This is a genomic window from Providencia sp. PROV202, assembly GCF_028479565.1.
GTDB classification, from domain to species: Bacteria; Pseudomonadota; Gammaproteobacteria; order Enterobacterales; family Enterobacteriaceae; genus Providencia; species Providencia zhijiangensis.
In genome coordinates this window covers 113,734-229,076 of sequence record NZ_JAMPNV010000004.1, presented here as the reverse complement: position 1 = coordinate 229,076, position 115,343 = coordinate 113,734, and the positions used below count along the sequence as shown (strand labels likewise).

Annotated in this window: 114 protein-coding genes, 4 tRNA genes, 1 riboswitch and 1 other annotated feature (2 of these 120 only partly in view); of the genes, 69 read left to right on the top strand and 49 right to left on the bottom strand. The window is 42.3% G+C overall.

Going from position 1 to position 115,343, the window contains the following annotated elements; genetic code table 11:
* The 6 genes in view from PR799_RS02610 to fliF are tightly spaced (at most 11 nt apart) and all read right to left on the bottom strand, a layout consistent with a single transcriptional unit that may run on beyond the window.
* Positions 1–1,020, bottom strand: partial view of a flagellar hook-length control protein FliK gene (locus tag PR799_RS02610; RefSeq protein ID WP_272521188.1) — the 5' portion only. It extends 426 nt beyond the left edge of the window; the window shows 1,020 of its 1,446 coding nt (coding positions 1–1,020); its start codon is at positions 1,018–1,020; its stop codon lies off the left edge, out of view.
* Positions 1,021–1,464, bottom strand: a complete 444-nt coding sequence (gene fliJ, locus PR799_RS02605) for a flagellar export protein FliJ (RefSeq protein WP_154604154.1) — start codon at positions 1,462–1,464, stop codon at positions 1,021–1,023.
* Positions 1,465–1,475: 11 nt separating this feature from the next.
* Positions 1,476–2,840: a flagellar protein export ATPase FliI gene (gene fliI, locus PR799_RS02600; RefSeq protein WP_036951385.1), complete on the bottom strand. Its 1,365-nt coding sequence runs from the start codon at positions 2,838–2,840 to the stop codon at positions 1,476–1,478.
* Complete coding sequence (gene fliH / locus PR799_RS02595) at positions 2,837–3,568, bottom strand: flagellar assembly protein FliH (RefSeq protein WP_154628472.1); 732 nt, start codon at positions 3,566–3,568, stop codon at positions 2,837–2,839. The genes fliI and fliH overlap by 4 nt, the downstream gene beginning before the upstream one ends.
* Complete coding sequence (fliG, locus tag PR799_RS02590) at positions 3,561–4,553, bottom strand: flagellar motor switch protein FliG (protein ID WP_006657530.1); 993 nt, start codon at positions 4,551–4,553, stop codon at positions 3,561–3,563. Before fliG ends, fliH begins: the two co-directional genes overlap by 8 nt.
* Positions 4,550–6,241 (bottom strand): flagellar basal-body MS-ring/collar protein FliF, encoded by a 1,692-nt coding sequence (gene fliF, locus PR799_RS02585; protein ID WP_132494667.1) that lies wholly within the window; start codon positions 6,239–6,241, stop codon positions 4,550–4,552. The genes fliG and fliF overlap by 4 nt, the downstream gene beginning before the upstream one ends.
* A 260-nt stretch (positions 6,242–6,501) precedes the next feature.
* Between fliF and fliE the strand changes: the two genes are divergently transcribed.
* The 5 genes from fliE (at position 6,502) to PR799_RS02560 (ending at position 8,823) form a co-directional block, all read left to right on the top strand.
* Positions 6,502–6,813, top strand: a complete 312-nt coding sequence (fliE, locus tag PR799_RS02580; protein WP_036951378.1) for a flagellar hook-basal body complex protein FliE — start codon at positions 6,502–6,504, stop codon at positions 6,811–6,813.
* 316 nt (positions 6,814–7,129) lie between these two features.
* Complete coding sequence (locus tag PR799_RS02575; RefSeq protein ID WP_272521187.1) at positions 7,130–7,330, top strand: hypothetical protein; 201 nt, start codon at positions 7,130–7,132, stop codon at positions 7,328–7,330.
* Between the two features lie 271 nt (positions 7,331–7,601).
* On the top strand, positions 7,602–8,015 hold the full coding sequence (locus PR799_RS02570; RefSeq protein ID WP_272521186.1) for a hypothetical protein: 414 nt from the start codon (positions 7,602–7,604) through the stop codon (positions 8,013–8,015).
* Positions 8,016–8,039: 24 nt separating this feature from the next.
* Positions 8,040–8,447 carry a hypothetical protein gene (locus PR799_RS02565; RefSeq protein ID WP_154628474.1) on the top strand — a complete coding sequence of 136 codons (408 nt, stop codon included), beginning with the start codon at positions 8,040–8,042 and terminating at the stop codon, positions 8,445–8,447.
* A 16-nt stretch (positions 8,448–8,463) separates the two neighbouring features.
* Positions 8,464–8,823 carry a hypothetical protein gene (locus PR799_RS02560; protein ID WP_272521185.1) on the top strand — a complete coding sequence of 120 codons (360 nt, stop codon included), beginning with the start codon at positions 8,464–8,466 and terminating at the stop codon, positions 8,821–8,823.
* A gap of 50 nt (positions 8,824–8,873) precedes the next feature.
* Here PR799_RS02560 and PR799_RS02555 read toward each other — a convergent pair whose 3' ends face one another.
* Entirely contained in the window at positions 8,874–9,338 is a 465-nt protein-coding gene (locus tag PR799_RS02555) for a DUF1097 domain-containing protein (protein WP_272521184.1), read from the bottom strand.
* A gap of 287 nt (positions 9,339–9,625) precedes the next feature.
* Between PR799_RS02555 and hxsD the strand changes: the two genes are divergently transcribed.
* Genes hxsD through hxsA form a run of 4 tightly spaced genes read left to right on the top strand, consistent with a single transcriptional unit; the run spans position 9,626 to position 12,963 of the window.
* Positions 9,626–9,901: a His-Xaa-Ser system protein HxsD gene (gene hxsD / locus PR799_RS02550; protein WP_272521183.1), complete on the top strand. Its 276-nt coding sequence runs from the start codon at positions 9,626–9,628 to the stop codon at positions 9,899–9,901.
* Positions 9,898–11,301 carry a His-Xaa-Ser system radical SAM maturase HxsB gene (gene hxsB / locus PR799_RS02545; protein WP_272521182.1) on the top strand — a complete coding sequence of 468 codons (1,404 nt, stop codon included), beginning with the start codon at positions 9,898–9,900 and terminating at the stop codon, positions 11,299–11,301. Before hxsD ends, hxsB begins: the two co-directional genes overlap by 4 nt.
* Entirely contained in the window at positions 11,294–12,397 is a 1,104-nt protein-coding gene (hxsC, locus tag PR799_RS02540) for a His-Xaa-Ser system radical SAM maturase HxsC (RefSeq protein WP_272521181.1), read from the top strand. Before hxsB ends, hxsC begins: the two co-directional genes overlap by 8 nt.
* Positions 12,394–12,963, top strand: a complete 570-nt coding sequence (hxsA, locus tag PR799_RS02535; RefSeq protein WP_272521180.1) for a His-Xaa-Ser repeat protein HxsA — start codon at positions 12,394–12,396, stop codon at positions 12,961–12,963. The genes hxsC and hxsA overlap by 4 nt, the downstream gene beginning before the upstream one ends.
* A gap of 131 nt (positions 12,964–13,094) precedes the next feature.
* Here hxsA and PR799_RS02530 read toward each other — a convergent pair whose 3' ends face one another.
* Together PR799_RS02530 and PR799_RS02525 are read right to left on the bottom strand one after the other, a co-directional pair.
* Entirely contained in the window at positions 13,095–14,243 is a 1,149-nt protein-coding gene (locus PR799_RS02530) for a YadA-like family protein (protein WP_272521179.1), read from the bottom strand.
* A 287-nt stretch (positions 14,244–14,530) separates the two neighbouring features.
* On the bottom strand, positions 14,531–15,013 hold the full coding sequence (locus tag PR799_RS02525) for a DUF4822 domain-containing protein (RefSeq protein WP_154628476.1): 483 nt from the start codon (positions 15,011–15,013) through the stop codon (positions 14,531–14,533).
* Positions 15,014–15,556: 543 nt separating this feature from the next.
* Here PR799_RS02525 and def point away from each other — a divergent pair.
* Positions 15,557–16,063: a peptide deformylase gene (def, locus tag PR799_RS02520; RefSeq protein WP_154604147.1), complete on the top strand. Its 507-nt coding sequence runs from the start codon at positions 15,557–15,559 to the stop codon at positions 16,061–16,063.
* A gap of 146 nt (positions 16,064–16,209) precedes the next feature.
* Here def and fliT read toward each other — a convergent pair whose 3' ends face one another.
* From fliT to fliD, 3 genes are read right to left on the bottom strand one after another with little or no spacing between them, the layout of a single operon-like run.
* Positions 16,210–16,599, bottom strand: a complete 390-nt coding sequence (fliT, locus tag PR799_RS02515) for a flagellar protein FliT (RefSeq protein WP_036951364.1) — start codon at positions 16,597–16,599, stop codon at positions 16,210–16,212.
* Positions 16,589–16,987, bottom strand: coding sequence for a flagellar export chaperone FliS (gene fliS, locus PR799_RS02510; protein ID WP_006657543.1), 399 nt, complete (start codon positions 16,985–16,987; stop codon positions 16,589–16,591). The genes fliT and fliS overlap by 11 nt, the downstream gene beginning before the upstream one ends.
* 4 nt (positions 16,988–16,991) lie before the next feature.
* Positions 16,992–18,428 carry a flagellar filament capping protein FliD gene (gene fliD, locus PR799_RS02505; protein ID WP_272521178.1) on the bottom strand — a complete coding sequence of 479 codons (1,437 nt, stop codon included), beginning with the start codon at positions 18,426–18,428 and terminating at the stop codon, positions 16,992–16,994.
* A gap of 357 nt (positions 18,429–18,785) precedes the next feature.
* Between fliD and PR799_RS02500 the strand changes: the two genes are divergently transcribed.
* Positions 18,786–19,874, top strand: a complete 1,089-nt coding sequence (locus PR799_RS02500) for a FliC/FljB family flagellin (RefSeq protein ID WP_272521177.1) — start codon at positions 18,786–18,788, stop codon at positions 19,872–19,874.
* A 439-nt stretch (positions 19,875–20,313) separates the two neighbouring features.
* Entirely contained in the window at positions 20,314–21,030 is a 717-nt protein-coding gene (locus PR799_RS02495; protein ID WP_272521176.1) for an RNA polymerase sigma factor FliA, read from the top strand.
* Positions 21,031–21,219: 189 nt separating this feature from the next.
* Here the strand turns inward: PR799_RS02495 and PR799_RS02490 are convergent, their stop codons facing one another.
* On the bottom strand, positions 21,220–21,660 hold the full coding sequence (locus PR799_RS02490; RefSeq protein WP_154628480.1) for a GNAT family N-acetyltransferase: 441 nt from the start codon (positions 21,658–21,660) through the stop codon (positions 21,220–21,222).
* A gap of 304 nt (positions 21,661–21,964) precedes the next feature.
* On the opposite strand from PR799_RS02490, the gene PR799_RS02485 reads away from it, so the two are divergent.
* Positions 21,965–22,327, top strand: coding sequence for a hypothetical protein (locus PR799_RS02485; RefSeq protein WP_225575016.1), 363 nt, complete (start codon positions 21,965–21,967; stop codon positions 22,325–22,327).
* A 73-nt stretch (positions 22,328–22,400) separates the two neighbouring features.
* Here the strand turns inward: PR799_RS02485 and PR799_RS02480 are convergent, their stop codons facing one another.
* Positions 22,401–24,443 carry a choline transporter gene (locus PR799_RS02480; protein WP_154628486.1) on the bottom strand — a complete coding sequence of 681 codons (2,043 nt, stop codon included), beginning with the start codon at positions 24,441–24,443 and terminating at the stop codon, positions 22,401–22,403.
* A 209-nt stretch (positions 24,444–24,652) separates the two neighbouring features.
* Between PR799_RS02480 and betI the strand changes: the two genes are divergently transcribed.
* The 3 genes from betI to betA are packed head-to-tail and all read left to right on the top strand — an operon-like array spanning position 24,653 to position 28,456.
* Positions 24,653–25,255, top strand: a complete 603-nt coding sequence (gene betI, locus PR799_RS02475; RefSeq protein ID WP_272521215.1) for a transcriptional regulator BetI — start codon at positions 24,653–24,655, stop codon at positions 25,253–25,255.
* 21 nt (positions 25,256–25,276) lie between these two features.
* On the top strand, positions 25,277–26,755 hold the full coding sequence (betB, locus tag PR799_RS02470; RefSeq protein WP_272521175.1) for a betaine-aldehyde dehydrogenase: 1,479 nt from the start codon (positions 25,277–25,279) through the stop codon (positions 26,753–26,755).
* Positions 26,756–26,788: 33 nt separating this feature from the next.
* Positions 26,789–28,456: a choline dehydrogenase gene (betA, locus tag PR799_RS02465; protein ID WP_272521174.1), complete on the top strand. Its 1,668-nt coding sequence runs from the start codon at positions 26,789–26,791 to the stop codon at positions 28,454–28,456.
* 402 nt (positions 28,457–28,858) lie between these two features.
* On the opposite strand, the gene cutA is transcribed toward betA, so the two are convergent.
* The gene (gene cutA, locus PR799_RS02460) at positions 28,859–29,206 is read right to left on the bottom strand and encodes a divalent-cation tolerance protein CutA (protein WP_154604139.1); all 348 of its coding nucleotides are present in this window, start codon (positions 29,204–29,206) and stop codon (positions 28,859–28,861) included.
* A gap of 697 nt (positions 29,207–29,903) precedes the next feature.
* Between cutA and PR799_RS02455 the strand changes: the two genes are divergently transcribed.
* Both PR799_RS02455 and PR799_RS02450 read left to right on the top strand, forming a co-directional pair.
* Positions 29,904–31,376 carry an anion permease gene (locus tag PR799_RS02455; RefSeq protein ID WP_036951333.1) on the top strand — a complete coding sequence of 491 codons (1,473 nt, stop codon included), beginning with the start codon at positions 29,904–29,906 and terminating at the stop codon, positions 31,374–31,376.
* Positions 31,377–31,661: 285 nt separating this feature from the next.
* A complete protein-coding gene (locus PR799_RS02450) occupies positions 31,662–31,982 on the top strand; it encodes a lipoprotein (protein WP_036951331.1) in 321 nt (106 codons plus the stop codon).
* Positions 31,983–32,072: 90 nt separating this feature from the next.
* On the opposite strand, the gene PR799_RS02445 is transcribed toward PR799_RS02450, so the two are convergent.
* The gene (locus PR799_RS02445) at positions 32,073–33,164 is read right to left on the bottom strand and encodes an NADH:flavin oxidoreductase/NADH oxidase (RefSeq protein WP_272521173.1); all 1,092 of its coding nucleotides are present in this window, start codon (positions 33,162–33,164) and stop codon (positions 32,073–32,075) included.
* Positions 33,165–33,772: 608 nt separating this feature from the next.
* On the opposite strand from PR799_RS02445, the gene PR799_RS02440 reads away from it, so the two are divergent.
* The 4 genes from PR799_RS02440 to PR799_RS02425 all read left to right on the top strand — a co-directional run bounded on the left by PR799_RS02440 (position 33,773) and on the right by PR799_RS02425 (position 38,280).
* Positions 33,773–35,089, top strand: coding sequence for a CitMHS family transporter (locus PR799_RS02440; protein WP_272521172.1), 1,317 nt, complete (start codon positions 33,773–33,775; stop codon positions 35,087–35,089).
* Positions 35,090–35,397: 308 nt separating this feature from the next.
* Positions 35,398–36,219, top strand: coding sequence for a VanW family protein (locus PR799_RS02435; protein ID WP_272521171.1), 822 nt, complete (start codon positions 35,398–35,400; stop codon positions 36,217–36,219).
* A gap of 220 nt (positions 36,220–36,439) precedes the next feature.
* A complete protein-coding gene (locus tag PR799_RS02430) occupies positions 36,440–37,150 on the top strand; it encodes an RNA ligase family protein (RefSeq protein WP_154628493.1) in 711 nt (236 codons plus the stop codon).
* Entirely contained in the window at positions 37,147–38,280 is a 1,134-nt protein-coding gene (locus tag PR799_RS02425) for an AAA family ATPase (protein ID WP_272521170.1), read from the top strand. Before PR799_RS02430 ends, PR799_RS02425 begins: the two co-directional genes overlap by 4 nt.
* A gap of 48 nt (positions 38,281–38,328) precedes the next feature.
* On the opposite strand, the gene PR799_RS02420 is transcribed toward PR799_RS02425, so the two are convergent.
* From PR799_RS02420 to citC, 8 genes are all read right to left on the bottom strand, one after another.
* A complete protein-coding gene (locus PR799_RS02420) occupies positions 38,329–39,384 on the bottom strand; it encodes a 4-oxalomesaconate tautomerase (protein ID WP_272521169.1) in 1,056 nt (351 codons plus the stop codon).
* Between the two features lie 83 nt (positions 39,385–39,467).
* Positions 39,468–40,901 carry an anion permease gene (locus PR799_RS02415; RefSeq protein WP_272521168.1) on the bottom strand — a complete coding sequence of 478 codons (1,434 nt, stop codon included), beginning with the start codon at positions 40,899–40,901 and terminating at the stop codon, positions 39,468–39,470.
* A gap of 269 nt (positions 40,902–41,170) precedes the next feature.
* Positions 41,171–42,064, bottom strand: a complete 894-nt coding sequence (citG, locus tag PR799_RS02410) for a triphosphoribosyl-dephospho-CoA synthase CitG (RefSeq protein WP_272521167.1) — start codon at positions 42,062–42,064, stop codon at positions 41,171–41,173.
* The gene (gene citX / locus PR799_RS02405) at positions 42,045–42,590 is read right to left on the bottom strand and encodes a citrate lyase holo-[acyl-carrier protein] synthase (RefSeq protein WP_272521166.1); all 546 of its coding nucleotides are present in this window, start codon (positions 42,588–42,590) and stop codon (positions 42,045–42,047) included. Before citX ends, citG begins: the two co-directional genes overlap by 20 nt.
* 3 nt (positions 42,591–42,593) lie before the next feature.
* Complete coding sequence (citF, locus tag PR799_RS02400) at positions 42,594–44,120, bottom strand: citrate lyase subunit alpha (RefSeq protein WP_154604125.1); 1,527 nt, start codon at positions 44,118–44,120, stop codon at positions 42,594–42,596.
* An 11-nt stretch (positions 44,121–44,131) separates the two neighbouring features.
* Positions 44,132–45,028 (bottom strand): citrate (pro-3S)-lyase subunit beta, encoded by an 897-nt coding sequence (gene citE / locus PR799_RS02395; RefSeq protein WP_154628499.1) that lies wholly within the window; start codon positions 45,026–45,028, stop codon positions 44,132–44,134.
* On the bottom strand, positions 45,028–45,324 hold the full coding sequence (gene citD, locus PR799_RS02390) for a citrate lyase acyl carrier protein (RefSeq protein WP_036951301.1): 297 nt from the start codon (positions 45,322–45,324) through the stop codon (positions 45,028–45,030). Before citD ends, citE begins: the two co-directional genes overlap by 1 nt.
* 18 nt (positions 45,325–45,342) lie before the next feature.
* The gene (gene citC / locus PR799_RS02385) at positions 45,343–46,395 is read right to left on the bottom strand and encodes a [citrate (pro-3S)-lyase] ligase (RefSeq protein WP_181478437.1); all 1,053 of its coding nucleotides are present in this window, start codon (positions 46,393–46,395) and stop codon (positions 45,343–45,345) included.
* A gap of 371 nt (positions 46,396–46,766) precedes the next feature.
* Between citC and dpiB the strand changes: the two genes are divergently transcribed.
* The 6 genes from dpiB (at position 46,767) to PR799_RS02350 (ending at position 53,255) form a co-directional block, all read left to right on the top strand.
* The gene (dpiB, locus tag PR799_RS02380; protein WP_272521165.1) at positions 46,767–48,404 is read left to right on the top strand and encodes a sensor histidine kinase DpiB; all 1,638 of its coding nucleotides are present in this window, start codon (positions 46,767–46,769) and stop codon (positions 48,402–48,404) included.
* On the top strand, positions 48,397–49,077 hold the full coding sequence (gene dpiA / locus PR799_RS02375; RefSeq protein ID WP_272521164.1) for a two-component response regulator DpiA: 681 nt from the start codon (positions 48,397–48,399) through the stop codon (positions 49,075–49,077). Before dpiB ends, dpiA begins: the two co-directional genes overlap by 8 nt.
* Before the next feature lie 46 nt (positions 49,078–49,123).
* Positions 49,124–50,296 (top strand): ATP-grasp domain-containing protein, encoded by a 1,173-nt coding sequence (locus PR799_RS02370; RefSeq protein WP_272521163.1) that lies wholly within the window; start codon positions 49,124–49,126, stop codon positions 50,294–50,296.
* Positions 50,293–51,432: a hypothetical protein gene (locus tag PR799_RS02365; RefSeq protein ID WP_272521162.1), complete on the top strand. Its 1,140-nt coding sequence runs from the start codon at positions 50,293–50,295 to the stop codon at positions 51,430–51,432. The genes PR799_RS02370 and PR799_RS02365 overlap by 4 nt, the downstream gene beginning before the upstream one ends.
* Positions 51,429–52,433 (top strand): aromatic ring-hydroxylating oxygenase subunit alpha, encoded by a 1,005-nt coding sequence (locus PR799_RS02360; protein WP_272521161.1) that lies wholly within the window; start codon positions 51,429–51,431, stop codon positions 52,431–52,433. The genes PR799_RS02365 and PR799_RS02360 overlap by 4 nt, the downstream gene beginning before the upstream one ends.
* 339 nt (positions 52,434–52,772) lie before the next feature.
* On the top strand, positions 52,773–53,255 hold the full coding sequence (locus PR799_RS02350; protein ID WP_272521160.1) for a glutathione peroxidase: 483 nt from the start codon (positions 52,773–52,775) through the stop codon (positions 53,253–53,255).
* A gap of 42 nt (positions 53,256–53,297) precedes the next feature.
* On the opposite strand, the gene PR799_RS02345 is transcribed toward PR799_RS02350, so the two are convergent.
* Positions 53,298–54,359, bottom strand: coding sequence for a tetratricopeptide repeat protein (locus PR799_RS02345; RefSeq protein WP_272521159.1), 1,062 nt, complete (start codon positions 54,357–54,359; stop codon positions 53,298–53,300).
* A gap of 1,040 nt (positions 54,360–55,399) precedes the next feature.
* Between PR799_RS02345 and dtpA the strand changes: the two genes are divergently transcribed.
* Positions 55,400–56,869: a dipeptide/tripeptide permease DtpA gene (gene dtpA / locus PR799_RS02340; protein ID WP_036951277.1), complete on the top strand. Its 1,470-nt coding sequence runs from the start codon at positions 55,400–55,402 to the stop codon at positions 56,867–56,869.
* A gap of 79 nt (positions 56,870–56,948) precedes the next feature.
* Here dtpA and glpX read toward each other — a convergent pair whose 3' ends face one another.
* On the bottom strand, positions 56,949–57,926 hold the full coding sequence (gene glpX / locus PR799_RS02335) for a class II fructose-bisphosphatase (RefSeq protein WP_181478713.1): 978 nt from the start codon (positions 57,924–57,926) through the stop codon (positions 56,949–56,951).
* Positions 57,927–58,100: 174 nt separating this feature from the next.
* On the bottom strand, positions 58,101–59,024 hold the full coding sequence (locus PR799_RS02330) for an AEC family transporter (protein ID WP_036951272.1): 924 nt from the start codon (positions 59,022–59,024) through the stop codon (positions 58,101–58,103).
* A 509-nt stretch (positions 59,025–59,533) separates the two neighbouring features.
* Here PR799_RS02330 and PR799_RS02325 point away from each other — a divergent pair.
* From PR799_RS02325 to PR799_RS02250, 16 genes are all read left to right on the top strand, one after another.
* The gene (locus PR799_RS02325) at positions 59,534–62,296 is read left to right on the top strand and encodes a DUF2339 domain-containing protein (protein WP_272521157.1); all 2,763 of its coding nucleotides are present in this window, start codon (positions 59,534–59,536) and stop codon (positions 62,294–62,296) included.
* A gap of 2 nt (positions 62,297–62,298) precedes the next feature.
* Positions 62,299–63,828 carry a DUF3999 family protein gene (locus PR799_RS02320; protein ID WP_230088682.1) on the top strand — a complete coding sequence of 510 codons (1,530 nt, stop codon included), beginning with the start codon at positions 62,299–62,301 and terminating at the stop codon, positions 63,826–63,828.
* A 61-nt stretch (positions 63,829–63,889) separates the two neighbouring features.
* Positions 63,890–64,300 (top strand): GFA family protein, encoded by a 411-nt coding sequence (locus PR799_RS02315; protein WP_272521156.1) that lies wholly within the window; start codon positions 63,890–63,892, stop codon positions 64,298–64,300.
* Positions 64,301–64,523: 223 nt separating this feature from the next.
* Positions 64,524–64,931 (top strand): phosphate-starvation-inducible protein PsiE, encoded by a 408-nt coding sequence (gene psiE, locus PR799_RS02310; protein ID WP_442959385.1) that lies wholly within the window; start codon positions 64,524–64,526, stop codon positions 64,929–64,931.
* 295 nt (positions 64,932–65,226) lie between these two features.
* Positions 65,227–66,780: an AbgT family transporter gene (locus PR799_RS02305; RefSeq protein ID WP_036951266.1), complete on the top strand. Its 1,554-nt coding sequence runs from the start codon at positions 65,227–65,229 to the stop codon at positions 66,778–66,780.
* 16 nt (positions 66,781–66,796) lie between these two features.
* Positions 66,797–68,029: a peptidase T gene (gene pepT, locus PR799_RS02300; RefSeq protein WP_272521155.1), complete on the top strand. Its 1,233-nt coding sequence runs from the start codon at positions 66,797–66,799 to the stop codon at positions 68,027–68,029.
* A 229-nt stretch (positions 68,030–68,258) separates the two neighbouring features.
* Positions 68,259–68,945 (top strand): LuxR C-terminal-related transcriptional regulator, encoded by a 687-nt coding sequence (locus PR799_RS02295; RefSeq protein ID WP_272521154.1) that lies wholly within the window; start codon positions 68,259–68,261, stop codon positions 68,943–68,945.
* On the top strand, positions 68,912–70,744 hold the full coding sequence (gene uvrC / locus PR799_RS02290; protein ID WP_211885286.1) for an excinuclease ABC subunit UvrC: 1,833 nt from the start codon (positions 68,912–68,914) through the stop codon (positions 70,742–70,744). The genes PR799_RS02295 and uvrC overlap by 34 nt, the downstream gene beginning before the upstream one ends.
* A gap of 56 nt (positions 70,745–70,800) precedes the next feature.
* Positions 70,801–71,349: a CDP-diacylglycerol--glycerol-3-phosphate 3-phosphatidyltransferase gene (gene pgsA, locus PR799_RS02285; RefSeq protein ID WP_006657588.1), complete on the top strand. Its 549-nt coding sequence runs from the start codon at positions 70,801–70,803 to the stop codon at positions 71,347–71,349.
* A gap of 164 nt (positions 71,350–71,513) precedes the next feature.
* Positions 71,514–71,589: transfer RNA gene (locus PR799_RS02280), tRNA-Gly, on the top strand.
* 25 nt (positions 71,590–71,614) lie between these two features.
* Positions 71,615–71,688, top strand: a tRNA-Cys gene (locus PR799_RS02275).
* A 7-nt stretch (positions 71,689–71,695) separates the two neighbouring features.
* Positions 71,696–71,782, top strand: a tRNA-Leu gene (locus tag PR799_RS02270).
* 104 nt (positions 71,783–71,886) lie between these two features.
* Positions 71,887–71,973 (top strand) — tRNA-Leu (locus PR799_RS02265).
* A 240-nt stretch (positions 71,974–72,213) separates the two neighbouring features.
* On the top strand, positions 72,214–72,372 hold the full coding sequence (locus PR799_RS02260; RefSeq protein WP_154604110.1) for an MbeCy: 159 nt from the start codon (positions 72,214–72,216) through the stop codon (positions 72,370–72,372).
* Between the two features lie 98 nt (positions 72,373–72,470).
* Positions 72,471–73,670, top strand: a complete 1,200-nt coding sequence (gene fabV, locus PR799_RS02255; protein ID WP_154604109.1) for an enoyl-ACP reductase FabV — start codon at positions 72,471–72,473, stop codon at positions 73,668–73,670.
* Positions 73,671–73,801: 131 nt separating this feature from the next.
* Positions 73,802–75,004, top strand: a complete 1,203-nt coding sequence (locus PR799_RS02250; RefSeq protein ID WP_272521214.1) for a nicotinamide mononucleotide deamidase-related protein YfaY — start codon at positions 73,802–73,804, stop codon at positions 75,002–75,004.
* A 68-nt stretch (positions 75,005–75,072) separates the two neighbouring features.
* Here the strand turns inward: PR799_RS02250 and PR799_RS02245 are convergent, their stop codons facing one another.
* Complete coding sequence (locus PR799_RS02245) at positions 75,073–75,492, bottom strand: DUF5339 family protein (RefSeq protein WP_272521153.1); 420 nt, start codon at positions 75,490–75,492, stop codon at positions 75,073–75,075.
* A 301-nt stretch (positions 75,493–75,793) separates the two neighbouring features.
* On the opposite strand from PR799_RS02245, the gene map reads away from it, so the two are divergent.
* Positions 75,794–76,564: a type I methionyl aminopeptidase gene (gene map / locus PR799_RS02240; RefSeq protein ID WP_154604106.1), complete on the top strand. Its 771-nt coding sequence runs from the start codon at positions 75,794–75,796 to the stop codon at positions 76,562–76,564.
* A 285-nt stretch (positions 76,565–76,849) separates the two neighbouring features.
* Entirely contained in the window at positions 76,850–77,656 is an 807-nt protein-coding gene (locus PR799_RS02235) for a bestrophin-like domain (RefSeq protein WP_272521152.1), read from the top strand.
* Between the two features lie 58 nt (positions 77,657–77,714).
* On the opposite strand, the gene PR799_RS02230 is transcribed toward PR799_RS02235, so the two are convergent.
* From PR799_RS02230 to PR799_RS02220, 3 genes are read right to left on the bottom strand one after another with little or no spacing between them, the layout of a single operon-like run.
* A complete protein-coding gene (locus tag PR799_RS02230; RefSeq protein WP_006659411.1) occupies positions 77,715–78,971 on the bottom strand; it encodes a PTS ascorbate transporter subunit IIC in 1,257 nt (418 codons plus the stop codon).
* An 11-nt stretch (positions 78,972–78,982) separates the two neighbouring features.
* Positions 78,983–79,270, bottom strand: a complete 288-nt coding sequence (locus tag PR799_RS02225; RefSeq protein ID WP_006659412.1) for a PTS sugar transporter subunit IIB — start codon at positions 79,268–79,270, stop codon at positions 78,983–78,985.
* A 20-nt stretch (positions 79,271–79,290) separates the two neighbouring features.
* The gene (locus tag PR799_RS02220; RefSeq protein WP_036953691.1) at positions 79,291–79,737 is read right to left on the bottom strand and encodes a PTS sugar transporter subunit IIA; all 447 of its coding nucleotides are present in this window, start codon (positions 79,735–79,737) and stop codon (positions 79,291–79,293) included.
* Between the two features lie 236 nt (positions 79,738–79,973).
* Here PR799_RS02220 and PR799_RS02215 point away from each other — a divergent pair, with 236 nt between their 5' ends.
* Together PR799_RS02215 and PR799_RS02210 are read left to right on the top strand one after the other, a co-directional pair.
* Complete coding sequence (locus PR799_RS02215) at positions 79,974–81,008, top strand: LacI family DNA-binding transcriptional regulator (RefSeq protein ID WP_154628514.1); 1,035 nt, start codon at positions 79,974–79,976, stop codon at positions 81,006–81,008.
* Positions 81,009–81,231: 223 nt separating this feature from the next.
* Positions 81,232–82,125 (top strand): endonuclease/exonuclease/phosphatase family protein, encoded by an 894-nt coding sequence (locus tag PR799_RS02210; RefSeq protein WP_272521151.1) that lies wholly within the window; start codon positions 81,232–81,234, stop codon positions 82,123–82,125.
* Between the two features lie 54 nt (positions 82,126–82,179).
* On the opposite strand, the gene PR799_RS02205 is transcribed toward PR799_RS02210, so the two are convergent.
* From PR799_RS02205 to PR799_RS02195, 3 genes are all read right to left on the bottom strand, one after another.
* The gene (locus PR799_RS02205) at positions 82,180–82,467 is read right to left on the bottom strand and encodes a hypothetical protein (RefSeq protein WP_154628516.1); all 288 of its coding nucleotides are present in this window, start codon (positions 82,465–82,467) and stop codon (positions 82,180–82,182) included.
* Positions 82,468–82,992: 525 nt separating this feature from the next.
* Positions 82,993–84,615: an FGGY-family carbohydrate kinase gene (locus PR799_RS02200; RefSeq protein ID WP_272521150.1), complete on the bottom strand. Its 1,623-nt coding sequence runs from the start codon at positions 84,613–84,615 to the stop codon at positions 82,993–82,995.
* 36 nt (positions 84,616–84,651) lie between these two features.
* Entirely contained in the window at positions 84,652–85,380 is a 729-nt protein-coding gene (locus PR799_RS02195; protein ID WP_154627912.1) for an SDR family oxidoreductase, read from the bottom strand.
* 238 nt (positions 85,381–85,618) lie between these two features.
* Between PR799_RS02195 and PR799_RS02190 the strand changes: the two genes are divergently transcribed.
* Positions 85,619–86,677 carry a LacI family DNA-binding transcriptional regulator gene (locus tag PR799_RS02190; protein WP_272521149.1) on the top strand — a complete coding sequence of 353 codons (1,059 nt, stop codon included), beginning with the start codon at positions 85,619–85,621 and terminating at the stop codon, positions 86,675–86,677.
* A 55-nt stretch (positions 86,678–86,732) separates the two neighbouring features.
* Here PR799_RS02190 and fetB read toward each other — a convergent pair whose 3' ends face one another.
* Together fetB and fetA are read right to left on the bottom strand one after the other, a co-directional pair.
* A complete protein-coding gene (gene fetB / locus PR799_RS02185; RefSeq protein WP_272521148.1) occupies positions 86,733–87,518 on the bottom strand; it encodes an iron efflux ABC transporter permease subunit FetB in 786 nt (261 codons plus the stop codon).
* A 9-nt stretch (positions 87,519–87,527) separates the two neighbouring features.
* Entirely contained in the window at positions 87,528–88,181 is a 654-nt protein-coding gene (gene fetA / locus PR799_RS02180; RefSeq protein ID WP_154627914.1) for an iron efflux ABC transporter ATP-binding subunit FetA, read from the bottom strand.
* A 144-nt stretch (positions 88,182–88,325) separates the two neighbouring features.
* Positions 88,326–88,395: riboswitch (Fluoride riboswitch) on the top strand.
* 108 nt (positions 88,396–88,503) lie between these two features.
* On the opposite strand from fetA, the gene crcB reads away from it, so the two are divergent.
* From crcB to PR799_RS02165, 3 genes are all read left to right on the top strand, one after another.
* Positions 88,504–88,884 (top strand): fluoride efflux transporter CrcB, encoded by a 381-nt coding sequence (crcB, locus tag PR799_RS02175; protein ID WP_132494787.1) that lies wholly within the window; start codon positions 88,504–88,506, stop codon positions 88,882–88,884.
* Positions 88,885–89,480: 596 nt separating this feature from the next.
* Positions 89,481–90,704, top strand: a complete 1,224-nt coding sequence (locus PR799_RS02170; protein ID WP_154627915.1) for a hypothetical protein — start codon at positions 89,481–89,483, stop codon at positions 90,702–90,704.
* Between the two features lie 80 nt (positions 90,705–90,784).
* Positions 90,785–91,969 carry a M20 family metallopeptidase gene (locus PR799_RS02165; RefSeq protein ID WP_154627916.1) on the top strand — a complete coding sequence of 395 codons (1,185 nt, stop codon included), beginning with the start codon at positions 90,785–90,787 and terminating at the stop codon, positions 91,967–91,969.
* A 173-nt stretch (positions 91,970–92,142) separates the two neighbouring features.
* On the opposite strand, the gene PR799_RS02160 is transcribed toward PR799_RS02165, so the two are convergent.
* Together PR799_RS02160 and PR799_RS02155 are read right to left on the bottom strand one after the other, a co-directional pair.
* Positions 92,143–92,319 carry a DUF2526 family protein gene (locus tag PR799_RS02160; RefSeq protein ID WP_272521147.1) on the bottom strand — a complete coding sequence of 59 codons (177 nt, stop codon included), beginning with the start codon at positions 92,317–92,319 and terminating at the stop codon, positions 92,143–92,145.
* Between the two features lie 27 nt (positions 92,320–92,346).
* Entirely contained in the window at positions 92,347–92,916 is a 570-nt protein-coding gene (locus PR799_RS02155; protein ID WP_154627917.1) for a helix-turn-helix domain-containing protein, read from the bottom strand.
* 71 nt (positions 92,917–92,987) lie between these two features.
* On the opposite strand from PR799_RS02155, the gene PR799_RS02150 reads away from it, so the two are divergent.
* On the top strand, positions 92,988–93,659 hold the full coding sequence (locus tag PR799_RS02150) for an AzlC family ABC transporter permease (protein ID WP_272521146.1): 672 nt from the start codon (positions 92,988–92,990) through the stop codon (positions 93,657–93,659).
* Complete coding sequence (locus PR799_RS02145; protein WP_154604092.1) at positions 93,659–93,982, top strand: AzlD domain-containing protein; 324 nt, start codon at positions 93,659–93,661, stop codon at positions 93,980–93,982. Before PR799_RS02150 ends, PR799_RS02145 begins: the two co-directional genes overlap by 1 nt.
* A gap of 154 nt (positions 93,983–94,136) precedes the next feature.
* Here PR799_RS02145 and PR799_RS02140 read toward each other — a convergent pair whose 3' ends face one another.
* The 5 genes from PR799_RS02140 to hxpB all read right to left on the bottom strand — a co-directional run bounded on the left by PR799_RS02140 (position 94,137) and on the right by hxpB (position 98,337).
* Positions 94,137–94,445, bottom strand: coding sequence for a hypothetical protein (locus tag PR799_RS02140; protein WP_154604091.1), 309 nt, complete (start codon positions 94,443–94,445; stop codon positions 94,137–94,139).
* Between the two features lie 213 nt (positions 94,446–94,658).
* Entirely contained in the window at positions 94,659–95,048 is a 390-nt protein-coding gene (locus tag PR799_RS02135) for a YkgJ family cysteine cluster protein (protein ID WP_154627919.1), read from the bottom strand.
* 283 nt (positions 95,049–95,331) lie between these two features.
* The gene (locus PR799_RS02130) at positions 95,332–96,723 is read right to left on the bottom strand and encodes an L-cystine transporter (RefSeq protein WP_272521144.1); all 1,392 of its coding nucleotides are present in this window, start codon (positions 96,721–96,723) and stop codon (positions 95,332–95,334) included.
* A gap of 166 nt (positions 96,724–96,889) precedes the next feature.
* Positions 96,890–97,480: a metal-dependent hydrolase gene (locus PR799_RS02125; protein WP_154627920.1), complete on the bottom strand. Its 591-nt coding sequence runs from the start codon at positions 97,478–97,480 to the stop codon at positions 96,890–96,892.
* Positions 97,481–97,671: 191 nt separating this feature from the next.
* On the bottom strand, positions 97,672–98,337 hold the full coding sequence (hxpB, locus tag PR799_RS02120; protein WP_132494803.1) for a hexitol phosphatase HxpB: 666 nt from the start codon (positions 98,335–98,337) through the stop codon (positions 97,672–97,674).
* A 303-nt stretch (positions 98,338–98,640) separates the two neighbouring features.
* On the opposite strand from hxpB, the gene PR799_RS02115 reads away from it, so the two are divergent.
* Positions 98,641–99,180, top strand: a complete 540-nt coding sequence (locus PR799_RS02115) for a YniB family protein (RefSeq protein WP_036950502.1) — start codon at positions 98,641–98,643, stop codon at positions 99,178–99,180.
* 135 nt (positions 99,181–99,315) lie between these two features.
* Here the strand turns inward: PR799_RS02115 and PR799_RS02110 are convergent, their stop codons facing one another.
* From PR799_RS02110 to PR799_RS02090, 5 genes are all read right to left on the bottom strand, one after another.
* Positions 99,316–100,185: a fructosamine kinase family protein gene (locus PR799_RS02110; RefSeq protein WP_272521213.1), complete on the bottom strand. Its 870-nt coding sequence runs from the start codon at positions 100,183–100,185 to the stop codon at positions 99,316–99,318.
* 262 nt (positions 100,186–100,447) lie between these two features.
* The gene (locus PR799_RS02105) at positions 100,448–101,314 is read right to left on the bottom strand and encodes a metal ABC transporter permease (RefSeq protein WP_154627922.1); all 867 of its coding nucleotides are present in this window, start codon (positions 101,312–101,314) and stop codon (positions 100,448–100,450) included.
* Complete coding sequence (locus PR799_RS02100; RefSeq protein ID WP_272521143.1) at positions 101,307–102,197, bottom strand: metal ABC transporter permease; 891 nt, start codon at positions 102,195–102,197, stop codon at positions 101,307–101,309. The genes PR799_RS02105 and PR799_RS02100 overlap by 8 nt, the downstream gene beginning before the upstream one ends.
* Positions 102,194–103,084: a manganese/iron ABC transporter ATP-binding protein gene (locus PR799_RS02095; RefSeq protein ID WP_154604086.1), complete on the bottom strand. Its 891-nt coding sequence runs from the start codon at positions 103,082–103,084 to the stop codon at positions 102,194–102,196. Before PR799_RS02095 ends, PR799_RS02100 begins: the two co-directional genes overlap by 4 nt.
* A complete protein-coding gene (locus PR799_RS02090) occupies positions 103,085–103,996 on the bottom strand; it encodes a metal ABC transporter substrate-binding protein (RefSeq protein ID WP_272521142.1) in 912 nt (303 codons plus the stop codon). It abuts the gene before it with no gap.
* Positions 103,997–104,365: 369 nt separating this feature from the next.
* On the opposite strand from PR799_RS02090, the gene PR799_RS02085 reads away from it, so the two are divergent.
* Entirely contained in the window at positions 104,366–105,025 is a 660-nt protein-coding gene (locus tag PR799_RS02085) for a transglycosylase SLT domain-containing protein (RefSeq protein ID WP_132494816.1), read from the top strand.
* On the opposite strand, the gene PR799_RS02080 is transcribed toward PR799_RS02085, so the two are convergent.
* Entirely contained in the window at positions 105,019–105,723 is a 705-nt protein-coding gene (locus PR799_RS02080; protein WP_154627925.1) for a MarC family NAAT transporter, read from the bottom strand. The two genes, PR799_RS02085 and PR799_RS02080, sit on opposite strands and share 7 nt — an antisense overlap.
* 543 nt (positions 105,724–106,266) lie before the next feature.
* On the opposite strand from PR799_RS02080, the gene PR799_RS02075 reads away from it, so the two are divergent.
* The 12 genes from PR799_RS02075 to pheT all read left to right on the top strand — a co-directional run.
* Positions 106,267–106,665 carry a hypothetical protein gene (locus tag PR799_RS02075; RefSeq protein ID WP_154604083.1) on the top strand — a complete coding sequence of 133 codons (399 nt, stop codon included), beginning with the start codon at positions 106,267–106,269 and terminating at the stop codon, positions 106,663–106,665.
* 113 nt (positions 106,666–106,778) lie between these two features.
* Positions 106,779–107,228, top strand: a complete 450-nt coding sequence (locus PR799_RS02070; protein WP_154627926.1) for a methyltransferase family protein — start codon at positions 106,779–106,781, stop codon at positions 107,226–107,228.
* 181 nt (positions 107,229–107,409) lie between these two features.
* Positions 107,410–107,802: a hypothetical protein gene (locus PR799_RS02065; RefSeq protein WP_272521141.1), complete on the top strand. Its 393-nt coding sequence runs from the start codon at positions 107,410–107,412 to the stop codon at positions 107,800–107,802.
* Positions 107,803–107,923: 121 nt separating this feature from the next.
* Positions 107,924–108,301 (top strand): hypothetical protein, encoded by a 378-nt coding sequence (locus PR799_RS02060; protein ID WP_272521140.1) that lies wholly within the window; start codon positions 107,924–107,926, stop codon positions 108,299–108,301.
* A 257-nt stretch (positions 108,302–108,558) separates the two neighbouring features.
* A complete protein-coding gene (thrS, locus tag PR799_RS02055) occupies positions 108,559–110,487 on the top strand; it encodes a threonine--tRNA ligase (RefSeq protein ID WP_154627928.1) in 1,929 nt (642 codons plus the stop codon).
* A gap of 3 nt (positions 110,488–110,490) precedes the next feature.
* Positions 110,491–111,030 (top strand): translation initiation factor IF-3, encoded by a 540-nt coding sequence (gene infC / locus PR799_RS02050; RefSeq protein ID WP_071992134.1) that lies wholly within the window; start codon positions 110,491–110,493, stop codon positions 111,028–111,030.
* A gap of 287 nt (positions 111,031–111,317) precedes the next feature.
* Positions 111,318–111,857, top strand: coding sequence for a translation initiation factor IF-3 (infC, locus tag PR799_RS02045; protein WP_071992133.1), 540 nt, complete (start codon positions 111,318–111,320; stop codon positions 111,855–111,857).
* A 93-nt stretch (positions 111,858–111,950) separates the two neighbouring features.
* Positions 111,951–112,148 (top strand): 50S ribosomal protein L35, encoded by a 198-nt coding sequence (gene rpmI, locus PR799_RS02040; protein ID WP_004263702.1) that lies wholly within the window; start codon positions 111,951–111,953, stop codon positions 112,146–112,148.
* 44 nt (positions 112,149–112,192) lie between these two features.
* Positions 112,193–112,549, top strand: a complete 357-nt coding sequence (rplT, locus tag PR799_RS02035) for a 50S ribosomal protein L20 (protein WP_006659451.1) — start codon at positions 112,193–112,195, stop codon at positions 112,547–112,549.
* Positions 112,550–112,669: 120 nt separating this feature from the next.
* Positions 112,670–112,800: a sequence feature (Phe leader region), on the top strand.
* The gene (gene pheM / locus PR799_RS02030; RefSeq protein WP_126437459.1) at positions 112,676–112,720 is read left to right on the top strand and encodes a pheST operon leader peptide PheM; all 45 of its coding nucleotides are present in this window, start codon (positions 112,676–112,678) and stop codon (positions 112,718–112,720) included. (Overlaps the previous feature by 45 nt.)
* A 123-nt stretch (positions 112,801–112,923) precedes the next feature.
* Positions 112,924–113,907 carry a phenylalanine--tRNA ligase subunit alpha gene (pheS, locus tag PR799_RS02025; protein ID WP_036950469.1) on the top strand — a complete coding sequence of 328 codons (984 nt, stop codon included), beginning with the start codon at positions 112,924–112,926 and terminating at the stop codon, positions 113,905–113,907.
* A 14-nt stretch (positions 113,908–113,921) separates the two neighbouring features.
* Positions 113,922–115,343 carry the 5' portion of a phenylalanine--tRNA ligase subunit beta gene (gene pheT, locus PR799_RS02020; protein WP_154627929.1) on the top strand. The gene runs 966 nt beyond the window's last position, so the window shows 1,422 of its 2,388 coding nt (coding positions 1–1,422); it begins with the start codon at positions 113,922–113,924; the stop codon falls past the right edge of the window.

Here is a 115,343-nt window from a genome sequence, read left to right as displayed (position 1 = left end):
ACCAAACGGCACAGCAAAGTTCATGGTTGGCATTGGCATCGCAGGTGTTGCTGTTGGCATTGGTGTGGCAGATGGTGTTGCCATAATGCCTGCAACATGGGTTACCGTCGGTGTTGCGGTGTTGCTAAATGCACCGCTTTCAGCTTGAACACTAAAAGCCCCTTTAGCGCTATTTTGCAGATTCTGGGTATTTTCAGCTGTCGCATTGGCGATTTGTGACAGAGATTCTGCGCTTGGAGCTTTTTTACCCAGCGATAGCGCATCTTGATTCAGATCTTTCGTTGGGATTGCGCGTGGATTATCCAACGCAAATAGAGCCTGATCGCGACGTTCACCCACTTCTTTTTTGCCCATTAAAGCGAGCGTCGGTTCATCGGCTTCCCCGGTGAGCTGCAATTGCGATCCAGCCAAGGTTTTATCATCAAATGGCGTTACGTTACGTGCCACATCCGTCAGTTGTTGCAGCGTTTGTGTGAACGGAGTTGCAGAGGGTTTCTCCGCGCTGGTTTGCGGGTTAGCAGCCGCTTGAATACGCTCATCCATCGCTTGTTTTAATTGGCTGATTAAGGCTTGTTCATCGCCTTGTTTACCTGTTAATAGCTCCGCTTGCAGTGGTGATTGTGCATTAAGATCACGACGGAAATTCAGCTGTGCTAAGGTATTTTCAGCTTGTTGTTTTTGAGCTAACTGATTTTGAATGGATTCTTTTTCAGCTAACTGATTTTCTGTGGTTGCGATTTTGTCCGTTGCTAATGGCGCGTCAGTGGATTTTTCTGAGTTGGCTGTAGCTGCATCAGATTGTTTTTGCTCACTGATCTGTTGGTTCAAAGGCGTTTCGTTAGCACTGCCATTGAGCACGGGGGCGCTATCGCCGTTTTTTTCTGGCGATTGCTGGTTTTCAAGCATGGCCTGAAAAGGGACGGCAGGCGCTTGGTTTTCATCAATTTGCTTGTCTCGCGGCTGTTCCTTCGCGGTGTTAGCGGTAGGGGTGACCGGCAACAGGTTTGCATTGACGTCCATTTATTGGGTTCTCCGTAAAGTCGCGCGTTGAGCAAATTCATCCATCTGCTTTTGCTCTAAGCGATTTTGACGTTGGTTTTGCGTGTGTTCAGCACGCTGGATCAGGGTATCGAACGCATTGACGCGTTGCTGTTTTTCTTGCCAATGACGATTGGCGTCACTGACGCGCTGTTCCCAGAGCGTTAATTGCTGTTGTTGCTGCTCGATAGTCAGTTCTAAAGTCACAAGAAATTGCTGATAGTTCTGCCATTTGTCCGAGTCCATACCCGTGTGCAATGTTTGGTTTAATTTCTGCCGATATTCCGACTGATAGTTTTCCAACATGTGCAACTGCTCCGCCATTTGCGTGTGCGTTTGGCGAACTTGAGCAAGGACTTTAGCCGCTTCCTCTGAGGCATCTTCTGCTAAGCTCAGTAAGGTCGCTAATGCATGACTATTGGACATCGCATTCCTCGTTATTCATTGGGAACAACATGAGCCAGTTGTTCACAAGCGGTTTGATAATCACAACGTTCATCAATATCTTGCTGTAAAAACTTCGACATTCTTGGGTAATACTGAATTGCGGTATCGAGCATCGGATCGCTACCCATGGCGTAAGCGCCGACGTTAATCAGGTCACGGTTGCGTTGATAGCTGGAGGTGAGCTGTTTAAAGCGCTGGATCTTACGATAATGTTCTTTGGCGATAAGCTCCGTCATGGCACGGCTAATGGACGCTTCAATATCAATGGCAGGGTAGTGCCCAGATTCTGCCAATGAACGTGACAGAACAATATGTCCATCTAAAATAGCGCGCGCGGAGTCTGCAATTGGGTCTTGTTGGTCATCCCCTTCAGTCAACACGGTATAAAAGGCGGTAATCGAGCCGCCGTTTTTCCCATTACCCGCACGCTCAACAAGGGCAGGTAATTTCGCAAAAACAGACGGTGGATAGCCTTTGGTTGCTGGGGGTTCACCAACGGCAAGAGCAATTTCACGCTGTGCCATACTGTAGCGTGTGAGTGAATCCATGATCAGCAATACGCTTTTGCCTTGGTCACGGAAATATTCCGCGATGCGGGTAGCGTAAGATGCGCCTTGCATCCGTAGTAACGGCGAAACATCCGCAGGCGCGGCAACGACAACGGCACGGCGTAGCCCTTCAGCACCTAAGATATTTTCAATAAAGTCTTTAACTTCGCGCCCACGCTCACCGATTAGCCCGACAACGATAATGTCTGCTTGAGTGAAACGCGCCATCATGCCAAGTAGCACGCTTTTACCGACGCCGGAACCTGCAAACAGCCCCATACGTTGACCACGACCGACAGTTAACAACGAGTTAATTGCTCGTACGCCCACATCTAAAATATCGTGGATTGGCGTACGCTCCAGCGGGTTGATGGACGGCGTGATCAACGGAGCACGTTGTTTGGTTTCCAGTGGTCCTTTGCCATCCAGCGGAGTCCCTTGGGCATCTAATACGCGTCCAAGTAGTTCATTACCAAGAGGGAGCAGGCGACTTGTTTGTCCGTCTTCTCCAGACGTTTGCGCATACACGCGTGCACCCGGCGAAATACCTTCGAGGTCGGAGAGCGGCATCAACAACATGCGAGGTCCGTTAAAGCCAACCACTTCGCAGACAACTTCGTCAGTGCCACCATTAATTATGCGTTCGATATAGCAGGTGGCGCCTAAAGGCATTTTAATGCCTTCGGCTTCCATCACGAGACCGGTAATTTTGGTCAAACGTCCATAGCGGCGTACCATCGGAATGCCTTTCATGCGTGACTCTAAGTCATCAAGAGACGCTATCCAACGGCCGAGTCTCGCAGTCATGACAAGCTCTCCGGTGCATATAGACGGCATAATTCTTGCCAGCGAGTGGCGACCGTCATATCAATTTCACCATCTTCAGCGACCACGCGACAGCCACCCATATGCAGGCTTGGGTCAGCGACTAAGCGCCAGCCATTCAAGTCTAACAATGAGCCTAAGTGTTGTTCGATAAGCGCCACATGATTCGGGTTCACATGCAGTTCAGGCTGGCTCGCAAATATTGGTTTTTGTTGCATTAAATGGCTAATTTCTTCTAGCAGCGCGGTACCATCACACACGGTAGATTGCCCCAACACTTGTTTCGCAGCGGTTAGCGCGATTTGCAGCAATTTGGTAGTGACGACCGTGTCAAAGGTATCCAGCGAATAGTGAAATTCTGATAACAGTTTTTGCCATGTTTCAATCACCGGTTGCTGAAGGGCGAGGGCTTGCTCACTCCCTTGCTGCTCACCAGAACGTAAACCTTCCGTAAAACCAGCTTGATAACCCTCTTTTTGACCTTTTTCAAAGCCTTGTTGGAAGCCCGTTTTCTGGGCATCCTCTTTGATGTTATCCAGCAGGTTTATCTGCTCGAGCACTTCTTTTGGCTCTAAGCAGGGGACTTTCGGCGTGTTCGGTTCAGGAACTTCATTCAACGGCGGGATAGCCGATGAATTCAGATCCCATTGATTAAGTTCCCGTAACTGCCAAGGCTGCCACTGCTGATTATTTTTGGATGTATTAGACATACACGTCGTCTCCACCACCAATCGCGATTTCGCCTTTTTCCATTAAACGGCGAACAATCATCAGAATAGCCTTCTGTTCGGTTTCCACTTGTGACATACGGACTGGTGCTCGAGATTCCAGATCGTCGCGAACAATCTCGGCTGCACGCGCTGCCATATTGTTGAGGAAATGGTCGCGCAGTGCTTGGTTGCTGCCTTTGAGGGCAATAACCAGCGAGTCGGTAGACACGTCTTGCAGAATGCGTTGAATGCTGCGGTTGTCCACTTCGATAAGGTTTTCGAACAGGAACATTTCGTCGATAATGCGCTGAGCCAGCTCACCATCGTAATCACGCATGGCATCGATAACGCTTTCTTCTTGCTGATTTTTCATCAGGTTGATAATTTCTGCCGCGGTTCTTATGCCACCCATTTTGCTGCGCTTGAGGTTCTGACCGTCCAGCAGGTTGTTCAGCACTTCGGTCAGCTCGGCTAATGCGGCTGGCTGAACGCCACCAAATGTTGCAATACGCAGCATAATGTCGTTACGTTGGCGCTCTTCGAACAGTTCTAAAACATCGGCCGCTAAGTTGCGTTTTAAGTGAACCAAAATTGTAGCGATGATCTGTGGATGTTCGTCACGAATAATATCGGCAACCGTTTGTGGCTCCATATAATTGAGGCTTTCGATACCAGAGGTGGTCTCTTGTTTCTCGAAAATATCTTCCAACAGGCTGGCAGCACGCTCTTCCCCAAGGGCTTTGACCAATACCGAACGCAGGTAGTCGTTGGTATTGATATTTAAGGCGGCAAACTGAATTGCCGACTCTTCAAACTCGGTGAGCACTTCCGCCAGTTCGTTGTTGGAGATTTGGCGCATGTTGGACACCGCCATACTCAACTGCTGAACTTCTTTGGGATTCAGGTGCTTAAACACTTCCGCCGCCTGATCTTCGCCGAGTGTCATCAACATTACGGCGCTTTTTTCTGTTCCAGTTAAATTCATTGGGATTTTCCTAACCACTGACGGATAACCATTGCCACGACTTGTGGGTCTTTCTCTGCCATTTCACGAATACGCTGGCTTTGAATTTCAGCGCTAACACGTTGACGAGTAAGACGGCGACGGGTTTTCTCGTCCATATCTTCACTAATTTCTTCTTCCACCACGAACGGCGCTTTGACTTGGGATGCATTAGCAATAGACATTTCAGCATCGATTTGCGCTTGTTGGGTTTTGCGATATTTCACCCACTGAGGTTTGATACCGAAGCGCCACATAAACCAAGCAATCAACGCGATTAGCAAGATTTTGCCGTAATCTAACGCTTGGCCAATCACTTGCGGGTTATTCAACAACGAAGGCTCTTCAACCACTGGCGTATCGTCAGTAAATAGGGAGTTCGTAATGTTGATTGAGTCGCCACGCTGCGCGGAATAGCCCATTGCTTCACGGGTCAATGCATCAATTTGTTGCAACATTTCTGGTGGGAGCGGCTTCATTTCTGGGCCTTTCTCACCTTCTTGGGATTGGTAATTGACGATCACCGCAACAGACAGTCGGTCAACGACACCAATTTGGCGCTGTGTGTGACTGATTTTGCGATCCACTTCGTAGTTTGTGGTTTCATCACGCTGGGTATTGAGGGTGCCATTACGGGTATTCCCGGCAGTTTTCCCATCGGTGCTTTCTTTATTAGCATCAATCGGTGCGCTTGGTGCGCTTACCGGTTGGTTCGATAATGCGCCCGGTACGCCACTTGGGCCACCGTTACTGTTTTGCAGGCTTTCGCTGTTCTGGCGAGAACGAACCGCAGCCGCATCAGGGGTTTGGTTTGGTTTGTACTCTTCAGAAGTCTGTTCAACTTTTGAAAAATCCATTTGCGCGGTGACTTGCGCGTGAATATTGGCACGACCGACTAATGGAGACAGAATATCTTCAATGCGCTCTTTAAGATGGGCTTCCATCTCTTTGGTCATTTTGATTTGTGCGCTGTTGGCAGATTGCTGGCTGTTGTCGTTGTTGGTCAGCAGGCGACCCGTTTGATCGACAATGATCACGTTGGCGGCGGTTAAGCCGGTCACGCTGCTTGAAACCATGTGGACGATAGCGCTAATTTGCCCTTCATCTAACATTCTGCCCGGTAATAAACCGACAGTGACCGAGGCGGTCGGCAGTTTTTGTTCACGGACGAATAAGGTTGGTTTAGGGATAGCTAAATGGACTCGAGCGCTTTGAACTGGGCTGAGAGATTCGATGGTACGAGACAATTCCCCTTCAAGGGCGCGCTGGTAGTTGATTTGCTCGCTAAATTGGCTGATACCAAATTGTTCTTTATCAAGCAGTTCAAAACCGGTATTTCCGCCTTTCGGTAGACCTGATTGCGCCAGTTTCAAACGTAATTCATGGACTTTATCGGCAGGCACAAGAATAGCGCTGCCGTTATCCGCGATTTGATAAGGGACGTTCATCTGGGTCAATTGACCGACAATATCGCCACCATCTTTTGCGCTAAGGTTACTCAGCAGCACACGATAGTCAGGGCTACGGAACCAGAGGAGCAGGGCGACAATAATAGATATCGCAGCAGCACCGGCAATAATTAACGGTATTTTCGGGTCGGCTTTGATGCTTTCGATCAGTGAGGCAAAACCTTTTTTGGCCTCCCCCGTATCTTTAGATGCGGTACTCATAAATATTCCCTGCTATGCAAACTAAACGGATGAATATACGTTTGGTGAAACAATCTTATTTCCCTCTTCGTAACCTCATTTTTTTACGCTGCTATTATTTATTGTCTTGATGCAATCTAATGACGGAATCAGCCTATAATTTTGGTGTTATTTATCGGCTTCAAGTAAAAAACGGTGTGGTAGGGTAGGCAAACTAAAATTCGTGACGGCAATTTTTTGCTCAATTTACCGTTCAACCGAGATTAACTGAAGAGAACAGAATGACGATTCAAGCGATTGAAGGGGTGGTTTCCCAATTAAATGTGGTGGCAACTCAAGCGGCACATAACACCAAACCCGTTGTCGAGCCGGTGGGTTTTGCCGATCACTTAGTGGCATCCGTGAACCAAATCAATGAAACCCGCGTGCAATCTGCGCAAAAAGTGCAGGATTTCACCCTCGGTAAGCCTGATGTTTCATTAAATGATGTGATGGTCGATATGCAAAAAGCTAGCCTGAGCCTGCAAATGGGTATTCAGGTGCGTAATAAGCTGGTGGCAGCGTACCAAGAGATTATGTCAATGCCGGTGTAATGTATTTATCTATTTGAATATTATGAATTAACTGCCTTGTCATTGCCTTTGTGGGGCAGTTATGGGGCATTTTTACCCAAAATAGCAATTTAGTTTACGTTATTTTCTGTCATCCTCGCTCTATCTACACCATGTATCCATCTTTGATGATGTGTATCCCATTTTCTTGACAATAAATGCAGGGTTAGCGCCCACGTCCATCTATTTGGGTGCATTTTTTGTTGGTCGAACTCACCTAGTTGTGCTGTATGTATCGCCTTTATTCTCATTGTCAGACTACAATTAGTTAAGATGACTAATTATATGGAGGAATGAAATGAAAACATTCGGCATCGTTCTTTTATTTCTAGGTGTCGTTATAGGTATACTTTCTTTTAATATGGATACAAGTATACCAACCGCCTATGGTGAGATAATCAATGATATAGGATTGGCATTTGATCGCAGAAACTACATTATAGGCAGTGTATGTATTGCATTATTTGGTCTTTGTATCTTCTTATTTAGTAAAAAATAACCAGTATTGACTTAGTGGGTATAAAGCACTCAGCCCATCATGGGGCTGAGTGGATAGGTTTTTAGCTTGCCTCTATTTTCTGCTGTTCTTCTAAGGCTATCATGCGTTTTTCTATTGTTGATAATTTTTATTCACATTTCTGAATATCAGCCATTCTATTATTATCACTCCTTGCTAATTTTAATATAACCATTTCACATTCAATATGAGGTAAATAGATAATATACTAAATTAGCATTTGTTTTATAAATTCAATAATAGTGAATATTTTATGATTAATGAAATTAATAAAGAATTTGAGAGTAATGATATTAATAAAGAAAGTGATGAGGATACTACAAAAAAAGGAGTGTTTTTTATATTAAATAGTAGTGGAGAAACAATTAACGCTATTGTGGTAAGTCATTATTCAGGACTAAAAGGAAAGAAATCAACGCAAAAAATTGATAGATTACAAAATTTGGAAATGGCTGATTCTGGTTGTGAATTCATATATAAAATAATGTCAGGAAGTGATTCTGATTATTGGGATATAGACTTTAAGACACAGACAGGAAAAGTGATATCGTACAGAAAGAATGAATGTAACATCCGATATTGGGACAATGGCGTTGTTATTATTAATGTAATTAAAAACTTCAAGTTATATATAAAATTTTCAGAATCAGGTGGCTGTCATAGTTAACTTTTTAATAAAAATTGGAGGCAAATGAACAACGTAACAGAAAAGGCACTTTCAACGGACCATACTGGGTATTTCTATGTGATGAACTGTTCTTTGCAGGAACTTAAATCAGTGACTGTTACACATTCTACGGACTATCCTCATGAGATGCGTCATATTACAGCGGATTACAGTAAGATGAAGAATATGAGTACAAGTAAGCTGGGATATCCATTTCCATATGAGACGGGTTTTTTATCTCACTTTGATTACTGGACTGTTGAGGTAGAAACAGCATCCGGATACAAATATAAAACCAATGACTATTTTCTTTGTAACCTAACTTACGATGATGATGGATTCGTATATATGGCTATTCTTCCTGACCTATCAGTTCATACTATGTTTTCTTATTCAACCGGGTGTGTAAATCATTTAATCAATAAATTTTAAAAATAGGATTCGCTTAATGAAGAGACAAATAACTTTAGTAACTTGCTTATTAATTTCAAGCTTTTCTATGGCAAATCAAATTAATATAAATAAAGCATTTTCAGACAATTGTAGTACGTATCTAAACAAAGAAAAAAGAATATCAACTATCACGTTAGGTGAACAAGATGTCAATAATAAAAGGGCCTTTTTCACGATAACACTGCGAGATGGTGATACCAATACAAAGGAGATATCTGTATTAGAATCAGTTGGAAATGATTATGGTAAGGCAATGTTCCAACTCATGAATACGGCATACCTATCAAACTCAAATATTAAAATAACTGGCTGCTTAGCAAATAAAATTAGCGCAGCGTCGATATCCTATAAATAAAGGTAATTTATTTTTATCGCCAGAGGGTACTTGGATACCCTCATTATGCGTCAAGGGGCTTTATCCAGTTTTTTGACTAACCAGAGACCACTTTGCTTCATAGCGTAACCAAATAAAACACCCACAATAAGTGATGGAATAGTTAAGCGCCAATTACCTTGCGCTGCAAAGGTTGCACAGGCGCCGATAAAGGTTCCAGGAATATAGGCCAGCCACGATTTTTGGGCTTGAAAGCACATGATAAAAGCGATAATCGTGGTCACAAAGTAGCCTGTAAAATTAGGTAGGTCATGGGTGAGCTTATCGCTATGAATAATGACCAAACCCCAAGCCACACCACTGAGTGCGGTTAATGCAGTGACAAGCAATCCTTTTATCCCTTCTTTGGGATAGGCAAAATACGCCGTGCAGCCTAAAAAGCCCGCCCAACTGATTAGCCCGAAGACATCAGCTACCCATGCCCATAATCCAGAAAGAATTGCAGTCGTTAATGAAAGCGAAAAAAGTAGTTTCACAATAATGGCTTTATGAATAAGTTAAGGTAATGAATTTGAGAAAGCTGAGCATTGTATAGAGGGATGTAACGCGTTGCAATTGGAGAGTTATTTTTTTGAAGTAGATCATGTTGAGGACATATTAAATTAGACTCTACCTTACCTATACTATTAACAATTTAATAGTTAATTGCTTAACGAAATTGAATATGATAAAAAGTAAAATTATAAGAAATAGACTATTAAATATAACTTTTGATTTCATAAAAATATAATATTTTTAATATTCAACTAGATTTGGTAACAAAATGAAACTGGCAATTTTAAATAAGCAAGATTACTCATTGCCTGTGGTGCGACAAGCATTATATTGGATGAGTGAATTTAGTGAGTGGACGATTGATGACAGAGAAAATGAATTAGCGATAACATTTGTTGATAATAACGAAGAAATACTATTTAAATTTTACCAACTACTAAACGATTATTCATTGCGTGAGAAAATTGATATTAAAACGCGTCATACAAGAAATTCTATTATAAATAAAGTATTAGCTAGCTTAGATGAGCGGTTATCAAAATGAAACTGCTCCCATTTAACTTTGAATATTTAGATAATGGCAAGGTTATTATCAGCAATTTGGCGGGATATTCTCTAGTGATTAGTAGCGATGACCTGCAAAAAATGGTTGAGGGATCGTGGGATGATAGTATTTCATCACAGGAAATATTCAAAAAGCAGAAAGCGTTAAAAGAGAAACTATTTATTAGTGATAATCCTAAACTGACGGAAACCTTGTTAGCTGCGGGATTAGGTAAAAAATTATCAGCGGAAATGAAATTTTCCCCTATTTTTATGATTGTTCCTACGCTGCGGTGCGATCATACTTGCCGTTATTGTCAAGTTAGTCGAGCGTCAGTGAATGCTCAAGATGTCGATCTTGTAGATGAGAAAATTCCAACCATTATTGGGTTGATTAAAAAGTTATCTACTGCACCATATAAAATTGAAATTCAAGGTGGGGAGCCTTTATTACGATTTGATCTCATTGAAAAAATTTATGATGAAGCGATCTCTCAACTTGGAGAACAGAACATTGAATTTATTATCACTTCCAGCTTGTCTCTACTTACTGACGAGATGATTTCGTGGTCAAAAGATAAGCCCGTTTTATTTTCAGTTTCTTTGGATGGAACTGCAGTCGTTCATAATAAAAATCGTATTTTGCCAACAAAAGATTCTTATGAACGGGTGATTACGAATATCAAAAAATTGCAGCAACAGCTTGGGAAAAACAGAGTATCGACGGTCACTACAGTAACAAAAGCATTATTAGCGCAGCCTGAGTCATTACTTGATGCACACCAAGAAATAGGTATTTACGATCTGTTTATTCGACCTATTAGCCCGTATGGTTTTGCTGAAGGAAAAAATGATTACTCGATTGAGGAATATTTGAGTTTTTATCAAAAATTACTTTCACTCATAATGGAATATAACAGAAAAAATATTCCATTTGTCGAGCATTCAGCCGCAATTCATATTAAGAGACTCCAAAATCCTACATTCTGTGGTTATGCGGATTTAAAATCGCCAAGTGGCTTAATATTCAATAGTTTATTATTTAATTATGACGGTAAACTTTATGGTAGCGATGAAAGTCGCATGCTGAAGAAAGTTTATCCTGAAATTGATTTCTCAATTGGTGATATTGATTCTTTTTCATTTGCAGAAAATCCGATTTATCAACAAATATTATCTGAATCATTTAATATGCTGCAAGTCGGGTGTGAACAATGCGCATTCCAGCCTTATTGTGGCGTTGACCCTTGTCAAAATATCAGTTTATTTGGCGAACCAGTTGGTAATAAAAGTCAGTCGCGTTTTTGCCAATATCATAAAGGCATGTTTAAACTGCTAGTGTCTAAAATGAATGACGATACCGATGATGCGAGAATATTAAAAAGGTGGTCTCATGCCTGATGTTTTGCGTAATGATCTTTTTGAACTAAATACCTCAATCCCATCAGGCTTTTATCAAGTCTATAAAAACAGACTTACCGAACCTGAGTTTTATTTTGACAATTTGCTAGTCATTGAAAATGAGAACACTCCCTATGATGAAACAGGAACCGCATTTACTATTGTTGATGCTTCCTTATATTACGGAATTGAATCAGGGGATATAGTATCTATTACTCAAGGAAAGCTAAGAGTTATTCTTTCCCGAAAAGCGAACCACAACACATTATTAATTACGGAACGCTGTAATAATTTGTGTTTATTTTGTTCTCAACCTCCCAGAAAAGAGAATGACAGTTGGCTATTAGATGTTGCGAAAAACGCATTAGCTGCATTTAAACTTAGTGGGATTGTGGGAATTAGTGGCGGAGAGCCATTACTGTATGGGGATGAGTTTGTTCATTTTCTGGAATTTGTTAAAGAACATTCGCCGGAAACTACATTGCATGTGCTGACGAATGGGCGTCAATTTGCAGACCTCGAATTGACGCAAAAAATAGCGTATGTGACGAAAGACATGTCAATTTCATTTGGTATACCATTATATTCGGCAATACCCGATACCCATAATCAGTTAGTTGCCAATGAAAATGCATTTGATGAGACGGTATTGGGCATAATTAATGCAGGTAATAGCGGAATTAATATTGAATTACGTTTTATTCCCACGCAATTAAATTACCAAGACTTGCCTGCTGTGATTGAGCTAACGGGACGCGTCTTTTCCAATATCAATCAGATATCAGTCATGAATCTAGAGGCGACAGGTTGGGCGCGTAGAAATTGGAATGACTTGTATATTGCACCGGAGCGCTATCAAGATGTCATGCAGGTGGCAATTAACGTGGCAGAATGTTGTTATCTCCCCATTGTTTTATTTAACTATCCACTATGCCATCTGCATCAAGAGATGTGGTTATACAGTATTCAATCAATATCAGACTGGAAAAATTATTACCCACAAGCGTGTAACCATTGTCGAGTAAAACATGAATGTGGTGGTTATTTCAGCTCTTCTTACGGTAAATATCATCAGGAACCGAGGGCGATAGTATGAAAAAATGGAATCTAGCGGCGTTGTTACCAGGTTTTCTGGCGCTTAATAATCAGGTATTTGCTGATACAGCCATTGTGCCAAATGCCGAAAATACATTTTCACCGAATGACTTGATTTTTGCACCTCTGAATACAGAAACCCCGTTATACATTGCGGGACACCGGAGTCATAGTTCCCATCGAAGTCATCGTAGCCACAGTTCACATCGCTCTTCTTCTGGTGGGGGGTATTACCGTTCGGCGCCAGCCACTCCATCTTATTCAGCGCCTGCGACTAGTAACACACAAAGAAATCAATCAGGTAATACACGGAATTCAACATCGAGCAATGACTACGGCCCAAGTGTTCGACAGCAAGCACCAACCGAACAGCAGCGTAAACGACTAGTTATGCGTGTTCAATACGCGCTGTTTGATCGAGGGTACTTTAATGGTCCAATTGATGGTGTGATGGGGCCTGCAACACGTACGGCGATTAATAATTACCGTAGGTCACATGGCTTGCCATTAACCGCTTATATTGATGTTGATTTACTGAATTCATTAGGAATCTATGCATCAAGTTAAGATCTTCAGAATAGAGATTAAATTATTATAGAAATTAAAAATAGCACCAATAAAATTGGTGCTATACGTTAATGGCATTAGAGAAGAAAGCGTAAGAGATTATTGGCTATTAGTAGTGTTAGTTACCAATATCACCAACCGTAGGCAATACCGGCTCCGATAACGGCTCTATCAGAGTTATTCCAAGAAATAGAACTGCGCAGATTCAAGTTTTGCTTAACTTGATACTGAGCACCGGCTGCGATGGCGTTACCATTTTTAAAATTACCTAAGCCTAATCCGGCGCTAAAACGTGTGTTTGTGGTGTAAGGAATATTGGTCATTGCAGCAACTGAAGCAATGCCAGCATTTGCATCACGAGCCGTTTGGTGGATTTTACTTTCCATTTGGTCAACTCGAGTATTTATTTGCTTGAGTTGTTGTGTTTGAAGTTTTTCTTGTTTATCGAGTTTATCAAAACGATCAATATTAAGCATTTGTTGATTACGTAAAATTAAATCAGCATGGGCTTTACTTTTTTGTTCCGCCTTTTCGATTAACTGGCTCGTAATTTGGTCATTTTCTCTAATGTCTTTATCAAGTTTTTCTATGGCTACATTCAGTTGCTGTGTGTCTTCTACATGTTTTTTGTTTGTATCATTAATTAATAAAGTTGTAATCGCTTCACGTCTAAAAATTTCATCATCGACATATTTTTTATTTTTTACTTCACTACCATTGAGGTTCTTTTCTAGGTCAGAGATGGAACTTTGCAAATTTTTAATGGAATTTTCTTTTTCAGCTCTACTTTTAATATCATTTTTCTCTTGTTCGTTATATTTATGATTTAAATTATTTATGGACGTATTTAATAAAGCAATTTCATGGTCATGACCTGCTATTTTTCCCTCTAGGTGGTCGGGTTTATTTAGTGGAAAGCTTGATGCAGGAACATTTGATGTTGATAAATCAGTCAAAGGAATAAAATTGTCGTGATCCGATTTGTTTTCTTCTAATTCAGGTATTTTTTTTATTAATGGTGAAGTAGTGTCAATAGCGTAAGTGATGACATCAACAATCGGTGTCATGGTTTTAGCCATCTCGGTATATTTATTAATATTATCACTAAATTTTTTATCACGTTCGATCTCAAGAATGTTTCTATTATCCTCATGTCGATGTTCTGGATAATCATACGGTGCATTGATAACATCTTGGTAGTCATTAGCTATTGCGAGTGACTGGGTGGATAAAGATGAGAGTATAGCGATACCAGCTGTACTAAGTAGTTTGTTTTTCATAACGAAATATCCATATGACGTAAAAAGAATAAACAACGAAACTTATATAAGTCGATGTCTATGATCGGGAAGGGAATAATAAGAGATATATTTTGGTGGGTAAAATCCGTTTTTATTTTTAATTAATTCGGGAAAATCGTGTTGGATGAAGATTAATACAATGGAATTGATGGTGGTAATATAGTGTAATTTCGGAGTGCTTTAAAGTAATTTAAAAATTAATTTTTACCAAGCTAATAACTAAGAAATAGGGGAATATTAAATAAATTCCCCAATAATTGTATGAGTTATTTTTTCACTTTATGGACGATATCAAAATATTTGGTTTTATCATCCTGTGATGGGTAGATGCGGTAAGTATACTCTTCCGGTGTCACAGTCACGTTTTCAACCACACGAGTAAACAGCACTTCACCTTTGTCATCTTTGGCCGTTAATGAACGGGTTTTACCATCTTCGCTGAATGACCAGTCACCCTGCATTTTAGGTGCACCCTCAAGGGTTAGCATCTTAAACGTACCATCAGGGTAATACTCTGCAAGCCCAAAGAAGTTTGCCACTTGTTTATCTGTTGCTGGCACGTCTTTTTTATCTTGATCGACAGCTTGAGTGGTTACCCAAACTTTATCAATCATAATCTCTTCATAGGCATTGGCTTTTTTGGCGCTAACAGCTTGCTTTGCAACAGGCGCCGTTGAGTTAGCTTGAGCCGTAAAAGCAGCAGTGGTGGACATCACAATCAGGGCGGCAATAATCGGTTTTAATTTCATAAGAACTCCATTTATTAAGATTAGAAATGTGAGTAACAAAATCGAACAGGTCTTCATCATTAATTAAACAGCGAGCAAAGCAAAGGTAAGAATTATGATTAAGTATTAAAAATGTAAGCTTATGTTGGGTTATGTATTTAAAGAAAAGGGGGTATCAGCAAACAAAACTCGGCTTATCCCATGTAATTTTTCTGTTAAAAACAGTATTAAATAGAAAGTCGAAATAAAATTATAGCTAAGCTATCTAATCAGTGTTAATTCAGATTTATATTTTGGTCGGTTTACCATGTAAAATTTACAAATACTTGTTTATACGGATTGTCTTATTTTGATGAAATACATTGGATCTTGCCTGTAGAACGGGGTTACACGGTGAATTTTCTGGTGATTTCAGGTGTGTTTTTTCTCAGATCATGTTATTTTTCTGTGAAAATTTCATATTCAAGTGACTTTGCCATTTTTTGCATCTTTTATACGTAAAAAAAGGGCGATACTAATTCCATAGACTTGAGTAAAAGTAATTGAATCAACAGGATTTTAGCTATGGCAGTAAGAGAAATTATTGAAATTCCAGATGAAAGATTGCGTATTCAGTGCAGTCCCGTTACGGATTTCGCAGCAGTACAAACATTGGTCGATGATTTAATTGAAACCATGTACAGCACTGATAATGGTATCGGGCTGGCGGCAACGCAAATTGCCGAAACCAAAGCCATTATGGTGATTGATATTTCGGAAGAACGTAATGAGCCAATGGTATTTATCAACCCTGAAATTATTGAGAGCGAAGGGGAGACTAGCTATCAAGAGGGTTGCTTATCCGTACCGGATGTTTACGCGGATGTGCCACGCTTTTTGCGTGTGAAGGTGAAGGCGTTTGACCGTGACGGCAAGGAGTTTGTTGTCGACAGTGATGAGTTTTTAGCGATTGTCATGCAACATGAAATTGACCATTTAAACGGTAAAGTGTTCATCGACCACTTATCCACGTTAAAGCGCAATATGTTGTTGAAAAAGCTTAAAAAGCAGCAAAGATTAAAACAGCAGTAAAAATTAAAGTAACAGCATTTCCCGTCTATTTTACGGCTTCCCGAGACCCAACAAGTGTGATTCGGGGAGCTGCTATTGTGTTCTTGGTGCCAATTGAGTTGTCCTATTAAGTTAAGCGTCAGGTGAACTGCCTGACACTTTACCGTTTACTCGAGAGGTTTAATAACCCTTGGAGCATCGGGTTGATCAAATTGGCCGTAGCTATTATTCAATACCTTTTGTTGGTCGAGCTGTTTGATTTCTTTACTTAAAAAATTCAAATGATTTTGTAAGTGTTCTTTTGTCACTCGTTCGTTTTCAATGATCTGGTGTAGTAACTGCACAAAGTCGTCAGTAATAGGTTGTTCTTGCTCATATTCTTGAGTCAAAGCCGTTAAATTCTCAACGGCAAGGACATATTCAGTTTCTCGGGAGATTAATGACTCCCATTCCCCTGATTGTGCGAGCGAAACTAAGTTTTCACTTAATATTAAGACATTACGATATATTTCAAGTAAATAGAGAGGATTTTTATTGTCCACCTGGTTATCTTTCATCCACATTTGCACCGATTTGTTGCCATGCAGAGGCGATATCGGAGAGTAATTGGTAAACTTCTTGGACATAAGTCACGTTGTTTTCTATGTTGGCGCGGAGCAATTGCCGCGTCATGTATTCATACAAACTCGCTAAATTTTCAGCAAGTTCGCCACCAGCCTCGTAATTTAGCGATTGTTTTAATCCCGTGTCAATGATGTCGATGGCTTTTGAGATTTCTTTACCCTTTTCAGCAATGTTTCCCTGCTCCATAAAAATCTCCCCCCGTTTAAGGGCACTTAAGGCCCCTTTAAACAGGATTTGGATCAGTTGATACGGGGTCGCATTGGCGATTTCACTCTCCAAACTGACCTGCTGATAGGCTTGATTAGCTTTACGTTGATACATGTGGTTAACCTAAAAGTCTGCCTAATGAACTGCTTGTGCTGTTTAATGAACTCATCATCTTATCGAGGTTTTGGAACTGACGACGATAGATATCCATGGTGTTTTCAATTTGTTTATTGGTTTGCTCGATACGTTTATCGATGCTTTTCTTTTTCTTTTGTACGCCATCAGTGGCGTTATGCAGCGTACCTTCTTTGCTATCTAGAGTATCTTTTAAGAAATTAAAGTTTTCGGTCGCAAATCCAGTTTCTTTTCCATCACCGGCAAAGAATACTTTAACGCTTGATGGGTTATCTTTTAGGGCGTTATCGAGTTTTTTATTATCAATTTCTAACGTACCATCCAGTTTTTGCTTAATTCCCATCTTACTCAGCAGGTTTAATTCGCCGCTATTTTGTGGGGTACGAACTTGGGTACGTAAGGTGCTTTGAATTACACGTAAAGTAGAATCACCGATTAATGGACCATTGGTTTTATCCGGTGCAGTCCCTTTTTCGGTCGGAGTATATTTAGTGAGTTCTTTAGCTAAGGTTTGAAACTCATTATAGGCATCCACCCACGCTTTGATTTTCGCTTTAGCAGGCTCAATATCTTCAGAGATAATTAAATGTTCCGATTTGCCATCTTCGCTCTCTTTCTTTAAAGAGAGGGTTAAACCAGGAAATAGGTCTTTGGCTTCGTTGGTTTGAGATTCTAGTTCGAAACCATCAATAATGAGCTGAGCATTTTGTGGTGGAACTTTTTGTTCCATGCCACTTGTCGCTTCATCTTTAATGGTGACATTGCCTTTTGCATCAATTTCCGACTCAACATTTAAAATTTTAGCAAGTTCATCGTCACCGCTAACATTAATACTCATGCGGTTGTCTGTACCCGCTTTTTTTGAAGTGACAACTAAGTGGTATTGATTGTCTTTATCTTTAATAACAGAAGCAGAAACACCCTTATCGGTTTTATTAATGGCGTCTGCAATCTCGATTAATGATGTGTGTTCATTATCGAGTTTGATAACAATTTTATCTTTATCTTCTTTTTGTGAAGGCTGGGTAATGGTAATTGTGCGCTCTGCTGCGCCGTTACCTAATAATTTTTTATTGTCTGGAATATCTTTGGTGGCAATAGTTTGTGCTTTCGCCAGCTGGGTGACTTTAACATCATGTACACCAGCAACCGCTTTACCATCGGTTTTTACATCAAAAGATTTATATTCGCCGTTCACTTTCGTGGTGCTGATATCTTCATACTTCTTGATATCTTCTGCCGCTTTTTTCAGTTTTTCTAATGAAGATTGCATCTTACCAAATGCACTAATTTGCGCATCATAGCTGGCTTTCTGCTGTGTTAATGGATCGAGGCGGCGCTTTTCCATCGCCTCCAATTGGTCCATTTGTACATTTAAGTCTAAGTTAGCCCCGATACCGAGTGTGGATATGCCTGCCATAAATCTCTCCTGAATATAAACCCTGAAAATAAATTCGTATTTAGTCCTTTATCGGCGAATTGGGGAAAAATATTAGACTATTCGGCGAAATAATAATGGGGGGAGTTAAACCGTAAAAGGCAGGTAATTAGGCTTATTGAATAAAAATGATGAGGAAATTAACGATAAAAAAAGAATTTAATAAAAATTTTCGTGTAGAAAAGCCGATTCCAGCGGGCTTTAGCCTCGAAATATGAAAGATTTTTATAAAAAGGGCTAAAGGGGTTTTGGGTGCCGCCGATAATGTTATTGCTGACAACATTTACCGAGTTAAGCCAGCGAGCTTAATCGACTATTAAGATAAAAAGGACATACATTATGGCACAGGTTATCAATACCAACGTTCTGTCTCTGACTACTCAGAATAACTTAAACCGTTCACAAGGTGTACTGGGTACTGCGATTGAGCGTTTATCTTCTGGTTCACGTATCAACAGCGCAAAAGATGACGCTGCGGGTCAAGCAATCGCTAACCGTTTCACTGCAAACGTTAAAGGTTTAACTCAAGCTTCTCGTAACGCAAACGACGGTATCTCTATCGCACAAACCGCGGAAGGCGCAGTTAACGAAATCAACGATAACTTACAACGTATTCGTGAACTGACTGTACAAGCGAAAAACGGCACTAACTCAGAGTCTGATGCAAAATCTATCCAAGACGAAGTTAAACTGCGTATGGAAGAGATTGACCGTATTTCTGAACAAACGCAATTTAACGGCGTTAAAGTATTAAGTGCTAATTCAACAATGAAAATTCAAGTTGGTGCAAATGACGGTGAAACTATCGACATCAACTTGAAGCAAATTGATAGAACCACTTTAGGTTTAGATAAATTAGATTTGACTAAACTGTCTGAACCAGCTGTTCAAGGTAAGAAAGCAACACTTGAAGTTAAAGCAGCTGTACCAGATGCTGGTGGTGATAAAAGCAAAGATGTTCCAGCAGTTAATGCTAAAGGCGAAATTTATCAGATGATGAAGGCTGATGGCACTGAAGATGCTGGTAAATATGTCATGAAAGTGGATAATAAATTAGTTGAAGTTTTGAAAACTGATTTTGATGCGGCAACTGGTGAACTAACTACTGCGGGTAAAACCAAAGTTGATGGAGCAGCAACTTTAGCATCAACTAACGAAATGGCGCTAACTGCATTAGACGATGCATTAAAAACTGTAGATTCATTCCGTTCTTCACTGGGTGCGGTACAAAACCGTATGCAATCTACTATCAACAACCTGAACAACTCTGTTAACAACCTGAGCGCAGCACGTAGCCGTATCCAAGATGCTGATTTCGCGACAGAAGTTTCTAACATGAGCCGTGGTCAGATTCTGCAACAAGCAGGTACTGCTGTGTTAGCACAAGCTAACCAAGTTCCACAAGGTGTTCTGAGCCTGTTACGTTAATTCGTGATCGAGCTTTTTATTAAAGACCAGCTTTGCTGGTCTTTTTTTTGCCCGTTATACTTCGCGCCGCAGCGTTGTTGGCTGCACTAAATTACCCTAGTCACATACTTCAGTATGCTCCTAGGGATAATCCAGCTTGCCGCCTAGCTGCAACACGAATTATTTAGGGCGCGCTTTGGCATTGTTAAGGTCAAAACAAAGGTCAAAACAAAGGTCAAAACAAAGGTCAAAGGCAAGGGCAAGGGCAAGGGCAAGGTCAAAGGCAAGGGCAAGGCCAAAAGAAAACGCAAAAAATAGACTCAAAAAATATTGGGCTCCATCAAATTTATTTAGGATAAAAAGAATAACGGCTGATTTAGTGCCTTACTCTGCGGATTGAAATTACGCGTAACACAGATAATGGCTACCTTTAGTTAAAACTTGAAGGGTGATTCAGGTTGTGAGTGATTTATATACTGCCGAAGGTGTCATTAATAAAAATAGCCTATGGGAGCGTTATTACCCTCTAATACGCCATGAAGCCCTGAAACTGCAAGTCCGACTTCCTGCCAGCGTTGATATCGATGACTTAATTCAAGCGGGTGGCATTGGGCTACTCCACGCATTAGAACGTTTCGACGCCTCATTAGGTGCCTCTTTTGCCACCTATGCCGTACAGCGGATCCGCGGATCTATGCTCGATGAGCTACGTAGCCGTGACTGGGTTCCTCGTAGCGTGCGTCGCCAAGCCCGTGAAATGACCAAAGCCATTGGTGAGCTTGAGCAAAGCCTTGGGCGCAGTGCCACAGAGCCTGAAATTGCCAAAGCGCTGGATATCGATTTGGCGGAATATCGCCAAGTACTGCTAGATACCAACAATAGCCAACTGTTCTCCTACGATGAATGGCACGAAGTGCATGGGGAAAGCTGCGAACCTTCAATGGATGAAAATGATGGTGGTAACCCACTGAGTTTACTAATGGAATCCAGCCTGAAAGACCAAATCGTGGCGGCGATAGAACAATTGCCAGAGCGCGAAAAAATGGTGCTGACGCTGTATTACCAAGAAGAGCTGAATTTGAAGGAGATTGGTGCGGTGTTGGAGGTGGGGGAGTCGCGGGTGAGTCAGCTCCACAGTCAGGCCATCAAACGGTTGCGCTCTAAGCTGAGGACTTAAATGCTCGTCATACTTCACGCTGTGACTGTGTTGGCTTCATAAGCTAACCCTAGTCACATACTTGTGTATGCTCCCAGGGCTTAGCGTATTCGCCGCCTTATCACAACGCGAATTATTTAGAGCTATGTTTGGGGAAGGTCAAGGGAAAAATCAAAGCAAAACAAGGGCGAAATTAAGAAAAAATAAAAACTAGCTTTTCATTTTGTCTAGAAAGCTTTTGGCGGAGATATGCCACGTGTTGGGGCAGGGAGTGAAGCCGAGTTTGGGGTAGGTGTTTTGGGAGTCGGGGGTGGAGCGAAAAATTAAATGACACTCGGGGGGCAATTCCTCGGCGGTTAGGCGCAGCAAATGCTTACCGACACCTTGATGAAGATACTGAGTATCTACCGCAATTTCAGAGATATAACAGCAAAAACTAAAATCCGTGATCGCACGAGCGAAACCCACCACCTGCTCATCCACCCAAGCACTGATCAACAAATCTGCATTATTTAACATCGAATCCAGCAACGCGACATCATCAGTGGGCACAAACGTATCCAGTGGAGATTGCTTCAATAAATTCAAAAAATCATCCACCGAAATCGAATGGTTCACTTTATAGGTGATGTGGCTATTCACTGGCTCCATGTCATTCCCTCATAAATAAAAACGCTAATATAGTTTTAGCTCGAAATCATGAAAATTGCCTGTTTTTCTTTCTATTTTTGCGTAATGACATCGAGCTATTTGATGGAGAATAGTGGAAGCAATAAATAAGAGTGCAGAAATAATCACTATGGGTATTAATAAGCATTTAATCAATTGATTTTATATCTAATTATTCATAACTGCTTAATAAGCAATGAAATTTGAAAATTTAAAATATATTTTATACTCCTATGTGTAGTAAGTGCATATAATGCCAAATTATGCATTTACAGTAGGTATCCATATGTTCAAAAAGGTTATTGTTGTCTTTTTTCTTGTTTTCTGTGCTCCTTTTGGCTTTGCCACCGACTTGTCATTTAAAGAAAAATCACCCGTTGATCGCCTATATCATGAAAACTACCAAGGAATGGACTCACTGCGGGAAGAGCAGAAGTTCAAATTTGACCCGAAATTAAAAATTGCCCAGCAAGATCGTAGCTACCAATCGCTACTCGAACAGCGGGATGAAGATGAAAAATCCTTGCTCAATCACATCCGCCCTTGTGATATTAACCCGACGGCGGCAGGCTGTCCGGGGCATTTATCGTGGATGAACAACCCGCGCGAGCTTCAATCCATGCTAGAGCAAAAATATCAGAATGAATAATTAGTATTCTCTGGGTTGCAAACAAAAGGCGCTATTGGGCGCCTTTTGCATTGTTTAAATAATCAGCTCCCTATCAATTTCCTTCGGGAAAGGTTAATGTCGCCCCCGGTGCTTCGCGGCTTAAATGAATAAAATTCAAATGCTTCTCATATTGGTCGAGAATATCGCTGATCACCTGTTCTTTGGTGTAGTCCATTAAATCGTTAGCTTGGGTGCCTTCCCACAAGTAAGTTTCAAGGCGGTAATAGTGGGATTTACCGGAGCGAGCGCGGTAGGTAAAGCTTGGCACCGTATAGCGACGAGGCCAAATTTGGTAGATAAAGCTTTGCTCTTCTTCTAAATCGACCACTAACTCTAAATGGTTAAGTCGCTCTTCTTCGGCAAGAGGGTGGATCGCAAATTCCACCTTAGCACCACGCAACTCCAGCTCTTTCGCCACATCTTGCATCGCAGGAATACAGACTAAATCTAACATCCGTTGGGTATAGGTGGTGCCGGGGAAATTCATCACGCGTCCCAAACGCTGTTTCCACTTAATCGGCTCGTTACCGTACAGCGGCGCAGGGGCGTTGGTATTAATGGCACTGACGCGGCGATAATCTTCAAACCGCAATGACTTATACAGTCCTGCCATAATAAAGAAGATCACAAAACTAAACGGCAGCCCCATAATCACGGTGGTATTTTGCAGGGCAGGCACCCCATCGGTCATTAACATCCCAAGGGTGAGTAAACCAATAGCCACTGACCAGAAAATTCGCAGCCAATTAGGGGAATCGTGATTAATATCACTCAGTTTTGAGGTAAAATTCCCTAGCACTAACGAACCAGAATCCGCGGATGTCACGTAAAACAGTAACCCCGTAATGGTGGCAACGGAGGCGGTCAATCCAAAGCCCGGATATAACTCGAGTAGGGAATAAAACCCTTTTTCAGGCGCTTCTAATACTGTTTCGGCTAACGCTTTATTGCCATGAATAATTTCATACAGAGCGCTATTACCAAAGATAGAGAGCCAAAGTAGCGTGAAGACAAACGGGATTATTAGAGTGCCAATCACAAACTGGCGAATGGTGCGACCACGGGAAATTCGTGCCAAAAACAGCCCAACAAAAGGCGACCAAGCGACCCACCATGCCCAGAAAAACAGCGTCCAGCTATTCATCCAGTCAGTCGGTCTATCAAACGCAAAACTGTTCAAGGTCATACCCATAAAACGGTTCACATAATCCCCGACGTTGAGTACCAGCGCGTTGAGCAGAAATTCAGTATCCCCCACAAATAAGATAAACAGGATCAGCCCCAATGCTAGCAGCACGTTAAGTTCCGAGAGAATACGGATCCCTTTATTGACTCCCGATGTGGCGGAAATCACCGCCATGATAACGGAAAGAAAAATCAGACCACCTTGCACAGTTAGCCCTTGGGGAAGATCAAACAGCACTTTTAGCCCGTAATTGAGCTGCACTACCCCAATACCGAGGGTAGTGGCGATACCGAAAATCGTCCCGAGCACGGCGGCAATATCGACGGTATGACCAATCGGTCCGTTAATTCGATTACCAAAAATCGGATATAGGGCAGAACGGATGGTTAATGGCAAATTATAGCGATAACTAAAGTAACCGAGTGCAATGCCCATCAAGGCGTACATTGACCAGCCCGTGAGTCCATAGTGAAACAGTGTCCACACCATCGACTGACGAGCCGCTTCAAGGGTTTCGCCTTCACCCGTTGGCGGTAACATATATTGAGTGACCGGTTCAGCCACCGAGAAAAACATCAAATCAATGCCGATGCCCGCGGCAAATAGCATCGCCGACCAGCTAAGCAAACTAAATTCCGGTTTGGATTGCTCCGGTCCCAGCTTGATATTCCCAAATCGTGAAGTTGCAATAAAAATCACAAAAACAATATATAACGTGGCGGCGAGTAAGTAATACCAGCCGAAGGTTTTTGACACCCAACCCAGTGTTGCAACAATCCATTGATTTGCGGTGTCAGTCATCAGGATGGTGAAAAAAGAAAACGCCAGTATTAAGGCGGCGGAGGTAAAAAAAACAACGTGATTAAGTTGGTCTTTCTGCCCATTTTTTGGACTTTTTGAATTTGTCATTGGCAGTTCCACAGTTTTATCTGGATGAAAATTTAAAATTAGATTATTTACTAACGTGTTGAATTATTAGTAAATATTTAAAATTTCACGGGTATCTCCTCGAGTTATTTGTAAATTAATTGTTGTAAACAATAGTTAATATTGATTGAACATTCAATTAAAAAATCGTTTAATGAATGGGTTCAATGGTCTTATTAGGTCTTCATGCCATGCCGAAAATAGGCGTTCAATCGATACGTAAACAGCAGTTAATTCAGGCCACTTTAGCTGTCATCAACGAAGTGGGAATGCAAGAAGCCAGCTTTGTGCTGATCGCCCGTAAAGCCGGGGTGTCTACTGGGATTATTAGCCACTATTTCCGTGATAAAAGCGGTTTATTGGAAGCCACCATGCGCCATATCCAGTATCAATTAGGGTTTGGTATTGCGATGCGGCTCAGATTATTGAGTGGTGAAAACCCTAAAGCGCGAATTCAGGCAATTGTGGAAGGGAACTTTGACTCCACCCAAATCAGTGAAGCCGCAATGAAAACGTGGCTGGCATTTTGGGCGAGCAGTATGCACCAACCAAATCTGAACCGCTTACAGCGAGTGAATGACCGTCGCTTATATTCAAACCTCAGCTATGAGTTTGGGCGAGCGCTAAGTCAACCTGACGCACGCCGTGCTGCTAAAGGACTGGCTGCCTTGATTGATGGATTATGGTTGCGCAGTGCACTGAGTAGTGAGCCTTTTTCTGTGAAGGAAGCGCTTAGTATCACTAACGAGTATATCGATATGCAACTGGCACGTGCAGGAGACCATTCGACCTAACTATTTTTCAAAGGAGACGTTATGCAACATCCACCGATTCATAAGCTTTACATTCATGGCGGATATGTCGACAGTTCACAACCTGAATGCGGGCAGTTTGAGGCAATCAACCCAGCCAATGGCGACGTGATTGCACATTTGCAATCAGCTAGCATCGACGATATTCACTGGGCGGTGGAAAGTGCAAAACAGGGGCAAAAAATTTGGGCGGCAATGACCGCGATGGAGCGCTCACGTATCTTGCGCTGTGCTGTGGATATTTTACGTGAACGTAATGATGAACTTGCCTATTTAGAAACCCTCGATACGGGGAAGCCACTTTCTGAAACGCGCTTTGTGGATATTGTGACGGGTGCGGATGTTCTTGAATATTATGCAGGCTTGATCCCCGCTCTAGAAGGGCAGCAAATTCCGCTACGTGAAACCTCGTTTGTCTATACTCGCCGTGAGCCGTTGGGGGTTGTTGCGGGGATTGGTGCATGGAACTACCCCATTCAAATTGCGTTATGGAAATCCGCACCTGCATTGGCGGCGGGCAACGCCATGGTATTTAAACCCAGCGAAGTTACCTCATTAACCGCATTAAAGCTGGCGGAAATCTACACGGAAGCGGGTTTACCTGCGGGGGTGTTTAACGTGGTCACGGGAATGGGCGGTGAAGTGGGTCAATGGCTAACAGAGCATCCTGATATCGCCAAAATCTCATTTACTGGCGGCGTCCCGACAGGGAAAAAAGTGATGTCCAATGCCTCTAGCTCAAGCCTTAAAGAGGTCACCATGGAGCTGGGTGGAAAATCACCGCTGATTATTTTTGATGATGCTGATTTAGATAAAGCCGCTGATATCGCCATGATGGCGAATTTTTACAGCTCCGGGCAAGTATGTACCAACGGAACGCGGGTATTTATCCCTGAAAACCTGAAAGCCGCCTTTGAAGCCAAAATCACGGAGCGTGTTGCTCGCATTCGTATTGGCTCACCAACCGATGAAAATACCAATTTTGGCCCATTGGTCAGCTTCAAGCATCTGGACAATGTGCTGCGCTATATTGAGATTGGCAAAGCGCAAGGGGCGACCGTGTTATGTGGTGGTGAGCGTCTGATGACTGAGTCACTGGCAAACGGCGCGTATGTGGCACCGACGGTGTTTACTGATTGCACCGATGAGATGCAAATCACCCAAGAAGAGATTTTTGGTCCGGTGATGAGTATTCTAAGTTACCGCACAGAAGATGAGGTGATTGAGAGAGCAAATCACTCGATTTACGGTTTAGCGGCAGGAATTGTCACGCAAGATCTTGCCCGTGCTCATCGTGTTATTCACCAATTGGAAGCCGGAATTTGCTGGATCAATACTTGGGGAGAATCTCCTGCACAAATGCCCGTGGGCGGTTATAAGCATTCCGGTGTCGGGCGTGAAAATGGCCTAATGACGCTGCAAAATTACACTCAAATCAAATCCATTCAAGTTGAACTCGGAGAGTTTTCATCCATTTTTTAATCACTTAATTTGACTGAAACAGAGGAGATAACAATGGTCTATGACTACATTATTATCGGTGCTGGTTCAGCCGGTAACGTTCTTGCTACCCGCCTGACAGAAGATACTGATGTTACTGTGCTGCTCCTTGAAGCAGGGGGACCGGATCACCGGTTCGACTTTCGCACACAAATGCCAGCGGCATTAGCTTACCCACTTCAGGGGCGCCGTTATAACTGGGCGTATGAAACAGAGCCTGAGCCCCATATGAACAACCGCCGTATGGAATGTGGACGTGGTAAAGGGCTTGGCGGCTCTTCATTGATTAACGGCATGTGTTATATCCGTGGAAATGCCATGGACTTTGATGGCTGGGCACAAGCACCAGGGCTAGAAGATTGGGCTTATGCCAATTGTTTGCCTTATTTCCGTAAAGCAGAAACCCGCGATATTGGTGGAAATGATTACCACGGCGACCAAGGTCCCGTCAGTGTGACGACGCCAAAACCCAAAAATAATGTGCTATTCCACGCGATGGTTGAAGCGGGTGTTCAAGCGGGTTATCCGAGAACAGATGATTTAAACGGTTACCAGCAAGAGGGGTTTGGTCCGATGGATCGTACGGTGACGCCTAAAGGGCGTCGAGCGAGTACAGCCAGAGGGTATCTAGACCAAGCTCGCAGCCGTAAAAACTTGACGATAGTTACCCATGCCACTACGGATACCATTGAGTTTGAAGGGAAAAAAGCGGTTTCTGTGAAGTATTATTTAGGAAACCATCAGCAAGTGCAGGTGGCGAAGGCGCGTAAAGAAATTTTGCTATGCGCTGGGGCTATCGCCTCCCCGCAAATTTTGCAGCGCTCCGGTGTCGGCCCTAAAACGGTGCTGGATCAGTTTGAGATCCCTCCCATTCAGTATCTGGAAGGTGTGGGGGAAAATTTGCAAGACCATCTGGAAATGTACTTGCAATATGAATGTAAGCAACCCGTTTCCCTGTATCCCGCATTGAAATGGTTTAATCAGCCGATGATTGGTGCGCAGTGGTTATTTAAAGGTACCGGTATTGGTGCCAGTAATCAGTTTGAAGCGGGCGGGTTTATTCGTAGCAGTGAAAAATTTGCATGGCCAAATATTCAATTTCACTTTTTGCCAGTGGCGATTAACTACAATGGCAGCAATGCGGTGAATCAGCATGGCTTTCAGGCTCATGTGGGATCTATGCGTTCGCCAAGTCGTGGCCGAGTGCAGATAAAATCTCGTGACCCGCATCAACACCCTAGCATCTTGTTCAATTACATGTCTTGTGAGCAGGATTGGGAAGAGTTTCGTGCAGCGATCCGCATCACAAGGGAAATTATGGCTCAGCCAGCGTTAGACCCGTATCGAGGCGAAGAGATCAGCCCCGGTAAGCACATTGTCACCGATGAGCAACTTGATCAGTTTGTACGAGAATGCGCGGAAACGGCGTTTCATCCTTGTGGAACGTGTAAAATGGGCTCGGATGCGATGGCGGTTGTCGATGGTGAAGGGCGTGTTCATGGGATTGATAACCTGCGAGTGATTGATGCGTCCATTATGCCGTTGATTATTACAGGCAATTTAAATGCCACAACCATTATGATTGCGGAAAAAATAGCGGACAAAATTCGCGGTCGAGAGCCTTTAGCACCCAGCCAGGCTCCCTATTTTAAAGCGGGTAGTCAGGCAGCTAGAGCAGGCTAAAACGTAGTTTATGGGTGACGTATTTTATGGGTGAGGGGACGTCCTCACCCTTTGTGCTATTTATCCACAGTTAAGTTAGGGAAATGAGCTATGACGCTTGGAGTGAATAGGGCAAGGCAAGTATTCGAAATAAGATATAAAACAGATTTATACTTTTTATTTAATAAAGGGTAGTGTATTGAATTGAAAGGTTCATATTTGGATGTGTAATCTAAAATTTAACGCTATTGGTGTCAATCTGACAAAAAAATCCTCCAAACGAAGGAGGAAAATAAATATTAAGCGAGACTACTTATATAACACTAATTTTGTATTTACCAAAGCTGACCAGCTAATAAAAATGATCATAATTGCTATATGAAAAATGAATGTAAACCGAAAATAATATGGCAAGTATGAATATTAACGGACAGAATTAACCAGCCACTGTAAATAATTATCCTCAACTTGGTTAGGGTCTAGCCGAATTAATTCAGGAATTTCATAGGGATGAATTTCCTTGATTGCATCAAATAACGCTTGTTGATTACCAATTGTACTTTTTATCAGTAATAGAATTTCATTATCTTCCGTCACATTTCCTTTCCACAAATAGACTGATTTCATTTCTGGTAATAATGAAACACAGGCAGCAAGGTGGTTATTCAACAGGTATTGTGCAATTTTTATCGCACTTTCTTGGCTATTAGTTGTGCTTAAAACGATGCAAGGTTGTTGTTGGCTCTTATAATGATTATCGTCAAATGTCATTTCAATCTCCTTTATTTAAAGGGCTTATTTAAATGAGTAGTCTGATTCATTCTAGCTTAGCTGCCCATAAGAAAACGTAGCCACATAATGATACAAATAGAGAAGTGCGTTATTAATGTGGAGGTGATTATTACTTATAACTATTATCTTATTGGGTAATGAATTGGCTGCCCATGAGATAACAATATATTTACCTTAATAGCTTAGGGCTTGAGCTAAACAATTTCATTAATCAATTAGCCTGTTTGGTTTTTATCCGCTCTAATAAACTAAAGTAAATCTATTTACAAGGTGCTTTATTGCTATTCTTGATTAATTATGAGTAATTCGATTCAGCATTAAGTTTTAGATAGGTAAATATCAATAATTATTGAATTTTTGTATATTAATTGAGTTTTGGAAAATATTCTAATATTTAATCGCTTTAATCCGATGGAAGAGTTAGTGACGTTTTTACGTATAAATGTTACTCGTTTTTATTTTGCAGCCGCTTTTAACTCACTTTAAGGGAGTGTGACTGTTTGTGAATTTCAATTACATTTTGTTACATAATAGCTTGAAATTCATATGAAACTCAGTAACCAAATGATAACGATCAATATTTTCAGATGATTATTTGCTAACATCAACTGAGAATAAAAAAATATATATTGCACTTTCTCTGTCATTCCATCTCAAAAACTGTATGGATACCCTTATGAATAAACTGACCCCGTTAAAACCGATACCCACCTTAATCGCCGTCGCGATTACGTTAATTATCTGGTTTGCTATTCCTGTTCCTGAAGGTGTTAATCCGAATGCATGGCATTTATTAGCCCTGTTTGTCGGAACTATCGCCGCGATTATCGGTAAAGCGTTACCGATTGGTGGTGTTTCTATCGTTGCGATTTCATTGGTGGCCGCGACAGGCGTCACCAATCCAGAATCGACGAAAGGCGCGATTGCAGATGCATTAAGTGGTTTTTCCAATGACCTGATTTGGCTGATTGGTATTTCCATCATGGTCTCCATGAGCTTGAATAAAACGGGGCTGGGAGCGCGTATTGGTTATTACGTTATTTCTCTGTTTGGTAAAAAAACCATTGGGATTGCATACTCATTGGCTATTGCAGAAACCATTCTTGCACCGGTGACGCCAAGTAACACCGCGCGAGGCGGGGGAATTATTCACCCGATTATGCGTTCGATTTCAGACAGTTTTGGATCTAAGGCGGAAGACGGCACTTCAGGGAAAATAGGGCGCTACCTCTCTTTAGTGAACTACAATATCAACCCAATTACCTCTGCGATGTTTATTACGGCAACAGCGCCGAACCCATTGATTGTGAGCTTAATTGTCAGTGAAGCGGGTAAAGGTAATGAGCTAACTTGGGGAATGTGGGCGATTGCGGCATTCGTACCGGCGATTGTCTCTTTGATTTTAATGCCACTGGTTATTTACTTCATGTATAAGCCAGAAATTACTTCTACACCGGATGCGCCTAATTTCGCCAAAGAGCGTTTACAACAATTAGGCCCGATTTCACTGCCAGAAATGATCACTTTAGGGGTTTTCATCCTGTTATTAATGATGTGGGCAGGGGTTCCTGAAATGCTGTTTGGTCCATCATTTAGCGTGAATGCGACGACGGCAGCCTTTATTGGTCTGAGCGTATTATTGGGCACTGGGGTGATTAACTGGGATGATGTCCTGAAAAATAAAGGGGCATGGGATACCGTTGTTTGGTTCGCCGCACTGGTGATGATGGCAAGCTTCTTGGGTAAATTAGGCCTGATTAAGTGGATGTCTGTCACAGTGGGAAGCTCCATTGATAGCATGGGAATTAGTTGGGTTTGGGGTACCTTAATTTTGGTGCTTATCTATGTTTACTCCCACTATTTCTTCGCCAGTACTACGGCGCACATTACCGCAATGTTTGGTGCGTTCTTTGCGGCGGGTCTCGCATTAGGTGCACCGCCAATGCTGTTAGGTTTAACCTTAGCATTCTCCTCATCCTTAATGATGTCATTAACTCACTACGGCACGGGTACAGCACCGATTATCTTCGGTTCGGGCTATGCCACACTGGGCGAATGGTGGAAAGCAGGCTTTGTGATGAGTGTGGTTAACTTAATTATTTGGATCAGTTTAGGGAGTATTTGGTGGAAATTCCTGGGTTACTGGTAATGCCATTGAAGATTAACTAAAAATACTTATTCATCAAAAGCCGGAATTATCTTCCGGCTTTTTTATCCTCTATAGACTGTGAGTGAAATTATATCTTACAGGGCGAAAAATCATAAAATTTAAACCTTAAATTAGTGAATTAATTGAAATAAATAGGGCAATTAAATATTCAATGGAAACAAGCTTTTTTAATTTAAAGCAGCTATGATTAATACTAAGGTATGTTGTAGGGTTTTAATGTTAACCCGATATAAACGAAGATAAACAAAGATAAATAGGTTAAAAATGAAAAAGACAGCATTAGTATTGGGTATGGCGGGTATGATGGCATTGTTGTCAGCGTGTTCAGACGAGAAAAAAGAGATTGCAGAGTATCGTTCTGAGTTCGTAAACAACTGTGTAAAAGCAGCGGGCGAATCTGATACAGAAACCGCACAAGCTATTAGCGCAATCTGTGGCTGTGCTTACGATAAAACTGTTGAAAAATATGGTTTAAAAGAATTTAAACGTTTAGACAGCGAACTGCAAAAATCACCCGCCGCTGCGCCTGAATTCCAACAAACTATGATTTCATTTGTTCAAGAGTGTGCAACTAACGCGCGTTAATTGAATAGCTTTAGTCATTGTTAAATAAAGCCACGGTGATGAAAAATCCCGTGGCTTTACTGTTTTTAGGACTGGTTTTTAAATCAACGCTTATTTAAATAGCTGCTTAAATTGATGCGGAGCACAGCGTAAATATTGTGGTGCTACATTAATTTGTTCATTGAGCACACTGGCGGCACGCCATGGCCAGCGTGGCTCGTATAAAATACCGCGACCAATCGCAATAAAGTCAGCTTGCCCTGTCGCAATAATCGCTTCTGCTTGATGAGGCTCGGTGATCAGTCCTACAGCAATCACTGGCATATCGGTATGTTCGTGAATTGCTTGTGCCAGTGGCACTTGGTAATTTGGACTGACGGGGATCTGCTGCTTATCTGACAATCCACCGGAAGATACGTGGATATAATCGCACCCTAATTCTTCTAGCACCTCAGTGAGTTCAATCGATTGTGTCAAATCCCAGCCCCCGGCGACCCAATCCGTCGCTGAAATACGGATACCGACAGCAATATTTGGACTGACTGCCGCACGCACTTCACGAAATACATCCACTAAAAATCGAGTACGGTTAGCAAAACTGCCGCCATATTCATCTTGTCGCTGATTAGCGATAGGAGATAGGAATTCATGCAGTAAATAGCCATGAGCTGCATGAATTTCAATTAAATCAAAACCCGCTTGTTCAGCGCGTTTTGCGGAATCTACAAACTGTTGGGTGATTTCGTGGATCTCATTCACTGTGAGAGCCTTCGGTGGATAGCTGCCACCAAAAGGCAGGGCGGATGGCGCGACTGTTTGCCAACCATGCTGATCTTCTGGTGCTAAGTTTTGCCCACCTTCCCACGGTAGTGCGCAGGATGCTTTTCTGCCTGCATGGGCAATTTGAATCCCTAATTTTGCATTGGCAAAACTTTTGATGTTCGTTAACAGGGTTTTAAACGCCTGCGTTTGAGCATCATTCCATAAACCTAAATCTTGGTAAGTAATTCGCCCATCGGAATTTACAGCACTAGCTTCGACAATTACAAGGGAAGCGCCGGATAAGGCAAGGTTCATATAATGAGCCTGATGCCAAGGACTGATGAGACCTTCATGTGCGGAATATTGGCACATAGGTGGCACAATAATACGGTTAGTTAGCTGAACTTGACCTAAGTTAGCTGGTGAAAATAGGTAACTCATTCCTTTTTCCTTATAACGAAACTTAAGATAATTCTGACAGTATACAAAAAAAGGAAGAGCATTCTTGTGATAAAGCGGCAAATTTAGGTATTCAAAAAAATTTTTCGTTATAAGCAAGCTGAAAAAGCAATAACGCAAAGATAATTTTGAGGAAAAGAATAAAAAGTATAAATCTCTGCTTGCTATTTTTTATTATGAATAGAAGTACGAGGGATAGAATATAGATATATAGCAATGTGCCATTTCAAATCATGATAAATACTCGCTTAGTGTATCTCTCTTTGTTAACTCCATGATAAATCAAGAGTGATAAACTTAATTCAGTTTTATGGTTTTTATGGTGCTAATAGGTTTTCACTCTGAATTTCTATTCTATTCAATGATTTTATTTACCTTGAAATCAATATTGCCGCCGCAAAAAAATAATTTTCATCTTGCAACCTATATAGGGGCTTTATATAAGCAATGATTAACCCTGCGTAATATTAGTTTTATGTAAAAAGAGCCATGGAGATGAAAATAAAATTACAACTATAAAAGTGTAGCTGATTTATTTTCAACAACGTGTATTAGCCTGTGAAAATATAATTCTAAAAAGGAAGGTCAATGTGTTAACAATTATTGGTATTTTAATCATCGTGACAATCGTCACTTTACTGATGATGGGTAAAGCTAGCCCAATTATTGCAATGTCTTGTATTCCTTTTATTGGTGCACTGCTCGCGGGATATTCCATTGGTGAAATCTCGGTCTTCTTCGAAAGCGGCATTAATAAAGTGGCAAAAGTGGCAGCGATGTTTTTGTTTGCCATTTTGTTCTTCAGCATGATGAAGGACTTACATATTTTTGACCCACTGATCCGCATGATGGTCAAAATGACCCGTGGTAATGTGATTATCGTCTGTATTATGACCACGTTGATAGCGGGGGTAGTGCACTTAGATGGCTCTGGCGCCGCAACGTTTTTAATTATTATTCCGGCATTATTACCGCTATACCGACAATTAGGTATGAGCCCATACCTAATGTTGCTGCTGATGTGCGCAAGTATGGGGATCATGAATATGGTGCCGTGGGGCGGGCCACTAGGTCGTGCGTCAGCGGTAACAGGCATTGATGCCTCTACACTATGGCAAGGCTTAATTCCCGTACAATTGATTGGTATGGGTGGCGCTGTGGTATTTGCCATCATTATGGGAATGCGTGAAAAGCGCCGTATTGCTGCGGCCGCATTAAATGGCACTACACCGTATCAAATGGATTCACTGTTAGGTGAGAGTGAACAAATCGCAGATGTGGCTGATACTGTCCATAAACCTAAAAAGCCATTAATTAATGGTGGATTAATTGTCGGGGCGATTATTTGTTTAGCATTCGGGCTACTTTCAGCACCATATGTGTTTATGATTGCGCTTTCTTTAGCATTATTAATTAACTATCCAAACCCCAAAGAGCAGATGAAGGTGCTTTCCCTACATGCACCTCAGGCGTTAGGTATGGTGGCAATTATTCTCGCCGCTGGGGCATTTTTAGGTATTTTATCTGATGGTGGAATGTTGAAATCCATTGCGATGGATCTGACATCAATTCTGCCAACGGAATGGGTATCAAAAATTCATATTTTTGTGGGTATCCTCGGCGTACCTATGGATATTTTCACCAGTACTGACGCTTACTATTTTGCATTGTTGCCAATTATTCAGCAGATTGCCGCGACGGCAGGGGTTGATCCTTCAGCGGTAGTGTACGCCATGGCGATAGGAAATAACGCGGGGACGTTTGTGAGCCCGTTCTCACCAGCCGCGTGGCTGGCGATGGGGCTGGCGGGGATTGATATGGGACGTCATTTGCGGTATTCGTTCGGGTGGATTTGGGTGTTCAGTTTTTTCACACTCGCCATCGGTGGGGTTTTAGGTCTCTATTGATCCGCTCGTCGTCTTTTGCGCTGTAGCGGTGTTGGCTTCGCTTACTAACCCTAGTCACATACTTATGTATGCTCCTAGGGATTAGCTGCACTCGCCGCCTTGCTACAGCACAAAATCCATAGAGCCAATGTTTGGGGAAACTAAGGAAAAACCTAAAATCTGGAAAGATAGAAGATAGGGAAAATAAACAGAAAGCGGTGAGAGTAAACAGTTGCTAAGTGGAACATTAATTATCGGACAGTGACTATATTGATGATGAGGGAATTATGTGAAGATGCCTTTATTATCTGAAACCTATAAGGCTCGACATGCGCAGACCACTTTCTTCCTATCATCCTATCTTGTATTGGCTGCGTGTGAATCAAAAACGGCTACTTAGGCGCTGGCATTGGGCATTTTCAGGGCGAAAATATACCCGCAATTTGGCGGAGCAACCGCTGGAATACCGTTACCATAAACACACATCACGCCTTATCCGCAAGTTGGGTCAATCAGACCTTCGATTGCAGCATAACAAAGTGATAAACCTCGGCATTGCGATTGAAACGATGAACGGCGTCACTATCGCACCGGGGGAATATTTTTCATTTTGCCGCCTTGTGGGCAAACCTACTGCCAAACGCGGATTTGTGGAAGGAATGGAGCTTTCCTACGGAGAAGCTCGCAGCGGAATTGGCGGAGGAATTTGCCAACTTAGCAATTTAATCCACTGGATGGCGCTTCATTCACCGCTGCAAGTTGTGGAGCGAGCCAACCACAGTTTTGACCCATTTCCGGATGAAGGGCGCGTACTGCCGTTTGGATCCGGTGCCGCTATTTTCTATAATTATATCGACCTTGTGTTGTATAACCCCACTCAAGCGACATTCCAGTTAGTGTTTAACATTGGCGAACACCAAATTGAAGGGGAGCTACTGTGTTCAGAGCCCCGAGAAAATAAATACCATATTTACCAACAGAACCATAAGTTTGTTCGGGAACGCGGCGTGATTTATCGTCATAATGAAATTTGGCAGCAAATCACCACCAAAGGGCAAGAGCCACTTACACTCAGCGACCGCTGTTTATATTGCAACAAAGTGGTGGTGAAGTACCCACTGGATGAATCTCAATTGAGTGATGCGGGTTAATACGAGCATAATTAGGAATATGTTACTGGCTTTTACCTAATTAATTCGTTTAGAATCCCCCTCAACTAAGTTATTTCTTGCTGTTTTTCTGATAAAACACCCAAAATGAGGCCGTCTCGCGGACTAGATATGTAATACCAACACTTGATTTCTCAATTATCGCAGAGGCAAATCTTGCACAAGATTTGTTGTGTTTTGTTATTTCTGTAGAGAAAGCATAATGAATATGCAATCAAGGAAGTATGGTAGAACGTATCACTATCCGTTCTCACCGGGCACCACCAGCGACGATCGTATTAATAGCGATTGGTGGGCGCATATCCAAAATATTGAACAACTGGTTCATACTGAAAAACTCGATGGTGAAAATAATTGTCTGAATCGTCACGGCGTATTTGCTCGCTCCCATGGCGCTCCGACTCAGTCGGCATGGTCGCAACAAATTCGTCAACGTTGGCAATTAATTAAAGATGACCTGGGTGATATCGAATTGTTTGGCGAAAATCTGTATGCCGTGCATTCCATCGAATACCAACATATCGAAGATTATTTTTACGTGTTCGCCGTACGCCAAGGGGATTATTGGCTCAGTTGGGATGAAGTGAAGTTTTACGCCTCACTGTTTGATTTTCCGACCGTACCCGAGCTTCATTTGGCTATCGACAAAACGCTCACTGCCCAGCAATACAGCAGCGGGTTAATCGCCGCGGCAGAGAAAGATAGCCAATTTATTGCACGGGATACCCATACCGGAAAACCGTGCAGCATGGAAGGCATTGTAACGCGCAATCGCCAAGGTTTTGCCGTGGATGATTTTATGCAGCATGTTTTTAAATATGTGCGTAAAAACCATGTCAAAACCGATATCCACTGGAAGCGAAATTGGCAGCGCGCGAAATTAGCGTTTGAGATGCAAGGAGGTGACCAATGAGTTGGCAACTGACAAAACGGCGTGAATGGTCGCAACTTGCTGATCAGTTTGAATTTGTGCGTGATATGCATGGTGTTCCCCAAGATGCGCTGCACCATGCGGAAGGGGATGTGGCCATTCATACCCAAATGGTATTAGCGGCGCTGGAAGCGTTACCGGAATATCAGCAATTGCCCGAAGCGCATCAGCAGATTGTCTGGACAGCGGCGCTTTTGCATGATGTGGAAAAACGTAGCACCACACGAGAAGAAGAGGGGCGGATTCGCTCACCAGGGCATGCAAAAAAAGGCGAGTTATCCGCTCGCAACATTCTGTTTCGTGAAGTGGAAACGCCATTTGCTATCCGCGAACAAATTGCCGCATTAGTGCGCTTTCACGGTTTACCGTTATGGTTGATGGATAAGCCTGACCCAGAGCGAGCCTTATACGCCGCCTCATTACGGGTCGAAATGTCCTTGTTGTGTATGTTAGCGAAAGCAGATGCTATTGGGCGTGAATGCGAAGACAAAGCGGATTTATTAGCGCGCATCGAGCTATTTGAACTGTTTTGCCGTGAACATGATTGTTGGGATCAGCCGAAAGCTTTCGCGTCATTGGCGGGACGCTTTCACTATTTCTACACTCAACGCGGCACACCGGATTATCAACCGTTTGATGAAGACGGTAGCGAAGTGATTATGCTATGTGGCTTGCCGGGAATGGGGAAAGACCATTTTATTCAACAACATTACCCTCAAACACCGATGGTATGCTTGGATGAAATTCGCCGAATGCATAAAATCAGCCCAGCGGATAAAAATGCCCAAGGTTGGGTCGCGCAGCAAGCGAAAGAGCAGGCGAAAGTCTATTTGCGTAGCAAACAGGATTTCATCTGGAATGCGACCTCGCTAAGTGCCTCATTACGCGAAAGCATGATCAGCTTATTTGCCCGCTACCAAGCTAAGGTGCATTTGATTTATCTGGAAGTGCCGTACAAGCAGTGGCAGCAGCAAAATCGCCAGCGCAAGTATGCGGTACCGGAAAATGTGATGGAAAGAATGGCGGGGAAACTGGAAATACCGACCCCTGATGAAGCTCATCAAGTTTCCTATTTTATCAATGGTGAATTTTTGAGTGAGCGGGTGAAGTAAGTTTTATCATCCTGCCTCTGTCAAAGAGGCAGGACAATCAGTTCGCCATCAAGGCACAAAAACCTTCCCTTCAAATAATTTTCTGGCCGTGCGGATAATCGAGGCTTGTAGGCCTTCAGGCTTATCCGTCGGGTTACTTAACGTTACCTCAAATTTACCACTAAGATGTTCAATGGCAATTTTCTGCATATCCACATTTCCTTGAAGATAACGCTCGATAACGGTGCCTGAAATCACGCAGCCTGTGGCAATGGCAATCGCGCCCGTTACTGCTAGCGCACCATGGCATTTATGGGGCATAAAATAGCGCACATTAATGGTGCCGCCGTGAATAGCAGGAGAGACCAAAATCGGTTTAGGGATCACTTTTTTACTGACATCGCCTAACCCCATCAGTACGCCAGCCTGCAGGCGAAGGTGCTCCAGCTTTTGCATAAACTCGCTATCGCCTTCAAGTTGCTCCGCCGTTTCATACCCCGTTTTATTCAGTTGTGGGGCATCGATAAGCACCACAGGCGTCGCCATATCGAGGCAAGAAACTTCAACACCATCAATGAGATCAACCATATTTCCGGTAGGAAAAAGTTTCCCTGTTTTGGTTCCACTGGCATTAAGAAAAGTTAAACCAACAGGGGCAGCCTGACCGGGAACACCCGCAATAGTTGCATTACCGTTATATTCCACTTGCCCACTAGGGGTTTGAATGGTGGCGTTGATAAAGGTATTGGTGTTGACGTTACGCACCCTGACGGTGGTCACATCTCCGGTGATAGGTACTAACCCTTTTTCTAACGAGAATGACCCGACCGCACACAGAATATTACCGCAGTTAGGGGCAGTATCGACGATGCGCTCAGTAATGGCGACTTGTGCAAAAAGGTAGTCAACATCTGCATCTGGGTGTGTCGATGGGCTAATAATGGCCACTTTACTGGTTTGCGGGCTACCGCCACCAATACCATCGATTTGTAAAGGATGACCGGAGCCCATAATCGCTAAGATCAGTTCATCACGTTGTTGAATGTCGGTCGGGAGATCATTCGCGAGGAGAAAGACACCTTTTGATGTGCCTCCGCGCATTAATGTACAAGGAATTTGTTTCATCACGCGTCCTTTTTGAACGCCTTACCGTAAGAAAAATGGAGTGCGTTATATTGCACTCCATCTTTTTTATGGGGTAAGGGCGATTAGATTAAGCCCATATTGATAAGAATTTCCCACCAACCTAAACCAATAGTCATGTGAACTAATAAGCTGAGGAATGCGATAATCCCACCAATGATCCACCAAGAACGAATATCGTTATAGCCTGCACCGAAGACGATTGGGGCTGCCGCGCCTCCGTAATGGGTTAAGCTGCCGCCGTAAGCGTTAGAGAACAGTAGGCCCAGCGCTAACAGCATCGGCGGTGCGCCTGCGACCATACCAACGGTGGCAAAAACAGGTACCATCGCCGCCACATAGGCACCACCAGAGGCGAACAGGTAGCGAATAGCGACACTGATAAACATGATGACAAAGAACGCTAACATCGCTTGGTCACCGAAGGAGAGGTGTTCGCTCATCACATCGGCTAACCATTTGAAGAAGCCTGCTTTGGTGAGCACACCGGACATACCGATAATACCACCGTACCAAATCAGAGTGTTCCAGCCACCTTTGTTCTTCAGTACATCATCCCAAGTGACGACACCGAGGATCAGTGTTAATGCCATGACCGCAATGGCGACACTTGAGGCGCTCACACCGATTTTATCTGCGAATATCCAGCCTGATAACGCTAGCACAAAGATAATGCTGAGCAGTTTTTCACGCATGGTCATTGGACCTAAATCGGCTAAACCTTTTGCTGCGATCTCTTTGTTATTCACCTTTTTCAATTCAGGTGGATACAGTTTGTAGATAATCAACGGAGTGAGGATCAACATGATTAAGCCCGGCACGGCAGCGGCTAATGCCCAGCCACCCCAACTTAAATGGATACCCATAATGTCGGTCATCATCGCTAATGCTAGCGCGTTTGGTGCCATAGCTGTTAAGAACATATAGCTGGTGGTTTTGGTCACCATATACACGTTTACCAGCAAGTAGTGGCCTGCTTTACGGGGACTTTTTTCAGGATCAGACCCTAATGCAACCGCCACACTGTTGATGATAGGGAAGACGATCCCACCAGCACGCGCGGTATTTGATGGCGTTGCTGGCGCAATAATCAAGTCAAGGATAGCGGTGACATAACCCAGTCCAAGAGTGGTGCCACCTAATTTTCCAATCAGGATATAGGAGAGGCGCTTACCCAAACCGGTTATGACGAACGCGGCACTCAAGGTGAACGCGGCGAAAACTAACCACGTTGTACCGGATGAGTAACCACTTAGAACTTCGCCAACTTTGACGTCTTTAGTGCCTGTTACACCGATGATCACCGCACTGGCAGCAATCGTGGCTAACAAGATCACAGGCTCGGAATAAGGTTTTAATACCAGCCCCACAATGGCGGCAAGGTACAGACCAAATAACAGCCATGCAATACTCGGTAGCCCAGCGGGCGTCGGTATTAAGGCAATGATTATTGGAATGGCTATTAAAACTAATAGCTTCCATATTTTATCTTTTTGCATAGGCTAATCCTTCAAGAATATAAACTTTAAATTTCTTAAATCACATAAAACGAATATCTAAAATGTGTGGAAACCTATTTCTGGATATAGCGGTATCTTGAATAGTGTTATTTTTTTAATAAAACTATTGGTTAACGCTTATTAACAGAAATGTTATTAATGATTGAAAAGCAAAATCAGTTTTTATTTAAAAATTATTTTCTCTGGTTTTAATTAATCAATTTTATGATGTTTGTTCCTTTGTTAATGAATATTTAAGTTATTTTTATTTATGAAGCTAAATAAGCACTCGTAGGTAATCGCGCAAAAAACCACGTTAGAATTAATAAATCTGCACTGCCTCCGGGGCTTAAATTCTTTTCAATACACTGCAAGTCAAATTGTTGGACTTTGCTAAAATCCTGCTCGTCTTGGATCCCTTGCTGCAATAGGTTGCTTGCTTGTTGTTTTACCCACTGAAGCCCCGCTATGCCACCGCGATTGGCGATGTTGGTATCGTCATTGAGGCTCATCAGCAAAATCAGCGTATCGAGTAGGGCGATATCAGCCTGTTTACCCTCTGCCAGTTGTTTCAAATAATGGGGCAGTGAATGGGCTATCACCAATTGATAACCTTGTTCTGCTTCCCCTCGGGCGCCAGTGAATCCATATTGTTGGAATAAACGCTGCCCTGCTGTTGGGTGCTCCGCAGGCTGTTGCAGCTCAGCGGTTAATCCTTGGCACATGCCAGAAACGACGTGGCTAATTGCGCTGGGCGTAACTCGTTGCTGTAACCCGAATAAACGCCCCACCGCAGTGAGCACTAAACCTAATGAAAAAATTGAGCCTTTGTGGGTGTTTACGCCTTGGGTGGCGCGAAACATCGCTTTTTCACAATCGATACCGATACCGCGAATTTGGCGAAGTAGCTGGTTAATCGGTAATTGATAATGTTCATAACCTGCATGCAAAAATAGCGGAAAGAATTTTGCAATCGCATTGGCACTTAAATGAAAATCGGTCAGTGCCATATCTTTATGGGCACCAGTGTTGCATTTATCCACCAAGCCTGGTTTAGGGGTTAAGTTGACTTCAGCAAGCATCGCTTGCCAAGCCAGTTGGCTATAGTGATTTACCACGTCATCATTTAGCGTACGTTGCTGGCTAATTTTTTGCTGGAGCATAGGCTAACTCCTCAATACGACGCAAAATGTCTTCAAGGGAATGGCTGCGTTGGCGCGCGCACACCTTGGCTTCATTGTCACAAATCAAGCAGCGCCTAGTCGGTAAATTGAATTGGCTGCGAGAATATAAAACACCATTTGCATCAAAAACATCAAAGTCCCAAAGTCGGCCGACGGGGGATAATTCTTCCGCTTCCATTAAGGCTTTTTTGACCTCAAAGGCATCGGCATTGACGGCGACTAAACATTCCGGTCCGGTAGTGAAAGGGAATGATTGTTGTGATAAAAGTACCCACTGCCTGCATGAAGCAACTTGCTTAAGCGCATTTAAGCCTTGATTAAAAATGTCTCTGACCAGTTGATTGTCTTTAACCGGTCCCGGAAAAACGACAGTAAATGAAATCAAGGTTACCTGATGGAGACCAATCCACTCTTGCTGACGAGCCTGACGGGCATCACGGCTCGCCAGCAAGTCAGGTAAGGAAATGTCAAATTGCTCTTGGGTATCAGGCAGTGGGTAAAACATGTTCTACTCCTTCACTTGATGGACAACATCAATCACAGAACCGTCACGATAACGCACCACCGCCACTACTTTATCGGTAAACTCGATAGGGTTTGGTGTGCCCGTTAATAATTGGGCGCGTTCACGTAACCATTGAATAGAAACGGTTTTGATGCCTTGGCTTTCCAGTTGTTGCTTCAGCTCAGGGCGTGCTGGGTTAACAGCAATACCATGGTCAGTCACCAAAATATCGACGCTAGAACCCGGTGTAACGCAAGTCAGTACATCGTCCACCAACGTTGGGATGCGACCGCGCACTAATGGTGCGACGATGATAGACAGTTTTGCCGCCACCGCCGTGTCACTATGCCCACCGGATGCGCCACGAATAACCCCATCGGAGCCGGTTAACACATTGACATTAAAGCGAGTATCAATCTCTAAGGCACTGAGCACCACCACATCGAGCATATCCACCGAGGCGCCTTTAGAATCAAAGCAAGCATATTGGTTGGCACTGATTTCAATGTGATTTGGATTACGTGCGAGCGATTCTGCCGCTGCACGGTCAAAGCTTTGCACATCGAGTAACTTCTTAATTAAGCCTTTTTCATGAAGGTCTACGATGGTGGAGGTGATCCCGCCTAACGCGAAGCCTGCATGAATATGATGACGGCGCATTTTATCTTCGAGGAAGCGAGTAACCGCCAGTGAAGCCCCGCCAGTACCGGTTTGCAGTGAAAACCCTTCTTTGAAGAATCCTGATTTTTCAATCACATCAGCGGCGGTACGCGCTATCAATAACTCACGCGGATTGGAGGTCATGCGAGTGGCATCAGCACCAATTTTGTCGGCATCCCCGACACGTTTGACTTTGACAATGTAGTCCACTTCATCTTGCTTAATGCTCGATGGGTTATGTGGGTAAGGCAGAAATTCTTCGGTCAACATGACCACTTTTTTGGCATTTTCCGCATCGATTTTGGCATAACCGAGTGAACCGCAGCTCGCGTTACCCGTGTATCCGTTCGCATTGCCGTATTCGTCGCAAGACGGAACGCCGATAAATGCCACGTCGATTTTTAATTCGCCGCTATGAACAAGGTTGGCGCGTCCACCATGGGAGTGAACTTGTACAGGTTCTGCTAATTCGCCACGAGAAATGGCTTCGGCTAATGGACCGCGTAAGCCAGAGGTGTAAATCTTAGTGACGACGCCGTGGCGAATATGTTCAACCAGTGGCGAGTGGCAAGCGCTGAGTGAGCTGGATGCTAAGGTGAGGTTGCGAAAGCCCATTTCGGCAATCACTTGCATCACCATGTTGATGGTTAAGTCACCGCCACGGAAAGCGTGGTGGAAAGAGATGGTCATGCCATCTTTTAATCCTGAACGGCGGATAGCCACTTGCAGGTCATCACACAGTTTGCGGTTGCGTGGTTTTTGAACTTGCTGTTGAACTTTACCGATGTCTTTGAATTCACGCAGTAATGCATCGTCTTTAGGTGCTAAGTAGGCTGATACGCGAGCCTGACGCAATGTATTGGTTGTCATAATATTCTGCCTCACTCTTCCCGAATGCCTGATAATGCCGCGCGTGATAACACTAAGCGGGCTCTTTCAATTACAGGGCTGTCTACCATTTTACCGTTGAGGGAAACGACGCCTTTGCCTTCTCGCTCTGCGGCATCAGCGGCGTCCACGACACGCTGTGCATGGTCGACTTCTTTTTGGGTTGGGGCATACAAGTTATGCAGTAACTCAATTTGTCTTGGGTTAATTAATGATTTGCCATCAAAACCAAGCTGCTTAATGAGAGCGGCTTCTTTGAGGAAGCCTTCTTCATTGTTGGCGTCAGAATAGACGGTATCAAAGGCTTGAATACCGGCAGAACGCGCAGCTTGTAAAATGGCGCACCGAGCATAGAGGAGTTCAACGCCTTCTGGAGACCGCTCGGTGCGCAAATTGCGGACATAGTCCTCGGCACCTAATGCGATGCCTATTAATCTTGGAGAAGCGTGAGCAATATTGACGACTTGGGTGATCCCCATCGGGGATTCGATAGCCGCGAGTAACCCGGTGCTACCTTCTTCACGCCCACAGCTTTTTTCAATGCGTAGAATTTCGTTTTCAATATCAATAATATCTTGTGCGGTATCGGTTTTTGGTAAGCGCACAATGTCGGCACCACCACGAACGACGGCTTCGAGGTCAGCAACCCCATAAGCGGAGTCGAGGGCGTTAACGCGTACGATGGTTTCAATATCTTGATATAACGGGTGTTGCAGTGTGTGATACACCAGACGACGCGCCGTGTCTTTTTCTCGAATGGTGACAGAGTCTTCGAGGTCAAACATCAGGGCATCTGCTTTATAAATAAAGGAGTTACTGAGCATCGCGGCATTGGAGCCTGGGACGAACAGCATACTTCTGCGAGTGCGGCTTTTTCTTTCCGGTGTCATTATTTATCCTCCCATGGCAGAGCATCGAGATCACAGGCGCGAGCCAGTAAGGCTTCGAGGCGAGCACGTAGTACGCACTCCAATGCACCTTTGTCATCCACCACAATTTCAGCGCCTTGAATATCGTATTTTTCAATCATTTCAAGCACGATGGCATTGATGGCATCACCAAATTGTTTTTCAACACTGCTGGTGATCTGCAATGAGACCTCGAGAGTGTCTTCAAGAGGCTCGATTCGTACCATGACATCACTGGATTCGAGTGTGCCGGCAACCGCTGCGTGTAGTATCTTCATATTTCACCTATAACTAATTCAAGCTTGTAGTGCGGGGGTAGGCGACGGTGTCTGCGCTGCTAGCATCTCTTGTAAATAATGATACGTGGCAGGAGGCACAATCGGCTTGATCGCCGCAAGATCTTTTTTAGCGAGCAGTTTTCGAACTTGCGAGGCGGAAACCGCCGTGCCGTCGATCACTGTCCGCGGGAATTCGACCAGTTCAATGGGTGGGAATGGCATTTCATCGGTTTCCAGCCAGTAGCGCATGTCTTGGTTATATTGGTTAGTGACTTGGCAAAATGGCTCTGAGCCGACGAAACGATGGGTAATTCCCAATGCCGGAGCAATATATTGGCGAAAAATCTTAATATCGATTTCTGTATAACAGTTGTTGGCGACAGTAATGTCTTTAATAAAATAACAAGGGAAGGTTGCCCGTGAAATAATGTATTCCGAACCTTTATGGATAGTGAGATTATTAATTCCTTTTGTGCCTTCTTCAATTAATTTCAGGCGAACTTTATACGGAAAACGGGAAGTATCTTCTTTGACAACAAATAAATGTAGCCAATCACAGTTCTTTGAAGCTTGTTCAATTAAGTAACGATGCCCTAATGTGAATGGGTTAGCATTCATCACGATAGCACCAATTTTTTTCCCCGCTTTATATTGGGCTTTTAAACTTTTAATATAGCGATTTAAATAACAGCAGCTATTCTCCATTAAAACCATCACATTGGGCACAGTGGCAATGGTATGAAACCCACATTGATGAAATAGCTCTTCATTTTGGTATTTGGTATAGATAAATAGGTGAGTGGTATTATTTTCATAAGCGAGGTTCACCAATTCAGTCGCTAATTTTAAAGCTAAACCTTCACCACGAACTTCATCGCTAATAGCAACGCATTTAATGACATTCTTCGCGAGACCACCACAGGCAATTAACTTTTCGTTACGTGTGATCGTAATAAAGACGTCAACGCTGGCATCAATGTCTAAATCATTCTCTTTTAAAAACTGAGTGATATCATTGAGTTTTCTGTTCTCATGACGTTTTACTTGGTTAAACGTTATGTTGTCGAACATAATGGTATCCTGCATCTCATTTAGAGATGTATTAAAAATGTTGCTAATGTTAAAGTTAATTAAATAAATATTTTTGGCTTACCGTTAATTACCTAAGTTCTCAATTTTTATTTAATTATCCTTTTCAATATTCATATTAAATACCCTGCATATAATATATTTGACCTATTTCATGTTTCTAAAATGAGTTTGTATTTGTTTAATGGTTTTAATGTTTTTAATTGAGAGTTATGAATTTTACTCAGTGGTTTTAATGTTTTTAATTAATATTATGTGCATTACTAAGCGGACTACGTTATCTTTTATCTTCGTTATTGGTATTTTGACGTGTAACAATAATTTTACTTTTTAGCGAGTTATAGAGAGACGAGATGAAAACAGAGTTTTCACAGATCCCATTTAAAAAAGGGAATATTTTTTCATTCTCTGGAAGAGTCTTTCTTCTATTGTTACTGGCTTCCGTGTTATTGACGTTTGGGTTAGGTAAATATTTTACGGATACCACAGAAAACCGCATGATGGCGAACATTCGCGTGCTAGCAATGAGCCAAGCAAAAATGATCGCTTCATTGGATGGCATCGTCAGTTCTGTAAAAGATAAAGATATTCCTAAGCTAAAAGTTATTGCCGATAAGCTCAATCAAGATTCCAGCTATGACTATGTCGTTATTGGCGATGAACATTCCGTTCGTTTATATCATCCGAATAGTGAAAAGATTGGCTACCCAATGCAATGGAATAAACCGGGGGCGCTAGAAAATGGCGAAAGCTATTTTATTAAAGGCGAAGGCTCCATGGGGAATGCGGTACGTGCAAAAACGCCTATTTTTGATGAGAACGGTAAAGTCATTGGCGTTGTTTCCATCGGTTATCTCACTACCAAAATAGATACCTCATTAGCGGAGGTATTTGTACAAACGTCCGCAACATTTTTAGGGGTGTTGGTGATTTTGTTATTTCTCTCTTGGGCATTCGCCCGATTAATTCAGCGGCAAATGCTCGGCATGGAACCCGAAGAAATAACCCAATTAGTGTTGGTGCAAAAGGGGATTTTTGATGCGATGTTTGAAGGCATTATTGCCGTTGACCGTTATGGGAAAATTATCAATATCAACCATAATGCCAGAAAAATGTTAGCGCTGAGTGAGTCGGCAAAACAGTTAATCGGTAAACCGATTTCTGACTATGTTTCTCCTGCAGGCTTTTTCACGAAAGAAATTGCGAAAAATCATCATGATATAGTTTGCGAATTCAATGGGTTGAATGTGATAGCTAGCCGAGTTGCTATTATGGATGGTGAGTTGCTGGCGGGCGCGGTGATCAGCTTCCGTAGCCAAAATGATATTGAATCCTTAAATGCGCAGCTTTCTCAAGTTCGCCAATATGTGGATAATTTGCGTACATTGCGCCACGAACACTTAAATTGGATTTCTACATTAAGCGGCCTGCTGCAAATGAAAGAGTACGACCAAGCCTTAGCGTTAATTAAGGGGGAGTCGGAATCTCGGCAGCAATTAATAGATTCCCTGCGAGAACAATTTGCAGATAAACAAGTGGCCGGATTGTTATTTGGTAAATATCACCGTGCGCGAGAACTGGGGCTGCAGCTTATTTTTGTGCCAGGTTGCCAACTCCGTGAATTACCTAACTCATTAAATAGCACGGAACTCTGTGCTGTATTAGGAAATTTATTAGATAATGCCTTCGAAGCCAGCTTAAAGAACGAAGCGGGTAATAAACAGGTAGAATTGTATATCTCAGATGAAAATAATGAGATTGTGATTGAAGTTGCTGATCAAGGATGTGGTTTTCCCCTTGAGCTGCAAGATAAATGGTTTGAACGCGGAACAACAACAAAAACGGATGCTGTCGATGGACATGGGATAGGGCTATTTTTGGTGGCTTCCTATGTTAATCGATGTAATGGGGCGGTGATCATTGAAGATAATCAACCGTATGGTACTGTATTCTCTATTTTTATACCGAAAGTGAAGACGCAAAATGGCTAAGATAAAAATCCTCATTGTCGAAGATGAACTGCTCCTTGCGGAGATGCACGCGGAGTACATTAAAGCTTATCCTGCTTGTGACAAAGTCTGGCTTGCGGGCAATCTTGCAGAAGCAAGAAAAATGATTGAGTACATGAAGCCTGACTTGATTTTGTTGGATAACTATTTACCTGACGGGAAAGGGATTGATTTAGTTCATGAACTGCTTCAGGAACGCAATGGTGCGGATATTGTGTTTACCACCGCCGCCAGTGATATGGAGACAGTCTCTGAGGCTATTCGCCTCGGTGTATTTGATTATTTGGTTAAGCCGATAGCGTATGAGCGTTTAGGGCAAACGCTAGATCGCTATATTCAGCGTAAAGCGGTTTTGCAGGGCGCCAATAAAACCAATCAAAGCCAGATTGATGATATGTTTAATACTTATGCCCGCGGTGAGAGTAAGGAAGAGCTACCGACGGGAATTGATGCCATTACGCTTGATAAAGTGCTCGCGTTATTTGCGATACCCGATGCGGAATATACGGCAGAGACGATTGCAGAAACGATAAAATTAAGCCGCACTACTGCCCGCCGTTATTTAGAGTATTGTTTAGCCCAACGTAAGATTGAAGCAGAAATTGAATACGGCAAAGTCGGGCGCCCCCAGCGGATATATCGGGGTAGTCATTAGTTGCTGAAGGTAGACGATTGAAGTCTGCGTGAAGGTGTTTGCGCCAATGTCCCAAAAGGTTGTTATGAACGTACTGATCCTTGGCGCTCGTGCGCCGGCCTGTCTCGAATGGGCGCGAGCGTTTAATGAGGCAGGATGGACTGTCAGTGTCGGTGATTCGCTCAGTCAGCCGCTGAGCCGCTTTAGTTGCTCCGTGCAACATTATGTCCGCCTACCGGAACCTCGACAGAACCCGACTGCTTGGGTTGAAGCCCTTGCGACGGCGATCGAAAATCAACATATCGACCTGCTACTGCCCACTTGCGAAGAAGTGTTTTACTTGGCTCATGGTCTTGAACGATTGCAGCCGTTGTGTCGGATATTAACCAGTGACTTCCCAATGCTGCATCGTTTGCATCATAAAGGGGATTTTGCAGCCATGACGAATGGCTGGCCTGTCGCTGCCCCTGAAACCCATCTACTGACCGATAGTCAAGCATTGCTCGCATTCGCGGATGATGCTGCAAATTGGGTGTTCAAACCCGCGTATTCACGCTTTGCCTCACAAACTTTGATCCGCCCGCCAGCCCAACAACTAAATAACGTGCAGCCCACTCAGACCGAGCCTTGGGTTGCGCAGCGATTTATCGAAGGGCAGGAATTTTGCAGTTTTAGTGTTTTAGTTGACGGTGAGTTGCGCGCCCACAGCTGTTATCACCCGCACTACCGAGTGGGTCGCGGTTCTGGGATCTATTTCCAGCCAAGTACACCGGAATCTGTACGCCAATTTCTTGAGCATTTTGGACGAGAGACAGGTTATAACGGGCAAGTAGGGTTCGACTTTATCGAAGATAAAAATGGTTGTTTCCATGTGCTGGAATGCAACCCGAGGGCGACCAGCGGTGTGCATTTGTTCGACAATCAACGACAGTTATTAGTGAATAGCTTGAGTCATTCACTTAAGCAGGTTCTTGAGCCAACATTAGAGCCTCGAATGATCGCATTGGCGATGTTGTTATTTGCTGCGCCACGACGTGCTCTGAGCCCGACGTTCTGGCGTGATTATACTGTCGCTCGCGATGTTATCGTGCAAAAAGGTGACTGGTGGCCGTTAATAGCACAAGTCGGGAGTCTCACAGAAATCGTTGCTCGGGCGGCATCTCGACGCTGTGGATTATTAACGGCGTCCACGGCAGATATCGAATGGAACGGCCAGCCGCTAGACGAGCGTACACCATGAAATTATTGTTCGAAGATCAAATTATGAGTGAGAGCGCCAGCCCGAATGACAGCTTGGCTCGGCGCTATGTCCGCGCTTGTACCAGTGAGTGTTTGATTGGCAATGTGAGCACGAAAATGGCGTTGCTCGATACGGGAACGCAGCAATTTCCGGTCAGTATCACGGACGGCAACGAACCTGACGACAACTGCTATGTGGTATCTCCTCAAACAGCCTACAGTGGTTACGCCCGTGAAGAAATCAAGCGCCTCGGACGCCCCTATCTGACTTGGCCGTTGAAGCTGCTGACTCAAGCCGTTGAGTGCCTGCTAAATGTGGGAAAGATCAACAAATTGGTGCAGGTAAACAACTGGTTGCTATCGACCAATCTTTATCCTAATGATTGGGATGTCACTGAATTGCCAGCGATTACTGTGCTGCTGAAACAAAACTTTCCTGAGCATGGCATTGGCTTTCGTTCGCTCAATGATTTTAGTAATCGTAAGTTACGCCAATGCCTGCAAAGCCATGGTTACCTGAGTATTCCTAGCCGGCAAGTCTATTTATTTGATGGTCGAGCAGGGGAGCAAGCGCCGTTTCTGAAACACCATAATACTCGGCTGGATGCCACCTTATTACGACGCAGCCGGTATACCGTCGTACTCGGTAACGAATTGAGTGATGACGATTTCAAAAGAATAGAGCATCTTTATAACCTGCTTTATTTGGATAAATATTGTACGTTGAATCCCCATTATAGTGCGCAATGGATGCAGCAGGGACAACGTGAGGGGTGGCTAGAAATTCGCGCTTTACGTAATGCAGAAGGGCGTATTGACGGCGCGTTGGGTTGGTTTTCATTTTCCACTGTGATCAGTACGCCAATAGTGGGCTATGACACCGCGTTGCCCCAAAGGCTTGGATTGTATCGACAATTGACCCGTCTGTGCCTGCAAGAAGCGGCTGAGCGTCGTCAGGTGCTGAATTTTAGCTCTGGTGCGGCTGAATTCAAACGCTTACGAGGCGGTAAACCGCAGATCGAATACAGCTTGGTCTACATCGCCCATTTATCTTGGGGACGACGCCTTGTATGGAAGGTGCTGAGTTTTCTGTTACATGGTATTGGTGTACCGATGATGAGGAAGCTAAAACTGTGAAGTCGTTTGAACATCAATGGTGGCCTGTGGTTATCAGTGACACGTTGCGAAACCAACCTGTGGCGTGCCAGTTACATGACACGCCGCTGGTGTTATTTCGCGACAGTGACGGGCGTGCTGCTGCGCTACCCGATCGTTGTCCGCACCGCTTTGCACCATTGAGCGCGGGTAAAGTGTGCGATGGGCAGATTGAATGTCCTTATCATGGCTGGCGGTTTTCCGCCGACGGACGATGTACCCGAGTGCCCGGTACCGACCTTGCGGCGGGAAGTAAGCCGCTGCTCGAGAGTTTTCCTTGTTGTGAAGCTCACGGGCTAGTTTGGGTTAGCCTTAGCACTGAGCGCCCGCAGATCCCACCAGCTGCGCCCTCCGATAGTTTGCAGAGAGTCGATACATTTTGGATCACGGATGACGTGCAGTGCTCTCTGCAAGATGCCGCAGAGAATTTTCTCGACGGTTTTCACACGCATTTTGTTCACTCTGGCTGGATCCGTCACGATAGGCAACGGCAACAAATTAGTGCCCGAGTTCATCCACTGACAGATGGCGTCGAAGCGGTGTACAGCGAAGAGGGTAAACAGTCAGGGTGTATTTCACGACTGTTTGAGCGTGAGCGTGGAATCAGTATGGGGCGCTTTCGTCTGCCGTGTCTGGCAGAAATTGAGTACCGCGACCGCAGTGACGAGCTCAATCTGCTGGTTAGCGCTTGGCTAGTCCCTTATGGAAATGACCAGTTACGCTTGTTTGCACGGATTGCCACTCGACGCGGCAAGCTTCCGGCAGTCATCAAACGTTATGTCTTAAGCAAGTTATTCCGCGTGATCCTCCGTCAAGACCGCCAAATATTGGAGAAAGTCAGTGCCAATAAAGTGCGTTTTCAAGGAGCCTTACCGACACCGCTGGATGGCGAGCAAGATCTACTCGGTCCTAGTATTCGCCAATTACTTGCAGATGGTGAGCCACTGATGTTTGAGGAGAAGGAGTTCTATTTTCGGCTTTAAGTCGCTGCGAGGAATATTGCCCAGCTTTCCGGTTTAACTCGCCAAGCCATTGCTTTACTTAAAGACGGCTCTCGTGGCAAAGGGGATTTCCCTTGTCCTATCCAGCGTATTAGTGGCCAGTCACCACTTTGGGATTGGTCAGAAGTGGCCAAATGGTTGAATGATAGTGGTCGTCTCGATAGTAAAGGCGTTCAGGCTCGAGAGCAGTTGGTGAGTAACGCACACACATTGAGCAAGTGGAATCTTGCGTTGAGAATGAGGGCATTTGGAAATATTAAAGAAATAGAATCCATCGCGTATTCACTTATTTCATAATGTTTTATCTTTGAGGACGTTACGATGACCACTTTTTATCAACTGACAGCAACAAGCCTTGGCGGGCAGCGCATGTCTATGGCGGACTACGCGGGTAAGGTAGTTTTAGTTGTAAATACAGCCAGCCATTGTGGCTTTACACCGCAATATGAAGGTCTTGAAGCACTCTACAAAAAATATACAGATCAGGGTTTGGTCGTGCTGGGTTTCCCCTGCAATCAATTTGGGAAACAGGAACCCGGCGGTGCAGAGGAAATTGGGCAGACCTGTTACATTAATTACGGTGTGAGTTTTCCGATGTTCGAGAAAATAGACGTCAATGGAAGCGCAGCGCACCCAGTATTTCGTTATCTGAAGAGTGAGCTACCGGGGCTGCTGGGCGGTCGAGTTATGTGGAATTTCACTAAATTCCTGATTGGACGTGATGGTAAGCCAATTAAGCGCTTTGCACCGTTTACGACTCCAGAAAAAATGGAAGCGGCAATTGTTGCGGCACTGGAAATTTAAGCGCTCGGTACTTTGAGTTATTTCATGCAGATAATCTTAGGGCTATTTCCCTTTGCCTGCATTCTGTAACTCATTTTCCATAATCATCACTTTCTTCTGGGCGCGTTCGTCGCCTTGCTTGGCGGCGAGTCGATACCAATATAACGCTTTCGTGTCATCTTGCGGTACGCCCATTCCATACTGATAACACGCTCCGCTGGCATACTGAGCATCACGGCTGCGCTGGTTGGCGGCCTTGATAAACCACTGGCAGGCTTTCGCTTGGTCGGCGGTGATGCCATCACCTCGTGCGTAAATTAACGCTAAATTAAACTGGGCGGAAACTTCCCCTTGCTGAGCGGCGAGGGTGAGCCACTTAATGGCGGAAACGGTATCGCGTTTAGTGCCTTGACCTGCCAAGTAGAGCATACCTAAGCTATTTTGTGCGGGGGAAAATCCTAACTCCGCAGAGCGCGTAAAATACTGAAACGCCGCGGTGTAATTGATTTTGTCATACATTCCCGTTGCTGCTTGATAACCTAATAAATAGAGCGCTTGCGGCTGATTTTTTTCAGCTAGAGCGAGGTAGATTTGATTGGCTTTTTGAGGGTCTTCATCTCCGACGACACCTTTTTCATACCAATAAGCTAAAGTTAGCTGCGCTGCGGGCAACTGTTGTGCTGCGGCTTTTTCTAGCCAGCTTAATGCTTGTTGTGGATTTTTCTCCAATAGGTTTGGGATGCCCTCTAAGGTATATTCTGCCATATTCATTTGGCCAATAGGGTCACCAGCATTGGCTGCCGCTTCCATCCAATGCAGCATCTCTTTGGGATTTTTACCAACGCCAGCCCCTTGCTGGTACATCAACGCGAGGTTGATTTGTGCTTTGGTAAAATGTTGGCTAGCGGATAGTTTATACCAGTACACCGCTTTATCGAGCTGACCATGAGACTGATAAAACATGGCTAAATTAAACTGAGCTTCCGCTTGCCCGCTATCGGCTAATTGTGTGAGCGTTTTTTCATCCACGACTGAAGAGGGTGCAACAGGAGCCACCGTTTTTGCATGACTCAAATTAATGAATAATGAGCAAAGGATGATGAGGGGGAGAGTAAACTGTTTCACTGAGCTTCCTTGGGATGAATTTTAGCCATTTATTCCTAAAGGGTAGGTTAACGGGTTGCAGCCAGCGACGCAATTGCCATTCTTGCGATTCTTAAAATTATTTTTACACATTAAATGATTATAAATCATGATGTTATAAAAAAGATTAAAAATAATTAAAAAAAAGATGAACCTTTTGAGGCTATCAAGGGTCTTAATTACATATATATCACTGTTTGCTTGTGTAAACATTCATATATTTACCCTCAACATTCATATATTTACCCTCAACATTCATTTCTTTACATGAAGTAATGCAATAATGCATCTATGTCGTGTAGTTTGAATTAGTAGTACGATCCTTAATAGAATGCATTATGCCCAGTTTTAGTCGCTGGGCTTTTTTTTGCATAAAATACGACTCTTCCTACAAATACCCCTTTATTTTTATCTCACTCCGTTATTTTGTTCGATAAATAAACACGCAGTAGTGACGTCAATAAATAATCACCTATCTAAATTCATTTTCTATTCAGTTTTTATTACCACCAAGACGAAATATCCGCAGGGTGCTACGCGGTATGTTTGTGGTGTTTATAGGGTGTTACTCTGCGAGTAAAATGATTAAAGATAGAACAATATGCTTAACATATAGTGAACAAGTGATTATTTAATGGGCGATAATAATTTCATGATTTTGTAAAAAATTGAAGTTAATCACGATAACGATCCATAGATGTAGTAATTAACACTAGCTAATTCTTTAGTTTTGGTGCATAAATAGCATATATTGCTTAATTGATTATTCTGTTTGGCTTGGCATATATTCGCCATAATGCTGAATAAATAATCAAATATGCTTTAACTCATTGAATTTTATGTTCGCGATTCATAAACAATATTTACACACAGTTTTGTTTGTTTTGAGGTCAGGGATTGATACTCCTCCTACCAAAAGTGAATCTTCTAAAGCTTGAATTCTTGAGACCATAACAATGCGAGGGTGCAGACAGCGTCCCGTGGTTTTTTTGCATACGTACAGGTTGTATTAGAGGTAACTTGTGTCCACAACAAATAACAAAGAGGAAGTCAGTCTTAACGCGTTTAAGCAACCTCGTTCATTCTATCTCATCTTTTCTATCGAACTCTGGGAACGTTTTGGTTACTACGGTCTTCAGGGGATCCTCCCAATCTATCTCAGCCAAGTGCTTGGCATGTCGGAAGCGGAATCTATTACGTTATTCGCGGCATTCTCTGCACTGGTTTATGGCTTCGTTGCCATCGGTGGTTGGTTAGGGGATAAAGTTTTAGGGACTAAGCGTGCGATTGTCCTTGGTACGGTAGTGCTGATTGTCGGTTATGCGTTCGTTGCGTACTCTGGGCATGATGTGTCGATGGTTTACCTCGGACTTGCTACCATCGCGGTAGGTAATGGTCTGTTTAAAGCGAACCCATCATCATTATTATCTACCTGTTATGACAAAAATGACCCACGTTTGGACGGTGCATTCACTATGTACTATATGTCCGTTAACATTGGTTCATTCTTCTCAATGCTGGCAACGCCATGGTTAGCGAAACATTACGGCTGGGATGTCGCATTCTCCCTCAGCGTAGTGGGCCTGATCATCACCTTAATTAACTTCTACATGTGCAAAAAATGGGTCGCAGATCACGGTTCAAAACCTGACTTCGCGCCTGTTGTTATCTCCAAATTACTGATGACTATCGTCGGTGTGGTTGCACTCATTGCGATTTCAAACTGGTTACTGCACAACTTAGGCATTGCGCGTGCGGCACTGGCGGTGATCTCTCTGGGTATTTTAGTTATCTTTATCAAAGAGATGATGGCACTTAAAGGTATTGCTCGTCGCCGTATGGCGGTCGCGTTGATCCTGATGCTCGAAGCGATTGTTTTCTTCGTACTGTATAGCCAAATGCCAACCTCACTGAACTTCTTCGCACTGCATAACGTGGAGCATGAAGTTTTCGGTTTTGCGATTGAGCCTGCTCAGTATCAAGCCTTAAACCCATTATGGATCATGATTGGTAGCCCAATTTTGGCGGCAATCTATAACAAAATGGGCGATAACTTACCGATGCCACATAAATTCGCTATCGGGATGTTACTGTGTTCAGCGGCGTTCTTAGTACTGCCATTAGGAGCAAAATTCGCGAACGAAGCGGGTATTGTTTCTGTTCAATGGTTAGTTATCTGCTACGGTTTCCAAAGTATCGGTGAGCTGATGATTTCAGGTCTGGGTCTGGCGATGGTGGCACAGTTAGTTCCACAACGTCTGATGGGCTTTATCATGGGCGCATGGTTCTTAACTAACTCTGCTGCGGCATTTATTGCGGGTTATGTTGCTTCTATGGCGGCTGCACCTCAAGGCGAAATCACCAGTAAAGTTGAATCACTGGCTGTCTACAGCGATGTCTTTATGAAGATTGGTCTGGTAACGGGGGCGATTGCTATTGTGATGGTATTTACCGCGCCGTTATTAAACCGTATGACGCAAGAACAGCATTAATTTGTTCTGTCAGTGATAAAATTGAAAAGGGCGATAGAGATATCGCCCTTTTTTAATGCATGATTATTCAAAGCATATGTTATTTAAAATACCGATTGCTAATTAATTTCATCGAACGGTTATTGCCGTTGACTAAAATGGTGCTCGCGCTGCGACTATGTAGATCATTCGAGATACCATTCATCAGCACCGTTGGCGTGATAGCCGTAGCCGAGAAAATCACATCGGACGTATTCACCATCATATCCAATGTTAAAATCTCTCCAATTTCGATACCCATCTGCTGGCAACGAATCGCTTCTTGCGCCGCTAACAGTTTATTTTGTTCGGTGTCTTCTTTGGCCTTATTACGAGGAACAAGGCGCGCTTGCATGTCTCCACCTAATGCGCGGGCAATGGCTGCACTAATGATGCCTTCTGGCGCACCACCGATACCATACATCATATCAATAGGGTGCTCTGGTAAGATTGTTAGCAGTGATGCAAGAACATCGCCGTCAGGAATGGTGATGACGTTGGCGCCAAAGTTACGGATGGTTTTAATAATGTGCTGGTGGCGAGGTTTATCGAGAATGGCAATGTTAAGCATGGAAATTGGCTTATCCAATGCCGCAGAGAGAAACTCGAGGTTTTTCTCTAATGGATTTTTTAGGTGAACGGCATCTTTTGCTGCTGCGCCGACGACCATTTTTTCCATATACATATCGGGGGCTTGCAGCAATGTTCCTGTTGGTGCGGCCGCTAAAACGGCAATGGCATTGTGCTCATTACATGCCACCATTCGGGTGCCATCAATGGGGTCGACCGCGATATCTAAATGATGTTCACTAGATTGCTTGCCGACTTGCTCACCAATATACAGCATTGGCGCTTCGTCAATTTCCCCTTCGCCAATTACGATTTTTCCATGAAAATCAATTTCATTGAGTCGATTTCGCATGGCTTCAACCGCAGCGTTATCCGCTGCATTCTTATCTTGTTTCCCTACCCATTCAAACGCGGCAATGGCAGCAACTTCCGTCACTGACGCGATAGCAGACGCGAGTTCATCGCTAATTTTCATTTTGGTGTTATTCCTAGGGCTAAAAAATTATCGCGCCTATGATACGATTTTTGTGATCAACTTGGTAATTTTTGGGCGAATAAAACGGCGTTTTATTGAGGTTAAAGCGGAAGGTTAAGGGATGGAAAGGGCGGAGCGAACTCCGCCTGTTGACATATCAAAGACGCATTACAGCATTTCGACGATGGTGATCCCGCCAATAATTGAAATCAATGCCGCAATGGTACTGAGTAATACGGTTCCCGCAGAGGTTTCAGTATAGGCTTTATTACTGATAGCTAACGCAGGTACAGCCGTTGCCGTCGGTAACACACCGATAATAAATGCCGCTTTTAATAAATCACTTTGTAACCCTAATGCGAGGCCAGTTCCAAGAATAAGCGCCGCCTGTACAAAGTTTTTCACAAAAACGTTAAAGATAATTTCTTTATTGATTGTGAGTTTAATACCGGAAAGTAATAAACCGAGGAAGAAGAGGGCCACACCACCTGCTGTTTTCCCGAGTTCATTGACTGAGTTTTGTAGGATTTCAGGTAGTTTTACGCCACAAATTGCCAGAATTGCCCCTAAAACAGGCAGGAAAACTAATGGCTGAATGACGGCTTTACCAACAGACTTCAGAATACCATTGCCATTCGCTGATCCGCTGATCATTAATAAGGTAAATGGAATGATGATGACGGTATAGATTAAGTTACCGAGAACCATGGCAATTAAACCGGATGAACCGACAGTTGCCAGTAAAACTGGTGGCCCACAGTACGCCATATCTGGGAATGAAACAGACAATGCTTGCATCGCAGCATCGGTTTTATTGTGACGGAAAAATACTTTACCGACCACAAAACCAATGACATAGGATGCAATTAACCCGACTGCTAGTGCTATCAAGTAATCCACATTCAGTAAAACTGAAGGAGGGGCTTGAACTGCAGCAAGGAATAATGCAAATGGTAAGGCGATTTTGACAACAAAGTCGGCAAACGCTTGCGAATATTCCCGTTTCACGAAGCCATATTTACCCGATAACCACCCTACGGCAAGACCGAGTACGATGGGACTTAGGGCTTCAAGTATTATGTGTAATAACATAGGTATTCCTTTGCGTTATTTAGGACAATACATATTTTTTAAATATATCGATAAAAGACAGTCGTTATTTGTTAAATAACTTATTGGTGAATTTGCCTATAAATTAATAACATAATCACACGAAAATACACCTATTATCTGCATATTTTTCCTAATAAATAAAAAGTATCAAAAATGGATTATTGAAATTAATAAGTTATTAATAAAGTAATAGGGGATTCAGTGGTGAGAAAAATAATTATTTGAAAATGTGTTTTTCTGGTCTAAAAAATATTAAAAATGTACTATCATTTTATGATAGTTAAATAATAAGATGATAGAATAGATTAATCCGTGAATACTCTTAAAAAGAGTTATTTTGTAACAGTTTGTTACCCACTGTTGGCAATTTAGTTATTCGTCTCTAAACTAGGACGATTATTGAATAATGTCGATTGATACTGTGTATTCTAAGATCCTGTTAACTAATCTTGGGTTACTGGCATTGGATTAAAGAAGGAAACCTATTTGTGGATACATGGATACTCCTAGGGCTCATTTTAATTGCGTTTGTGATAGTTGCCCCTGTGCTAGCTATCATTGCGATTAATCGTACTGGTCGAATGCAATACCAAATTAATCAGTTGAACCAAAAGGTTGCCTCGTTAGAAGCCGAAATAGCTCGTGATAACGGCCTTCAGCCTGTTCACACTATTGATACGGATGAAGAAAATCCAGTATCCCATCAAGGTGATATCCAACATCATAAGTATCAAGTGGATACACTTGAAATTGCAATCCAAGATCTTCAACACCAAGCACCTCAAATTATGCCGCAGCCAGCGGCAGTGTCCAGTGACAAACAAGTTAATGCAGTTAGCCCGATAGCCGTTAATCCAAATCGTTTTGATAAGCCAAAGCCAAGTCAGGCGACATCATCTCAGAATAAAACAGAAAATAAATCCATTTTTGCCCATTTCTTCACGTGGCTAGTGACAGGTAATCCGCTGGCGAAGATAGGAATTTTATTATTATTTTTAGGCGTTGCCTATTTACTGAATTACAGCGTACAAAATGAGATTATTTCGCCTGAGCTAAGGCTTGTCTTCAGCGCTGCGGGTTGTTTAGTTTTACTAGGTACAGGTTGGTGGTTACGCACGAAGAAAGCGTTATTTGGCCTGATATTACAAGGCGGCGCTATTGGCTGCTTGTACATTACTGTTTTTGCCGCTTTCAAGTTATACACCATGATCCCCTATGGGTTTGCATTTGCGGCGATGCTAATTATCTGTTGTGCAAGTATTGGGTTGGCATTATTACAGCGTACGATTAGCTTAGCAATTTTAGCGTCGTTAGGGGGTTATTTAGCGCCAATATTACTGTCCACTGGGGGCGGTAGCCATATTGTTTTATTCTCCTATTACTTAATGTTATCGATAGGGATTTTAGTCATCAGTTTCTGGCAAGCTTGGCGCCCGTTAAATCTAGTCGGCATGTTTATGACTTATGGCGTGGCAATATTATGGGGAATGGACAATTATCATTATGATTATTATCTATCATGCCAGCTATTTATTATTGCTAACTTGATTGTATTCAACGCATTAACTCAGTTATTCGCCTTACGTTTCGAACATAATAAACAGCTCGTTGTTGATAACACGCTATTATTTTTCCCTCCATTAATGAGTATTGCCTTGCAATTTGCTATTTCGGATGGCATCGGATTATTGCCAGCATTTATTTCTCTACTTATTGGCTTACTGTATCTCATTGCCAGCTTACGACTTCATAAACGCTTTAATGCTGCGGGTAAGAATATGGCTCTAGGTAATATCATTATTGGGGCTAGCTTCGTAACGTTGGCAGTACCGCTTGCCTTGTCATTTGGATGGACGACGATTGTTTGGTCATTACAAGGTTTCGCTATGCTGTGGTTTGCCCTCAATCAAGGGCATAAAAAATTAGCGTTGCTCTCGTCATTGCTTATTGCGGTTAGCGCTTTAATCATATTAAGCGACTATCCATATTACTATTGGAGCGATAATGTTATTTACATGCTGCCGAGCCTGATAGCCGCTTGTTTCTGTGCTGGCGGGTTATTTCATGTGCGCCAGAAAGATGCGAGCTATTTTACCGCACTCAGTTATGCATTTTTGCTCCTTGGGTTATTAGTTTGGTTTGCCTGGGTGCCTGAATTTACTGACATGCTGTCATGGAACAGTGAAACGGAAAGCTTAATTATTTTGGCTGTGGTGCTGATCTCAGCATGGTGCTGGCGTCTTGGTGGTCAAAAAATCAATTGGATACCATTAGTTTTATGCCAGTTCTCATTATGGGCAGTGGCTTACTATTACTTAACATTAGATTTTATTTATGCAGAAAATCCGATGGGGCGTGGGGAAGGCTCGCTGATTTGGCCTGTGATCTTGGGAAGTTCAGTTCTGTATGTGATGCACGCTTATCGTACCCAAAACTTGTATATTCGACGTGGAATGCACGTTGCCAACCTATGGTTAATTATTGGTTTTTGTGCGACGCAAGTTAACTGGTTTGTGGCTAACCTTCCGTGGGGAATGCACGAACTGGGTTACTTCATCTACATTATGTCGATAACCTTAGTGGTATTGATTCTCTACTGGTTGCAACATAACAAATTTGTACCAATGCGCCGTAAAGGCTTGTTGTATTGGTATAGTCTATTACCACTTATGGCAGTGCTGGCGGTGCTTTCATATTGGTCAAACTTTGAAGATGGCAAACTCACGTTTTGGAGTTACGTCCCATTAGTTAACCCGCTAGATGAAGCGGGACTGTTTAGCATTGCAGCGCTGTTATTGATGCGCAAAGGTTTTATCGAGAAGCTAAGAAAAATAACGCCTATTGAAATTGGGGTAGTGAAAGGTTTAATGGTGGTGATCATTGGATTAGCTATCTTCTGGTATAACGGCATCATTCTTCGTGCGACAGCTGATTTCGCGAATATTCCTTGGAATGAGAATATCTTATTTGATTCGCGTCTCGTTCAAACGGTTCTTTCCATTAGCTGGGCCATAGCCGCACTATTCTGCATGGTGATTGCGGCCGTGAAGAAAAGTCGAACATGGTGGTTTGGTGGTGCAGCGATTTTCGCTTGTGTGATTGCAAAACTATTTCTTATTGATGTGTATGGGCAGGATGGTATTTCCCGTGCGGTCTCCTTTATTGCCGTGGCGGTGTTGATCTTGGTTGTGGGTTATTTCTCCCCATTACCACCAAAGCATAAAACGGACATTGAGGTACAGGATAAATAGCGATGAACTGCATGAAAATAGCCGTGAAAAACATAACAACATTATGTGCATGGGGTGCTCTCTTTTCCTCAATATGCTTATTATCATTTGGAAGCTATGCTAGCGATTCTAAAGCCAATGACCTTAGTGCTAATGATTCTAAGCAAGCAAGCCCCTACGATTTTTATCAAGGAGAAGAGCTTACCACTCCGGATAGAAGCAGCCCGTTCTACTGGTTAGAGTTACCCGCAGCTGCCTATATGGGATCTGCGTATCCAGATACGCTGCAAGATATTCGTATTTTCAATGGAACAGGGAATGAAATTCCAACGGCGTTATTTTTCGATACCAATAAATCTGTTGCGACGACCAATGTTAAATTTAATTTTCAACGCTTAGTCACTCGTGCAGATAATGTGAACCCTAACGATGATGCTCAATTTGATAGCCAATATATACTGGTGGAAGCTGAGCCAGGTAAAACAACCCGTATTGAATTGCCGAATTTACAACGAAAAGATAAAACCAATTATCAGGCCTATTTACTGACGCGTGATCAACTCAAAGACAGCGGGGTTTTATCAACTTTAGATTTAGGTTGGGCTCAGAATAATCAGGACTGGCAAGCCAAAGTTTTTGTTTATTACAGTACTGATAAGAAAAACTGGGTAAATATAGCGTCGAATCAACCTGTCATGAGCCTGAAATTAGACTCAGGCGTTGTGGCGAGTAATACCATTGAATTATTAAGAGGGGAAAGTACTGGCCCCGTCGCGCCATACTTGATGTTAGTAACAGTTAGCGCGCCAGAGCATGAAATTCCACTTCTTCAGTCTGTGACTGGATTGCAGTATGTGATGAACTCTTTCCATCGTCAGGAATCTTTCCTCTTTGAAGTGACGAACGATGGTATCACGCGAGAGCAAGTGATTTATCGCTTGCCAACACCGCAACCATTGAATGAAATCAGCATTAAGCTACAACAATCAAATCGCGTGGTACCGCTGAAAATAGAATATATTGCCAATAGTGATGAGGAATGGAAATTGTTGGCGAATGTGATGGTTTTCAACCAAATCAATGATGGTGATAAAGCGAGTAATCCGAATTTAATGATCCACGATAAGCAAATTAAAGGACTCAGAATCACTGCATTAAAAGGCAGCTGGGATGAGTTGCCACCTACGATTTATGGGTTGCGTGATGCCGTGAATTTGATTGTTAATATACAAGGAGCTTCGCCTTATTTGCTTGTGTGGGGAAACAAACAAGCCACCTTAGATAATGTTAACTACACTCAACTTATTGGTAAGAATGAAAGTGTTGAAAACGTGATGGAGGATTTCCCTGAAATCACAACGACAGGTAAAGTATTGGAATTAGGTGGTGTGGAGAAAAGAACCCAAGATAAGCCCGTGGAAGAAGGCTTAGATTGGATGACTATCGCATTATGGGTGTTACTTGTTGTCGGCATTTTCGCGCTGCTTTATTTCTGCTGGTATCTTTTCAAAGAGGTTGGGTCATCAAATAAATCCAACTCAGACGATCTTTAATTAAAAAAGGAACCTTAGGTTCCTTTTTTTGAATCTAGCTGCATCAATAGAGGACTGGATCATGCCTAAAGGACAATGTTTATGTGGGTCAGTTAAACTGACTATCAATCACCCTATCGATACCGTTCATGTTTGCCATTGTGACATGTGCCTAAAATGGAATGGCGGTCCCGGAATGACCATCGGCTATGAAGGTGAGCCTGAAATTGAAGGTAACGAGTTCATTACCCGTTTTGCTTCATCGGAATGGGCTGAAAGGGCTTTCTGTAAGCAGTGTGGTACTCATCTATTTTATCATTTACATTCGCCGTCAACGTATTACATTTCAGCCCCGCTATTTGAAGAAAGCAAAAATGCTAAAATGGGAACACAAATTTATATTGATTGTAAGCCTAGCTATTATAATTTTGTTGAAAAGACGCCAATGCTAACTGAGCAAGATATATTAAACTTGTTCGCCAATAAATCCTAAATGCCAATCTTATAGCAGGTATTATTACCTGCTATTTATCTTAAGGTAATCTAAACATTCATTTGTAATGTCAGCGTCAAAAATTTCAATTATAATTAAGTCATTCTATTTTGTTTTTTTTACATAATGTTGAAAGGTTATGCTTAATCTAAGGTAAATGGAAAAAGTAAATTATCTATTTTAAACGTAGAGAGAGTAACCCGAGGAATGATTAATGAATAATATGAAAGGAATGCGCCATGCGAGTAATATCGCTTGGGTATTACAATGGGTTCTTAACGCAGGTTTAATTGTGCTTGCTGGGGTGCTGGTTTTCTTCTTGGCAAAAGAAACATTTACGATGGCATCGTTGATGTTTGGAGGGGATCAAGAGGCTAAAGCGTATGAGCTTTTAGAAGGAATTGTCATTTATTTTCTGTATTTTGAGTTTATTGCTTTGATTATAAAGTACTTTATGTCAGGTTATCATTTTCCATTACGCTATTTTATCTACATTGGTATCACGGCCATTATTCGCCTCATTATTGTTGACCACAGTGATCCGATGACTACGCTGCTGCATGCTGGTGCTATTTTAGTTTTAGTTATTGCTCTTTTTATTGCTAATACTGAAAAACTAAAACGAGAATAATAATCTTTAGATTAATTTATCAATCACGCTAAAGGGAATAATAATCATTTCTTTTAGCGTGAGCTTAAATAAATAAAAAAATGACTTAAGCAATATAAAGCGAGAGTAAACATAAGCTAAAATAAAATTTCAGGTAGTTGGATTTAGAATAAAACTAATAATATAAGCATTATTAACTAGAATGATTGTCTGCTTTTTATTCTGTTAAAATAAAGTAAGAAAGTGTTTTACTTTTCTAAATGGGTTATTTACTGTGATAAAGTTTCTATTCTAATAACATAAGTAACTTGCAACTATGACAACTAAAACACTACCTCAGAAAAAGGGTTTTTTAAATCGTGTTGAGCGCATCGGTAACGTTATGCCAGATGTGACAATGCTATTTGTTTACGCCCTAGTAATATGTTGGTTTTTATCCTATCTACTCTCATTTGTAGATTTCAGTTATCACCATCCTATTTCTAAAGAAAAAATTTCCGTTATTAATATGTTTCAGTATGAAGAAATCATATTATTTGTGACATCAGCGGTTAAAAATTTTATTAATTTCCCTCCTCTCGGAATAACAATTGTTGCCACCTTAGGTATTGGGATTGCAGAAAGTAGCGGCTTTATTAATACAGCGCTGAAAAAAATGCTTTCTTTTATTTCACCTAAAATGTTGACTCCAACCGTTGTGTTCGTCGGGATCGTTTCTCACGTTGCTTCTGACTCAGCCTACGTTATTTTGATGCCAGTCGCGGCAATGATGTTTTATGCTAGTGGTCGCCATCCTTTAGCGGGTATTGCAGCGGCATTTGCCGGTTTAGCGGGTGGATTCACTGCAAGTTATACGCCATCGATTATTGACCCAATCATGCAGAGCTTTACGCAAGATGCCGCGCAAATGTTAGCGCCAGGCTACAGTGTCAACGTGCTGTGTAACTATTTCTTTAGCTTGGGCGGAACCTTCGGCGTTATTTTTACTTGTTGGTTTATCACCGAAAAAATCGTTGAGCCGTGGTTAAATAAAAACGCGCCAATCACCAAATCTGACGTTGATACGGATGCTGAGCAAGATTTAGGTAAAATCACACCACAAGAGCATCGCGCATTTCGTGTTGCTGGGTTAATGGTAATTGCATTAGGCGTAGGGTTATTTGCGCTGTTATGGCCTGAAAATTCACCACTACGTGGTCCAGACGGCAGCTTAACCAGCCCTAAAGCCCCGATCATGCAGATTGTTGTGCCATTATTGTTCATCTTCTTTGCACTACCGGGCATTGTGTACGGTTATATGACCAAATCTTTCACCTCGACCAAAGATGTGGTTAAGGCGATGGAAAATATTACCAAATCACTGATCCCATTTATTGTGTTTGCTTTCTTTGCGGCGCAATTCCTGTATTCGTTCCAACACTCTAACTTAGGGACATTATTAGCCTTATCGGGTGCGGAATTACTGCGAACTTTAGATATGCCATCGGGAATGACGGTATTTGGGGTGATTTTATTAACTGCCGTGTTAAATATCATGATCACGTCAGCGACCTCAAAATGGGCGATTATGGCACCAGTTTTAGTGCCAATGTTAATGGCAGTCGGAATTTCGCCAGAATTAACCCAAGCAGCATTCCGTGTAAGTGACTCTGCGATGAACGTGAGTACACCAATGTTCCCGTTCTATCCGCTGATTTTAATGTATTGCCAAAAATATTATAAAAATGCAGGTATCGGAACCTTATGTTCCATGATGATCCCATTCACCATCGGTTTATTAATTACCTTAACAGCAACACTGTATCTGTTCTGGGCATTCGATATTCCAATCGGTTTTGACAGCGGTTATACATGGCAGCCTGCACAATAAGTAAAAGGTATGAGAAATGAAAGAATTAGGTAAGAAGTTAGAAGAACGTTTTTATCGTTATGTGGCCATTGAAAGCCAAAGTGATGCAGCGAGCTCTGTTGTACCGAGCACAGAAGGTCAGCGCGAACTGGCAAATCTTCTGGCAAAAGAGTTAGAAAGCTACGGCTTGAAAGAGGTGTATGTTGATGAACATGCCATTTTATATGGAATGCGTCCAGGTAATAAACCGAATGCCCCTAAAATCGGGTTTGTGGCTCATTTAGATACTGTCGATGTAGGTTTATCTCCGGTGATCAAGCCACAAACATTAAAGTATGAAGGTGCTGATTTATGCCTGAATGCGCAGGAAGATGTGTGGTTTAAAACCGCTGAACACCCAGAAGCTACAGCTTATGTGGGTGATGAAATTATTTTCAGTGACGGAACCAGTGTTTTGGGGGCGGATGATAAAGCGGCCATTACGGTTGTCATGGAGCTGATGGATAAGCTGCAAAATGCAGACTTTGACTGTGGCGATATCTATGTGGCGTTTGTGCCAGATGAAGAAATTGGTCTTCGTGGCTCCAAAATCATGGATCTTTCTCGTTTCAAAGTGGATTTTGCTTACACCATCGATTGCTGTGCACTCGGTGAAGTGGTTTTTGAAACCTTTAATGCGGCTTCTATTGAAGTGGAAATTAAGGGGATCACGGCTCACCCAATGTCAGCGAAAAACGTATTGTTAAACCCAATTCGAGTGGCACATGATTTTATTGGTTGTTTCGATCGTTTTGATACGCCGGAACACACTGAACACCGTGAAGGCTATTTCTATATTACAGATCTAGCCGCAAACCCGAACGAAGCGAAAATCAAAATGGCGATCCGTGATTTTGACCGCCCAAGTTTTGAAGCCCGTAAGCGTTTCATTGCTGAAAGTATTGAACTGATTCGCACTCGTCATCCACGCGCGAAAGTGGAGTTCAAAATTGATGATGTGTATAGCAATATCAGCGATTCCATCGGTGAAGATCGTACTGCGGTAGATATTATTCTCGAAGCGTTAAAAATTCATCATATCGAGCCAAACATCATTCCAATGCGTGGGGGCACTGATGGTTCAGCGCTGTCTGCTCGCGGAATTGTGACGCCAAACTATTTTACGGGTGCGCATAACTTCCATTCTCGCTTTGAGTTTTTACCAATAACTTCATTCGAGAAGAGTTATTTAGTGTCTGAAACGATTTGCCGCCTTGTTGGGCAAAAGTAGTTCACACCTGATTTAGCTTTAGTTCGTTAAATGAAAGAGTATTAAAACAGATAGCTGCTAATTATTTAGCGGCTATTTTTTTGAAATTAACTTATTCAAGTTTTAAATATTACTTAATGAATCATTACTGGAACAATAGTTTTAAATTTTGATTTAAAAAGAAGATATGACTTATTGATTTTTTCATTTATTATCCTCCCATTATGGCTGCAAGTAATAGGAGAGGTATTTGATTAATATAATAATTATTGATGATAGTAATATTTCGATTCGAGGTATTGAAGCGATACTCACTCGAAATACTCGCTATAAAGTTGTCGCAACGTTTCCTTCTTTAGACCCCGTGATCACGTGGAACCGACAAAATAAAGCAAATATTATTTTGATTAATCGGGAACATTGCCATTTTGATTCATTAAAAACTTTCACGACAATCCGCCGTACTCAACCTGATGTTGGGCTCATTATCTTCAATATTCGTCATAATGATATGTTTGTTGTGAAAGCGTTGGATATTGGCGTTTTTGGCATATTGAGCGCCAGTATTGCAGAAGAAGAGCTTATTGAGGCTCTGCAGATAGTGAATGCGCGTCAACGAATTATCTCTCCTGACATTGCTCAACAGCTAGCTTTACAAAGATTAAATCAACGTGAACAGTTAGATATATATGAATTGCTTTCCGCAAGAGAGCTTGAAATTATGCTCATGATCACAAGAGGGCTTCCGGTTAAGCATATTGCGGAGGCATTATCTTTAAGCCCTAAAACGGTAAATACCTATCGATATCGAATGTTTGGTAAACTTAATATCTGTAGTGATGTAGAATTAACACATATAGCAATCGGTTATGGTTTAATCACCGCAAAACAGGGTTCATCAGGGTGGAACAACAGTTTGATCCAAAAGTTTTCTTAAAAACAGTCACAAACCAACCCGGCGTTTATCGTATGTATGACGCTGGGGGAACCGTGATTTATGTCGGGAAAGCGAAAGATCTAAAAAAAAGGTTATCGAGCTATTTCCGTGAGAATGTCGGTAGCCGCAAAACAGAGCAACTCGTCAAGCATATCGCCTCTATCGATGTGACGGTAACCCATACCGAAACTGAGGCGCTACTGCTAGAACATAATTATATAAAGTTGTATCAGCCTCGTTATAACGTCTTGCTACGCGATGATAAATCTTATCCCTATATTTTTCTGAGTAGCGAAACACATCCCAGAATTTCCAGTCACCGTGGCGCGAAACACGGGAAAGGGGAATATTTCGGTCCGTTCCCAAGTTCTTATGCGGTGCGTGAAACGTTGGCGGTGATGCAAAAACTGTTTCCCATCCGCCAGTGTGAAGATAGCGTTTACAGAAACCGTTCAAGACCTTGTTTACAGTACCAAATTGGTCGCTGTTTAGGACCGTGCGTGAAAGGACTCGTGACGGATGAAGAATATGACCAGCAAGTCAACTATGTGCGTCTGTTCTTAACGGGTAAGGATAAGCAAGTTTTGACTGGGTTGGTCGAGCGCATGGAAAAAGCGAGCCAAGAGCTGCGCTTTGAAGATGCCGCGCGTTTTCGTGACCAAATTCAAGCCGTGCGTGCGGTCACAGAAGAGCAATATGTGTCAGGCGGTGATGATGACCTCGACGTTATCGGAGTCGCATTTGATTCCGGTTTGGCTTGCGTTCATGTTCTATTTATTCGCCAAGGAAAGGTTTTGGGCAGTCGAAGCTACTATCCAAAAATTCCGGCGGGGACTTTATTAGAAGAAGTGGTTCAAACCTTCTTAGGGCAGTTCTATTTACAAGGTAGTGAAAACCGCACATTGCCAGGGGAAATATTAATTGATTTCCCATTGACGGAAAAAGAGTTGCTGGCGGAATCATTGTCTGGGATTGCGGGTCGTAAAATTAATATTCAAAGCCAGCCACGAGGCACCCGTGCCCGTTACTTAAAATTGGCACGAACCAATGCTTCTATTGCGCTATCTACCAAACTGGCGCAACAATCGACGATCCAACAACGCATGGCTGCGCTGTCAAAAGTCGTGAATATAGAGAATATTTCCCGCATGGAGTGTTTCGATATTTCTCACACGATGGGCGAGCAAACCGTGGCTTCCTGCGTGGTGTTTGATAAAACGGGTCCCGTGAAGTCAGAGTATCGCCGATACAATATTACGGGGATCACGCCTGGGGATGACTATGCAGCAATGCACCAAGTGCTAACTCGCCGTTATGGTAAACATCTGGATGAGAGCAAAGTTCCCGATATTATCTTTATTGATGGTGGTAAAGGGCAGCTGGGGCAAGCGCGGGATGTCTTTGATTCCCTTGAGGTCGATTGGGATAAAAACCATCCTTTATTAATTGGGGTTGCTAAAGGTAGCGACCGTAAAGCAGGGTTGGAAACGCTGTTTTTAAAACCCGAAGGTGAAGGTTTTGCACTTCCCCCTGATTCGCCGGCATTGCATGTCATCCAGCATATTCGTGATGAGTCGCATAACCATGCGATTACGGGGCATCGCCAGCGCCGTGCGAAAGTGAAAAATACCAGTGCACTTGAATCTATCGAAGGCGTAGGGCCAAAACGTCGCCAAATGTTATTGAAGTATATGGGGGGGTTACAACCTTTGCGTAATGCGAGCATAGAAGAGATCGCAAAAGTGCCCTCGATCTCATACGCGCTGGCAGAAAAGATTTATAATGCATTGAAACAGTAGGTATCTTAGGGCAACATACTAAGGTATCCGTCTTGGACAAAGAGTTAGTGAGCGCGATGAAATTAAATATACCAACGTGGTTGACCTTATTCCGTGTCATCCTGATACCGTTTTTCGTATTAGCATTTTATCTTCCTGTCAGTTGGGGACCTTTCGCTTGTGCGCTGATCTTCGTGATTGCCGCTGTAACGGATTGGTTCGACGGATTTTTAGCGCGTCTATGGAAGCAAACGACTAAATTTGGTGCTTTCCTCGATCCTGTTGCCGACAAGGTTATGGTTGCAACCGCTTTAGTCTTAGTGACTGAAAGTTACGATGTTTGGTATGTCACTTTACCTGCAGCAACCATGATTGCTCGTGAAATCATTATCTCTTCACTCAGAGAGTGGATGGCAGAAATTGGTAAACGTAGCAGTGTGGCAGTTTCTTGGATCGGTAAGTTCAAAACTACCGCGCAAATGATGTCGCTGGTGGGCTTATTATGGCGTCCAAATCCGCTGATCGAACATCTGTCTATCGCTCTTTTATATGTGGCTGCAATTCTGACTTTCTGGTCAATGTTCCAATATTTAAAGGCTGCGTGGGGCGATTTGAGCGAAGCGTGATCGAAATGATTGAAAAAACAGCGAACGATCCAATTATTTCAATAATTGTATTGACTCGATAGGTGAAATCAGTAGAATGCAACGCATCGAACGGCAACGTGGTTTACGAAAATAAATAAGTAAATCAGCCAGTTTGAGAGCAGAAACTGAAAAGTGAAGCTTAAGCGGGAATAGCTCAGTTGGTAGAGCACGACCTTGCCAAGGTCGGGGTCGCGAGTTCGAGTCTCGTTTCCCGCTCCAAATCTTGAAAAAGACTAGGGTGTAAGGCGCGTTAGCAAAGCGGTTATGCACCGGATTGCAAATCCGTGTAGCTCGGTTCGACTCCGGGACGCGCCTCCAAATTCTAGCCCAGGTGGTGAAATCGGTAGACACAAGGGATTTAAAATCCCTCGGCTGTAAGGCTGTGCGGGTTCAAGTCCCGCCCTGGGCACCATATTCAGTGAATGGACCAATAGGTCCATTTTACTTTAAAGATTTAAACTAGTTAGTTAGTAAAGTTAATAACTAGATATGCAGTAAAGCAGTATTAAAAATTTGGCCCAGGTGGTGAAATCGGTAGACACAAGGGATTTAAAATCCCTCGGCTGTAAGGCTGTGCGGGTTCAAGTCCCGCCCTGGGCACCATACAAAACTTCACTGAGTTTATCAGTAAGTTAGGAAATGAAAAAGCCACCCATTGGGTGGCTTTTTTGCGTTTGAATATAAAAATAATTATCGTTTTTCAATGGGTTCTGCGAATCCAGTTTTTTGTCATTTTTCTCCCATTTTTATCAAGATCCCGAAAGACTAAGTAAAAATAAGTAAGTCAGACCTATCCCACCTTGAACTGTGCCAATATCAGCGTTTTAGAAAAAGGAGAGGGTGATGTCTAATATGAAAACTGAAATTGTGGTTGTCCGCTTAACGAAGCATGAGCGTGCGATGTTAGATGCGATAAAAACTACACCATTACTTGCTGATTGGTTGAAAGCGCTCGCTTTTTCTCAAGTAGAACAGCACGAAAAGAGTCAAAATCCTAAATAAACTGGTCTGTTCACTATGTTTCTTGCCTATACATCTTAAGTATAAGGTGAATATCAGGTATATTAGTGTTCGATTGTAAGCTACCAAGAAAAATTACTATGATTATCAAACCTAAAATTCGTGGTTTTATCTGCACTACAGCTCACCCAGCAGGCTGCGAAGCCCATGTTCGTGAGCAAATTGCCTATGTGAAATCTCGTGGTGAACTGAAAAATGGACCGAAAAAGGTTCTGGTAATTGGTGCATCCACTGGTTATGGTCTGGCTTCTCGCATCAATGCGGCTTTTGGCAGCGGTGCAGCGACCATCGGTGTTTTCTTTGAAAAGCCGGGCAGTGAGAGCAAAACAGGTTCCGCAGGCTGGTACAACGCCGCTGGTTTTGACAAAGCAGCGAAAGAAGCGGGTCTGTATGCGAAAAGCATCAACGGTGATGCATTCTCCAATGAATGCCGTCAAACGGTAATCGACTTGATTAAACAAGATTTAGGTCAAATCGATTTAGTGGTTTATTCACTGGCTTCCCCAGTGCGTAAAATGCCTGAAACGGGTGAAGTTGTACGTTCAGCATTAAAACCAATTGGCGAACCGTACAAATCTGTTGCGCTGGATACTAACAAAGACGTGCTGATCGAAGCCGTTGTTGAACCTGCCAACGAGCAAGAAATCGAAGACACCGTGAAAGTGATGGGCGGTCAAGATTGGGAATTGTGGATGAACGCATTAGCGGATGCGGGCGTTCTGGCTGACAATGCACAATCTGTTGCTTACTCCTATATCGGTACTGATTTAACTTGGCCAATCTACTGGCACGGTACATTAGGAAAAGCGAAAGAAGATTTAGATCGCGCAGCGCATGCTATCAACGAAAAAATGGCACAGAAAGGCGGTTCTGCACACGTTGCTGTACTGAAATCTGTGGTCACTCAAGCGTCTTCAGCAATTCCTGTCATGCCTCTTTACATCTCAATCGTGTTCAAAATCATGAAAGAGCAAGGCATTCATGAAGGTTGCATCGAGCAAATTCAACGTCTGTTCGCAACGAAATTATTCAGCGGTGAAACACCAGAAACTGACGAGAAAAACCGTCTGCGTCTGGATGACTGGGAACTGCGTGATGATGTGCAAGAAACTTGTCGTCAAATCTGGAAACAGCTTAACGACGACAACATCAATGCACTGACTGACTATCAAGGCTACAAAGCAGAATTCTTACGTTTATTCGGCTTTGGCTTAGATGGCGTTGATTACGAAGCAGACTTAAGCGGCGAAGTTAATTTTGAAGTGAAAGAATTAGTTTAATAGATAACTATCTATTTCGCTGAAAACCCCGAGCGCTGGTAAAACGGTTCTCGGGGTTTTATTTTTTGAGCTCTAGGATAATAATGATCAAATTGGCTTTTCGTGGTGAGCCTCAAAAAGGGAGCGCAGGGATGTTGATTGTAGAAATGTTAAGTACCGGTGATGAAGTGCTGCATGGCCAAATTGTTGATACCAATGCGGCTTGGCTAGCGGATTGTTTGTTCCAGCAAGGATTACCGCTGCATAGCCGTACAACAGTCGGTGACTCTCTTGATAGCTTAGTGGAAACATTTATCGAACGTAGCCATCATGCAGATGTGGTTATTGTTAATGGTGGGTTAGGCCCAACGAGTGATGATCTCAGTGCCTTAGCGGCTGCAACCGCTGCGGGCGTACCACTTGTTGAGCATCCTGAGTGGATTGCGGTAATGGAAAGCTATTTTACTGCTAGAAGACGTGAAATGCCGGCCACCAATCGTAAGCAGGCCATGTTACCCGCCAATGCTGAACTTATTGATAATCCTGTGGGAACCGCTTGTGGTTTTGCGCTGCATCTTAATGATTGCTGGTTCTTTTTTACACCGGGCGTCCCTTCTGAATTTAAAGTCATGGTTAATGAACAGATCATTCCTCGTTTACGTCAAAAGCTTACGTTGCCGGAGCCACCAATTTGTTTGCGTCTAACCAGTTTTGGTCGCAGTGAAAGTAGTCTTGCAAGGCAGTTTGACCCACTTGAATTACCAAAAGAGTGCGTGTTAGGTTACCGCTCTTCAATGCCAATCATTGAATTAAAATTGACAGGTCCAGCGAGTCAACGCGATGCGATGGAGCAAGTTTGGCGAGTCGTGAAAGCGGGTGTTGGTGATAATAAAGTCTTCGAAGGAACCGAAGGTATTGGCGCGTTAGTACGGGAAGCGCTTGAACAACAACAGCTTTCGGTTGTGACTCACGAACAGTTCAGCGCGGGTTTACTCTATTGGACATTGAATGCAGCAAAAGTACCTGTTACTCAAGGGAATATTGAAAAATCGGCAGAGCATTCAGATTTGGCCACATTAGTCCAAACTGCAAAAAATAGTCGGTCGCTAAATCAGCGTGAGATTGGTTTAGTGGTTGGTAACTATCATGAAGGCGTGTTATCTCTAGCGCTATCTACACCAACGGGCAGTTATGCTCAGAGCGTAAATTATTTACCTCGTAATCACTCAGAATTCGAAAAACAGCAGGTTAGCGTGATGTTAATGTTGGATATGCTATCCCGTTGGCTAGAGGGGCGGCCAATCATTGGAGACTATGAGTGGTTAGAGCAAATTCAAGTGATGGAAGTTAACTAAAGTAATTAGCGTGCTGCTAGTATTATTTGTAAAACCACCCTCAATGAAAATGGGGTGGTTAGTCTCAGTTATTCAGAGGGGGAGATAGTTTCAATCATAAAATTAAGCCCAGAAATCCCTTTTTCACAGGCTTTATCTTGAAAAATGGATGGGGCTTTTTCAATTTTACGTTTTAATGCGGCAATTTGATTGGCATAAATATCTGCGCCTGCAATATCTGGGTTATCTTTTAAATATTCGATAAACACATCCACATTCTGATAAAAATAGTCACAAGGTTTATCTGTGACATCAATCTTAGACAGATCTTTTAAAGAGTCAGGTAATATATTATCTTTGGCCAACTCAATATATTCACCGTCTTTCACTTGTTGAATTGCGTTATCCACCTTCGCTTTTAAATTAAATAGCATCACGGCGGCAGAGAACAGTGCAATGAGTAAAACAGCATTGGCGGCTAAACTAATACTCAGTAAATATTTTTTCATTGGCTCCCTCAAATTAGTCTCAATAACCGATTAATAACGCAAGAAATTTAAATTTTCTACTTAATAATCTAGCAGCAATGACTCTAGCTGTAACTAAGACAATCCTTGAAGCTTAACAAATCATCACTTATTTATTTTATGCCGTTTTGTGCCTTTCAATAATGGAGTGCTTTAATGGGATGAATTGATACGTTATGATCATACCAATTTATATGCATTAGATAATTTATGTTAAGTCGGATTTTTAGCACGTTATTTAACGAAATGCTGAATACGTGAACGGCAGTTAAAAGGAAACGCAATGGACAATATCACGATTAAAAATGTTGAAGAGATAGAATTAATGCGAGAATCTGGCCGATTACTTGCCAGCGTTTTTAAAATGTTGGATGAGTTTATCGTTCCCGGAATATCCACGATGGAAATTAACGACAAAGTCGAAAGCTATATTGTGAATGAACTTCAAGCGCGCCCTGCCAGTAAAGGACAATATGGTTATCAATATGTTCTAAATACATCAATTAATGAAGTTGTTTGCCATGGTGTGCCAAAAATCGATGAAATTTTAAAGCCAAAAGACATTATCAACGTGGATATTACCCTTGAGAAAAATGGCTTTATTGCTGATTCAAGTAAAATGTATGTGATGCCAGAGGCTTCCCCGCTTGCCCGAAAATTAGTGAAAGACACCTATAATGCAATGTGGGAAGGGATTAAGCAGGTAAAACCGGGAGCGACGTTAGGTGACATTGGTTCTGCTATCCAACATCATGCGGAATCAAACGGTTATAGCGTCGTTCGCGAATATTGCGGGCACGGCATTGGTCGAAAAATGCATGAAGACCCGCAAGTATTACATTATGGAACCCGTGGACGCGGTGTAGTTCTAAAGGAAGGGATGACATTCACCATTGAGCCGATGATAAACCAAGGTGGCATGAAAATAAAAACCAAAAAGGATGGTTGGACGGTCGTGACGCGAGATAAAAAGCTTTCAGCGCAGTCGGAACATACCATTTTGGTCACTAAAGATGGTTATGAAGTACTGACCCTGCGAGACGAAGAACGCTAATCCGACTTAGCTATAATTCAATTTAGTTCTAATACTGTCTACTTCTGATACTGCAAATCGCCATATTCACTATAAATAAAATATGGCGATATTTTTCATTAAGTTAAATTGAATGCTTACATTCTGAAACTATTCATTTATTGATGCTATTTTAACTAGGGTTATCGTTATTGGATAACAGCCCTGAAGCTTATTACTAAAATACCCACCAAAAAGGTAATTTACATAGATATTACGCATTTGATCGTGTTATATATCGGCAAATAAATTTTTCTGGTGCCACGCATGTTTAACCTCTCTGAGTTAATTAACGATACGCCCATTGATTCTATTCTGTTATTTATTATCACCTTCGTTTTATTAATTATTTCTGCTTATATTGGGAAATATATTTTTAAACGCCGCAGTGCTCATGAAGAACTGGCGGATGATGAGGCGAAAATTATTTTAGGGGCGATTTTGTCGCTATTGGGTCTGTTGATTGGCTTTGTATTATCGATTTCTATCAATGGTTATAACAACCGCCAACAAACAGAAGAAAACGAAGCGATTGCGATTGGTAATGCCTATCAGCGAGCACAATTACTCAGTGGTGATGAGCGGGCGGAAGCCTCATTGCTTATTCAACAATATCTTGAAGCGCGTATCGAATTTTTTAAATCGGGAGTCAGTGATGAAAACAGCCAATGGCGGATGACATCACTGACTAAACAAGGGCAACTTTGGGAAATTGGTGTGAAGCAGGCTCAAGAATCGCCGAACCCTGTGGTCTCTTCGGTTTTATCGGCATTTGGTGATTTATATGTTTCTCAACAAAAAACTATGGCGAGCTGGCGACATCAAATCCCGAATGCAGCTTGGTTCTTACTGATATTTTTCGCTGTCTGCTCGAATGTCTTGATAGGCTATAACATTCGGGGAACAAAAGGTAAAAATTGGCTCATTGTTATTTTGCCATCTTTGACGACATTGGCACTGTTTATGATTGCAGAAATTGATATCCCGGGAGAAGGGGTGATCCACGTTACGCCAGATGATTTACTTTTATTGCAGGATTTCTTATTTAAGGATGGTGCTTGGCTGGGAAAGTAAGTTAGGCAGTGCAGAACGAAGGAAAACCCTCTGAGTATAAGCTCAGAGGGTTGAAGGATTATCGAACAATAATACCTAATAAAATTCCGATAGCGCCGAAGTCAGCATCACTAAAGGTCGTATTTGCAATACCGATGTCGCCGAGGACAGGCAGTAAGAATACCGGTAAGAAGGTAATTAACAGACCTTGAGCAAAGGCACCAAGGATTGCACCACGGCGTCCACCCGTTGCGTTACCGAATACCCCAGCCGCCGCACCCACGAAGAAGTGTGGTACAACACCCGGAATAATGACCGTCATGTTCAGCGCATACAGAACAAACATGCCTAATACACCCGCTGCAAAGCTGCTTAAGAAGCCAACTAATACCGCATTCGGCGCGTAAGGGAAGACCACTGGGCAGTCTAATGCAGGTTTTGCATTTGGCACCAGTTTGTCAGAGATCCCTTTAAATGCAGGAACGATTTCGGCAATAACCATGCGCACACCTTGCAGAATGATGTAAACACCCGCTGCGAAAGTAATGGATTGCATCAACGAGAACATGAACCAGTTTTTACCACCGCTCACTTCACGAACAAAATCACTGCCTGCAAACAAACAAGTAATGATAAAGATAATGAACATAGTGAACGAAATCGCTACTGGCGTATCACGCAGAAACAGTAAGCTTTTTGGCACATTCATATCTTCAGTAGAATGTTCTTTATTACCAAATTTGCTACCGATAAAACCCGCTAACACATAAGAAATAGTGGAGAAGTGACCAATTGCCACATCATCAGAACCAGTGACTTTTTTCATGTACGGGTGTGCGATCGCAGGGAAGAACACCATACAGAAACCCACTATCAGTGAACCAACAGCAACGAGCATGGTTCCTTCCATACCTGCGGTCGCTAAGATAACCGCAATCATCATAGACATGAATAAAGTATGGTGACCTGTCAGGAAGATAAATTTCCATGGGGTCAGGCGAGCAATCAATATATTGATTAACATCGCAAAGAACATGATCATTGCCATTTCACGACCGAAGCTTTTTTGTGCAATAGACACAATCGCTTCGTTGTTCGGCACGACACCATTGATACCAAATGCGTGTTGGAAAATTGCGGAAAAATCACCTAAAGAACTGACAACTAACCCTGCACCGGCACCTAAAATCACAAAACCCATGATAGTTTTGATGGTGCCTTTAATGCATTCAGTGACAGGTTTCTTTTGGGCAATCAGACCGATAAGTGCAATCAGACCAACGAGCACCGCCGGTTCAGAAAGCACATCTTGCATCAGAAAACGAAAGAATTCCATGAAGCCTCCGGTTACATCGCGCCGAGTTTCTGTAAAGCCACGCTCAGACGTTCTTTCATCGCGACTTTATCAATCATATTTTCCAGAGCAACAATTTCGCCGCCAACTTGTTGAGCAACTAATTGCTCCGCGATATCGGTGGTACCGACAAAAATATCACTCACAGTGCCTTTTGCAGAGCCTAAGTCAACGTGGTCAACATCAGCCGCAACTTGCAGATCTTTTAAAATTGTCTTGATGCTCATTTCCATCATCAGACTTGTACCTAAACCATTTCCACAAACAACAGTGATTTTCATAATATTTACCTATGACTCAATTATTCATATTTAGCGATGATATTAAGGATGTCATCTACGTTTTCTGATTGCATGATGCTATCAATATCTTCTTGGTTATCAAAAAGTTCAGCCAGTTTTGCAATCGCGCCTATGTGGCTGTTGCTGTCTGTTGCTGCAAGAACAATCAATAACTTAATTGGATCGTTACCTTCTGAACCAAACTCAACCCCTTGTTTGATGACCGTTAAACCGAGAGATAACTGGTTAACTCCGTCTTCAGGGCGGGCATGTGGCATTGCAATGCCAGGACCTAATACATAGTAAGGGCCGATTTTTTCGTGGGATTGAATGATGGCATCAATATAGCGAGGTTCGATGAACTTATTATTAATTAAGGGATTACAGGCGATTTTTATCGCATCACGCCAGTCATTGGCGCTGTCAACCACCTGAACCACATTTGGGGTTAATAACGTAGTTAGCATTGGCTTGGCTCCTGGTAAAAAAGAAATTTTATTAGATGTTTTAGTAATGGAATGAATAGTAGTGATCTATGGTAGCGCTATCTAGCTGAATTATTCATTTTCGTGATAGCGCTATCATTTTGGCTAAATATCGTTAATAAAATCATTTTTAGTGCATTTGGCAGTTAATTAACAAATCGGAGCTGTGATAAGTTATCGTCGTTGAATAATAAGTTTAGACGAAACAAAGTAATTTCATGCAGAAAACCCGAAAAAGAAAGAATACAGGCAGAGTCACATTACAAGACGTCGCAAAATATGCGGGGGTCGGCTCAATGACGGTATCGCGCGCCTTGCGGACACCGGAGTTAGTCTCGGATAAATTGAGGGAGAAAATCAATGAAGCTGTTGAGGAGCTTGGCTATATTCCCAACTCCGCAGCGGGCATTTTGGCATCAGGTCAAAGCCGCACAATTGCAGTGTTGATCCCCTCATTACGAGACAATGCAAGTTCAGTTTTTCTGCAAGCTTTACAAGAAGTCTTGAACAAAAATAATTATCAAGTGGTGATTGGTAGTCACGATTATCAGCATAAAAAAGAGTCTGAGGTGCTACTCACTCTATTGCAAAGTAGTCCAGCTGCATTGGTGATTTTTGGCGCAATGAATTCTGAAAGTGCTTTGGGGACTCTGAATAATTTGCCGATCCCCGTTATTAATGTGACAGGGGATCCTGCTCATCGTTTTACACTCAATATAAAAAATAATTTAGGGGAAGCCGTCAGTTTCCTAACGCATTATTTATTGCAAAAAGGCCATCAGCGTATTGGTTATATTGGTGCTCAGATGGATAGCAAAATGCAGGGGCAGCAACTGAGTGGCTGGAATAACACTCTGTTAAAGCATAACTTAAGTGCTGAGCAAAGCATTACGACGCCTTATGTGGCGACCATGGACTTTGGTCGGCAGGCGATTAGCGAAATGTTGACCCGTCAACCAGAATTAGAGGCCGTGATTTGTAGCCATGAAATGATAGCCTTAGGGGTCATGTTTGAGTGTCAGCGGCGGCTAATCAAAATTCCAAAGATGCTGGCTGTGGTGTGCGTTGAAGGGTCGGAAAATTGCGATCATATTCATCCATCGTTAACATCTGTGCGCATTGATTACAGTAAAATGGCGCGGGATACCGCGAAAAAACTCTTAAAATGGTTAGGGGATACTGAAGAAAGCTTTGCCGATGTTCAGGATGAAATTGTCTTCCCTTATAAATTTGAGGCAAGGCAAAGTGGCTAGAAATCACCGTATTTGTTGCACTACATTGTGTTTCCGGTCACAGAATCACGTAAAGGTTAAAAGTTATTTTTAATCTCGAAATAAGAATGCCGTAGAGGTCACTGTTTATTTATCTTTCTGTGCTAATTTCCTCATTATATCTATCGTGCATGTTCGGATTTTATGCGGAGATAGATTCTTTGTTTAACTTGAATATCGTTATTACTCAGGGGATAAGTACATTATGAAATCAATAAAAACACTCGTATCTGCCGCTATTTTAGTTTCGTGTGGCGCGACAGCCGCAACAACAGGTTCTGAAGTTTTAATGGTGCAAAATGGCGGAACGCCGAATAAGGTGTATTCTGCGAATAAACCAACGATCAAAGTTGCTACTTATAATATTGGTAAAAATGAGCTAGCTGCTGATGTCGCTAATTTAGATGAATTGAGTAAAGCGATCGCTAAGATTGATGCGGATGTTATTGTCTTAACTGAAATTGATAATAAAACTGCGCGCAGTAAGAAAGTGAACCAATTAGAGGAAATTGCCAAAGCGAACAAAATGGATTTTGCATTTGGTAAGGCACTTGATTTTGATGGTGGTGAATATGGCGTAGGAATTTTATCAAAATATAAAATTGAGAAATCCCAAGTCGTGAATTTACCATCTGGCGGAGCAGAGCAACGGGTGGTGTTATTATCACAAATTACAAAGCCTGGCTTTGATTCCCCCATAATTATCATGGGAACTCACTTAGACTGGCAGAAAGATCCTACCATCCGCATTGACCAAGTTCGCCATATTCTAGATGCGACGATTGGTGATACAGAGACAGGCTTTGATAATATTGCCGCCTCTATAAAAATTCTCGCAGGAGATTTCAACTCAACCGCTAAAGAGCAACCTATTCAGGAAATTAGCTATTTTTGGGATCCTGTTGAGAAAAAAGGGGTAAATTATCGCACATGGCCTGCTGTTAACCCAGCCATAGACATCGACCATATTTTTACCTATAAAGGTCAGGTATGGGATGTGAAAACCATGACAATTCCAACAGATAGTAAAGATTTTCAATGGTCAAAAGTCAGTGACCATTTGCCAGTGATTGCAGAACTTGAGCTGCAAGAACAGTAAGTTAATGGGATAACCAACAGACCTCCATTTGAGGTCTGTTTTTGTTCGAAGGAGTTACTTCAGCAGTAATTTTTGACGCTGGATATAACGAACCTGGGCTATCCCTAAGTACTCTTCAATGGCGGCATAGATGCGTGAGCTTAATGCGTGAAAATCCGCTTCACTTTCTAAGGCGGGTTTAGTTAATGTAATGAATTCATGCATAAATTCTTTAATTGTTGAGAATTTATCGGCGACGTTTTCATAGTAAAATTGGTAAACATAGGACTCTTGAGAATGGCTGAGTTCGGTATTATCTTTGATGTTGTTGGTTGCCAGCAACAGTAGTTGTGTATTTGTCATGATGGGTCCTATTTTTGTTTTTTTGAATAGTACACAAGTTACTATAAATCTTTTATCAAAATTAGTCGGATAATTTTAGTTTTTGGTTTTTAAATTAACCCTAAAATTGTATTTTCTATTATATCATTATGTTAGCAATTTATTTCTTGGAAAGAATATTGAAGGGTGAAAGTCATAATTTAACCCCTATTATTATTAATGAAATTCTATCATATTAAAAAATATGAAAATAAATATCTCATCAGATGATCTCTCTGGTAAATCTTAGCTTTCCCTTGTTTTCTGCGTGTAAGGAGCATGTTTTCGATGTTCTATATCATGTGTTAGTACGTCTATTTCATATGTATCTAATGATTATTTATATTATTTTTTATTTTAATTATAATAATTATTATTATTAATTTCTAAAATTAAATGTTAATTACTTATTTGCTCATTGTTTTAATGTTATTTAATTTTTTATTAAAGATAATAAAAAGGGATAAATAAAACTTATCCCTTTGGTTGGCTATTTAAATTAGCCAATTAACCTTTTAGTTCTCTCGCACATTGTTGTAAATGCTGGAAAGAAGTAAATCGAGTTTGATGATGTAATTTAAATTGCTCATTAGGTTGATACGTTAAATCAATATTTGCAAATTGAGCCATTGCTTGTGCGACATTCTCGCAAACATCTCCGGCGACGGCTCCCAAAATAGCAGAGCCCAATAATACAGGTTCATCCGCTTGAGTTGAAATCACCGGAACACCACAGGTATCAGCTAGGAGTTGACGGATCAGCGGGTGCTGACCGGCGCCACCACTGATAGCGATATTTTGGATAACAGCACCTGATTGTGCCTGAGCATCAATGATTTGTCGTAATCCATAGCCAATACTGCAAACACCGGCGGTATAGAATGCAAGTAAGTTATCAAAGCTGTTATCCATGGTTAAGCCCGCAATGATGGCTTTCGCGTGGGGATCGGCGAAAGGAGCTCTATTGCCTAAAAACTCAGGAACAATATGAATACCTTTAGCTAATTCAACTGCTTGAGATGGGGTACCTGATTTTTCTAATACTTTATCCGCCAGCATAACGGGTAATGATTTGCCTTGCTCTTTTGCCATCACTTTGGCTTGTGCAGCCATCGGATGTAAAGAAAGTAGTTGGTCAATTGCCGCACCAGCAGCACTTTGTCCACCTTCGTTGAGCCACATACCCGGTACCATTGCTGAATAATAGGGGCCCCAAACACCAGGGATAAACACGGGTTCTTGGGTGGTGGTCATCGTGCAGGAAGAGGTACCAAAAACATACGCCATATTTGCAGTTGCATCACCATTGACCCCAACTGTGCCAATTCCACCAGCATGAGCATCAATCATCCCTGCGGCAACTGGTGTCCCAACTAACAATCCCATTTGTTCAGCAGCTTGGGCGGTTAAGCCGCTTCCATTTGGTGTGCCTGGTTCGACAATTTCCTGACCAATGCGAGCAAAGTTTTCGTCTGCTAACTCTGCGAGACCAATTTGGCGAAAATAGTCAGCGTCCCAGCGCTTTTCATGTGCCAAGTAAGTCCATTTACAGGTTACTGTACAAGTAGAACGAGCTAAAGAACCCGTTGATTTCCACGTTAGGAAGTCTGCTAAATCAAAAAATTGCCACGCACTATCATAAGTTTGGCGACGATTTTCTTTTAGCCAAAGAATTTTTGGGGTTTCCATTTCAGGGGAAATCTTACCCCCAACATAATTCAATACTGGGTGTTTTAGGCTATTGATGCGCTCAGCTTGTTCCGTGGCGCGGTGATCCATCCAAACAATAATATTGCGTTCAGGATCTTCACTTGGACTGACGGAAATAGGTTGCTGGTTTTTATCTAAAACAACCAGAGAGCAGGTCGCATCAAAACCAATTCCTGCGACACGTTTTGCATCAATTTTGGCATCTGCCATTGCATGTTTCACACAATAACAAACGGCATTCCAGATTTCGTTACTTGATTGCTCTGCGAAATTGGCACCATCACGATAGAGCGTAATATCGTGTTTAACAGACGCAAGCATGTTGCCACGCAGATCAAAAATACCTGCACGCGCGCTGCCTGTACCGACATCAATACCAATGACGACGTCGTCATTTTTACTTTGCGTAGGGCTGTTCATATGTCCTCCCACAATCTTTATGGTTATCGGTAAAAATTAAAGGTCAACGCTGTTTGGTAGGATCACAAGATCACGGATGGTGATATTTCTTGGACGAGTTAACATAAATAGAACCGCTTCAGCGACTTCGATAGGTTGCATTAAGCTGCCATTAGCTAATGCTTCTTCCATTTTTTCTTTTGGCCAGTCATCCAGTAATGCAGTGACAACAGGGCCTGGTAATACAGCACCAACGCGAACACCGTATTGAGACACTTGGCGGCGAGTTGAATGGACAAACGCTTGAACTGCAAATTTAGATGCGGTGTAGATAGGTTCCCAAATCACGGGCACCATCCCTGCGATTGAACTAGTAAACAGGACATCCCCTGATTTTTGCTCAATAAAGTGTGGGAGAACGGCGCGCACGCTGCGAAATGCGGCATTGATGTTGAGGTTTAATACTTTATCCCAAACATCTGGGTCGCCTTCTGCGACTGGGCCACCGATATAAGCACCGGCGTTAGCGTGGAAAATATCTAAGCGACCCGCTTTGGCTAAAATAGCATCTAACATGCCATCCACTTGTTCTGGCTTCATTAAATCAACAACCAGTGGAATTGCATTACCGCCTAGTTCGGCAACTAACTGATTTAATCGGTCTTCGGCACGGTCAATTAAAACAACTTTCGCGCCAGCTTTGAGTAGGGTACGTGCGCACTCAAGTCCAATACCAGAAGCCGCACCTGTGATGGCGGCAACTTTGTTTTCTAATGAGATAGCCATGATGTTCACTCCGGATAAGTTAGTTAATCAATAGGTAAGTCAAACTGAGTATTAGAAATTAATGTAATTTTAATAAGTTACGAGGGGATTTGGCAGAGTGTATTCAGTGAGTGAGAATGCAGGCAAATCGCCATATCAACTCGATTCTAGGTTAATTTCGATGTCGCTCAATCGATGGAGCAGTATTGCGACTTTTACGCTTTGGTGTCAAGCTAGGAAAAAATGGAGGCATAAATTTGTGAGCAAGATCAGACAAAACAAGAAAACCACGATCTATGACCTTGCAGAATTGGCAGGGGTTTCAGCCAGTGCCGTTAGCGCTGTATTGAATGGAAATTGGCAAAAAAGACGTATTAGTGCCCAATTAGCTGAAAAAATTATGCGAATAGCGCAGGAGCAAAACTATTCGGTGAATAAGCAAGCGAGTCTATTACGCAGTAATAAATCCAAAATTATTGGGATGTTGGTTCCTAAATACGATAACCGTTATTTTGGGTCGGTTGTGGAGCATTTCGAGGAGATGGCGCGTGAACGTGGGCTATTTCCTATCATTACCTGTACACGCCGTGATCCTCAATTAGAGTTAGAGGCCGCAAAGGCAATGCTCTCATATCAAGTGGATTGGTTGATTTCAACGGGGGCAACTGATCCTGATAAAATTACGCAAATCTGCCACGCATCAGGTGTACCGACACTCAATTTAGACTTACCTGGCACATTGGCACCTTCGGTGATTTCCGATAATTATCATGGTGCAAAGCAGTTAACGCTCAATATTTTGCGCAAAAGGCAGCAACGAGCCGCATCGTCAGAATCACTGGTGTTTGTGGGAGGACGAGAAGAGGAGCATAACACTCGAGAGCGAATTCGGGGATTTATCGATGCTCATAATTCCTTGAATATAGAGGTTCCTCAACACCATATTTTGACTTGTGGTTATGCGCCAGAAAAAGCCGAACGGGCACTCTCGACATATTCTTCGCAGCACTCATTTTTACAAAAAGAAACACCACAAGACCCTCAATATATTGAACTTTGTGGGCTATTCGTCAACTCGACTATCTCATTAGAAGGGGTGATGAGGTGGTTAATGAAAGAGGGGCACACAGGCGCGCATCAGCCGCCGATGGGGTGTTTTGACTGGGATCCGTTTGTTGCATTACTTGGGAATGATATCGAGATGGTTAAACAGGATGTTCCCGCTATGCTAGAACAAATTTTTACCTTGATAGAATCGGGAGAAAGCCAGCCTCAGCTTATTGAGGTGATGCCTGTCATGGTCGGAAAAACAAAATAAATTAAATCAGGCTTAAGGCAGAAATGTTAAGCCTGATTTGGTCTGTTTAATTTTTTTATTTAATGTTTTTATTTAAAGCATCTAAACGCAATTGATGGCGTTGATTATAAAACTTCACGTAGGTTAAATACCCAGCCAAAATTGTGGATAAACTTGCTGTCGCTAACAGCATAAATGTCACCATAATTTGGTATTTAACTGCCTGTAAAGGGTCGACTCCCGCAAAAATGAGCCCTGACATCATACCAGGTAAACTCACGATCCCAACCGTCTTGGCAGAATCCACCGTAGGGATTAATGATGCGCGAATACTTTCGCGAATAATCGAGGCAGAAGCAATTTTAGGTGTGGCGCCCAAGCTAAGCATTTCTTGAATTTGCTGTTGTTGACTATTAAAGCGCTGTCCTAAGTTATTGAAGCAAAGTCCGACGGCAATCATGGCGTTCCCAGCAATCATCCCTGTAATTGGAATAACTTGCATTGGGGTAAACGCGATGGCTTCAGTGAGAATTAATACCAACAATGTCAAAAATGTGCCTGAAGTAATCGCAATTAACGCGGTTGGAAATAATTTATCGAGGTATTTACTGCGTTTTTTCGCATTCCAAGCGGCGTTAAAGCAGATAAATAACACTAATAAAACAGTGAGTGCTTTATGGTCAACGTGGAAAATATATTTGAGGATATAACCGGCAATTAATAGTTGAACAATGGCACGGCACGTACTCCAAATAATATCTTTTTCAAGAGAGAGCTTCTCTTTATGGCTAATAAAAATAGCCACTAAGACTAACATAATCGAAAATGCGAGCGACTCATTGGAAATAGTAGGTTGATGCACGATTAATTCCTATTTTTCGCTATGGTGTACGGGGAGGGTAATAATATCGTCAGCATGACCAATTTCATCTTGATCATGAGTCACCCAGAGGACGGCAATATTATTCTTGACCGCTAATTGATGAATAAGCTCATTCACTTTGATTTTATTTTGTTCATCTAAGGCACTAGTGATTTCATCCAGTAATAAAATTTGCGGCAAGAATTGTAAATTACGGATCAATGAGACCCGCTGTTTTTCTCCGCCTGAAAGCTCATTAATGCCTTTTTCTAGGATGGTATCCGGCAGTGAAAAATAGCTTAAATCATCGAGAATTTTTTGTTTATCAAATGGCTGATTGCGTATTTGATAAGGAAAAAAGAGATTGTCATACACGGTATTGCCAAAAAGTGCAGGCGTTTGAGTGCAATAGGAGACTTGTTGACGATATTTCTCTGGCGCAATAGTATTGATATTTTCGCCAGCAAACAGAATTTCACCGCAACTTGGTGGGATGAGTGAAGAGACAATTTTTAATAATGTACTTTTCCCACAACCAGAAGGACCCGTGATCAATTTAAATTCACCTGGGTATAGGTCAATTTGCACATTATCTAAAATTATCTTCTGTCCAACCTGAAAACCGATATTCTTAAGTTGTAATAAGGGCTGTTTTGTTTCCATATCTGACCTAATCCATCTAATTCTATTATCGATATTACGGATATTATGCGCCAATTTAGGGTAAATAGACACCGGGTTATCTGGAATAGGCTTGGCAAATTAGATTTGCATGAAGAAAATAGTTGCCTTATTATTTTAATCAACGTCTCGTTAGGAGATGGCATTCCTCCTAGTTTAACCGTCCTTGATGTGGACTGATGATGCCTACGTAAACCTTTTCATTTGAATGGGCACGTAGGTTATGTGCCCGAATTTAGGGCATAAATGTCTGCAGGAGCTTTTCCTTGCATTTATTCCCATCTAACTTGTAAGGAAAGTGGCAATGTACGCATCCCTCATTTCTATTGCTTTAGGTTCCGTTTTAGGTGGCTGGTTAAGATGGTTGATTGGCTTAAAGCTGAATAACCTGCACCCTCACATTCCATTTGGTACTGTTTTCGTCAATTTAGTTGGCGGTTTTATCATTGGTTTTGCTGTCTCTTACTTTGCGAGCGCGAATATTAATCCCGCCTATAAATTGTTTATTGTCACGGGCTTTTGTGGCGCATTCACCACGTTTTCAACATTTTCTCTGGAAGTGTTGGTGATGTTGCAAGAAGGAAAGTTGGCGGTGGCATTTAGCACGATCGCAATTCATGTTCTCGGCGCTTTATTATTTACCTTACTCGGTATGTTGTGCCATAACATGCTCTCTCAAGGATAATGGGCTTTAATTAAGTATCTATTTCCCATCTATTATTTTCGTACGATTAATCGCCTATTTGTGGATGTGAATAGGCGATTTTTGTTTCTATTTTGAGCAAAAAAAGAGGATCGTGAAATAAAGCAGAATATATTACTAACTATGATAATGAGCCGTTTTTATCATGATATAACTGCATCAAAATTGTGAAAGCATAAAAATATATAGCAGGGCAATAGATTATAAATTTATCGTTTCCCCTACACTGAAAAAGTATGAATTATCATCAAATATAACGCATAAAACATATCCTATTAAAAACGGTTCTGAATACGAAACAATCGTTCTGTATTTTCATTCTCTCCCCTCATATATGACTTTTTAATCTACGATTTTTTGCTAGTGTATTTTCAATCTTACACTGTAACTTAATCTATACATCTATTTATTCAATGTTATGATGAAATTGTTGTTTAAATGTAATGGCTTGGATGGATATGTGCTATTTGGCTTTATTTTGTTCTCTATTTTGAAAGAATAAATCTGACATATCAAAATTAATAGATTAAATAACCAAAACAGAAATAAATAAAAATAATAAATGCGGGGAAAAACTTATGTCACAAATGTTAGCTCTGTTATTAATTGTCGGGATACTGTACATCGGGGATGCCATTGCAGTACGAACAAAAGCGTGGATCCCATCGGTGTTTGTTTGCGCGGTATTATTCCTTTTAGGTTATTGGACATTCTTTCCTAAAGATATTGTGAGTGTTGCGGGAATACCAAAAGTTGTCGCTGTGATGCTGATGTATTTACTCATTACCAATATGGGTACATTGCTCTCATTGAAAGAACTTTTACACCAATGGAAGACCATCTTAATTTCGTTATCCGGTATTTTGGGGATCATAGTCTTTATTTACGGGGTCGGTTTAGCGCTATTTGATTTAAATACAGTATTAGTGGCAATCCCGCCATTAGTCGGTGGCATTGTCTCTTCATTAATTATGTCAAAAGGTGCGGCGGAAGCTGGGCTGGTGGATCTTTCGGTATTTGCCATCTTAATTTATGTGATGCAAGGTTTTGCCGGTTATCCGCTAACGGCCATTATGTTGAAGCGTGAAGGTCGCCGCGTGCTTGAGCAATATCGCAGTGGTACATGGAAAGAGTCATTGGCTGTTGACGGTGCGGATGATGTGGAAGTCAAAACACTGGCATCTGAAAGTGCGATGCCTCGCATGTTCAAGCGAATTCCGAGTCACTATAACACCAGTTATTTCCAATTTTTACGCTTAGTGGTGGTGGGGTATCTCGCCTATTTAGTTTCTACCGTTGCCGCGCCTTATGTCAGCATCAGTCCGTTTGTTTTGTGCTTGTTATTTGGTGTTATTGCCTCGTCAATGGGATTTTTAGAAAGGCAGCCATTGCAGAAAGCGAACGGGTTTGGCTTTGCTATCATGGCATTAATGCTATTTATCTTTGATACGTTAAATCATGCAACACCAGATATGTTGTTGAGATTGGTCTACCCAATGGTGGTATTGATCGTGGCAGCGGTCATCGGCATGTTTATCGCGTCTTGGATTGTTGGAAAAATTCTAGGTGTATCAAAGGAGATGGCTTTCGCGGTCTCATTGACGGCACTGTATGGTTTCCCTGCGGATTATATCATTACCAATGAAGCCATTAATGCACTGACCAAAGATGAAAAAGAACGTCAGATTTTAACTAGCCATATGTTAGGACCAATGCTAGTTGGTGGTTTTATCTCTGTCACGATGGTTTCCGTGGTATTAGCGGGGATTATGGTCGCCTACATTGTGCCTGTTGCTGCATAACGATAAATAGAATATTAGAATTTAACACGCTGAAAAATAATAGTTTAAGAAAGCGAAAAGAATAGAAAAAGGACAGAAAAATGGTCAATAACAGCATCACTGCATCCATTAAAAAACACACTGAAGAGATGATTGCTTTTCGTCGTGATCTTCACTCACATCCAGAATTGCCTTTTGAAGAAGTGAGAACCACGAAGCGTATTGCTGAAGAATTGGCAAAAATTGGTATTGAGTATCGCCTCACTGAACCTACCGGAATTATTGCGGACATTAAAGGCGGTAAACCCGGAAAGACGGTCGCCTTACGTGCGGATATCGATGCATTGCCCGTTCAGGAATTGAATGATTCCCTTGAGTATAAATCGACAAATAAAGGGAAGATGCACGCGTGTGGGCATGATGCACATACCGCGATGTTATTAACCGCAGCCAAAGCGTTATATGAAGTGCGCGATGAGTTGAAAGGAAATATTCGCCTGATTTTTCAACCGGCTGAAGAAATAGCGCAGGGCGCTAAAGCGATGGTAAAACAAGGCGCAGTGGATAATGTTGACAACGTGTTTGGTATGCATATTTGGTCTACGACGCCTTCAGGAAAAATATCGTGTAATGTCGGCGGGACATTCGCTTCTGCGGACTTATTGGTCGTGAAATTTAAAGGGCGCGGTGGACACGGTTCGATGCCGGAAGCGACCGTTGATGCTGCAATCGTTGCCTCATCATTTGTGATGAATTTGCAAGCGGTGGTTTCTCGTGAAACTTCTTCGCTAGACTCAGCCGTTGTGACTATCGGAAAAATGGACGTGGGCACCCGATTTAACGTGATTGCAGAAAATGCGGTACTGGATGGAACGGTACGTTGCTTTGACATTGAAACCCGTACTCGCATTGAAGCGGCGATCCGTCGTTATGCCGAACATACTGCCGCAATGTACGGCGCCACCGCTGAAGTGGATTATATCTATGGTACGCTGCCCGTGATTAACGAAGAGCGCAGTGCATTATTGGCACAGTCGGTGATCAGTGAAGCGTTTGGTGAAAATGCATTAATGGCAGAAAGACCCACACCAGGCGGGGAAGATTTCAGCTTTTATATGGAAAACATTCCGGGTTGTTTTGCATTATTAGGTTCAGGTAACCCAGAAAAAGATACTCAATGGGCGCATCACCACGGCTGTTTTAACATTGATGAAGATGTGATGGCATCAGGCGCAGAACTGTATGCGCAATATGCGTGGTCTTATTTGCAGCAAGATAAGTTTTAATAAAAGAATAAGTTTTAATGCAGGAAATAAGCTGATTAAGTTTCACGTAGTTATAATGAATGATTAAATCAAGCCTGAGTAATAAATAGATTGCTCAGGCTTTTCTTCTATATTTTAAATCGAGATATGAACCGCCAAATCCCATTTAATTAAACGTTAATTGGGAATTTTTATTACGAATTATGGTGAACAAAAATAGCGTCTCTAAGACGTTGTTGCAGCTCGAAACGTTGTTCTTGGGTAAGTTTATCATCATGAGAAAGCTGCATTAGCATTTCATTCATATTATGAACGGAGTTTTCATCCAGCAATAAGGTGACTTTGTTTGTTATTTCTTGATAGTAATTCACAGCAAATCCTCCAGCTTATTGGGCTAATTAATTCTGTTTATCAATCACCATGACTGCCATGGTGTTGGGTTCAAGCGCGCGCATAATGTGGGGTTCATCACCTCGATAGTGAATATAGTCACCGACATTGAGCTCAACAGGGTTGTCGAGTGGCCCAACTAATGCTCTGCCAGACATCAAAATAATATGCTCAGTGACATCATGCATATGGGGTTCTGAAACGCGATCTCGACCTGGCTGTGCAACAACCGTATAAATATCCCGTTGAGAATTAGGAGGAGCAGAAGAGAGTAAATAGGCCAAATAGTTGGCGTGCTCAGCGCTTACTGGGGTACCTTCGCCATGGCGGATCACACTCACTGCCGCACGTTTTTCTTCAATTAAACGGGAAAAAGGAATATCCAGAGCAACACATAATGCCCATAGGGTTTCAATGCTGGGATTGCCGCTACCCGCCTCTAATTGGGATAGTGTAGATTTGGCTATTCCCGCTTTACGAGCAAGTTCAGAGAGAGAAAGCCCACTTTTTTGCCTTTCACAAGCCAATGATTTTGAGATTAATTCGATAGGGGGCGTGAATAAGGTCAACTTTAACATCCTATTTGATTGCACTTAGCCTAGAGTATCGACATAATGAACGATTGTTTTTTATATCGAACTGTCGTTCTATGCAGACATCTACATTTCAATTTTCTATTCTCCATAATAGCACAGTGAAAAATATTGCACTGGTGTGTATTGCAGACTTAATTGTGGGGATTTCCTACGGTGCATTAGCCCATTCACAAGGTTTTGATTGGTGGGTTCCGTTAATGCTATCCATTTTTGTATTAGCGGGTGCATCCGAGTTTTTGTTTATTGGTGTGGTATTTTCAGGGGGAAGCCCGCTGTCTGCCGCCTTAGCCGGGCTATTAGTCAACTCGCGCCATATTCCATTTAGTTTTGCCGTTAGTGAATTAGCAGGAAAGGGCGCCAAATCTTTGCTGGGATATCACATTATGAATGATGAAAGTGTGATTTTTGGCTTGGCGCAAGACAGCGAACGAGAAAAAAACGCCGCATTTTGGCTGTGCGGACTAGGGATTTTAATCTGTTGGCCTGTTGGTGTGGTCATCGGTGAAATTTTGGGAAGCTTTATTCAAGATACTCACGCACTAGGAATGGATGCCATGTTTCCCGCCATTATCTTAGCGCTGAGTTTACCTGCGTTGAAAGATAGGCGCTTAAGACTCGCTGCGATAGTCGGGGCTGTGATTGCTATGGTAACAACACCGGTATTACCTGCGGGGATCCCCGTTTTACTGGCTTTGTTGAGTTTAGTTATCTATATAAGGAAATGATGATGATGGAACATCCTTGGTTAATCGTCAGTGGAATTTTCATTTTAGCAGTTGGGACGTACTTAATGCGGGCATCCGGCGCATTGCTAAAAGGGCGGGTCAATTTAACAGAGCAAAATAAAGCTCTGTTTTCGGCTGCTGCCATTGTGATTTTATTTTCAGTCGCGATGACCTCAACGCTCTTTTCAGGTAATGAATTATCGGATTTACCGAAAATAATTGGGGTAGTGGTGGCAGGTATCCTGACTTGGTACCGTAAGCCATTTATTGTGATTGTTTTGTCGGCGGCGATAGTCACAGCACTATTGCGCTGGTTATTTTAGTTAAAAAAAAGCCCCTATGGCATTAGGGGCTAAAATTAGGGATATACCTAAACGTTATTGTGTCTATTAAGATACTGATTTTTAACTAACAATGCTAAAAGGTTGATGTTATCAGTGTAACAGGCACAGCCTATGGTTTAGGTTGATTCATTCATTATTTAGCTGCGGGCGCCGTAGCAGGAACCGGCATTGGCATTGGTTGTGCTGGCTTGAATTCAGGCACTTCCACGACAGACATCTTCACCATGTAGCGTTTGCCATCTTCAATTTTAGGCGTATCGTTTGCCAGTTTTTTCAGGGTTTCATTCGGCTTGGTGGTTTGTTCTGTCACGCTATACACCATATTATGATGATTTCCGCCGTGATGGCGTGGTGATTTGTTCATATCAACATTAGCGGCTGCGGCAGCAAAGCCAACAGACAGTAAAACGGCAGCAAGTAAACCTTGGTTTAATTTGTTCATCTTTTATCTCCTCATTAACGTGATGAGAGGATAATTCATCAATTAGATTTCCCTCGCAATGGCTTTTACTTGCTTTGACTGAAGCTCCATATTTCCTGCACGTTTTATCCTTTCTTTACACATTTTATTGAAAATAATGAGATTATTTTACTTAGGAAGGGAGTGTGAAAGGGTCAAGAAGATAACCCAGAAAAATCTCTGGGTCATTGACGGTTAGCACGCGATTTGCGGTTGCTGAGGCTCGAGAGGAGGTAAACCATAGGCTGCGCGAGCACGGTCGCAGGCTTCATTGTGGATGCCGTTATGCCACGATTGTTCGAATTCTCGGCATGGCGTAGGGCGCTGTTCATAAATAGAGCAAGAGACACATTCCCCGACGGTACCATCAAGTGCAGTACAGCGGGTATTCGGTTTCTGGTTTGTACCTTGCATACAACTCATAAAGGGGGTGATTTGCTCTGTTAAATGTTGAGGCACCGAACCACCGCCAGCTTCTGCTTCTGCCCAGTAAAATGAGACGCGAAAGTAAGCACAACAAGCACCACAGCTGACACAGGGGTTATCTGAAGGATCAGTTTTTAGTATATGAATAATATTGGTCATATAAAAAATCTAACAATGAAGTTGATAGTTCCCGTAGGAAACGGGAGACGCAACACAGGCAGGAGGCCTAAGAAAATGTTGCTCAGCCGCTATTATGTTACGCAGCTTTACGTATTGGCAATATTTTTTAGAGTAAAAGACCTATATTTCCAATAAAGTCAAAATAAAGTAAAAATTTCAAGCTGTTGCAGTTTGATGAAATATCGAGCCTAGAAAATAGCAGACACAAAAAAACCTGCCGTTTGACGGGCAGGTTTCAATGAGTGTTAGGAGATTAGGACGATTAAACGTGTTTTAAATCACCGTCGTCATCTTGATTGAAGATTGACTTGTCCGTTTCGCCCATTAACTGGCTAGTGACGGTACCCGCTGTCATGGAACCACTCACGTTCAGAGCGGTGCGACCCATATCAATCAGAGGCTCGACTGAAATTAACAGCGCAACTAACGTGACGGGTAATCCCATTGCTGGCAGTACAATCAGTGCGGCGAAGGTTGCACCGCCACCCACACCAGCAACACCGGCAGAGCTGATGGTCACGATACCGACTAAGGTTGCTATCCACAGAGGGTCAAATGGGTTGATCCCCATAGTTGGTGCGACCATCACGGCTAACATCGCAGGGTAGATACCCGCACAACCGTTTTGACCGATAGTTGCACCGAAAGAGGCCGAGAAGCTTGCGATAGATTCTGGCACACCAAAGCGGCGAGTTTGCGTTTCAATATTCAGTGGAATACTGGCTGCGCTCGAACGGCTAGTGAATGCAAATGTCAGTACTGGGCCCGCTTTCTTAAAGAACTTGATTGGGTTTAAGCCTGTTGTAGCCACTAAAATACCGTGAACCACAAACATAATGGCTAACGCGACATAGGATGCGACGACGAAAGTCCCTAAGTTAATAATATCGGCTAAGTTAGAGCTTGCGACCACTTTGATCATTAGCGCCATTACACCGTAAGGGGTTAAACGCATGACTAAGCGAACGAGTTTCATTGCCCATGCTTGCATCACATCGATAGCCGCTAATGCTTTTTCACCGCGCTCTTTATCATCTTTAAACAGTTGCAGCGCAGCTACTCCTAAGAAGGCAGCAAAAATAACTACACTAATGATAGATGTTGGGCTTGCACCAGTTAAATCCGCAAACGGGTTTTTCGGGATAAAGGACAGGATTAACTGAGGAACCGTTAAATCTGAGACTTTACCAATATAATTTGTTTCAATGGCCGCTAGGCGTGCAGTTTCAGATTGACCTTGAACCAGACCTTCAGCCGTTAAGCCGAACAGGTTTGCGATCAAAATACCCACTAAAGCCGCAATGGCTGTGGTAAACAGCAATGTGCCAATAGTTAAAAAGCTAATTTTCCCTAAAGAAGATGCCTTATGAAGTCGAGCGACCGCACTCAGAATAGAGGCGAACACCAGAGGCATAATCACCATTTGTAACAGTTGAACGTAACCATTACCGACGATATTAAACCAAAGAATGGAGTCTTTTACCGTTTGGTGACTGGAACCATACACGAGGTGAAGTCCGACACCATAAGCAACACCGAATACGAGACCCAGTAAAACTTTTTTGGACAGGCTCCAACCATTCGATCCGAGTTTTGCTAACAGTATTAAAAGTGCTACGAAAACCAGCACATTGATAATCAGAGGAATATTCATTCCGCACTCCAAATTGTAATTATTTTACATAATGATTCTTGTTGTTAATCCTTAATAGGTATAAGGATTTCATTTCTTCTAACAACTGGTTATATGATATCAGTTGAAGTTAGTCATTACTTATAATCAAAAGTTATAATTTAGGTTGATTCATGCTTACAGTATATTACAAAAGTGAGCTTTTTGTCGGTAAGTGTATATTTATCTGATTATTAAAATAATTTAGTGCGCTTTCAATTTGCTGGAACCAATCAGCGGGATGACCTGTTGGAATTAAGACCGCACAGACGGTCAAAAGCACGGCAATAAAGCGTTCCCCGCGTTTACTGGACTTACCGCGTAAGATGGGAAAACAGAAACGTGTTGGTAGCGGCCATAAAAAAGGCACTCCGGATGGGGTCAGCATATCCGCCACTAAATGGCTCATATAACCTAATAAAAACGCTTGGATAAGGTCGGTGGGTAAATCCCAATAGTGAGGCAGCCATTGGTAGCTGCTGATCAGTAAAATGAGCCAAGCAATCAGGCTGTGAGTGAACCCGCGATGTCCGCACAGTTTTGATATAGGTAATGAAATAATGCGAAAAAGCCGCCCGAGGATTGATGAAGGGTGGTCAATATCCGGCAATAAGGCACCCAGCAACACCCCTGGCACCATATGCAGCCAATCACCCTGAGCGAACTCCGGGGTAATTTGCAATTTATGAGCCATTACAAGTGAGGCGACGGAAAAAAGCAGATGCCCTTCAGCAGTCATGGTGGATAAAATACCATCTGTTTATCTATACAGTAGGCGGCAGTATAAAGGGTTTGCAGGAAATATGGTAGTAGGTTGGAGTTAAAAAAACTCTTATTTATTAGTTAATAACCGTAGGTTTTTATACTTTTTTGAAATTTCCCCTACGTGAAAAACGTAAGGGAAATCGTGTTTCGTTAACGTCTTTAAGATTAACGTAAATTTTCTGGGCGTAAATCGTTCAATGAGGCGATTTTAACATCAGCTAAACCCCAGCGAGGGTCATTGAAATGTTTGCTATCAGGTACAACGATAGAACGCATTCTTGCTGCTTTTGCAGAAATCATTCCATTAAAGGAGTCTTCTAATGAAGCACAATGGATAGGCTTGGTGGATAGCTCAGCGGCGGCTTTTAAATACACTTCAGGATGAGGCTTACTTAATGGTAAATCTGCGGCTGAAACGACGGCAGAAAAATAATGGCGGATATCAAATAAGTTCAGCACTTTTTCCAGCATATAATCCGGAGACGCAGAGGCTAAAGCGATGTTCAGATCCATTGAGCGGCACAGTTCAAGTGCATGCTGTACACCTGGCAGTAATGGGCGTTTTTCTTCCACTAAACCAATAACGCGGTCAATAATACGCTGTTTTGTTGCTTCTAAACTACAACCCTGCCAAGGAGATGCGTTGTACCAAAGTTCAACAACGTGATCGATACGTAAACCGAGGGTGTCAGGAAGAGTGTGCTTAATGGATAAATCGACGCCTAACTCTGCAAAAACTTCATCTTCCCCTTGTTCCCAAAAAGGTTCCGAGTCAATCAGCAAACCATCCATGTCGAAGATGACAGATTGGATAGGTAATTTATGATACATAGCAAACTCCATTCATTTAGATACCCGCTTAAAAATAGGGTATGGGGATTGTCGCTGTACTTTAATCACAGTCATTTTGGTTTCTGAAACGATTTTAACAAGCTATGACTTGGGGTTATAGAGATATCTGTGCTATCACATGATTTTATTGGAAATTTGAGATTAGTTATTGATGTAGATTCGATTCACTCTTTGAATAATCCGAAACTCAGTTTTTAACTATCATTTTTTTATAGAAATTTGGAGCCAGCAAATATTATCGGCTATGATTAGCGTAGAAAAAAACTTTAAGGAATAGTTGTAATGAATTACCACAAGGCAAATTCTCTTGCGATTGGCAAACGTATTTTGGGCTGGATCGTATTTTTTGTGGCGTTAATTTCCACATTGACATCGTTAATTAAATTAGCGGCTCTGAAAGGAATTCAAGGCGAAGGAATTAATGCAGTTGCCAATGATTTTGTTAAATTAATGGCGGAGATGACTCGACAAAGTACGCCGTTTCTCAATGTATTTTGGAATAATTCACCAGTCCCTGAAGTGAGTCATGGTTTTTCAGGTAGCTGCATCGGATTTTTTGTTATTTTTATTTTTATCTTTGTGGGGCTTGCTTTAAGCGCATCAGGCTTACGCATGTATCGACAAATTAAATTCATTCGCGAAAGCATTGAAGATCATGTCATTCTTGAAAATGCAAAAGGCAGTGAAGTGACCAAAGAAGAGTTAGAAGCCAAAGTTACTATTCCTCGACATACTATTTTTAAACAGTTCTTTTTGATGTATTTCTGGCCGATTGTTTTAGGGATCGCCATTTATTTTGCATTGAAACTTCTGAATTGGTAGTTTTTATCATGTAGGCCGCTTTTCATTATGTTGATAATGCCCATCATGTTAATATTTTCCCATCATGAAAAATGCACAGCATCGGTGTTTATTCCGCTGCTGTGCATCTCTTATTTTCGCCTAATTGATTCGCTGCTATTCGTCGTCTAATAAATTATCAATAATGCTGCGAGCATGCAGATAGCTTTGCTCATTACCAAACATGTTGGCTTGATTGAGTAAAAAATAGAGTTGATAGAGTGGTTGTCTGTCTAAAAAGCCCGTTGGTAATGGCCAAATACTTTGGTAGCCATCAATAATTTGAATCGGAATTTCTTTGTATAATGGCAGCATCGCGATATCACATTCCCGATCACCCCAATAACAGGCCGGGTCATAGAGTACGCCATCCATTTGGTTGGTGATCGCACAATTTGCTGGCCACAGATCCCCATGCAATAAAGAAGGTTGAGGTTGATGGCCGGATAAACGGTGTTTAACAATATCCACCAGTCTTTGAATATCACCAAAAACCATGCCTTTTTCAGATGCAATTTGTAATTGAAGACCGATACGTTTTTCGGCAAAGAATGCATTCCACCGTTTTTCCCATCCATTAGGTTGAACAATGGTACTGAGCATAGTATCAAAATCGAACCCATAACTTGGCTGTTCTTCCCATTGATGTAATCGCGCCAATTGTTGACCAAAGTGCCATGCATTGGTGCTATCAAAATGTTTTAACGGGAAGTATTCGAGGAGAAGAAAGCTATGGTGCTTGTTGCTACCCAAGCCGTAGACTTTGGGAACGGTGATAGTTTGGCTTTTCGCTAGCATTTCAAGCTGCTCTGCCTCTTGTTTAAAAAGAGGGAGAAACTCGCGGCGATTTTGTTTTACGAACACTGTATGCTCGCCATAATCGATTCTTAAGGTGTGATGAATATCCCCACCAGAAAGAATCACTTTATTTCGCAGCTCTGCCTCACCAAAGTGTTCAATTAATAAACGATTCATCGCTTGCCACATGATCCACCTCGCTGTGATTTGGTCTTCACTCATACCATACTATAGCGTCAATTTAGGAATTAACAGTGATCATTGTTTAATAATTACGCCTTATTCCGAAATGATTGATGGCTGATTTTGTTCAAGAATTGGGGGATTCTTTTGATGATAACAGATGGATATCGCTTTTTTCTTTTATAGAGAGCAAGCTTCAAAATAGAAGAGAGTCAAATAGAAGAAAGAAAAAGCTGAATAGGTTTTTAGCGTATTCAGCTTTATATCATTAGGCCGTATGCAAATCTTGGCGCGTGGTGTGGGATTTGCGGCGTGCGAGAATTAATTTGCTATAGAGCAGGGCGATAACAAAATAGCCTGCTTGGATCACCACAATGGTTGGGCCCGTTGTCGCATTAATGTGGAAGCTGACAATCGTTCCCAGTACGCTGGAGGTGACGGAGGCGATAATCGCGACCACCAACATCCAACCAAAGCTCCGGCATAGGACAAAGGCGATGATCCCCGGAGAAATCAACATTGCAATCACCAGAATGATCCCAACAGCCTGTAGCGATGCCACGATGGTTAACGCTAATAGCGAAAGTAATCCGTAATGTAGCCATTTAACCGGCAAGCCGATAACACGCGCTTGGTTTGGGTCAAAGCAATACAGCATAAAGTCTTTACGTTTGAGTAAGATAATCGCAATGGTTATCCCTGCAAACAGTAAAATTTGTTTAAATTCTTCGTCGGTGATCCCCAAAATATCCCCGAATAAAATATGAGTAAGATGCTGCTCAGTATCGATTTTCGCGAACATGACCAAACCGACAGCAAACATACCCGAGAAGACAATGCCCATGACGGTGTCTTCTTTTATTCGACTGTTCTCTTTTAAATAGCCAGTAGCAACTGCGCAAAATAGTCCTGAAACAAAGGCGCCAATGGCCAGTGGAATGCCAATCAGTGACGCGATAATAATTCCGGGTAATACCGCATGGGAAATGGCATCTCCCATTAATGACCAACCTTTCAAGACTAAAAAGCAGGATAAAATAGCGCAGACGGTTCCTGTAACAATCGCCGTGATCAGGGCTTTTTGCATAAATGGGAATGCGAAAGGAGCCATCAGTAAATCCATAAAATCATTCATGGGTTGCTCCTTGTTGCTTACTTTGATGCAGGTCAGCGACTTCGCTACGGGCTTTGCGACGAGAAGCAAAGAGCCCATGTTTTGGTGCAAAGAAGAACGCCAGTAAGAAAATCACCGTTTGGAACGTAACAATTAGTCCGCCCGTTGCGCCATTTAAAAAGTAGCTGAGGTAGGCACCAATTGCACTAGTGGCTGTACCGATAGAGACGGAAATGATCAGCAATGTTTTAAATTTATCGGTCAGTAAATAGGCTGTTGCACCTGGCGTGACAACCATCGCAATGACTAATATCGCCCCAACAGTTTGCAGTGCGGCAACGGTACATGCACTTAATAAGGTGAAGAAAATAATTTTTAAGCGCAGTGGATTTAAACCGATGGAACGAGCATGGCTTTCATCAAAAAAGACTGCCAGTAAATCTTTCCATAGGCACATCAGGACAACAAATGAAACGGTGATAATAATCTCGACTTGAAGAACATCAGCATCGGCGATCCCCAAAATATTACCGAAGATAATACTTTGCACATTCACTGAGGTTGGGTTTAACGAAACAATCAATAGCCCCGCTGCAAAAAAGGTGGAGAAGATAAAGCCGATAACGGCATCTTCCCGTAAACGGGTGAGATGTTTAACAAACGTCATGGCGAGGGCGGCGAGAATACCGGTAAAAAAAGCCCCTGCGGCGTAAGGTAATCCAAGCGCATAAGCGCCCGCCACGCCGGGTACAACCGAGTGGGAGAGGGCATCTCCCATCAGCGACCAACCTTTGAGCATTAAGTAAGCTGATAAGAAAGCACACACCGCTCCAACGATGGCACTCACCCAAATAGCTTTAACCATAAAGTTGTACTCAAAGGGTTGCAGTAACAACTCAATCATTCAGATTCCTTAGGCTGATTTTTTCTAACCGGTGCATCGTGATCGTGACCATAGAAGACGGCGGCACGTTCGTCATCAGTAATCACCGTGACAGAGCGTGGGTCATCATCGTCGTGAAGCTCTTGACCAGACAGGTTAATATGACGCAGTACGCCACCAAATGCTTTTTGCAGATTACGCTGGGTAAAGGTGGTTTCGGTTGGGCCACTCGCCAGCACAGTGCGGTTTATTAAAATCACATGGTCGCAAAATTCAGGGACGCTTCCCAAGTTATGGGTTGAGACTAGAATTAAATGCCCTTCATCGCGCAGACTGCGGAGTAGGTCAATAATGGCATTTTCTGTTTTTACATCGACACCTGTAAAGGGTTCGTCAAGTAATAAAACTTTACCTTGCTGAGCGAGGGCTCGAGCCAAAAACACCCGTTTTTTCTGACCGCCGGAAAGTTCACCAATTTGGCGATGTTCCAATCCGGCTAAATCTACACGTTCTAAAGCCATTTTTACGGCGTCTTTATCTTCCTTTTTAGGAATACGAAAGAAACCCATTTTGCCGTAACGCCCCATCATCACCACATCAGAAACTAACACTGGAAAATTCCAATCTACTTCTTCTGTTTGTGGTACGTAGGCAATAACATTCTCTTTTAATGCCGCTTTAATCGGTTGGTCATTGAGGGTCACACTACCGGACGATGGCGTCACTAACCCCATAATTGTTTTAAACAGCGTTGATTTACCACTTCCGTTTACGCCCACAAGGGCGCAAATGGAACCACCGTGAATATTGAAACTAGCGTCATAAATCGCGGTATGACCATTGTTGTAGGTGACAGTTGCGTCATCAACAACCAGAGTCGGATGTTCGAATTGATTTGTATGGCTCATTTACTGTGAAAATCCTTTTGCGATGGTATCGACGGTTGTGTTCAACAGGTCTATATAAGTTGGTACAGGGCCTTCAGCGGTTGATAGTGAATCGACGTATAATACTCCGCCGTATTTTGCGCCAGTCTCTTTACTGACCTGCAGAGCTGGTTTGTCTGAAATAGTACTTTCGCTGAAAACAACGGGAATGTTGTGTTCACGAACCGTATCAATCACTTTTTTAACTTGCATTGGTGAGCCTTGCTCTTCAGCATTGATGGGCCACAAATAGACCTCTTTAAAGCCATAATCTTTAGTGAGGTAGCTAAATGCGCCTTCACTGGTCACTAACCAACGCTTATCTTCAGGAATACGATTCAAACGCTCACGTAAAGGTGCATCAAGTGCCGCAATTTCTTGGGAATATTTTTTCGCGTTTGCATTATAGGTGTCTGCATTTTCTGGATCATATTTCACCAGTGCCTTACGGATATTTTCGATATAGATTTGTGCGTTAGCAGGGGACATCCAAGCATGAGGATTCGGATTATCTTTATATTCCCCTTCACGGATTGGCATCGGCTCAATACCTTCAGTGACGACAACCGCAGGCACATCTTTAAGGTTTTCAAAGAAACGCTGGAACCAAACTTCCAGATTCATTCCGTTCCATAAGATAAGGTTAGCATCGTAGGCTTTCATAATATCTTTTGGTGTCGGTTGATAACCGTGAATTTCTGCACCCGGTTTAGTGATGGATTCGACAATAGCGGCATCACCGGCTACATTTTGAGCAATGTCTTGTATTATAGTAAATGTGGTGACCACTTTAAATTTTTTAGCTAAAGCGGGATGGCTGACAAATAAAACGGCAGCTAATGCAATAAATGTAGTACGTAATGGCGTTGATAATCGGAATAAACAGTTTGTCATAAAATAGATCCTAACGTTGGGTCACGAGTTCTATTAACTAAATTAATCTCATTAAATGGTTAATCTAAATAAGTGTGTTATTGGGTTTGAATATAGCTTCTCATTTATATTGACCTATTTGAGTCTACAATGAGTATGGTCTTTCTGGCTGATAGTATTTATATCCCAATTGATAATGATTATCAATATCAATTATGAAAAATCCCGTTAAATGGTAAAAGGGGTATTTTTGTAATCGATGAGTTGCTGGTTATCATTATTATTTAACATGACTAAAACACGTCCAGAAGTAAAAGTTAAGTAAAAAATGTATTATTTTTCTAAAGATTAGCTATTCTTTCGGTGTTTTAATTTGCAGAGGATACAACAGTGAAAAAAATGGTCGGCAGTGCGCTTGTACTTTTGCTATTGGCAGGTTGTTCAAGTGATCCCAATAAAACCGCGAACAGAACAAGAATGCTAGATAATCGCAATCAAATGCCAAATACGGCAGCCAATACTAGCTATCCGAGAACCCCTTATGATGAGTTTATTCGTGAATCTGCGAATCGCTATAGTGTGGATGAAACACTGATCAGAGCCATTATTGAAGTAGAATCTAACTTCCGACCTGAAGTGGTGAGTAAATCTAATGCCATTGGTTTAATGCAAATTAAAGCATCAACAGCAGGGCGTGATGCATATCGTTATCAAGGACGTTCTGGTGAGCCAAGTTCTAACGATTTAAAAGATCCACGTAAAAATATTGATATCGGTACAACCTATATTCGTATTCTCAAAGAGCAACATTTAGCGGGGATTAGCCATCCGCAGACTATGTATTATGCGACAGTTGTGGCTTATGTGAATGGGGCTGGGGCATTATTAAGAACGTTTGATAATGATAAAACTAAAGCTATCGCGATGATAAATAATTTATCGCCAGAAGAGTTCTATCAACATGTTCAGTCTAAACACCCCGCACCGCAGGCTCCACGCTATTTGTGGAAAGTTAAGAATGCGTATAATGCATTAGCAGTGAATTACTGATATTCCGTCATTAAGTGTGGGAGTTGCGCGATAATTTCAACGATGCCGTTGATGACGAATTGCACTCCCATACAAATTAATAAAAACCCCATTATCCGCCCAATTGCATCAATTCCGCTGTTTCCTAGCCATTTCATAATTGAAGTCGCACCCCGTAGCCCAATCCAAACAATTACACTGGCAATCAGAAAAACAACAATGGGTGCAACGGTGATAACCCATGGCGTAAAACCAATATCCCCTTGTAAAGAGGCGGTGGAACTAATAATAATCGCGATAGTACCCGGCCCTGCGGTACTTGGCATAGCGAGAGGAACGAAGGCAATATTTTGGTTACCTTGACGTTTTTTGGGAACACTTAAATCGTCAGTGGAAACATTACTGTTGTCTTCACTATTTTCTGAATTAGGAAATAACATCCCAAAACCAATAAAGACCACGATAAGTCCCCCTGCAATACGCAGTCCAGGGATGGAAATTCCGAAGGTATTCATGACTAATTGGCCCGCATAAAAAGCGACGAGCATGATACAAAAGACATAAATTGCAGCCAGCCGTGATTGATGGTCACGTTGTTCTTTGGTCATGTTGGCAGAAATACTGAGCATCACGGCAATGGCGGTCAGTGGGTTAGCCAGTGGAAGGAGTAAAACTAAGCCAAGGCCAACGGCTTGAAAAAGTTGTAAAATATCTTGCATATCGAAAATTACCCTCCAAATTAATCTAGAATGGCTTCTCGTTGGAACTATAACAAACATTGTTACTAATTTGTGGAATCAGAAGGGTATTCTCCCATCAAATATAGGATAAAGAGACTTTTTTACGTGAAATTGCGTAATGTTTTTACTTAATGAATGACAAAGTTGTTCACATTAACTGTGGATAACATCCCGATTCATGTGTGAATAAGTGTAATTATTTGTTGAATAACAAAGAGGTATATCGCTGGATTAAAAACATTCAATATTTTGAGCAAAAAAAAACCTTTTTATGTGAGATAAAAAGGTCAAGGGCATTATTGCTAGAGGGGGTTTATGTTCATTTGTTAGTGAGTATATACAGTGCTATCTGTTTTACTGACAGGTTATGTAAATTCGTTAAAAGATTATTGTCAGGCGATAATCTTATTTCTTGGTAATATAATTGGAATATTCTTTACAAACTCTTTTTTATTTTAAAAACTGCTTTACGGTTTGTTGTGTATTCTAAATTCCATGTTAAATAGAATTTTAGGATAGCCAATGAGAAAGTTACTGTCGCCATTAGTTACTTCATCAATGCTGCTTGTTTTGGCTATTGCTGCCGTGCTGATCCTGTTTCCACAAACGTGGAAACAATCTATTTTTCCTTCGCTCTCTCAATTATTACCCGCTTCAGTCAATTCCTTTATGGAACAAAACGGATTGACGAATAATGCGTGCGATAGTTTAGAAAATAATTTAAGAAGCTTTACAGATTATCTGCAAGCAAATGCAGATGTTGTCGAAGTGAAGGGAATGAATGGGTTAGAAGAGCAACTTGCTAATATCCAAGCGAGATTAAATAATTTACCCAGCGATGTGCGTAATTCTGTATGTGAACAAGAGTATGCCAATCTTGAAGGTCTAAAAAGCGTTTTTTCTTTAGGATATCGTTCATAAAATAACAGAGTACTCCTTCACTCTGTATTATTAGATATTATTGACATCGGTGCCAATTCTTATCGTTTTATCCATGATATGCTTGCCAGATGAATATCAATTTAGGATCTGTGATGAGCATTTTTAAACTTCCATTTGTGAATTGGTTAGCGCTCAATGGATTTGCTGCTTATTATCTGCATATCAAAGAGGGTTTTTTCTGGAGTTTTTCTGGTTGGATGGGAATTATCGGCATCTTGATTGCCTTAGAGGCTTTCGGCTGGATTGGCGCAAGTTTATATTATTTTGTTCAGCAAAAAACCTCACCAAATCCTATTAGCCCGGCGTCTTCTCTTATTACTAGAGGCCCTTATCGGTTATCTCGTAATCCGTTATATCTTGCTTTTACCTCGATGAGTTTAAGCTTCGCTTTATTTTCGCATTCACCTTATTTCTTGGTGTCAGGTTTGGTCTTTTGGTTAATTACTGACTTGTATACCATTCCCCAAGAAGAAAAATTCTTATCTGAACGTTTTAAAGAGGAGTGGCAGGCTTATACTCAGCAAACGCGGCGTTGGTTGTGATTGTTTTGGCCTAATCCGTTAGTTATTCATTATTAATAAGCATTTTTACCTATTTCATTGATATTTTCTGCAATTGTTATCTGTGAATTTAGCTTTTGATGCGAATTTTGATGTTATTCAAGGCGGTTTCCTTTAGGTAAATGTAAACTGGTATAACCCAAAGACTTGTGAGGTTATTGCCGTGAATAAAAAAGTGTTATTAGGTGCTATCGTCTCTTCAGTATTACTGTATTCGGCATCGGCTGCAGCATGCCCTTACTGCAATGGAAACTATGATCACCGCTATCAAAACAATTATCATCAAAACAATTATCACCAAAACAATTATCACCAAAACAATTATCGCCAAAATAATGAAATCGCTAAGTTAGCGAAAGAGTTTGATGATAAGCGTTTTGAATTGAATAAGCTGTACGATGCCGGCGCCAAAGATGATGATGCGAAAGTGAAAGCGCTGGTGAAAGAGCTTGATGATTTATCACTGCAGCTTCGAAACGAAGAAGATAAACAATACAACCGCCCATATCGTGATGGTGGATGGGGTGGACGTGGTAATCATCGCGGTTGTTGGTAACTTTTTGTTTTAATAAGGCTATTCATAGTCATGTTGAGTAGCCTTTTTGTCGTTTTTTGCAGGATGATGGAATGGTATTTTTCTCCCCTTAACGATTTATTGTAAAAAAGTATGGTGAGAGATGAAAAAAGGCATAATTACCGCGTTATTGGCGTTATCAACCTTTGTGTTGCTGGCTCCAAGTGCTTCTGCACAGCTTGTTTATACCGCAGATGAAATGAGTGCAATCATCGATAAGCAAGGTATCCCGTATCATGAGGATTGGCATGCTATTTATGCTGATCATATTAATTTTGAACTCTGTTCAGCCACCACTGATTTAGTCTATCTTATTAGCGCATTAGAGCATCCGACAACCCTGAATCTTTCATTATCGCGTTCAAAATCACGTATTGCTTGGTTACCTGAATATGCGGTGAGAACGGATTGTAATGGCTATGGTAATAATGTTCTTATTATGTCGGCGGATTACACGTTAATGAGCCCAGAGCAGCAGTAATTTTAGCGCTAGAATAATCAACAACTGGCTATCGCCATAAAATATGTCTGTGTTATGATTACGAGTTGAGTTGCTAGCGATGTGCATAATTGCGTTATCAATTATATCTGCCTCGGCTTATATAATGTGTACATAGTTGTGTGCCTATCTCGCATAGTGAAGTGAGAAATCGTCAGTAACGTATTGATTTATAAACTTTGGAATAATCAAGCAAGTGATCTTTCGTGTGGGTCACCACTGCTGATAAGGATTTTTTAATGCCTGTTATTACTCTTCCTGATGGAAGTCAGCGTCAATTCGACCATGCAGTTTCTGTCATGGATGTGGCTCGCGATATCGGCGCTGGCCTAGCAAAAGCATGTATCGCTGGTCGTGTTAATGGTGAGCTGGTGGATGCTTGTGAACTGATCGAGCATGACGCAAACCTGTCAATTATCACGAGTAAAGATGATGATGGTCTAGAAATCATTCGTCACTCTTGTGCTCACTTATTAGGTCATGCAATTAAACAATTGTGGCCAAATACCAAAATGGCAATCGGTCCGGTTATCGACAACGGTTTCTATTATGATATTGACCTTGACTATACGCTGACCCAGGAAGATTTGGACAAGCTAGAAAAGCGTATGCTTGAGCTTGCCAAAACAGATTATGACGTGGTTAAAAAACGTGTTTCTTGGGCGGAAGCTCGTGAAACATTTGTAAACCGTGGCGAAGATTATAAAGTTGAAATCTTGGATCAAAATATTAGTCAAGATGATCGCCCTGGTTTATATCACCACCAAGAATATATTGATATGTGTCGCGGCCCACACGTACCAAATATGCGTTTCTGTCACCACTTTAAATTACAAAAAGTAGCAGGAGCATACTGGCGCGGTAACAGCGACAATAAAATGCTGCAACGTATTTACGGTACTGCATGGGCAGATAAAAAGCAGCTTGCTGCATATCTGCTGCGCTTAGAAGAAGCGGCGAAGCGTGACCACCGTAAAATTGGTAAGCAATTAGATTTATATCATATGCAGGAAGAAGCGCCGGGCATGGCGTTCTGGCATAACGATGGTTGGACAATTTTCCGTGAACTGGAAACTTTTGTACGTACCAAACTTAAATCTTACAATTACCAAGAAGTTAAAGGCCCATTTATGATGGACCGCGTATTGTGGGAAAGAACAGGTCACTGGGAAAACTACAAAGATGCGATGTTCACAACTTCATCTGAGAACCGTGAATATTGTGTCAAACCCATGAACTGCCCAGGTCACGTTCAGATCTTTAACCAAGGGTTAAAATCTTACCGTGATTTACCACTGCGTATGGCAGAATTTGGTAGCTGTCACCGTAATGAGCCATCAGGTGCACTGCATGGTTTAATGCGCGTACGTGGCTTTACCCAAGATGACGCTCATATCTTCTGTACTGAAGATCAAATTCTGGGTGAAGTGACTAGCTGTATTGAGATGATTTATGACGTTTACAGCACTTTCGGCTTCGAAAAAATCGTTGTAAAACTGTCTACTCGTCCTGAAAAGCGTATCGGTACAGACGATATGTGGGATACAGCAGAAGCAGACTTAGCCAATGCGCTGAAGTCAAAAGGTATTGAGTTTGAATATCAGCCTGGCGAAGGTGCATTCTACGGCCCGAAAATTGAATTCACACTGTATGACTGCCTTGACCGTGCATGGCAATGCGGTACTGTACAATTAGACTTCTTCTTACCGGGTCGTCTAAATGCTTCTTATGTTGGCGAAAATAATGAGCGTATTACGCCAGTTATGATTCACCGTGCGGTTCTGGGTTCACTAGAGCGCTTTATCGGGATCTTAACGGAAGAATATGCAGGTTTCTTCCCAACATGGTTAGCACCACAACAAGTTGTTGTGATGAACATTACAGATAGTCAAGCAGACTATGTTCAAGAATTAGTTAGCAAGCTGCAAAGTGTTGGCATTCGTGCGAAAGCGGACTTACGTAACGAGAAAATCGGCTTTAAGATCCGTGAACACACCCTGCGTCGTGTTCCTTACATGTTGGTTTGTGGTGAGAAAGAAGTTGAATCAGGTAAAGTGTCTGTTCGTACCCGTCGTGGTAAAGATTTAGGCAGCCTTGATGTTAACGAATTCATGACTAAACTACTGGAAGAAATTCGCAGTCGTCAGCTCAATCAGATGGAGGAATAAGGTATTAAAGGCGGAAAAAAACTCCCAACAGCACGTCCGAATCGTATTAACGAAGAGATCCGTGCAACTGAAATCCGTGTTACTGGCATTGACGGTGAACAACTTGGTGTAATGAGTGTGCGTGACGCACTTGCCAAAGCGGAAGAAGCTGGTGTTGATTTAGTTGAAATCAGCCCAAACGCAGAGCCACCAGTTTGTCGAATCATGGATTACGGCAAGTATCTTTATGAGAAAAGTAAATCTCAAAAAGAGCAGAAAAAGAAACAAAAAGTTGTTCAAGTGAAGGAAATTAAATTCCGTCCGGGAACAGATGAAGGAGACTACCAAGTTAAATTACGTAGCCTCATTCGTTTCTTAGAAGATGGTGATAAAGCGAAAATCACACTGCGTTTCCGTGGTCGTGAAATGGCTCACCAACAAATCGGTATGGAAATGCTTAACCGCATCAAAGCGGATTTAGAAGAGCTAGCCGTTGTTGAATCATTCCCTTCACGTATTGAAGGTCGCCAAATGATCATGGTGATGGGGCCTAAGAAAAAATAATAGGTCATGATTAAGAACGCGAGTGGGGGATAGCACCTCACTCGCGTTTTTTATTGTTAGACTTGGCTATTTACATGATCCTCTGCGAATAATTTGAATATCTGCTTGAGTAATCTCACAATAAGCAGTAAAATCCGCGGTCGAATCGCTTTGTAAAACTCGCTTTGTTCGAGTTAAAGCCAAAAAAGAATATCGCGTTTGGGTAATAAATTGTTTAAAAAGACATTACCGAGGCGCTTGCTTTAGAGAATGTAGCAAATCTCTTTATCCAGTTGGAGGAATGAAGTATTAAAGGCGGAAAAAGAATCCCATCAACACGACCAAATCGTATTAATGATGAAATTCGTGTTCCTGAAGTCCGTTTAACCGGTTTAGACGGCGAACAGTTAGGCATCATGAGCGCGCGTGAAGCGCTTGAAAAAGCTGAAGAAGCAGGTGTAGACCTCGTTGAAATTAGCCCAAATGCTGAACCGCCAGTTTGTCGTATCATGGATTACGGCAAATTCCTTTATGAGAAGAGCAAGTCTCAAAAAGAACAAAAAAAGAAACAAAAAGTTGTTCAGGTGAAGGAAATTAAATTCCGCCCTGGTACAGATGAAGGTGATTATCAGGTCAAACTACGCAACCTGATTCGCTTTCTAGAAGATGGTGATAAAGCGAAAGTAACACTGCGTTTTCGTGGTCGTGAAATGGCTCACCAGCAAATCGGTATGGAAATGCTTAACCGCATCAAGTCTGATTTGGAAGAGTTAGCATCTGTTGAATCATTCCCTTCGAAGATTGAAGGGCGTCAAATGATTATGGTGCTGGCACCTAAGAAGAAATAATTAGGCAACCAAGTAATAATTTCACAGTAATGTGAGTATTATTCGCCTAATTAATTCGTAGTTAATCACAATGCGAAGTTGGAAATAAAAGAAATGCCAAAGATTAAAACTGTACGTGGCGCAGCAAAGCGCTTTAAAAAAACTGCAGGCGGTGGCTTTAAGCGTAAGCATGCAAACCTTCGTCACATTCTGACTAAAAAGTCTACTAAGCGTAAACGCCATTTACGTCCGAAAGGAATGGTATCTAAGGGCGATCTGGGTCTGGTTGTTGCTTGCCTGCCTTACGCATAAGTAAACATTTAGTTAATTAAGAATAAAGACGATAGGAGATAGCTATGGCTCGCGCAAAACGTGGTGTAATCGCACGTGCACGTCACAAAAAAATCATGAAACAGGCGAAAGGTTACTATGGTGCACGTTCACGTGTTTACCGCGTAGCATTTCAAGCGGTAATCAAAGCTGGTCAATATGCTTACCGTGACCGCCGTCAACGTAAACGTCAGTTCCGTCAACTGTGGATCGCACGTATCAACGCTGCGGCTCGTCAGAACGGCCTGTCTTACAGCCGTTTCATCAATGGCTTGAAAAAAGCTTCAATTGAAATCGACCGTAAGATCTTAGCAGACATCGCAGTTTTCGATAAAGCAGCATTCACTGCTTTAGTTGAAAAAGCAAAAGGCGCTTTAGCTTAATGTTTGCTTGAAGAGAGGAAGGAAACTTCCTCTTTTCATTTATAATGTTTGTATTAAAAATCAGCTTGTGTTAATACTTTCAGTCAATATTAGTCACTTTAAACCTGTGTTTTTGAGACTCTTTTAATGAACAACGTTATTTTTCGTTTCTTTTTTTACTTTAGCACCTGAATCTCGGGGGCTTTTGCGTATAGCGAGTAGAATAGAAACGAAAAGTTACGCTAAAGCCTCCGTCAGGAGGCTTTTTTGTTTTTGGTTTGATAGAAAATACAGTAAAATCAGTCAGGTATTCACATCTTATTAATATGATTTGTGAAATTTGATAAATTTAGTGAATAACTAGCAAAAGACCGAGTGGTCATAAAGGGGAAACAATGCCACATCTCGCTGAATTGGTTGCACAGGCAAAAGCAGCCATTGAACAGGCCCAAGATGTTGCGACGTTAGAGTCAGTGCGTGTTGAATTTTTAGGCAAAAGCGGCCACTTCACACTCCAGATGAAAACGTTGCGTGATCTGCCTGCGGATGAACGCCCAGCAGCAGGGGCTGTGATTAATGAAGCTAAAGTCCAAGTTCAAGATGCACTGAACGCCCGTAAAGATGCAATGCAAGCCGATATTCTGAATGCACGTTTAGCATCAGAAAAAATCGATGTTTCATTACCGGGTCGCCGTATGGAAAATGGTGGATTACACCCAGTAACTCGCACCATTCAGCGAATTGAAGAATTTTTTGGTGAATTAGGTTTCTCTGTTGAGACAGGGCCTGAAATCGAAGATGACTATCATAACTTTGACGCTCTGAACATTCCTGCTCATCACCCAGCGCGTGCTGATCACGATACTTTCTGGTTTGATGCGAAACGTTTATTACGTACCCAAACATCCGGTGTGCAGATCCGTACGATGAATGGTCAGCAACCACCTATCCGCATCATTGCGCCAGGCCGTGTTTATCGTAATGACTACGACCAGACTCATACCCCAATGTTCCACCAAACTGAAGGTCTGATTGTTGATAAAGACATTAGCTTTACCAACTTGAAAGGTACTCTTCATGACTTCCTGAACAACTTCTTTGAAGAAGAAGTCCAAGTTCGTTTCCGTCCTTCCTATTTCCCGTTCACAGAGCCTTCTGCTGAAGTTGATGTTATGGGTAAAAACGGTAAATGGCTGGAAGTATTAGGCTGCGGTATGGTGCATCCTAATGTATTACGCAATGTCGGTATTGACCCTGAGGTCTACTCTGGATTTGCATTCGGTATGGGAATGGAGCGCTTAACCATGTTGCGTTATGGCGTATCTGACCTTCGTGCATTCTTCGAAAACGATCTTCGTTTCCTCAAACAGTTTAAATAAGGCGGGTCTATCTCATGAAATTCAGTGAACTATGGTTACGCGAATGGGTAAACCCGGCGGTAAGTAGTGAAGAATTATCAGACCAGATCACAATGGCGGGTCTGGAAGTTGATGGCGTTGAAACCGTTGCGGGTCAATTCCACGGCGTTGTTGTGGGTGAAGTTGTTGAATGTGGACAACACCCTAACGCAGACAAATTGCGTGTCACGAAAGTGAATGTCGGCGGTGACCGTTTATTAGATATCGTGTGTGGCGCACCAAACTGCCGTCAAGGCTTACGCGTTGCCGTTGCAACCGTCGGTGCGGTATTACCGGGTGATTTCAAAATTAAAGCGGCGAAATTACGTGGTGAGCCATCAGAAGGCATGTTGTGCTCATACTCTGAGTTAGGTATTTCTGATGACCACAGCGGCATTATTGAATTACCACAAGACGCGGTTATTGGTACTGACATCCGTGAATATCTAAAATTAGATGATCACGCGATTGAAATCAGCATTACCCCAAACCGTGCAGACTGTTTAAGTATCTTAGGCGTGGCGCGTGATGTGGCGGTTATCAACAAGTTAGATTTAGTTGAACCTGCAATCAGCCCAGTGGCGAGCACAATTAAAGACACATTCCCAATTCGCGTGGAAGCACCTGCTGCCTGCCCACGCTTCTTAGGTCGTGTGATCAAAAATATCGATGTTAGCGCACCAACGCCAATGTGGATGAAAGAAAAACTGCGCCGTGGCGGTGTTCGTTCTATTGATGCTGTGGTTGATATCACAAACTATGTTCTGTTGGAATTAGGTCAGCCACAACACGCTTACGATTTAGATCGTTTAAATGGCGCAATTGTTGTACGTATGGCTAAAGATGAAGAGAAATTAGTCCTGCTAGATGGCACTGAAGCTACTTTGAAATCTGATACGCTGGTAATTGCCGATGAAACTCAAGCTTTGGGCATCGCGGGTATCTTTGGCGGTGAGCACTCAGGTGTTAACGCTGAAACCAAGAACATTTTATTAGAGTGTGCATTCTTCGAACCACTGGCTATCACTGGCCGTGCCCGTAATTACGGTCTGCACACCGATGCTTCTCACCGTTTTGAACGTGGTGTTGACTCACAGCTGCAATTTAAAGCAATGGAGCGCGCAACTGCGTTGATCGTGGAAATTTGTGGCGGTGAAGTTGGTGAAATCATTGACGTTTCTAGCGAAGCACATTTACCGAAACCAGCAAATATTAAGCTGACGCGTAAAAAATTAGACCGTTTAATCGGTCATGTGATCGCAGACGAAACTGTGACCGATATTCTGACGCGTTTAGGTTGCCAAGTCCAAGTTTCAGCAGATTGCTGGAGTGTGGTGGCACCAAGCTGGCGTTTCGATATGCAAATCGAAGAAGATTTAGTGGAAGAAGTCGCTCGCGTATACGGATATAACAATATC

Excerpts from the sequence above, each read along its gene's own strand:
- PR799_RS02330 (WP_036951272.1), bottom strand. The coding sequence starts at position 59,024 with ATGTTATTACACATAATACTTGAAGCCCTAAGTCCCATCGTACTCGGT.
- fliJ (WP_154604154.1), bottom strand. The coding sequence starts at position 1,464 with ATGTCCAATAGTCATGCATTAGCGACCTTACTGAGCTTAGCAGAAGAT.
- fliG (WP_006657530.1), bottom strand. The coding sequence starts at position 4,553 with ATGAATTTAACTGGAACAGAAAAAAGCGCCGTAATGTTGATGACACTC.
- PR799_RS02260 (WP_154604110.1), top strand. The coding sequence starts at position 72,214 with ATGTCTAATATGAAAACTGAAATTGTGGTTGTCCGCTTAACGAAGCAT.
- PR799_RS02450 (WP_036951331.1), top strand. The coding sequence starts at position 31,662 with ATGAAAAAGACAGCATTAGTATTGGGTATGGCGGGTATGATGGCATTG.
- PR799_RS02075 (WP_154604083.1), top strand. The coding sequence starts at position 106,267 with ATGAGAAAGTTACTGTCGCCATTAGTTACTTCATCAATGCTGCTTGTT.
- PR799_RS02215 (WP_154628514.1), top strand. The coding sequence starts at position 79,974 with ATGCAGAAAACCCGAAAAAGAAAGAATACAGGCAGAGTCACATTACAA.
- PR799_RS02480 (WP_154628486.1), bottom strand. The coding sequence starts at position 24,443 with ATGACAAATTCAAAAAGTCCAAAAAATGGGCAGAAAGACCAACTTAAT.
- PR799_RS02220 (WP_036953691.1), bottom strand. The coding sequence starts at position 79,737 with ATGCTAACTACGTTATTAACCCCAAATGTGGTTCAGGTGGTTGACAGC.
- cutA (WP_154604139.1), bottom strand. The coding sequence starts at position 29,206 with ATGACATTTGACGATAATCATTATAAGAGCCAACAACAACCTTGCATC.
- PR799_RS02110 (WP_272521213.1), bottom strand. The coding sequence starts at position 100,185 with ATGTGGCAAGCGATGAATCGTTTATTAATTGAACACTTTGGTGAGGCA.
- betI (WP_272521215.1), top strand. The coding sequence starts at position 24,653 with ATGCCGAAAATAGGCGTTCAATCGATACGTAAACAGCAGTTAATTCAG.
- PR799_RS02525 (WP_154628476.1), bottom strand. The coding sequence starts at position 15,013 with ATGAAATTAAAACCGATTATTGCCGCCCTGATTGTGATGTCCACCACT.
- rpmI (WP_004263702.1), top strand. The coding sequence starts at position 111,951 with ATGCCAAAGATTAAAACTGTACGTGGCGCAGCAAAGCGCTTTAAAAAA.
- thrS (WP_154627928.1), top strand. The coding sequence starts at position 108,559 with ATGCCTGTTATTACTCTTCCTGATGGAAGTCAGCGTCAATTCGACCAT.
- PR799_RS02210 (WP_272521151.1), top strand. The coding sequence starts at position 81,232 with ATGAAATCAATAAAAACACTCGTATCTGCCGCTATTTTAGTTTCGTGT.
- PR799_RS02105 (WP_154627922.1), bottom strand. The coding sequence starts at position 101,314 with ATGAATGATTTTATGGATTTACTGATGGCTCCTTTCGCATTCCCATTT.
- betA (WP_272521174.1), top strand. The coding sequence starts at position 26,789 with ATGGTCTATGACTACATTATTATCGGTGCTGGTTCAGCCGGTAACGTT.
- PR799_RS02245 (WP_272521153.1), bottom strand. The coding sequence starts at position 75,492 with ATGAAAAAATATTTACTGAGTATTAGTTTAGCCGCCAATGCTGTTTTA.
- PR799_RS02060 (WP_272521140.1), top strand. The coding sequence starts at position 107,924 with ATGAAAAAAGGCATAATTACCGCGTTATTGGCGTTATCAACCTTTGTG.
- PR799_RS02200 (WP_272521150.1), bottom strand. The coding sequence starts at position 84,615 with ATGAACAGCCCTACGCAAAGTAAAAATGACGACGTCGTCATTGGTATT.
- hxsB (WP_272521182.1), top strand. The coding sequence starts at position 9,898 with ATGAAACTGCTCCCATTTAACTTTGAATATTTAGATAATGGCAAGGTT.
- PR799_RS02140 (WP_154604091.1), bottom strand. The coding sequence starts at position 94,445 with ATGAACAAATTAAACCAAGGTTTACTTGCTGCCGTTTTACTGTCTGTT.
- dpiA (WP_272521164.1), top strand. The coding sequence starts at position 48,397 with ATGGCTAAGATAAAAATCCTCATTGTCGAAGATGAACTGCTCCTTGCG.
- PR799_RS02195 (WP_154627912.1), bottom strand. The coding sequence starts at position 85,380 with ATGGCTATCTCATTAGAAAACAAAGTTGCCGCCATCACAGGTGCGGCT.
- PR799_RS02320 (WP_230088682.1), top strand. The coding sequence starts at position 62,299 with ATGAACTGCATGAAAATAGCCGTGAAAAACATAACAACATTATGTGCA.
- PR799_RS02420 (WP_272521169.1), bottom strand. The coding sequence starts at position 39,384 with ATGAAACAAATTCCTTGTACATTAATGCGCGGAGGCACATCAAAAGGT.
- hxsD (WP_272521183.1), top strand. The coding sequence starts at position 9,626 with ATGAAACTGGCAATTTTAAATAAGCAAGATTACTCATTGCCTGTGGTG.
- PR799_RS02115 (WP_036950502.1), top strand. The coding sequence starts at position 98,641 with ATGAATTACCACAAGGCAAATTCTCTTGCGATTGGCAAACGTATTTTG.
- citF (WP_154604125.1), bottom strand. The coding sequence starts at position 44,120 with ATGACAACCAATACATTGCGTCAGGCTCGCGTATCAGCCTACTTAGCA.
- rplT (WP_006659451.1), top strand. The coding sequence starts at position 112,193 with ATGGCTCGCGCAAAACGTGGTGTAATCGCACGTGCACGTCACAAAAAA.
- hxpB (WP_132494803.1), bottom strand. The coding sequence starts at position 98,337 with ATGTATCATAAATTACCTATCCAATCTGTCATCTTCGACATGGATGGT.
- PR799_RS02455 (WP_036951333.1), top strand. The coding sequence starts at position 29,904 with ATGAATAAACTGACCCCGTTAAAACCGATACCCACCTTAATCGCCGTC.
- pepT (WP_272521155.1), top strand. The coding sequence starts at position 66,797 with ATGAAAGAATTAGGTAAGAAGTTAGAAGAACGTTTTTATCGTTATGTG.
- crcB (WP_132494787.1), top strand. The coding sequence starts at position 88,504 with ATGTACGCATCCCTCATTTCTATTGCTTTAGGTTCCGTTTTAGGTGGC.
- PR799_RS02445 (WP_272521173.1), bottom strand. The coding sequence starts at position 33,164 with ATGAGTTACCTATTTTCACCAGCTAACTTAGGTCAAGTTCAGCTAACT.
- PR799_RS02135 (WP_154627919.1), bottom strand. The coding sequence starts at position 95,048 with ATGACCAATATTATTCATATACTAAAAACTGATCCTTCAGATAACCCC.
- PR799_RS02095 (WP_154604086.1), bottom strand. The coding sequence starts at position 103,084 with ATGAGCCATACAAATCAATTCGAACATCCGACTCTGGTTGTTGATGAC.
- PR799_RS02560 (WP_272521185.1), top strand. The coding sequence starts at position 8,464 with ATGAAGAGACAAATAACTTTAGTAACTTGCTTATTAATTTCAAGCTTT.
- PR799_RS02365 (WP_272521162.1), top strand. The coding sequence starts at position 50,293 with ATGAAATTATTGTTCGAAGATCAAATTATGAGTGAGAGCGCCAGCCCG.
- PR799_RS02500 (WP_272521177.1), top strand. The coding sequence starts at position 18,786 with ATGGCACAGGTTATCAATACCAACGTTCTGTCTCTGACTACTCAGAAT.
- PR799_RS02425 (WP_272521170.1), top strand. The coding sequence starts at position 37,147 with ATGAGTTGGCAACTGACAAAACGGCGTGAATGGTCGCAACTTGCTGAT.
- fliI (WP_036951385.1), bottom strand. The coding sequence starts at position 2,840 with ATGACTGCGAGACTCGGCCGTTGGATAGCGTCTCTTGATGACTTAGAG.
- PR799_RS02235 (WP_272521152.1), top strand. The coding sequence starts at position 76,850 with ATGTTTAACCTCTCTGAGTTAATTAACGATACGCCCATTGATTCTATT.
- citC (WP_181478437.1), bottom strand. The coding sequence starts at position 46,395 with ATGTTCGACAACATAACGTTTAACCAAGTAAAACGTCATGAGAACAGA.
- citX (WP_272521166.1), bottom strand. The coding sequence starts at position 42,590 with ATGTTTTACCCACTGCCTGATACCCAAGAGCAATTTGACATTTCCTTA.
- PR799_RS02225 (WP_006659412.1), bottom strand. The coding sequence starts at position 79,270 with ATGAAAATCACTGTTGTTTGTGGAAATGGTTTAGGTACAAGTCTGATG.
- PR799_RS02205 (WP_154628516.1), bottom strand. The coding sequence starts at position 82,467 with ATGACAAATACACAACTACTGTTGCTGGCAACCAACAACATCAAAGAT.
- def (WP_154604147.1), top strand. The coding sequence starts at position 15,557 with ATGGCAGTAAGAGAAATTATTGAAATTCCAGATGAAAGATTGCGTATT.
- pgsA (WP_006657588.1), top strand. The coding sequence starts at position 70,801 with ATGAAATTAAATATACCAACGTGGTTGACCTTATTCCGTGTCATCCTG.
- PR799_RS02250 (WP_272521214.1), top strand. The coding sequence starts at position 73,802 with ATGTTGATTGTAGAAATGTTAAGTACCGGTGATGAAGTGCTGCATGGC.
- citG (WP_272521167.1), bottom strand. The coding sequence starts at position 42,064 with ATGCTCCAGCAAAAAATTAGCCAGCAACGTACGCTAAATGATGACGTG.
- PR799_RS02150 (WP_272521146.1), top strand. The coding sequence starts at position 92,988 with ATGCAGACATCTACATTTCAATTTTCTATTCTCCATAATAGCACAGTG.
- PR799_RS02575 (WP_272521187.1), top strand. The coding sequence starts at position 7,130 with ATGAAAACATTCGGCATCGTTCTTTTATTTCTAGGTGTCGTTATAGGT.
- psiE (WP_442959385.1), top strand. The coding sequence starts at position 64,524 with ATGAAAGGAATGCGCCATGCGAGTAATATCGCTTGGGTATTACAATGG.
- PR799_RS02370 (WP_272521163.1), top strand. The coding sequence starts at position 49,124 with ATGTCCCAAAAGGTTGTTATGAACGTACTGATCCTTGGCGCTCGTGCG.
- fabV (WP_154604109.1), top strand. The coding sequence starts at position 72,471 with ATGATTATCAAACCTAAAATTCGTGGTTTTATCTGCACTACAGCTCAC.
- citD (WP_036951301.1), bottom strand. The coding sequence starts at position 45,324 with ATGAAGATACTACACGCAGCGGTTGCCGGCACACTCGAATCCAGTGAT.
- map (WP_154604106.1), top strand. The coding sequence starts at position 75,794 with ATGGACAATATCACGATTAAAAATGTTGAAGAGATAGAATTAATGCGA.
- pheS (WP_036950469.1), top strand. The coding sequence starts at position 112,924 with ATGCCACATCTCGCTGAATTGGTTGCACAGGCAAAAGCAGCCATTGAA.
- fetA (WP_154627914.1), bottom strand. The coding sequence starts at position 88,181 with ATGGAAACAAAACAGCCCTTATTACAACTTAAGAATATCGGTTTTCAG.
- fliD (WP_272521178.1), bottom strand. The coding sequence starts at position 18,428 with ATGGCAGGCATATCCACACTCGGTATCGGGGCTAACTTAGACTTAAAT.
- fliS (WP_006657543.1), bottom strand. The coding sequence starts at position 16,987 with ATGTATCAACGTAAAGCTAATCAAGCCTATCAGCAGGTCAGTTTGGAG.
- PR799_RS02305 (WP_036951266.1), top strand. The coding sequence starts at position 65,227 with ATGACAACTAAAACACTACCTCAGAAAAAGGGTTTTTTAAATCGTGTT.
- betB (WP_272521175.1), top strand. The coding sequence starts at position 25,277 with ATGCAACATCCACCGATTCATAAGCTTTACATTCATGGCGGATATGTC.
- PR799_RS02565 (WP_154628474.1), top strand. The coding sequence starts at position 8,040 with ATGAACAACGTAACAGAAAAGGCACTTTCAACGGACCATACTGGGTAT.
- PR799_RS02230 (WP_006659411.1), bottom strand. The coding sequence starts at position 78,971 with ATGGAATTCTTTCGTTTTCTGATGCAAGATGTGCTTTCTGAACCGGCG.
- fliT (WP_036951364.1), bottom strand. The coding sequence starts at position 16,599 with ATGAAAGATAACCAGGTGGACAATAAAAATCCTCTCTATTTACTTGAA.
- PR799_RS02070 (WP_154627926.1), top strand. The coding sequence starts at position 106,779 with ATGAGCATTTTTAAACTTCCATTTGTGAATTGGTTAGCGCTCAATGGA.
- hxsC (WP_272521181.1), top strand. The coding sequence starts at position 11,294 with ATGCCTGATGTTTTGCGTAATGATCTTTTTGAACTAAATACCTCAATC.
- PR799_RS02080 (WP_154627925.1), bottom strand. The coding sequence starts at position 105,723 with ATGCAAGATATTTTACAACTTTTTCAAGCCGTTGGCCTTGGCTTAGTT.
- citE (WP_154628499.1), bottom strand. The coding sequence starts at position 45,028 with ATGACACCGGAAAGAAAAAGCCGCACTCGCAGAAGTATGCTGTTCGTC.
- fliE (WP_036951378.1), top strand. The coding sequence starts at position 6,502 with ATGACGATTCAAGCGATTGAAGGGGTGGTTTCCCAATTAAATGTGGTG.
- PR799_RS02125 (WP_154627920.1), bottom strand. The coding sequence starts at position 97,480 with ATGACTGCTGAAGGGCATCTGCTTTTTTCCGTCGCCTCACTTGTAATG.
- fliF (WP_132494667.1), bottom strand. The coding sequence starts at position 6,241 with ATGAGTACCGCATCTAAAGATACGGGGGAGGCCAAAAAAGGTTTTGCC.
- PR799_RS02130 (WP_272521144.1), bottom strand. The coding sequence starts at position 96,723 with ATGAATATTCCTCTGATTATCAATGTGCTGGTTTTCGTAGCACTTTTA.
- PR799_RS02165 (WP_154627916.1), top strand. The coding sequence starts at position 90,785 with ATGGTCAATAACAGCATCACTGCATCCATTAAAAAACACACTGAAGAG.
- PR799_RS02100 (WP_272521143.1), bottom strand. The coding sequence starts at position 102,197 with ATGATTGAGTTGTTACTGCAACCCTTTGAGTACAACTTTATGGTTAAA.
- PR799_RS02570 (WP_272521186.1), top strand. The coding sequence starts at position 7,602 with ATGATTAATGAAATTAATAAAGAATTTGAGAGTAATGATATTAATAAA.
- PR799_RS02315 (WP_272521156.1), top strand. The coding sequence starts at position 63,890 with ATGCCTAAAGGACAATGTTTATGTGGGTCAGTTAAACTGACTATCAAT.
- PR799_RS02170 (WP_154627915.1), top strand. The coding sequence starts at position 89,481 with ATGTCACAAATGTTAGCTCTGTTATTAATTGTCGGGATACTGTACATC.
- PR799_RS02155 (WP_154627917.1), bottom strand. The coding sequence starts at position 92,916 with ATGTTAAAGTTGACCTTATTCACGCCCCCTATCGAATTAATCTCAAAA.
- PR799_RS02090 (WP_272521142.1), bottom strand. The coding sequence starts at position 103,996 with ATGACAAACTGTTTATTCCGATTATCAACGCCATTACGTACTACATTT.
- PR799_RS02350 (WP_272521160.1), top strand. The coding sequence starts at position 52,773 with ATGACCACTTTTTATCAACTGACAGCAACAAGCCTTGGCGGGCAGCGC.
- PR799_RS02145 (WP_154604092.1), top strand. The coding sequence starts at position 93,659 with ATGATGATGGAACATCCTTGGTTAATCGTCAGTGGAATTTTCATTTTA.
- dpiB (WP_272521165.1), top strand. The coding sequence starts at position 46,767 with ATGAAAACAGAGTTTTCACAGATCCCATTTAAAAAAGGGAATATTTTT.
- PR799_RS02490 (WP_154628480.1), bottom strand. The coding sequence starts at position 21,660 with ATGGAGCCAGTGAATAGCCACATCACCTATAAAGTGAACCATTCGATT.
- PR799_RS02415 (WP_272521168.1), bottom strand. The coding sequence starts at position 40,901 with ATGCAAAAAGATAAAATATGGAAGCTATTAGTTTTAATAGCCATTCCA.
- hxsA (WP_272521180.1), top strand. The coding sequence starts at position 12,394 with ATGAAAAAATGGAATCTAGCGGCGTTGTTACCAGGTTTTCTGGCGCTT.
- fliH (WP_154628472.1), bottom strand. The coding sequence starts at position 3,568 with ATGTCTAATACATCCAAAAATAATCAGCAGTGGCAGCCTTGGCAGTTA.
- PR799_RS02430 (WP_154628493.1), top strand. The coding sequence starts at position 36,440 with ATGAATATGCAATCAAGGAAGTATGGTAGAACGTATCACTATCCGTTC.
- PR799_RS02530 (WP_272521179.1), bottom strand. The coding sequence starts at position 14,243 with ATGAAAAACAAACTACTTAGTACAGCTGGTATCGCTATACTCTCATCT.
- PR799_RS02485 (WP_225575016.1), top strand. The coding sequence starts at position 21,965 with ATGTTCAAAAAGGTTATTGTTGTCTTTTTTCTTGTTTTCTGTGCTCCT.
- PR799_RS02435 (WP_272521171.1), top strand. The coding sequence starts at position 35,398 with ATGCGCAGACCACTTTCTTCCTATCATCCTATCTTGTATTGGCTGCGT.